Annotated in this window: 110 protein-coding genes, 1 tRNA gene, 2 pseudogenes and 1 riboswitch (2 of these 114 cut by a window edge); of the genes and pseudogenes, 41 read left to right on the top strand and 72 right to left on the bottom strand. The window is 65.9% G+C overall.

Features of this window, described 5'->3' with window-relative positions:
• Window positions 1-59, top strand: the 3' portion of a protein-coding gene (locus tag VGN62_RS10960) for a RidA family protein (RefSeq protein WP_327453680.1). It extends 286 nt beyond the left edge of the window; 59 of the gene's 345 nt are visible here — the last part of the coding sequence; its start codon lies off the left edge, out of view; its stop codon occupies window positions 57-59.
• 701 nt (window positions 60-760) lie between these two features.
• Here the strand turns inward: VGN62_RS10960 and VGN62_RS10955 are convergent.
• The 9 genes and pseudogenes from VGN62_RS10955 to VGN62_RS10915 form a co-directional block, all read right to left on the bottom strand.
• Window positions 761-1,081: pseudogene (locus tag VGN62_RS10955) on the bottom strand (ATP-binding protein); the annotation flags it as partial.
• Window positions 1,082-1,139: 58 nt separating this feature from the next.
• Window positions 1,140-1,457, bottom strand: a pseudogene (locus VGN62_RS10950) (DJ-1/PfpI family protein); the annotation flags it as partial.
• Window positions 1,458-1,488: 31 nt separating this feature from the next.
• Window positions 1,489-2,628: a glutathione-independent formaldehyde dehydrogenase gene (locus tag VGN62_RS10945; protein WP_287407862.1), complete on the bottom strand. Its 1,140-nt coding sequence runs from the start codon at window positions 2,626-2,628 to the stop codon at window positions 1,489-1,491.
• A 456-nt stretch (window positions 2,629-3,084) separates the two neighbouring features.
• Window positions 3,085-3,378: a putative quinol monooxygenase gene (locus VGN62_RS10940; RefSeq protein WP_062344850.1), complete on the bottom strand. Its 294-nt coding sequence runs from the start codon at window positions 3,376-3,378 to the stop codon at window positions 3,085-3,087.
• A gap of 111 nt (window positions 3,379-3,489) precedes the next feature.
• Window positions 3,490-4,230 (bottom strand): SDR family oxidoreductase, encoded by a 741-nt coding sequence (locus VGN62_RS10935; RefSeq protein ID WP_327453674.1) that lies wholly within the window; start codon window positions 4,228-4,230, stop codon window positions 3,490-3,492.
• Between the two features lie 76 nt (window positions 4,231-4,306).
• The gene (locus VGN62_RS10930; protein ID WP_327453672.1) at window positions 4,307-5,458 is read right to left on the bottom strand and encodes an L-dopachrome tautomerase-related protein; all 1,152 of its coding nucleotides are present in this window, start codon (window positions 5,456-5,458) and stop codon (window positions 4,307-4,309) included.
• The gene (locus VGN62_RS10925) at window positions 5,455-6,561 is read right to left on the bottom strand and encodes an NADH:flavin oxidoreductase/NADH oxidase (RefSeq protein WP_414713275.1); all 1,107 of its coding nucleotides are present in this window, start codon (window positions 6,559-6,561) and stop codon (window positions 5,455-5,457) included. The genes VGN62_RS10930 and VGN62_RS10925 overlap by 4 nt, the downstream gene beginning before the upstream one ends.
• Window positions 6,561-7,019 (bottom strand): VOC family protein, encoded by a 459-nt coding sequence (locus tag VGN62_RS10920; protein ID WP_114818813.1) that lies wholly within the window; start codon window positions 7,017-7,019, stop codon window positions 6,561-6,563. The genes VGN62_RS10925 and VGN62_RS10920 overlap by 1 nt, the downstream gene beginning before the upstream one ends.
• Window positions 7,019-7,828, bottom strand: coding sequence for a type 1 glutamine amidotransferase domain-containing protein (locus VGN62_RS10915; protein ID WP_327453668.1), 810 nt, complete (start codon window positions 7,826-7,828; stop codon window positions 7,019-7,021). The genes VGN62_RS10920 and VGN62_RS10915 overlap by 1 nt, the downstream gene beginning before the upstream one ends.
• Before the next feature lie 96 nt (window positions 7,829-7,924).
• Here VGN62_RS10915 and VGN62_RS10910 point away from each other — a divergent pair, with 96 nt between their 5' ends.
• A complete protein-coding gene (locus VGN62_RS10910) occupies window positions 7,925-8,803 on the top strand; it encodes a LysR family transcriptional regulator (protein WP_327453666.1) in 879 nt (292 codons plus the stop codon).
• Between the two features lie 183 nt (window positions 8,804-8,986).
• On the opposite strand, the gene VGN62_RS10905 is transcribed toward VGN62_RS10910, so the two are convergent.
• The 3 genes from VGN62_RS10905 to VGN62_RS10895 form a co-directional block, all read right to left on the bottom strand.
• Window positions 8,987-11,065 carry an integrase gene (locus VGN62_RS10905; protein ID WP_327453664.1) on the bottom strand — a complete coding sequence of 693 codons (2,079 nt, stop codon included), beginning with the start codon at window positions 11,063-11,065 and terminating at the stop codon, window positions 8,987-8,989.
• A gap of 113 nt (window positions 11,066-11,178) precedes the next feature.
• Window positions 11,179-11,253: transfer RNA gene (locus VGN62_RS10900), tRNA-Gln, on the bottom strand.
• A gap of 56 nt (window positions 11,254-11,309) precedes the next feature.
• Window positions 11,310-12,395 carry a branched-chain amino acid aminotransferase gene (locus VGN62_RS10895; protein WP_327453662.1) on the bottom strand — a complete coding sequence of 362 codons (1,086 nt, stop codon included), beginning with the start codon at window positions 12,393-12,395 and terminating at the stop codon, window positions 11,310-11,312.
• A gap of 78 nt (window positions 12,396-12,473) precedes the next feature.
• Between VGN62_RS10895 and VGN62_RS10890 the strand changes: the two genes are divergently transcribed.
• On the top strand, window positions 12,474-12,986 hold the full coding sequence (locus VGN62_RS10890) for a MarR family winged helix-turn-helix transcriptional regulator (RefSeq protein ID WP_327453660.1): 513 nt from the start codon (window positions 12,474-12,476) through the stop codon (window positions 12,984-12,986).
• 1 nt (window position 12,987) lies between these two features.
• On the opposite strand, the gene VGN62_RS10885 is transcribed toward VGN62_RS10890, so the two are convergent.
• Both VGN62_RS10885 and VGN62_RS10880 read right to left on the bottom strand, forming a co-directional pair.
• Window positions 12,988-13,818, bottom strand: coding sequence for a pyrroline-5-carboxylate reductase (locus tag VGN62_RS10885; protein WP_327453658.1), 831 nt, complete (start codon window positions 13,816-13,818; stop codon window positions 12,988-12,990).
• A 21-nt stretch (window positions 13,819-13,839) separates the two neighbouring features.
• Window positions 13,840-15,507, bottom strand: a complete 1,668-nt coding sequence (locus tag VGN62_RS10880; RefSeq protein WP_327453656.1) for an alkaline phosphatase family protein — start codon at window positions 15,505-15,507, stop codon at window positions 13,840-13,842.
• 102 nt (window positions 15,508-15,609) lie between these two features.
• On the opposite strand from VGN62_RS10880, the gene VGN62_RS10875 reads away from it, so the two are divergent.
• The 5 genes from VGN62_RS10875 (at window position 15,610) to VGN62_RS10855 (ending at window position 20,038) form a co-directional block, all read left to right on the top strand.
• On the top strand, window positions 15,610-17,682 hold the full coding sequence (locus VGN62_RS10875; protein ID WP_327453654.1) for a protein-disulfide reductase DsbD family protein: 2,073 nt from the start codon (window positions 15,610-15,612) through the stop codon (window positions 17,680-17,682).
• Window positions 17,682-18,422 carry a TlyA family RNA methyltransferase gene (locus VGN62_RS10870; protein WP_327453653.1) on the top strand — a complete coding sequence of 247 codons (741 nt, stop codon included), beginning with the start codon at window positions 17,682-17,684 and terminating at the stop codon, window positions 18,420-18,422. Before VGN62_RS10875 ends, VGN62_RS10870 begins: the two co-directional genes overlap by 1 nt.
• Before the next feature lie 61 nt (window positions 18,423-18,483).
• Window positions 18,484-19,041: a TspO/MBR family protein gene (locus VGN62_RS10865; protein ID WP_327453651.1), complete on the top strand. Its 558-nt coding sequence runs from the start codon at window positions 18,484-18,486 to the stop codon at window positions 19,039-19,041.
• Window positions 19,042-19,077: 36 nt separating this feature from the next.
• Complete coding sequence (locus tag VGN62_RS10860; RefSeq protein ID WP_327453649.1) at window positions 19,078-19,431, top strand: accessory factor UbiK family protein; 354 nt, start codon at window positions 19,078-19,080, stop codon at window positions 19,429-19,431.
• A 100-nt stretch (window positions 19,432-19,531) separates the two neighbouring features.
• Window positions 19,532-20,038 (top strand): YbjN domain-containing protein, encoded by a 507-nt coding sequence (locus VGN62_RS10855; RefSeq protein ID WP_327453647.1) that lies wholly within the window; start codon window positions 19,532-19,534, stop codon window positions 20,036-20,038.
• Window positions 20,039-20,071: 33 nt separating this feature from the next.
• Here VGN62_RS10855 and VGN62_RS10850 read toward each other — a convergent pair whose 3' ends face one another.
• The 6 genes from VGN62_RS10850 to VGN62_RS10825 form a co-directional block, all read right to left on the bottom strand.
• Window positions 20,072-21,031, bottom strand: coding sequence for a right-handed parallel beta-helix repeat-containing protein (locus tag VGN62_RS10850; protein ID WP_327453645.1), 960 nt, complete (start codon window positions 21,029-21,031; stop codon window positions 20,072-20,074).
• 93 nt (window positions 21,032-21,124) lie between these two features.
• Window positions 21,125-23,743: a methionine synthase gene (gene metH / locus VGN62_RS10845; protein ID WP_327453643.1), complete on the bottom strand. Its 2,619-nt coding sequence runs from the start codon at window positions 23,741-23,743 to the stop codon at window positions 21,125-21,127.
• Window positions 23,744-23,765: 22 nt separating this feature from the next.
• On the bottom strand, window positions 23,766-24,290 hold the full coding sequence (locus VGN62_RS10840; protein ID WP_327453641.1) for a GNAT family N-acetyltransferase: 525 nt from the start codon (window positions 24,288-24,290) through the stop codon (window positions 23,766-23,768).
• Between the two features lie 4 nt (window positions 24,291-24,294).
• Entirely contained in the window at window positions 24,295-25,344 is a 1,050-nt protein-coding gene (locus VGN62_RS10835; RefSeq protein WP_327453639.1) for a homocysteine S-methyltransferase family protein, read from the bottom strand.
• A complete protein-coding gene (metF, locus tag VGN62_RS10830; RefSeq protein WP_327453637.1) occupies window positions 25,341-26,279 on the bottom strand; it encodes a methylenetetrahydrofolate reductase in 939 nt (312 codons plus the stop codon). Before metF ends, VGN62_RS10835 begins: the two co-directional genes overlap by 4 nt.
• The gene (locus VGN62_RS10825) at window positions 26,276-27,262 is read right to left on the bottom strand and encodes a metalloregulator ArsR/SmtB family transcription factor (RefSeq protein WP_327453635.1); all 987 of its coding nucleotides are present in this window, start codon (window positions 27,260-27,262) and stop codon (window positions 26,276-26,278) included. The genes metF and VGN62_RS10825 overlap by 4 nt, the downstream gene beginning before the upstream one ends.
• Window positions 27,263-27,492: 230 nt before the next feature.
• On the opposite strand from VGN62_RS10825, the gene VGN62_RS10820 reads away from it, so the two are divergent.
• From VGN62_RS10820 to VGN62_RS10805, 4 genes are all read left to right on the top strand, one after another.
• Entirely contained in the window at window positions 27,493-27,825 is a 333-nt protein-coding gene (locus VGN62_RS10820) for a hypothetical protein (protein ID WP_327453632.1), read from the top strand.
• A gap of 165 nt (window positions 27,826-27,990) precedes the next feature.
• Complete coding sequence (locus VGN62_RS10815) at window positions 27,991-28,320, top strand: entericidin EcnAB (RefSeq protein WP_327453630.1); 330 nt, start codon at window positions 27,991-27,993, stop codon at window positions 28,318-28,320.
• A gap of 75 nt (window positions 28,321-28,395) precedes the next feature.
• Window positions 28,396-28,611: a hypothetical protein gene (locus VGN62_RS10810; RefSeq protein ID WP_327453628.1), complete on the top strand. Its 216-nt coding sequence runs from the start codon at window positions 28,396-28,398 to the stop codon at window positions 28,609-28,611.
• Between the two features lie 34 nt (window positions 28,612-28,645).
• Window positions 28,646-28,738, top strand: a riboswitch (ZMP/ZTP riboswitch).
• Between the two features lie 21 nt (window positions 28,739-28,759).
• Window positions 28,760-29,437 (top strand): DJ-1/PfpI family protein, encoded by a 678-nt coding sequence (locus tag VGN62_RS10805; protein WP_327453626.1) that lies wholly within the window; start codon window positions 28,760-28,762, stop codon window positions 29,435-29,437.
• Here VGN62_RS10805 and VGN62_RS10800 read toward each other — a convergent pair.
• From VGN62_RS10800 to VGN62_RS10780, 5 genes are all read right to left on the bottom strand, one after another.
• On the bottom strand, window positions 29,434-30,201 hold the full coding sequence (locus tag VGN62_RS10800) for a glutaminyl-peptide cyclotransferase (protein ID WP_327453624.1): 768 nt from the start codon (window positions 30,199-30,201) through the stop codon (window positions 29,434-29,436). The two genes, VGN62_RS10805 and VGN62_RS10800, sit on opposite strands and share 4 nt — an antisense overlap.
• Before the next feature lie 213 nt (window positions 30,202-30,414).
• On the bottom strand, window positions 30,415-32,058 hold the full coding sequence (groL, locus tag VGN62_RS10795) for a chaperonin GroEL (RefSeq protein ID WP_327453622.1): 1,644 nt from the start codon (window positions 32,056-32,058) through the stop codon (window positions 30,415-30,417).
• Between the two features lie 63 nt (window positions 32,059-32,121).
• Complete coding sequence (gene groES / locus VGN62_RS10790; RefSeq protein ID WP_179494727.1) at window positions 32,122-32,409, bottom strand: co-chaperone GroES; 288 nt, start codon at window positions 32,407-32,409, stop codon at window positions 32,122-32,124.
• Between the two features lie 131 nt (window positions 32,410-32,540).
• The gene (locus VGN62_RS10785) at window positions 32,541-33,938 is read right to left on the bottom strand and encodes an MATE family efflux transporter (RefSeq protein WP_327453620.1); all 1,398 of its coding nucleotides are present in this window, start codon (window positions 33,936-33,938) and stop codon (window positions 32,541-32,543) included.
• Between the two features lie 103 nt (window positions 33,939-34,041).
• Window positions 34,042-34,614 carry a Pycsar system effector family protein gene (locus VGN62_RS10780; RefSeq protein ID WP_327453618.1) on the bottom strand — a complete coding sequence of 191 codons (573 nt, stop codon included), beginning with the start codon at window positions 34,612-34,614 and terminating at the stop codon, window positions 34,042-34,044.
• Between the two features lie 152 nt (window positions 34,615-34,766).
• On the opposite strand from VGN62_RS10780, the gene VGN62_RS10775 reads away from it, so the two are divergent.
• The 3 genes from VGN62_RS10775 to VGN62_RS10765 all read left to right on the top strand — a co-directional run bounded on the left by VGN62_RS10775 (window position 34,767) and on the right by VGN62_RS10765 (window position 38,303).
• Window positions 34,767-35,003 carry an acyl carrier protein gene (locus VGN62_RS10775; protein WP_056372169.1) on the top strand — a complete coding sequence of 79 codons (237 nt, stop codon included), beginning with the start codon at window positions 34,767-34,769 and terminating at the stop codon, window positions 35,001-35,003.
• A gap of 7 nt (window positions 35,004-35,010) precedes the next feature.
• Window positions 35,011-36,213: a serine palmitoyltransferase gene (gene spt / locus VGN62_RS10770; protein WP_327453616.1), complete on the top strand. Its 1,203-nt coding sequence runs from the start codon at window positions 35,011-35,013 to the stop codon at window positions 36,211-36,213.
• A gap of 113 nt (window positions 36,214-36,326) precedes the next feature.
• A complete protein-coding gene (locus tag VGN62_RS10765; RefSeq protein WP_327453614.1) occupies window positions 36,327-38,303 on the top strand; it encodes an ATP-binding protein in 1,977 nt (658 codons plus the stop codon).
• Here VGN62_RS10765 and VGN62_RS10760 read toward each other — a convergent pair.
• Genes VGN62_RS10760 through VGN62_RS10750 form a run of 3 tightly spaced genes read right to left on the bottom strand, consistent with a single transcriptional unit; the run spans window position 38,300 to window position 40,623 of the window.
• Window positions 38,300-39,160 carry a hypothetical protein gene (locus VGN62_RS10760; RefSeq protein ID WP_327453612.1) on the bottom strand — a complete coding sequence of 287 codons (861 nt, stop codon included), beginning with the start codon at window positions 39,158-39,160 and terminating at the stop codon, window positions 38,300-38,302. The genes VGN62_RS10765 and VGN62_RS10760 overlap by 4 nt on opposite strands.
• A gap of 7 nt (window positions 39,161-39,167) precedes the next feature.
• Complete coding sequence (locus VGN62_RS10755; protein ID WP_327453609.1) at window positions 39,168-40,142, bottom strand: acylglycerol kinase family protein; 975 nt, start codon at window positions 40,140-40,142, stop codon at window positions 39,168-39,170.
• A 7-nt stretch (window positions 40,143-40,149) separates the two neighbouring features.
• Window positions 40,150-40,623: a DUF2141 domain-containing protein gene (locus tag VGN62_RS10750; RefSeq protein ID WP_327453607.1), complete on the bottom strand. Its 474-nt coding sequence runs from the start codon at window positions 40,621-40,623 to the stop codon at window positions 40,150-40,152.
• A gap of 133 nt (window positions 40,624-40,756) precedes the next feature.
• Here VGN62_RS10750 and lptF point away from each other — a divergent pair, with 133 nt between their 5' ends.
• Window positions 40,757-41,977, top strand: coding sequence for an LPS export ABC transporter permease LptF (lptF, locus tag VGN62_RS10745; RefSeq protein WP_327453605.1), 1,221 nt, complete (start codon window positions 40,757-40,759; stop codon window positions 41,975-41,977).
• On the top strand, window positions 41,978-43,078 hold the full coding sequence (gene lptG, locus VGN62_RS10740) for an LPS export ABC transporter permease LptG (protein WP_327453603.1): 1,101 nt from the start codon (window positions 41,978-41,980) through the stop codon (window positions 43,076-43,078).
• Window positions 43,079-43,495: 417 nt separating this feature from the next.
• On the opposite strand, the gene VGN62_RS10735 is transcribed toward lptG, so the two are convergent.
• Window positions 43,496-44,584 (bottom strand): fatty acid desaturase family protein, encoded by a 1,089-nt coding sequence (locus VGN62_RS10735; RefSeq protein ID WP_414713276.1) that lies wholly within the window; start codon window positions 44,582-44,584, stop codon window positions 43,496-43,498.
• A gap of 126 nt (window positions 44,585-44,710) precedes the next feature.
• Between VGN62_RS10735 and VGN62_RS10730 the strand changes: the two genes are divergently transcribed.
• From VGN62_RS10730 to VGN62_RS10720, 3 genes are all read left to right on the top strand, one after another.
• Window positions 44,711-45,877, top strand: a complete 1,167-nt coding sequence (locus tag VGN62_RS10730) for an N-acetyltransferase (protein ID WP_327453599.1) — start codon at window positions 44,711-44,713, stop codon at window positions 45,875-45,877.
• A gap of 64 nt (window positions 45,878-45,941) precedes the next feature.
• A complete protein-coding gene (locus tag VGN62_RS10725; protein ID WP_327453597.1) occupies window positions 45,942-47,369 on the top strand; it encodes a DUF1800 domain-containing protein in 1,428 nt (475 codons plus the stop codon).
• 3 nt (window positions 47,370-47,372) lie between these two features.
• Complete coding sequence (locus VGN62_RS10720; RefSeq protein WP_327453595.1) at window positions 47,373-48,494, top strand: DUF1501 domain-containing protein; 1,122 nt, start codon at window positions 47,373-47,375, stop codon at window positions 48,492-48,494.
• 130 nt (window positions 48,495-48,624) lie between these two features.
• Here the strand turns inward: VGN62_RS10720 and xth are convergent, their stop codons facing one another.
• From xth to VGN62_RS10685, 7 genes are all read right to left on the bottom strand, one after another.
• Window positions 48,625-49,395 (bottom strand): exodeoxyribonuclease III, encoded by a 771-nt coding sequence (gene xth / locus VGN62_RS10715; protein WP_327453593.1) that lies wholly within the window; start codon window positions 49,393-49,395, stop codon window positions 48,625-48,627.
• A gap of 39 nt (window positions 49,396-49,434) precedes the next feature.
• The gene (gene erpA, locus VGN62_RS10710; RefSeq protein WP_327453590.1) at window positions 49,435-49,776 is read right to left on the bottom strand and encodes an iron-sulfur cluster insertion protein ErpA; all 342 of its coding nucleotides are present in this window, start codon (window positions 49,774-49,776) and stop codon (window positions 49,435-49,437) included.
• 91 nt (window positions 49,777-49,867) lie between these two features.
• Window positions 49,868-50,500: a M23 family metallopeptidase gene (locus tag VGN62_RS10705; protein WP_327453588.1), complete on the bottom strand. Its 633-nt coding sequence runs from the start codon at window positions 50,498-50,500 to the stop codon at window positions 49,868-49,870.
• A gap of 187 nt (window positions 50,501-50,687) precedes the next feature.
• Complete coding sequence (locus VGN62_RS10700; protein WP_327453586.1) at window positions 50,688-51,479, bottom strand: ferritin-like domain-containing protein; 792 nt, start codon at window positions 51,477-51,479, stop codon at window positions 50,688-50,690.
• Window positions 51,479-51,946: a peroxiredoxin gene (locus VGN62_RS10695; protein ID WP_327453584.1), complete on the bottom strand. Its 468-nt coding sequence runs from the start codon at window positions 51,944-51,946 to the stop codon at window positions 51,479-51,481. Before VGN62_RS10695 ends, VGN62_RS10700 begins: the two co-directional genes overlap by 1 nt.
• Window positions 51,943-54,660, bottom strand: a complete 2,718-nt coding sequence (locus tag VGN62_RS10690; RefSeq protein WP_327453582.1) for a bifunctional [glutamine synthetase] adenylyltransferase/[glutamine synthetase]-adenylyl-L-tyrosine phosphorylase — start codon at window positions 54,658-54,660, stop codon at window positions 51,943-51,945. The genes VGN62_RS10695 and VGN62_RS10690 overlap by 4 nt, the downstream gene beginning before the upstream one ends.
• 64 nt (window positions 54,661-54,724) lie before the next feature.
• Window positions 54,725-55,519 (bottom strand): response regulator, encoded by a 795-nt coding sequence (locus VGN62_RS10685; RefSeq protein ID WP_327453580.1) that lies wholly within the window; start codon window positions 55,517-55,519, stop codon window positions 54,725-54,727.
• A 210-nt stretch (window positions 55,520-55,729) separates the two neighbouring features.
• On the opposite strand from VGN62_RS10685, the gene VGN62_RS10680 reads away from it, so the two are divergent.
• Window positions 55,730-55,900, top strand: a complete 171-nt coding sequence (locus tag VGN62_RS10680) for a NepR family anti-sigma factor (RefSeq protein ID WP_327453578.1) — start codon at window positions 55,730-55,732, stop codon at window positions 55,898-55,900.
• A gap of 1 nt (window position 55,901) precedes the next feature.
• Here VGN62_RS10680 and tgt read toward each other — a convergent pair whose 3' ends face one another.
• The 9 genes from tgt to VGN62_RS10635 all read right to left on the bottom strand — a co-directional run bounded on the left by tgt (window position 55,902) and on the right by VGN62_RS10635 (window position 65,168).
• Window positions 55,902-57,026, bottom strand: coding sequence for a tRNA guanosine(34) transglycosylase Tgt (gene tgt / locus VGN62_RS10675; RefSeq protein WP_327453576.1), 1,125 nt, complete (start codon window positions 57,024-57,026; stop codon window positions 55,902-55,904).
• 47 nt (window positions 57,027-57,073) lie between these two features.
• On the bottom strand, window positions 57,074-57,562 hold the full coding sequence (locus VGN62_RS10670) for a hemerythrin domain-containing protein (protein ID WP_327453574.1): 489 nt from the start codon (window positions 57,560-57,562) through the stop codon (window positions 57,074-57,076).
• 61 nt (window positions 57,563-57,623) lie between these two features.
• On the bottom strand, window positions 57,624-59,768 hold the full coding sequence (locus VGN62_RS10665; RefSeq protein WP_327453572.1) for an EAL domain-containing protein: 2,145 nt from the start codon (window positions 59,766-59,768) through the stop codon (window positions 57,624-57,626).
• Window positions 59,769-59,890: 122 nt separating this feature from the next.
• On the bottom strand, window positions 59,891-61,405 hold the full coding sequence (locus VGN62_RS10660; protein ID WP_327453570.1) for an acetyl-CoA hydrolase/transferase family protein: 1,515 nt from the start codon (window positions 61,403-61,405) through the stop codon (window positions 59,891-59,893).
• Between the two features lie 111 nt (window positions 61,406-61,516).
• Window positions 61,517-62,548, bottom strand: a complete 1,032-nt coding sequence (gene queA, locus VGN62_RS10655; protein WP_327453568.1) for a tRNA preQ1(34) S-adenosylmethionine ribosyltransferase-isomerase QueA — start codon at window positions 62,546-62,548, stop codon at window positions 61,517-61,519.
• Window positions 62,549-62,584: 36 nt separating this feature from the next.
• Window positions 62,585-63,388, bottom strand: coding sequence for a peptidylprolyl isomerase (locus VGN62_RS10650; protein ID WP_327453566.1), 804 nt, complete (start codon window positions 63,386-63,388; stop codon window positions 62,585-62,587).
• 86 nt (window positions 63,389-63,474) lie between these two features.
• Window positions 63,475-63,981, bottom strand: coding sequence for a pantetheine-phosphate adenylyltransferase (gene coaD, locus VGN62_RS10645; RefSeq protein WP_327453564.1), 507 nt, complete (start codon window positions 63,979-63,981; stop codon window positions 63,475-63,477).
• Complete coding sequence (locus tag VGN62_RS10640; protein ID WP_327453562.1) at window positions 63,981-64,901, bottom strand: farnesyl diphosphate synthase; 921 nt, start codon at window positions 64,899-64,901, stop codon at window positions 63,981-63,983. The genes coaD and VGN62_RS10640 overlap by 1 nt, the downstream gene beginning before the upstream one ends.
• A 6-nt stretch (window positions 64,902-64,907) precedes the next feature.
• Window positions 64,908-65,168 carry an exodeoxyribonuclease VII small subunit gene (locus VGN62_RS10635; protein ID WP_327453560.1) on the bottom strand — a complete coding sequence of 87 codons (261 nt, stop codon included), beginning with the start codon at window positions 65,166-65,168 and terminating at the stop codon, window positions 64,908-64,910.
• Window positions 65,169-65,251: 83 nt separating this feature from the next.
• Between VGN62_RS10635 and VGN62_RS10630 the strand changes: the two genes are divergently transcribed.
• The 5 genes from VGN62_RS10630 to VGN62_RS10610 all read left to right on the top strand — a co-directional run bounded on the left by VGN62_RS10630 (window position 65,252) and on the right by VGN62_RS10610 (window position 70,224).
• Window positions 65,252-65,905: a hypothetical protein gene (locus VGN62_RS10630; RefSeq protein ID WP_327453558.1), complete on the top strand. Its 654-nt coding sequence runs from the start codon at window positions 65,252-65,254 to the stop codon at window positions 65,903-65,905.
• Window positions 65,906-66,036: 131 nt separating this feature from the next.
• On the top strand, window positions 66,037-66,333 hold the full coding sequence (locus tag VGN62_RS10625; RefSeq protein ID WP_327453556.1) for a hypothetical protein: 297 nt from the start codon (window positions 66,037-66,039) through the stop codon (window positions 66,331-66,333).
• Between the two features lie 348 nt (window positions 66,334-66,681).
• A complete protein-coding gene (gene purL, locus VGN62_RS10620; protein WP_327453554.1) occupies window positions 66,682-68,925 on the top strand; it encodes a phosphoribosylformylglycinamidine synthase subunit PurL in 2,244 nt (747 codons plus the stop codon).
• Window positions 68,925-69,479, top strand: coding sequence for a nucleoside 2-deoxyribosyltransferase domain-containing protein (locus tag VGN62_RS10615; RefSeq protein ID WP_327453552.1), 555 nt, complete (start codon window positions 68,925-68,927; stop codon window positions 69,477-69,479). The genes purL and VGN62_RS10615 overlap by 1 nt, the downstream gene beginning before the upstream one ends.
• A 7-nt stretch (window positions 69,480-69,486) precedes the next feature.
• Window positions 69,487-70,224 carry a DUF72 domain-containing protein gene (locus VGN62_RS10610; RefSeq protein ID WP_327453550.1) on the top strand — a complete coding sequence of 246 codons (738 nt, stop codon included), beginning with the start codon at window positions 69,487-69,489 and terminating at the stop codon, window positions 70,222-70,224.
• Between the two features lie 6 nt (window positions 70,225-70,230).
• Here the strand turns inward: VGN62_RS10610 and VGN62_RS10605 are convergent, their stop codons facing one another.
• The gene (locus VGN62_RS10605) at window positions 70,231-70,569 is read right to left on the bottom strand and encodes a helix-turn-helix domain-containing protein (protein ID WP_327453548.1); all 339 of its coding nucleotides are present in this window, start codon (window positions 70,567-70,569) and stop codon (window positions 70,231-70,233) included.
• A 134-nt stretch (window positions 70,570-70,703) separates the two neighbouring features.
• On the opposite strand from VGN62_RS10605, the gene VGN62_RS10600 reads away from it, so the two are divergent.
• Window positions 70,704-71,351, top strand: coding sequence for a flavodoxin family protein (locus VGN62_RS10600; RefSeq protein ID WP_327453546.1), 648 nt, complete (start codon window positions 70,704-70,706; stop codon window positions 71,349-71,351).
• Window positions 71,352-71,403: 52 nt separating this feature from the next.
• Here VGN62_RS10600 and VGN62_RS10595 read toward each other — a convergent pair whose 3' ends face one another.
• Window positions 71,404-72,183: a Coq4 family protein gene (locus tag VGN62_RS10595; RefSeq protein ID WP_327453544.1), complete on the bottom strand. Its 780-nt coding sequence runs from the start codon at window positions 72,181-72,183 to the stop codon at window positions 71,404-71,406.
• A 131-nt stretch (window positions 72,184-72,314) separates the two neighbouring features.
• On the opposite strand from VGN62_RS10595, the gene VGN62_RS10590 reads away from it, so the two are divergent.
• The gene (locus tag VGN62_RS10590; protein ID WP_327453542.1) at window positions 72,315-73,556 is read left to right on the top strand and encodes a DUF418 domain-containing protein; all 1,242 of its coding nucleotides are present in this window, start codon (window positions 72,315-72,317) and stop codon (window positions 73,554-73,556) included.
• 71 nt (window positions 73,557-73,627) lie between these two features.
• Here the strand turns inward: VGN62_RS10590 and VGN62_RS10585 are convergent, their stop codons facing one another.
• The 6 genes from VGN62_RS10585 to panB form a co-directional block, all read right to left on the bottom strand.
• Complete coding sequence (locus tag VGN62_RS10585; RefSeq protein ID WP_293648964.1) at window positions 73,628-74,032, bottom strand: Hpt domain-containing protein; 405 nt, start codon at window positions 74,030-74,032, stop codon at window positions 73,628-73,630.
• A gap of 117 nt (window positions 74,033-74,149) precedes the next feature.
• Window positions 74,150-74,371: a sulfurtransferase TusA family protein gene (locus VGN62_RS10580; RefSeq protein WP_327453535.1), complete on the bottom strand. Its 222-nt coding sequence runs from the start codon at window positions 74,369-74,371 to the stop codon at window positions 74,150-74,152.
• Window positions 74,364-75,752: a ribosome biogenesis GTPase Der gene (gene der / locus VGN62_RS10575; protein ID WP_327453533.1), complete on the bottom strand. Its 1,389-nt coding sequence runs from the start codon at window positions 75,750-75,752 to the stop codon at window positions 74,364-74,366. The genes VGN62_RS10580 and der overlap by 8 nt, the downstream gene beginning before the upstream one ends.
• A gap of 42 nt (window positions 75,753-75,794) precedes the next feature.
• A complete protein-coding gene (locus VGN62_RS10570) occupies window positions 75,795-77,129 on the bottom strand; it encodes a PQQ-binding-like beta-propeller repeat protein (RefSeq protein ID WP_327453531.1) in 1,335 nt (444 codons plus the stop codon).
• 1 nt (window position 77,130) lies between these two features.
• Complete coding sequence (locus VGN62_RS10565) at window positions 77,131-77,934, bottom strand: tetratricopeptide repeat protein (RefSeq protein WP_327453529.1); 804 nt, start codon at window positions 77,932-77,934, stop codon at window positions 77,131-77,133.
• A gap of 106 nt (window positions 77,935-78,040) precedes the next feature.
• The gene (panB, locus tag VGN62_RS10560; protein WP_327453527.1) at window positions 78,041-78,904 is read right to left on the bottom strand and encodes a 3-methyl-2-oxobutanoate hydroxymethyltransferase; all 864 of its coding nucleotides are present in this window, start codon (window positions 78,902-78,904) and stop codon (window positions 78,041-78,043) included.
• 208 nt (window positions 78,905-79,112) lie between these two features.
• On the opposite strand from panB, the gene VGN62_RS10555 reads away from it, so the two are divergent.
• From VGN62_RS10555 to VGN62_RS10545, 3 genes are all read left to right on the top strand, one after another.
• On the top strand, window positions 79,113-79,454 hold the full coding sequence (locus tag VGN62_RS10555) for a hypothetical protein (protein ID WP_327453525.1): 342 nt from the start codon (window positions 79,113-79,115) through the stop codon (window positions 79,452-79,454).
• Between the two features lie 66 nt (window positions 79,455-79,520).
• Window positions 79,521-79,946, top strand: coding sequence for a hypothetical protein (locus VGN62_RS10550; RefSeq protein ID WP_327453523.1), 426 nt, complete (start codon window positions 79,521-79,523; stop codon window positions 79,944-79,946).
• Window positions 79,939-80,160, top strand: a complete 222-nt coding sequence (locus tag VGN62_RS10545; protein WP_327453521.1) for a helix-turn-helix transcriptional regulator — start codon at window positions 79,939-79,941, stop codon at window positions 80,158-80,160. The genes VGN62_RS10550 and VGN62_RS10545 overlap by 8 nt, the downstream gene beginning before the upstream one ends.
• A gap of 58 nt (window positions 80,161-80,218) precedes the next feature.
• Here VGN62_RS10545 and VGN62_RS10540 read toward each other — a convergent pair whose 3' ends face one another.
• From VGN62_RS10540 to VGN62_RS10525, 4 genes are read right to left on the bottom strand one after another with little or no spacing between them, the layout of a single operon-like run.
• Window positions 80,219-81,148 (bottom strand): aldo/keto reductase, encoded by a 930-nt coding sequence (locus VGN62_RS10540; protein ID WP_327453518.1) that lies wholly within the window; start codon window positions 81,146-81,148, stop codon window positions 80,219-80,221.
• A complete protein-coding gene (locus VGN62_RS10535) occupies window positions 81,145-82,221 on the bottom strand; it encodes a glycerophosphodiester phosphodiesterase (RefSeq protein WP_414713274.1) in 1,077 nt (358 codons plus the stop codon). The genes VGN62_RS10540 and VGN62_RS10535 overlap by 4 nt, the downstream gene beginning before the upstream one ends.
• On the bottom strand, window positions 82,218-82,568 hold the full coding sequence (locus VGN62_RS10530; protein ID WP_327453514.1) for an ArsC family reductase: 351 nt from the start codon (window positions 82,566-82,568) through the stop codon (window positions 82,218-82,220). Before VGN62_RS10530 ends, VGN62_RS10535 begins: the two co-directional genes overlap by 4 nt.
• A gap of 57 nt (window positions 82,569-82,625) precedes the next feature.
• Window positions 82,626-83,303 carry a cyclic nucleotide-binding domain-containing protein gene (locus VGN62_RS10525; RefSeq protein WP_327453512.1) on the bottom strand — a complete coding sequence of 226 codons (678 nt, stop codon included), beginning with the start codon at window positions 83,301-83,303 and terminating at the stop codon, window positions 82,626-82,628.
• Window positions 83,304-83,554: 251 nt separating this feature from the next.
• Here VGN62_RS10525 and VGN62_RS10520 point away from each other — a divergent pair, with 251 nt between their 5' ends.
• A complete protein-coding gene (locus VGN62_RS10520; protein ID WP_327453510.1) occupies window positions 83,555-84,928 on the top strand; it encodes a class II 3-deoxy-7-phosphoheptulonate synthase in 1,374 nt (457 codons plus the stop codon).
• Window positions 84,929-85,030: 102 nt separating this feature from the next.
• On the opposite strand, the gene VGN62_RS10515 is transcribed toward VGN62_RS10520, so the two are convergent.
• Both VGN62_RS10515 and VGN62_RS10510 read right to left on the bottom strand, forming a co-directional pair.
• On the bottom strand, window positions 85,031-86,533 hold the full coding sequence (locus VGN62_RS10515; protein WP_327453508.1) for a M28 family peptidase: 1,503 nt from the start codon (window positions 86,531-86,533) through the stop codon (window positions 85,031-85,033).
• A 67-nt stretch (window positions 86,534-86,600) separates the two neighbouring features.
• Window positions 86,601-87,416, bottom strand: a complete 816-nt coding sequence (locus VGN62_RS10510; RefSeq protein WP_327453506.1) for a CoA ester lyase — start codon at window positions 87,414-87,416, stop codon at window positions 86,601-86,603.
• A 79-nt stretch (window positions 87,417-87,495) separates the two neighbouring features.
• On the opposite strand from VGN62_RS10510, the gene VGN62_RS10505 reads away from it, so the two are divergent.
• Together VGN62_RS10505 and VGN62_RS10500 are read left to right on the top strand one after the other, a co-directional pair.
• On the top strand, window positions 87,496-88,413 hold the full coding sequence (locus tag VGN62_RS10505) for an SPFH domain-containing protein (RefSeq protein ID WP_327453504.1): 918 nt from the start codon (window positions 87,496-87,498) through the stop codon (window positions 88,411-88,413).
• 1 nt (window position 88,414) lies between these two features.
• Window positions 88,415-88,861, top strand: coding sequence for an NfeD family protein (locus VGN62_RS10500; protein ID WP_327453502.1), 447 nt, complete (start codon window positions 88,415-88,417; stop codon window positions 88,859-88,861).
• Here VGN62_RS10500 and VGN62_RS10495 read toward each other — a convergent pair.
• The 3 genes from VGN62_RS10495 to VGN62_RS10485 form a co-directional block, all read right to left on the bottom strand.
• Window positions 88,858-89,388 carry a GNAT family N-acetyltransferase gene (locus tag VGN62_RS10495; protein ID WP_327453500.1) on the bottom strand — a complete coding sequence of 177 codons (531 nt, stop codon included), beginning with the start codon at window positions 89,386-89,388 and terminating at the stop codon, window positions 88,858-88,860. The two genes, VGN62_RS10500 and VGN62_RS10495, sit on opposite strands and share 4 nt — an antisense overlap.
• A 31-nt stretch (window positions 89,389-89,419) precedes the next feature.
• Window positions 89,420-89,968, bottom strand: a complete 549-nt coding sequence (locus tag VGN62_RS10490; RefSeq protein ID WP_327453498.1) for a hypothetical protein — start codon at window positions 89,966-89,968, stop codon at window positions 89,420-89,422.
• 153 nt (window positions 89,969-90,121) lie between these two features.
• Window positions 90,122-91,012 carry a metal-dependent hydrolase gene (locus VGN62_RS10485; protein ID WP_327453496.1) on the bottom strand — a complete coding sequence of 297 codons (891 nt, stop codon included), beginning with the start codon at window positions 91,010-91,012 and terminating at the stop codon, window positions 90,122-90,124.
• A gap of 56 nt (window positions 91,013-91,068) precedes the next feature.
• Here VGN62_RS10485 and VGN62_RS10480 point away from each other — a divergent pair, with 56 nt between their 5' ends.
• From VGN62_RS10480 to sppA, 6 genes are all read left to right on the top strand, one after another.
• Window positions 91,069-91,677: a TetR/AcrR family transcriptional regulator gene (locus VGN62_RS10480; protein ID WP_327453494.1), complete on the top strand. Its 609-nt coding sequence runs from the start codon at window positions 91,069-91,071 to the stop codon at window positions 91,675-91,677.
• 159 nt (window positions 91,678-91,836) lie between these two features.
• Window positions 91,837-92,877, top strand: a complete 1,041-nt coding sequence (obgE, locus tag VGN62_RS10475) for a GTPase ObgE (RefSeq protein WP_327453492.1) — start codon at window positions 91,837-91,839, stop codon at window positions 92,875-92,877.
• A 50-nt stretch (window positions 92,878-92,927) separates the two neighbouring features.
• Entirely contained in the window at window positions 92,928-93,719 is a 792-nt protein-coding gene (locus VGN62_RS10470) for a MipA/OmpV family protein (protein ID WP_327453491.1), read from the top strand.
• A 44-nt stretch (window positions 93,720-93,763) separates the two neighbouring features.
• Window positions 93,764-94,870, top strand: a complete 1,107-nt coding sequence (gene proB / locus VGN62_RS10465) for a glutamate 5-kinase (RefSeq protein ID WP_327453489.1) — start codon at window positions 93,764-93,766, stop codon at window positions 94,868-94,870.
• 14 nt (window positions 94,871-94,884) lie between these two features.
• Window positions 94,885-95,781, top strand: coding sequence for an NAD-dependent epimerase/dehydratase family protein (locus VGN62_RS10460; protein ID WP_327453487.1), 897 nt, complete (start codon window positions 94,885-94,887; stop codon window positions 95,779-95,781).
• Between the two features lie 78 nt (window positions 95,782-95,859).
• Window positions 95,860-97,842 carry a signal peptide peptidase SppA gene (gene sppA, locus VGN62_RS10455; protein ID WP_327453485.1) on the top strand — a complete coding sequence of 661 codons (1,983 nt, stop codon included), beginning with the start codon at window positions 95,860-95,862 and terminating at the stop codon, window positions 97,840-97,842.
• 28 nt (window positions 97,843-97,870) lie between these two features.
• Here sppA and VGN62_RS10450 read toward each other — a convergent pair whose 3' ends face one another.
• The 10 genes from VGN62_RS10450 to mdh form a co-directional block, all read right to left on the bottom strand.
• Window positions 97,871-98,773, bottom strand: coding sequence for an alpha/beta fold hydrolase (locus VGN62_RS10450; RefSeq protein WP_327453483.1), 903 nt, complete (start codon window positions 98,771-98,773; stop codon window positions 97,871-97,873).
• Between the two features lie 26 nt (window positions 98,774-98,799).
• Window positions 98,800-100,128, bottom strand: coding sequence for an oxygenase MpaB family protein (locus VGN62_RS10445; RefSeq protein ID WP_327453481.1), 1,329 nt, complete (start codon window positions 100,126-100,128; stop codon window positions 98,800-98,802).
• A 192-nt stretch (window positions 100,129-100,320) separates the two neighbouring features.
• Window positions 100,321-100,947: a trimeric intracellular cation channel family protein gene (locus tag VGN62_RS10440; protein WP_327453479.1), complete on the bottom strand. Its 627-nt coding sequence runs from the start codon at window positions 100,945-100,947 to the stop codon at window positions 100,321-100,323.
• 9 nt (window positions 100,948-100,956) lie between these two features.
• Entirely contained in the window at window positions 100,957-102,294 is a 1,338-nt protein-coding gene (locus VGN62_RS10435) for an amidohydrolase (RefSeq protein WP_327453476.1), read from the bottom strand.
• Between the two features lie 25 nt (window positions 102,295-102,319).
• Window positions 102,320-103,717 carry a dihydrolipoyl dehydrogenase gene (gene lpdA / locus VGN62_RS10430; RefSeq protein WP_327453475.1) on the bottom strand — a complete coding sequence of 466 codons (1,398 nt, stop codon included), beginning with the start codon at window positions 103,715-103,717 and terminating at the stop codon, window positions 102,320-102,322.
• Window positions 103,718-103,766: 49 nt separating this feature from the next.
• Window positions 103,767-104,087, bottom strand: coding sequence for a hypothetical protein (locus tag VGN62_RS10425; RefSeq protein ID WP_327453473.1), 321 nt, complete (start codon window positions 104,085-104,087; stop codon window positions 103,767-103,769).
• A gap of 4 nt (window positions 104,088-104,091) precedes the next feature.
• Window positions 104,092-105,333 (bottom strand): 2-oxoglutarate dehydrogenase complex dihydrolipoyllysine-residue succinyltransferase, encoded by a 1,242-nt coding sequence (gene odhB / locus VGN62_RS10420; protein WP_327453471.1) that lies wholly within the window; start codon window positions 105,331-105,333, stop codon window positions 104,092-104,094.
• A gap of 25 nt (window positions 105,334-105,358) precedes the next feature.
• On the bottom strand, window positions 105,359-108,181 hold the full coding sequence (locus tag VGN62_RS10415; protein ID WP_327453469.1) for a 2-oxoglutarate dehydrogenase E1 component: 2,823 nt from the start codon (window positions 108,179-108,181) through the stop codon (window positions 105,359-105,361).
• A gap of 82 nt (window positions 108,182-108,263) precedes the next feature.
• Window positions 108,264-109,154 (bottom strand): succinate--CoA ligase subunit alpha, encoded by an 891-nt coding sequence (gene sucD / locus VGN62_RS10410; RefSeq protein WP_327453466.1) that lies wholly within the window; start codon window positions 109,152-109,154, stop codon window positions 108,264-108,266.
• 63 nt (window positions 109,155-109,217) lie between these two features.
• On the bottom strand, window positions 109,218-110,180 hold the full coding sequence (gene mdh / locus VGN62_RS10405) for a malate dehydrogenase (protein ID WP_327453464.1): 963 nt from the start codon (window positions 110,178-110,180) through the stop codon (window positions 109,218-109,220).
• Window positions 110,181-110,502: 322 nt separating this feature from the next.
• Between mdh and VGN62_RS10400 the strand changes: the two genes are divergently transcribed.
• Window positions 110,503-111,415: the 5' portion of a hypothetical protein gene (locus VGN62_RS10400; protein ID WP_327453462.1), read on the top strand. 131 nt of this gene lie beyond the right edge of the window; the window shows 913 of its 1,044 coding nt (coding positions 1-913); its start codon is at window positions 110,503-110,505; its stop codon lies beyond the right edge, outside the window.

Here is a 111,415-nt window from a genome sequence, read left to right as displayed (position 1 = left end):
AAGCGAAGCTGGCGACGCCCGACTATAAGGTCGAAATCATCGTCATCGCGGCGCGTTGATCGAAATGGGGCGGAGACCCGCCGAAAGCCGGTCTCCGCCAATCATTCGGCAGAATGTCGCGCGCGTTCGGTCGCGGCAAACCGCGAGCCGTGCCGATCGGCAGCTTACATTCAGGCAAAAATCGACAGCTTAGGCACCGGCTGGCTGGGGCGGCAGGCTGGAGAGCAATAAGTTAAACCATTGAATTATCTATATTAAGATCGACAATTCGAGTGAATTACCGTCGAAACTGGGTCTTTTTTATAGAGCTGCAGTGAGCCATTTCGGCATCAAGTGCAATTCTGCGACCAGTTGTTTCAGAAGCGCGCCGGGTCGAACCGTGAACTTGCGCGGCATGCAATTTGATGAGCAATAACCTGCCGATTCAGCTTCACGAATTTCGAAACACTATGGAAAGAAGGCGCACTTGGAAGCATTTGCAAGCGCGTCGAATTGCGCAGCGCCGTGCAACTGTTCACGAGATAGGAAGTGACTCCGCGCGGATCATTTTGTCGAGAATGCGCCGGGCCTGATTGCTCCCCCGGTCTGTCAAACGGCGTTCAAAAGGGACCCCCGATCGGCGTCGAAGAGGGACCCCCTTTCGGATATGATGCTGGTTTGTTGAAGATGGCCTTGCGCTGCGTGCGGCGGAGGGCGGGCGTAGCCCGACCGGAGGCGCGCGCAGCGCAAGATAGATTTTTGAAGGCGCCGAAGGTGGCTATCAGCTGCGGTTTTTGAAGCGCCAGCTGTCGTTGCCCGTCTCGACGATATCGCAGTGGTGGGTGACGCGGTCGAGCAGCGCCGTGGTCATCTTGGGATCGCCGAACACGGTCGGCCATTCACCGAAGGCGAGGTTCGTGGTGATGATGACGCTGGTGCGCTCATAAAGCTTGCTGATGAGGTGGAACAGCACCTGCCCTCCCGAGCGGGCGAACGGCAGATAACCGAGCTCGTCGAGCACGATCAGGTCGAGCCGCGACAGCTGCGCCGCCAGGGTCCCGCCTTTGCCGATCCGGGTCTCCTCTTCGAGGCGTGTCACCACCTTCAACCACGCCCGCCTCGATCAAGGTCCAGGGTGCATGGCATATAGCCGCAACAGGTTTTTTCTGATCGAAGAAAGCCTGGATGAAACCAATTGCCTCGTCGCTGCCGCGCAGCTTGTCGGCACCGACAGTCCCTCCGGGCACAACAAGTCCGTCGAAATCGTCGGGTTTGACCTCGGAAAACGTCTTGTCGATAGTATAGCTGCCGCCCTCGTCAAGATCGCCATTGACTGTGCGAGCCTTGCCCGGTCCAAAACTGACCACGGTCACTTTGCCACCAGCGTCCTCGACAGCTTGCTTGGGCTTCGAGAATTCTGGTTCTTCCGTCCCGCGGGGTGCGATCAGAATGGCAACTGATTTGCCTTCTAAAGTCATGATTTATTTCCTATTCCGTCGAAGACCAAGGTCAGGTGCCCGGCTTGAGCACGACCTTCGTCCAACCAGCATCGCGCTCGTCGAAATGCTTGTAGGCGTCTGGTGCCTGATCAAGCGGCAGTCGGTGCGAGATGATTTGGGCAGGATTGGCCCGGTCCTGCTCGATAAGCTTCATCAACCGCCGGTTGTAATGCTTTACATTGCACTGGCCGGTACCGATCTTCTGACCCTTGAACCAGAAGTTGCCGAAGTCGAACGCCATCTTGCCTTCCTTCTGGAGATCGTCGGGCGCGTTCGGGTCTTCCGGAATGAACACGCCGACGACGCCGATTCCGCCGGTGGCCTTCGTGCTTTTGACGAGGCAGTTCATCGTGTAATTGCTGCGCTCCTTGCCGTGGCGATCGCAACACTGGTATCCGACCGCCTCGACCCCCCGGTCGGTCCCGAGGCCGCCGGTCGCGTCAAGGATCTGCTGGGCGGGATCGCCTTTGCGCATGTCGATAGGAATAGCGCCCATCGCCTCGGCCAGTTTCAGACGGTCATCGTGAGAATCGACCACGAAGATCTGAGAGGCACCGCGGATTTCGGCTGAGTGCGCGGCCATTAAGCCGACCGGACCGGCGCCGTAGATCGCGATGCTTTCGCCAGGCAGGAAGCCTGACAGTTCGACGCCATGCCAACCCGTCGGGAAGATGTCGGAGAGCATGACATAGTCATCCTCTTTCTCCTCGGCGTCCTCGGGCAGCTTCAGACAATTGAAGTCCGCATAAGGAACGCGCATCAAATCGGCCTGACCACCTTGCCACGGACCCATCTCGGCAAAGCCATACGCTGCGCCGGCGGTTCCAGGGTTGGTCGTGAGGCAGAAACCCGTCAAACCGCGTTCGCAATTTTCGCAGAAACCGCAACCGACGTTGAACGGCATACACACGCGATCGCCCTTCTTGATACGATCTACGGCAGAGCCGACTTCGATGACCTCGCCAAGGTTTTCGTGACCGAAGACCCTGCCCTTCTCGAAGCTGGTACGGCCCTCATACATGTGAAGGTCCGACCCGCAGATATTGGTCGTGGTCAGCCGGATGATAACATCGGTCTGCTTTTCGATCTTGGGATCATCGATGGTTTTGACCGAAACATCTTTGGGCCCGTTGTACACGACAGCTTTCACGGATCTTTTCCTTTCGCGGCTCTTCTCAACGCGTCATCAGATCGAGAGCGTGGTCATGATCCTGTTCATCGCAACGGCAGAGGACATGGCACCTTTCAAGTGATCGCAGTTTACTCAACCTTCCGCCAACAGAGAGGTTCCTTCGCGTTGGGCCATCCTGGGAGCGATTCACGGCGGCTTTCTGAACGACTGGGCCAGAACGGGCGAACAACGCGCCAAATTGATGTTCCCAAAAATCTCCCGCGAAAAAATCGAGCCGCTACGTCGCGACACATCACCGGCGCTTTATCAGTAAATTCAGAAGTGTAATAAGCGCAAAAGAAAAGGCCATCCACTATCGCGGATGGCCTGTCGTATTCATTTATTCATTTCCCGATTCGGCCGGGCCATCCATTCCGGATGAAACACGAGCCTTACCCTGCAGCCAAACAGCAGCTTAGGGTGCCGACCGCTCCGCTATTTCGCGGCCAGCAGGGTGAACTTGTGAATCTGCGGCGGTTCAGAGAACAGTTCCTCTGCCTTGTCCATCAGTGCGGCGGCAACCTTGCCGTCAAGATGGGCCTGCCGATCCTCCTCTGTGTCGAACGTATCGAAGATCGCGTACGCACCGGGACCTTCCTCGATCGCATACCAGGTCAGAGTGCCCGCCTCAGCTTGAACGAGCGGCAATGCCGAGGTCAGGAAATCGGCGACATCGCGCTCTTTTCCGGGCTTGGCCTTCAGTGGTACATACAGGGCAAGTTTGGGCATAAATGACTCCTCAAGTGAAACGGACAGATATTATACGGCAAGGTAACGGACGAGCGGGCCGGTGCGTTCCCCATGAGCCGGAGCACACGCGGCCCCGCCTCCTCGTGGAAATCAGAACTCCTGTGCGGTCGGCCGGATGACGATCGCGTTTACGTCGACGTCATCAGGTTGTTCGACAGCGAACGCGATAGCACGCGCCACCGATGCCGCCGGAATGGCCTGCTTGTAGAAGTCCAGCACCGTCTCGGCGGCCGCGCCAGAGGTCGTGAACTTCAAATCGCTTTCGACAGCTCCAGGCTCGATTGACGTGACCCGGACCTTTTCCCCCACCTCGTGGCGCAAGCCCTCGCTGATCGCGCTGACGGCGAACTTGGTGCCGGAGTAGACCGTGCCGCCCGGTGCGAAGACCTTGATGCCCGCAACCGAGCTCAAGTTGATGATGTGACCGCTGCCCTGCTCGAGAAAACCGGGAAGGGCCGCCGCGATGCCGTAGAGCGTACCCTTCAGATTGACGTCGATCATCTGGTCCCACTCGTCGGTGTTGACCTCGGCCATCGGACGGATCGGCATCAGCCCGGCGTTGTTGATCAGCACGTCGAGGCGGCCGAAGTCGGCAATGATTGCGGCGACGACGGACTGGACCGCCGATTTGTCGGTCACGTCCAGCGCGTAGCTACGTGCCGTGCCGCCAATTGCGGCGATGTCCGCGACGACCTCGTCGAGCCTGTCCTTGCGCCGCGCGGCGATGGCCACCTTGGCGCCGCGTTCCGCGAGAAGACGCGCGGTTTCCGCGCCGATGCCGGTGCTGCCGCCGGTAATGAGAATGACCTTGCCTTCGATACCCTTTGTCATGATTGTATTCCTTCAAGTCAGTTGTTGATTTTTCGCCGGATCGCGGCCCCGCGGGAGCCCGCCCGGCTTGATGGGGTCACCGCGAGCGCAACAGGACGGGAGCGGCGCCCACCTTGATGCGGAGCAGCTCGTAGGGCTTGCGGCGCAGGTCTCGGCCGCCGTGGAAGCCGGGCTGGCGGTGGAGCTGGTTGGCGGTGAAGTAGAGATATCCGTCGGTGCCGATCGACAACGTGTCGGGCCAGCTGATGCGCGGGTCGCTGACCACCGTCGTCCAGAGGCCCTGGTCGAGCATGCGGATCGCGTTATTCTCGTAATCGCCGGCGAACACGCGGCCCCGGTCGTCTTCGGCAATCCCGTCCGAGGCGCCTTTGCGCCCCAGGCTGCGGACCGCGCGGCCCAGCTCCTCCTCGGACACCGCGGGATCGCGCAGCAACGCCGTGGGCACCGCGTGCAGCGTGCGGCCCGACAGCGGACCGTAATACAGCAGGCTACCGTCGGCGCTGAGCGCAATCGCGTCGCTCGCAATTGCTACCGGCGTCGCGGGTCCATCGGCGGGACGGTTCATGAGCACCGCGCCGTCGACGACCGGGGTGAAGCCGGGCTCAGGGTTGGTCGTCGCATGGTTTGACAGGCGCCGGATCGCACGCCCGCTGGCGATATCGACGACGATGATGCCGCCGATCCCCTCGTTGCTGCTGTCGGTGATGTAGGCGACGCCCTCGGCGCCCTGACGCAGATCGAAGCGCACGTCGTTGAGGTAGGTCGTGGGCAGCACCACGCTGGGCGGCAGGACGATCGTCTTCACCACCCGGTCGGTCGCAAGGTCGATTGCCACCAGCTTTGCACCGCCGGCCTGTGGTTGAGAGAATTTGGGCGCCGCCGTGTCGAGCACCCAGAGGCGATTGGCGCCGTCGGCCACCACGCTCTGCACCGAGATGAAATGCCCAGCCGGGTCGGCCGGATCGGGCTGGTTGGTCGCGGCGTCGGGATAAGGCACCGCCTTGCCGTCGACCAGCTCGGCAACCGTGAACGGCGCGTTATCGCCCCATTGCGGGAAGTTGACGAAGATGCGCCCGTTGGGGGCGACGGTCACGCCAGTCGGCATCGCGCCATCGAAGGTCGCGACCTGTTCGATCTGGGGCGCGGATGCACCCTCGCGGGTCATCGCGCAGGCGGCAAGCGAGAGGGCAGCGCCACCGGCAAGAAGCAGTTTGACGGAGGTTTTCATGGGGTCATTTCCTCGAGGATGCGGCCCGCTTCGTGGGGCTCGGACCGGAGATATTGCGGGGGCGCCTTGACCGATGCACCAAGCGCGGCGGCGGCGTGCCAGGGCCAACGCGGATCCCACAGCGCAGCGCGGGCTATCGCTATGGCGTCGGCATGCCCGTCTTCGAGGATGCGCTCCGCCTGGTGCGGATCGGTGATCATTCCGACCGCCACGACAGGCATGGCGACCGCGTCCTTGACCGTCCGCGCCAGCGGCACCTGATAGCCGGGACCGACAGGGATCTGCTGGCGCGGGTCGAGCCCGCCGCCGGAGACGTGGATTGCCGAACAACCGCGCCGCTCCAGCTCCTGTGCAAACAATGCGGTTTCCTCCGCTGTCCAGCCGCCTTCAACCCAGTCGGTCCCAGAAACGCGAACGGTCACCGGGCGGTCGACGGGAAACGCTTCGCGCACGGCATCGAACACTTCGAGCGGGAACCGCATCCGGTTGTCGAGGCTGCCGCCGTATTCATCGCCGCGCCGGTTGGAAATCGGCGAAAGAAACTCGTGGAGCAGATAGCCATGCGCCGCGTGGATCTGGACGGCATCGATGCTGAGCCTGCCGGCGCGGCGGGCGGCGTCGGCGAAGGCCTCCCGGATGCGGGCAAGCCCTGACTTGTCCAGTTCGACAGGGGGATGGTCGTCCGGAGCGAAGGGAATGGCGCTGGGTGCCACGGTCTGCCAGCCATTCTCCGTATTGGGGGCGATCTGCGTTCCGCCGTGCCACGGCTTGGCGCAGCTCGCCTTGCGGCCGGCATGGGCCAGCTGGATGATCAGCGGCATGTCCGACCAACGGCGCACACTTTCGAGCACGCTTCGCATCGCCGCTTCGGTGCGGTCATCGTACAGGCCGCTGTCACCGTAGGTGATGCGCCCTTCCGGGCTGACAGCGGTCGCCTCTATCGTTAGCGCGCCCGCGCCCGAGAGCGCCAACTGGCCGAGATGCATCTGGTGCCAGTCGGTCATCGCGCCGTCGACTGCCGAATACTGGCACATCGGCGCGATGACGATGCGGTTGGCGAGCCGCAGCCCGCCAACCTCAATCGGTTCGAACAATTTCGCCATCACCATTCGCCCGTGTTGGGCATGGAGGCCCAGGGTTCGGCCGGAGCCTTGTGTTCGCCCTTCTGGAGCAGTTCGATCGAGATCCCGTCCGGCGAGCGGACGAACGCCATGTATCCGTCACGCGGGGGGCGATTGATCGTCACGCCGCCCGCCTGCAGCCGCGCGCACGTTTCGTAGATGTCGTCGACCCCGTAGGCGAGATGGCCGAAGTTTCGGCCGCCCGTGTATTTCTCGGAAGCGCTGCCATCCTCGGGCGGCCAGTTGTACGTCAGCTCGACCTCGGCATCGCCCTGCTCGCCGTCGCCGCGGAAATCCTCGTCGGCGGCAAGGTAGATCAGCGTGTAACGCCCGGCCTGGTTCTCCATGCGCCGGGTCTCCCTGAGACCCAGCAGCGTGAAGAACCGGACCGCCGCCTCGGGATCGGCGACGCGCAGCATGGTGTGGAGATACCGCATGATCAGGCGTCCTTGTCCTTGAGGGCTTCCATCACGAGCTCCGCGGTGCGGGTAGCGCTGGCGGGGTTCTGGCCGGTCACCAGATTGCCGTCGCGCAGGGCGAAGGGGGCAAAATCGGGGCCGCCCTCGTGCTTGCCCCCAAGTTCCTTGAGGCGCGTTTCGAGCAGGAACGGCACCGCCTGATCGAGGCCGACCGCGCGTTCCTCGCTGTCGGTGAAGCCCGCGACACGGCGACCGGCGACGAAGGGCGTGCCATCGGCCTTCTTTGCCGAGACCAGCCCTGCCGGTCCATGGCAGACGGCGGCGACGATCTTGCCTTCGCGGTCGAAGCGTTCGACCAGGCGGGCCAGTTCGTCACTGACGGGGTAATCGAACATAGTGCCGTGGCCGCCGGGCAGGAACAGCGCGTCGTAGCCGGCGGGATCGATGCTTGTGAATACAGGGGTGCTGGCAACCTCGGCCTTTAGGGCCTCGTCCTTCAGATAGCGCTCGACCGAAGCGTCGTTCTCGCCGTCGGCGTTGACGCTGCGCTGGTCGACGGGGATGGCGCCGCCCTTGATCGAGGCAAGCATCACCTCGGCGCCCGCATCACGGAAGGCGTAATAGGGGGTGGTAAGTTCCTCGAGCCAGACACCCGTCGGTTCGGTGCCGGGAGTCATGCGGTCGGCGGAGGTGGCCACCATGAGAATGCGGGTCATCGTCAATTGTCCTTTTCCATTGATGTCGGGAACACGAGCAAACGCACCCGCCGGCGCCGCGCCCGCCACCAGGACAGCGGTGAGGGCTTGCAGCAATTGGCGGCGATTTTGCATTCGATCGTTCCTGTCGGCGGCCTAGATACGCAGGGAACGACATCATGAAATCCAAAGGGAATGGCGGGCGGCCATAAATCTGCTTATGGAACCGGAATGTCCCTCTTGCAGTTGCGCACCTTCGTCGAAGTCTACCGCCGTCGTTCACTGAGCGAGGCGGCCCGGGCAATCGGCATCACCCAACCGGCGGCGTCGCAGCACATCGCATCGCTCGAGGCGCAATTGGGCCGTCCCTTGTTCGATCGCCATTCGCGGGGTGTTCGACCAACAGCGATTGCCGACGATCTCGCGGCTTCGATCGGAAGCAGCCTCGACACGGCGGAATCGGCACTGGCCAGCGCGCGGGCCCGATCGTCGCGCATCTCGGGCACGGTCCACATCGCCGCGCCGTCGGACCTGCTGGGAGAGATGATCACGCCCCGGCTGGCCCCGCTGCTGGAAGCAGGGCTGGACCTGCGCCTGCACATCGGCGGGCGCGAGGCGCTCTATGCCTTGCTGCTCGAAGACAAGGTGCACCTGGCCGTCACCGCCTCGCAACCCGAAGATGCGCGGTTGGCCTTTCATGCGCTGGGCGAGGAACACCTGCGCGCCGTAGCTTCTCCCGCTGTGGCGGAGCGGATTGCCGCGTTGCCGTTGGCAGAAGGGCTCGACCGGACGGCCCACCTCGCCTACGATCTCGACCGGCCGCTGCTGCGGACCTGGCTTGAGGCAAACCAGATCGAACTGACGAGCCAGCCCGCCTTGACCGCGCCCGATTTGAGGGTGCTACGGTCGGGATTGTGCGCGGATCTCGGCTGGACGGTACTGCCAGGCTATCTCACCCACATCGAACGCGCTGCCTGCACGCTGATCGAGATACCCGCCCCGGTCACGGTGCCGCGCAACGCTTACTACCTCGTCTGGGCACGCTCATCGCTGCGACACCCGCGCGTGGCCATGGCTCGGGACGCCCTGATTGCTGCACTCCAAATATAATTGTGGCCACGCCTGCTGGGCCGTCAGCACAATTTCGGTTCTGAACCAGTTGAGCGCTGGCGAACGAACGGCGGCTTTCGGGATCGTCGGCGACAAGGCCGAACGGCCGGATGTGGGCGCATAGCGGCCGTAAACGATGGCTTAGCCACCCAGTGATTATTTGATATTTAGTCCGACATGGTGTCAACCGCGCTTGCGCCGCCCGGCGCTCTCGCGAGTTGGCCGCGCGCCCCGCATGCAAACGGGTAGCAACCGGATTTCTACGGCATCTGGCAGATGGGCTGTCACCTTGGGTATCTGGTTTACAATATCGAACAAGATTTGGAGGCGCGTGGCGCTCGCGTATCGACTCGCATTCTCCCCACCAGTCTTTTGACCGAGGAGGTCCGACCGAAATTCTTCGAACGTCTGTAGCATCTTCAGTTCAGTGCTAACCATATGCCGGCCGCTGTGGACCGCCTGTCCCGGCTTAACGAGCGTCAGACGTTGCTTAATGTGAAGCCATACATTCTTGAAAAAGACATCCCCCAGCGCACGCCCTGTGCGACCGGGCTGGATTTCTGGAAAGAGGTACTGCTCGCCAGCTTCGTTCATGGCTTGGACATAATGCAGGAAGCCCAAGCGACGCAGCTCGTCGCAAATAGGAATCTTACGGACGCTGGTCGCGTTCTTGACGCCGCCCGCGGACGTCTTCCTGATGTTGACAAAAAAGATACCGTCTTCTTCGCCGATATCGTCGACCAAAAGCTTACAAGCTTCCTCGCGTCGCATGCCTGAATACCAGACCAGCGGCATGACCCAATAGGCTGCGTCGTGCCAAATCGAGCCTCCCGGCGTCACGGACAAACGCTGAGGCAAATCGACGCCCGTACCGCCGGTCCATATGCCGAGACGAAACAATTCCTCGCCCTGCGCAATCGTATAGGGGTCGCGCTCGTTGCGCTCGTCCATGTCATCCTCCTCGAGGATGAAATCCGAGAAATCAAGCGGCGCCATGGGCGTCTTTGTCGCCAGCCACGAGCACAATCTCTTGAGGTTGGCGAAATGGCGGTTGATGGTGCCTACGTCGAGTCCGATCGTGATCGAAACTTCTTCACCTTGCTCCTCTGCTTCCGCAAGACGATCGAGCGCCTCGCTGCAAATGTCCTCCAATGACATCCCTTCATGACGGGGCGACTTATGATGCGACGACGGTAACCGGTTCAACTGGTCGTAAAGCCGGTTGAGGTCTTCTTGGCTTGTTGCTGCCAGGGCCTTGCCATTGTTCGACTTGCCGAAAAGAAAGGGCGCGGCCTTGAATTGACGCTTCTGGCTGGCACCCCAGACTTTCGGCTGCGATTTGCGCCTTTTGGGGCTCGCACCCTCGTTCAACACCGGCGCGTCGTCCCGTCCACGGGCCTTTGGTTTCAGCTCCATATATTTTTCTACCGCCTGCATCGGGCTAAGGTCGGCATAATAGTTCTGCGAATCGCTGAATGTCGACGCTGGCGCAGGCACAATGGTGCTGGCGGTCCACGCGTTTGGAGGCGCGGGGGCGGAGATCGGGGGAGGCATCGAAGTCTGGGGAGGCGCTCGCCCGAGCGCGTTCATGAGCGCCAAGCTGTGTTCGATGGCGCGAACTTCGGGGCTGTCGTAGGTTGCCGCGGCCGTCAACCGTGCCCCACACATGATCTGCCGGGCAATTTCGATGCGGTCAGCCGCTGGCTCGATGTCGAGCCGCTCCAGCAATGCCTTTGCCTCATTCAGCAAATTGCCTGGAACATCGCCGGCTTGGGAAAGCATTGCATAAAGATTGGCACGGGCCTCGTCGTCCAGCGACGGAAAGCGCTTGTCGAATGACCCGATGTAATCGATGCCCATATAGTCGTCGAAGCCATTTGCGATGAAATCGCCGTTAAACGCTGCATAGATCGAAAGCATCTGGTGGAAGCGAGCCGTGACATTGCCCTCACCGTCCTTCTCGATCACCGCCAACTGATGCGCCAGCATGTTGCGATACCGCACCATCTCCTCTCGAAAGAGATGGTTCACCTGCTCGCTGGTCAGTCCTTCCTGCTCGATCCGTTCGTATAAGCTCATTCGCACAACCTCGCTTCGGCCGGTCATTGCGACCGCGCGCCGTCGCGCGACCGACTGGTCCTTCGTCAGAAGGCTGACCGTTGTTACGATGGTTATAGGACGTTCAAGCCGTCCAGCGAAGCGCACCCGGCGACGCCACCAGTAGGTGGCCCCGCGACGGTTCACATTTTCGATTGCTGGCATCAGGCACTGGCTCCACCCACTGGTAGCAATTGATGCCACTGCGATGGTCGGCCTTGCTCAGTTAAGGGAGAAACCTGGGGTTTTCCGTTCCTTGGCTGAGGCACAGCACCGGCTGGCTGGGGCGGCAGGATTCGAACCTGCGCATGGCGGCATCAAAAGCCGCTGCCTTACCGCTTGGCGACGCCCCAACGGCCGGTTGCGAGCGCGTCTATAGCGCGCCCGACATGAATGGCAAGTTGGCGACTTAAAGCCGCGTGACCCAGCCGTAGGGATCTTCGGCGCGGCCGCGCTGGATGTCGACGAGCTTGTCCTTAAGCTTCGTCGTGACCTGCCCCGGGCCGCCCGCACCGATCGTGAAGCTGCTGTCCCCGCGCGTCACCTTGCCGACCGGGGTCACCACCGCGGCGGTGCCGCAGGCGAAGCTTTCGGTGAGCTTACCGCTTTCCGCATCGGCCTGCCACTGGTCGATCGCATAGGGTTCCTCGCGCACCGTCAACCCGGCGTCGCGCGCCAGCGTGATGATCGCGTCGCGCGTGATCCCCGGCAGGATCGTGCCGGTCAGCGGCGGGGTGACGATGCTGCCGTCGTCGAAGACGAAGAACATGTTCATGCCGCCCAGTTCCTCGATCCAGCGATGTTCGGCGGCGTCGAGGAATACGACCTGGTCGTGCCCCTTGGCGATCGCCTCACGCTGCGCGACGAGGCTGGAGGCATAGTTGCCGCCGCATTTGGCGGCGCCGGTGCCGCCGGGCGCGGCGCGGGTATAATCTTCCGACACCCAGAGCGAGATCGCGGGCGCGCCCGACTTGAAATAATTGCCGACGGGCGAGGTGATGACGAGGAACTGATATTCCGACGCGGGTTTGACGCCGAGGAACACCTCGCTCGCAAACATGAAGGGACGCAGATACAGCGCGCCGCCGTCGACCGGCGGGAACCAGTTCGCGTCGGCGGCGACGGCTTCCTTCACCGCGGCAATGAACAATTCCTCGGGCAGTTCGGCCATCGCCATGCGGCGCGCGCTCGCGTTGAAGCGCGCAGCATTGGCTTCGGGCCGGAACAGCGCCATCGAACCGTCATCGAGGCGGTACGCCTTCAGCCCTTCGAAGATTTCCTGCGCATAATGGAGCACCGCGGTCGCGGGATCGAGCGTCAGCGGGCCGCGCGGCATGACCTGCGCATCGTGCCAGCCCTGCCCCTCGGTATAGCGGATCGACACCATATGGTCGGTGAAGACGCGCCCGAACGCCGGGTCGGCAATCGCCGCCGCCCGTACATCGTCCGCGATCAGATTGGGGTGCGGCAGATGGGTGAAGGCGGGAGCGGACATGCGAAAACACCTGTGGTTTTGGGGTTTAAGGAGCGCGCCTCTTGCCAAAGACCGGCGCGGCGCGCAACGGTAGTGGCTATGCCGGATGACAATTTTCTTTCACAAGTACCCGCCGCCTCTGCCCTTTTCTTGCGTGAAGACGAGGTGCGCCGCGGCATCGAATTTCTGTTTTTCGCGCACGCGTCGCTGTGGCGCGCGATCGACGCGCGGCTGGCCGAAAAAGAATTGGGGCGCGCGCATTATCGCGCACTCTATTTCATCGCGCGTCAGCCCGGGCTGACGATTTCGGACCTGCTCGCGCTGCTCGGCATCACCAAGCAATCGCTCGGCCGCGTCGTGAAAGAGCTGGAAGCGCGCGAATTTCTGACGACGCGTCCCGGCAACCGCGATCGCCGGCAAAAGGAGCTGCGGCTGACCGACGCCGGCCGCGCGGTCGAGAGCACGATCTTCGCCACGCTGCGCGACACGATGAGCCGCGCTTACACCCACGCGGGACAGCAGGCGGTGACGGGCTTCTGGCAGGTCAGCGAAGCGCTGGTGCCGCCGCGCGAGCGCCGCCGGATCGCGATGCTCGGAAAGGACGGGGGCTAGCTCAGCCCTCGCCGCGCGCGATATCGGCGAGCTCGCGCCCACGGTCGCGCGCCGCGCGCAGCACATTGGTGAGCAGCGCGGCGAGCTGGCCATCGCTGTCGAGCACGTCGAGGCCCGCCTGCGTCGTGCCGCCCTTGCTTGCGACCTGCGCGATCAGCACGCCGGGCTTTTCACCGCTGTCGGCGAGCAATGCGGTCGCGCCGCCGAAGGTCGCGGTCGCCAGCGCCAGCGCGTCCTCCGCCGACAGGCCGAGCCGTTCGCCCGCCGCCGCGTAGGATTCGATCAGGCGAAAGACGAAGGCGGGGCCGCTGCCGGTAAAGGCGGTGACAAGGTCCATCGTCGAATCGTCGGCGAGGATCACGGTCTGGCCGAGCGGATCGAGCAGCGCGTTGATCGCCTTGGCGTCGGCATCGCCGAGCGTCGCCACTGCCGACACGCCGGCACCGATCCGCGCGGCAAGGTTGGGCAGGATGCGGACCTGCGCCCCGGCGTCGGGGAAGCGCGCCGCGAGATCGGACAGCGACACGCCCGCGAGGATCGAGAGCAGATGAACCTCACCCGTCGCGAGCGGCGCCAGTATATCGGCGACATCGCCAAGCTGCTGTGGCTTCATGCCGAGCATGATCCAGTCGGCGACGCCGCCTGCGGCCTGCCATTCGCCGAGCGACGCGTGCTGGACGATGCCGGCGCGCGGCGCCGCAAAGGGGTCGACGATCGCGACCAGCGCCGGGTCGAGCCCCGCCGCCAGCCAGCGATCGAGCATCGCGCCCGCCATGTTGCCGCAGCCGACCAGCAGGAGTCGGCCGGAAAAATTCCGCAATGCTTTGGTCATAGGTCCTTCGTTTCTTGTCCTTTAGCGGCAGCTGCTCTCAGGACCCGACAACAGGTCGAGGCAGCGGCCGTCGATCTTTCCCGCATCGACGGGCAGGCCGATCACCGACGCCAGCGTCGGCATGATATCGACCGTCATCACCGCATTCGGCTGTTCGAACGCGGTGAGGCCCTTGCGCCAGAAGAGAATCGGCACGCGGCGGTCATAGTCCCACACCGAGCCGTGCGTCGCGACATATCCGATGCCCGATTCCGGAATCGGGGTGACCCGTGGTTTCAGTGCGATGATGAAGTCGCCCGACCGCTGTGGGTGATAGGAGGCACGGAGCTTGTCCATCAGGCTCCACGTATCGGGCGCGCGCTTCGAAACCGGATGCGCCTCCAGCTCCTCGCGCGTCACCACCGCCTCGATCTGCGGGTGCGCACGCAGGCGCGGGAGCAGTTCGGCGAGCGCCGCCTTGCGCTGCGCCGCGGTCAGCGTCTTCGCGAGATAATAATCGCCCCCGTCGCCGTAGAGCAACGGCTGCGGCAGGCCGAGCTTGTCGGCAACCGCCTTGCCCATCGCCGCGGGATCGAGCGCCTTGTCGACGCGCTGCGCGTCGGGCCAGGCATTCTGGCGGTTGCGTTCGGGCAGGTCGTGGCCGCCATGGTCGGCGGTCAACGCAACGACATAGTCGATCCCCGTCGCATCAAGCCGCGCAAAGAAATCGCCGAGCTCGCGGTCGAGGCCCGCCATCTGGAGGCACATTTCGCTGCCTTCGGTGCCGGTGCTGTGGCCGACATAGTCTGTCGCCGACAGGCCGAGGATGAGGAGGTCGGTGCTCGCCCCCTCGCCCAACTTGCGCACCTGGCGCAGCGCCGCGGCGGTCGCGAGCACGGCGCCGTCGGCTTCGGGCGACGCCTGGAAGCGGCGGAAATCGCCTGCATCGCGCGCCATCCGGCCGGTGCCGACCGATCCGCCCTTTTCGAGCGGGATCGCGATGTCATTGGCGGCGCAATCGGCGGGTAGCGCCAGCGCGGCGCGCGGCTGGTTGATCGCCGCGGCGATCGCGGCGCTCGCCTGCTGCGCGGTCGGCGACAAGGTGGTGCCGCGATAGCTGGTGAGCCCGGTGGGCGCGAGCCACATCAGCTCGTCGGCCGCGCGCCCGCCCATCATGATCGCCGAGCGGTCCTTGCCCGAAACCGAGACGACCTGCGCCTTCGGGTCGCGCGCCTTCATCAGGTCGCCGAGCGTCGGGACGAGCAGATGCTCCACCGACGGCGCATATTTATTGTTGCCCGAGCTGGTTCCCGGAACGCTCTCGTCCTCGGCGCAATAGATGCGCTTGTCCTCGCGCGCTGCCGACAGGTCGAAATAATGGTTGGCGACGATCCCGGTGCGCGCGGGGTGGCTGCCGGTCAGGATCGTCGAATGTCCGGGGCAGGTTTCGGTCGCGCCATGCGCCTGATAGCCCGACGGGAAGACGACGCCCGAAGCGAGCCGCGCAAGGCCGCCGGTGAAGCTGCCGCGATATTCGGCGAACAGGTCGGCCGAAAACTGGTCGACCGCGATCATCACGACCAGCTTGGGCGCCGGGGTGGTCGCCGTCACCTTCGGGGCTGGCGGCGCCGCATCCTGTGCGATTCCGGTTCCGGCGGCGGCAACGCAAAGCACGGCGGCGAGGGCGGTGGTCAGATATTTCAGCTTCACGGACGGCGTCTCCGAAAAAGAGGGGTGTCAGCGCGGGCTGTCCTCTCGTCGAAAGCCGCCTATATGGCAAGCCTTCGAAGGGTGAACAGCTGCGGACGGGCCATGAATTTGCTAAGTGAGGCTTTTGTGACACGCGCACAGCGTGCGGTGCTGGCATTATTGGCGGTTCTGGCCTCCATGCTCGGCGCTTTCAGCCCGGCAGCGGCGCAATCGACGCATATCCAGCCCAAGCTGGTCGCCGAGTCGGCGGCGCCCGCGCCGGGCGGCGCGACGACGCTCGCGCTCACCATGGCGCCCGACAAGACATGGCACGGCTATTGGGTCAATGGCGGCGACGCGGGGTTCGGCCTGTCGGTCGAATGGAACGCGCCCGAAGGCGTCACCGTCGCCCCCTTCCGCTATCCGGTGCCCGACGCGCTGATCCTCTTCGGCATGATGAACCATGTCTATGAGCATCCCTATGCGCTGCTTGCCGAGGTACAGATCGACAAGCGCGTCGCGCCCGGCACCGACCTCACCCTGTCGGGGGTCGCCAACTGGCTCGCCTGCACCGACAAGGTGTGTGTGCCCGAAAAGGCGGTAATCTCGGTCGCGCTGAAGGCGGGCGACGGCAAGATCGCGCCCGCCGAGCGCACCCGCTTCGACGGCTGGCGCGCGCTGCTGCCGCAACCGCTCGACCGCCACGGCACATGGGAACGGCGCGGCGACATGCTGCGCTTCGCCATCCCGCTTCCCGCGAGCACTACCGTCGACGCGCCGCACCTGTTCGTCGAGACGCAGGACGTCATCGACTATGCCGCACCGCAAAGCTTCAGCCGCAACGGCGACCACATCATCGTCGAAGCGCGCGCCAAGGGCGAGAAGACCGGCGCTGTTTCGGCGCTGCTGAAGCTCGGCGACGGCCGCGGCCTGTCGTTGCAGCTCGAGCCCGGCTCGGTACCCGCTGCGGGCGAGACGATCACGGGGCCCGCGAGCGGTATCGATGCGGGACTGTTCTGGACCGCGCTCGGCGGCGCGATCCTCGGCGGGCTGATCCTCAACCTGATGCCCTGCGTCTTCCCGATTTTGAGCCTCAAGGCGCTGAGCCTCGCGCGCTCGGGCGGCCATGCGCGCGCCGCGAAGGTCGAGGCGCTTGCCTATACCGCAGGGGCAATCGTCACCGCGCTGCTGCTCGGCGGCGCACTGCTCCTGCTGCGTGCGGCGGGCGAACAGGTCGGCTGGGCGTTCCAGTTGCAGCATCCGCTGAGCGTGCTCGCGCTGCTGATCCTCGCGCTCGCGATCACGCTGAACCTGCTAGGCGCCTATGAATTGCCGTCCTTCGGCGGCGGACAGGCGCTGGCCGAACAGGGCGGCGCGGCGGGCGGTTTCTGGACGGGCGCGCTCGCCGCCTTCGTCGCGACGCCGTGCAGCGGGCCGCTCCTCGGCGCGGCGCTCGGCGCGACGCTCGCGCTGCCCGCATGGGCCGCGCTGCCGGTCTTCGGTGGGCTAGGACTGGGGCTGGCCCTGCCCTTCCTCGCGATCGGCTTCGTCCCGGCGCTGCGCAATCGCCTGCCGAAACCGGGGCCGTGGATGGGCAAGTTCCGCAAATGGATGGCGGTGCCGATGGGCCTGACGGCGCTGGGGCTCGCCTGGCTGCTCTGGCGCCAGCTCGGCAGCGGGTCGCAGCTCGCATGGCCCGCGGTGGCGGTCGCGATGGCGGTGGTCCTGTTCACCCATTATGGCGCGATCCAGCGCGGCGACCGCCGCTCATGGCTGCTGGTCGCCGCCGGCCTGCTCTTCGTCGGCAGCCTCGCAGGCACGGTCGGCGAAGTCGCCGACGCCGAGCGTACGACAGGCGCCGCGGGATCGACCTTTTCCCCCGACGCGCTCGCCAAGGCGCGCGCAACGGGCAAACCCGTGTTCGTCTATTTCACCGCCGACTGGTGCCTGTCGTGCAAGGCGAACGAAGCGGGCGCGATCGAGCGCGAGGCGGTGCAAGAGGCGTTCGACAAGGCGGGCGTCGTCACGCTCGTCGGCGACTGGACGAACGGCGATCCGGTGATCACGCGCACGCTGGCCGAACATGGCCGCAACAGCGTGCCGCTCTACCTCTGGTACGCGCCGGGCGCCGCGAAGCCCGAAATCCTGCCGCAAATCCTGACCCCGGGAATGCTCACCGACAAGGCAAAGCGCTGATGGCGAAGCAGCGCGCCGACCAGTTGCTCGTCGACCGCGGCCTCGCCGAAAGCCGGACGCGTGCGCAGGCGCTGATCCTCGCGGGCCTCGCCTTTGTCGGTGACCGCAAGATCGACAAGGCGGGGCAGCAGATCGCCGACGACGCCGAAATCAGCGTCAAGGGCCGCGATCATCCATGGGTGTCGCGCGGCGGGATCAAGCTCGACCACGCACTCGCGCACCTCGGCTGGGACGTGGCGGGCGCGGTCGCGATCGACGTCGGATCCTCGACCGGCGGCTTCACCGATGTCCTGCTCGGCCGCGGCGCCGCGCGCGTCTACGCCGTCGATTCGGGCACCAACCAGCTCGCGTGGAAGCTGCGGCAGGACGAGCGCGTGATCGTCCACGAACAGACGAGCGCGCGGGTCCTGACCGCGGACCATATCCCCGAGCCCGTCGACCTGATCGTCTGCGACGCGAGCTTCATCGCGCTGTCGAAGGTGCTGCCGGTACCGATGGGCTTCGCAAAGCCCGGTGCGCGCATCGTCGCGCTGATCAAGCCGCAGTTCGAGGCCGAGCGCCACGAAGTCGGCAAAAAAGGCGTCGTGCGCGACGCCGCGGTCCACGCGCGCGTCTGCGCCGAAGTCCGCGAATGGCTGACCGGCGAAGGCTGGGACGTCGCCGACCTCGTCGAAAGCCCGATCACCGGTCCCGAAGGCAATGTCGAATTTCTCATCGCTGCGGTGAAGCGAGGCGCTTGACGCTGCGCCGCACAATCGCGACACAAATGCAACGGATTCGCATGTGGGGGATATTGCGGACATGACCGAAATCGCAACACCGGGCCAGCTTCGCATGTCCTATTTGCGCTGGGCGCTCGTCACCGTCCCGGCGATCGTGCTAATCGGCAGCCTGATGGGACTGCTGTCGAACAGCGGTTACAACAACCGCTGGTTCGCCTCGCTCGACCTGCCGCCGATCACTCCGCCGGGCTGGGTCTTCGGCACCGTCTGGCCGATCCTCTATATCTGTCTCGGCCTGTCGCTGGCGATGATCCTCCACGCGCGCGGCGCCAAGGGGCGCGGCTTCGCGCTCCTGCTCTTCTTCGTCCAGCTCATCGCCAATTTCGCCTGGTCGCCTTTGTTCTTCGGACAGCATCAGGTGACGACCGCGCTCTACCTGATCATCTTCATCCTGATGGTGACGATCGCGACCGCCTTTGCCTTTGCACCGATCCGCAAGGCCGCGGCGTGGCTGCTCGTCCCCTATATGATCTGGCTCAGCTTCGCCGCGATCCTCAATTTCCAGATCGACCAGCGCAATCCGAATGCCGAGAACAAGGGACTTGTCGTCCCCGCCGCCAGCACCCAAATAGGGTGACGGCAAGGGGAAAGTCCCCCGACGAAGGAATATGAGATGCAGAGCGAAAACCGCTTTTTCGACGATCTGGCCAAGATGGTGAACGGCATCGCCGGCACCGTGGCGGGTGCAGGCCGCGAGGCCGAATCCGCGATGCGCGACCGCGCCAAGGAATGGGTCGGCCGCATGGATTTCGTCAGCCGCGAGGAATTCGAGGCGGTGAAGAAGATGGCCGCCACCGCGCGCGCCGAAGCCGAAGCGCTGAAAGCGCGCCTCGACAAGCTCGAGGGCGTGAAGCCCGCTGCCGCGCCCAAGGCTGCTGCAGCGCCGAAGGCTGCGGCCAAGCCCGCAGCGGCGAAGCCGGCCGCGAAACCCGCTGCCAAGCCTGCGGCGCGCAAGCCCAAGGCCTGAGGCGCCCTGCAGCGCCTTTTGCCAATTGTGCACAGATTATTCCCCGGATGGCACGGGACGCGGACTCGCGTCGTCACGCCATCCGGGCTAAGGCGCGCGCATGAGTGACGATATCTACGACGACGAAGACGGCCAGGACGCGGCTCCGATGGAGATGCTGGCGTCCTATTTCGCCGCGCACGACTGGCCGCACGAGATGGTCGGCGAGGACGAGATCGTCGCGACCGCGCAGGGCAGCTGGACAACCTATGAGCTGCGCGCGGTGTGGCGCGCCGACGACGGCGTGATCCAGCTCCTCGCCTTTCCCGACATCCGTGTCGTCGAGGACAAGCGCGCGGTGGCGCATGAGGCGCTCGCGATGATCAACGAACAGCTCTGGCTCGGCCATTTCGAGCTGTGGTCGAACAGCGGCACAGTCCTGTTCCGCCACGGGATGCTCGTCGGCAGCGAGGCCTCGCTGTCGCTCGACCTCACCGAAACGCTGATCGAAAGCGCGATCGACGAGTGCGAGCGTTTTTACCCGGTGTTCCAGTTCGTGCTGTGGGGCGGCAAGACCCCTGCCGAAGCGCTCGCCGCTTCGCTCATCGAAACACGCGGCGAGGCGTAACGCGGCGAGGCGTAACGCGGCGAGGCGTAAGCGTCACCTTTTCTCGAAACGCGTCAGCCCCGCACCCAGTTCGTTCGCGCCGATCGCCAGCGCCTCGCCGCTCCAGTCGGCAACGAACACCGACTTGCGATCGATCCCGGCGGGCAGGCTCGCCCGGTTGCCGGCGATCGACAGGCCGCGCGACGGGTTCTTGCGCTCTTCGGCGGCGACCGCGATCAGCGCCGAATAATTTTCCTTGTCGCGCCCCTGCACGAACAGATTGTTCGCGATCCGCCCGACCGATCCCGACGGCAGGTCGATCATATAGTTGGTCGCCTTGCCCTGCGTGTCGTCGAAGCTGTTGTCGTTGACGTCGACTGCAATCGCGCGCGTCTTCAGATAATGGCCGCCGCTGCCCTTTTCGAAGCGGCTGCGCGTGACGACGACGCGGCCATAGATGCCGGTGTAGACGCTGTGCGCACAGCTGAGGCCGCGATCGCAGCGGCCGAGGCGCGAGAAGGTCGACCGGTCGATCGTCAGCGTCGCCTCCGGGTCGTCGGCAGAGAGAATGCCTTCCTCGCTATTACGGAACAGGCTGTTCACGACATCGAGGTCGCTTGTTTCGAGGCGGATGCCCGCGCCATTGCCGTCGGGGACGCGCATATTCTGGAACACGATGCCGTCGACCCGCGCGCCGTCGCCGCGCAGCACGAGCGCGGCCTTGCCCTCGCAGGTCACGCCGTCGAAGATCGCGCGGCCGGGTTCGACCGCGACAAACGCAACGCGGCCCGCGGTCTGCACCGCGCAGTCGCGGTGATAGCCGGGGGCGACGCGAATCGTTCCCTCGCCTTCGCCAATCGCATCGACCGCATCCTGAAGCCGCCCGAAACTGCGGCCGCTTTCGGCGACCACATAAGGCCCCGCTCCGGCCTGTGCGGGCAACGGCACCGGCGCGAGAAGCAGCGGGAGGGCGAACAGCGGCAGCAACGGCCGGCGAAGAATTGCCTTGAACATGCGCGCTCCATAACCGTTTTCGCCGCTTTAGTCGTTGGCGAAGCTGGTTAATCCGCCGCCTGTCCCCTTATCGGACAGGCGCGAGCGCGCCGGTTAATCAAGGTTGGGACGCAGCCAGCGCGTCGCGGTCTCGATATCGACCCCGCGCCGCCGCGCATAATCTTCAAGCTGGTCGCTCCCGATCCGCGCGACCCCGAAATACTGGCTTTCGGGATGCCCGAAATAGAAGCCGCTCACGGCAGCCGTCGGCAGCATCGCAAAGCTTTCGGTCAGCACCAGCCCGGCATTCTCCTCTGCCGCGAGCAGGTCGAACAGGATCGGCTTCAAACTGTGGTCGGGACAGGCGGGATAGCCCGGTGCCGGCCGGATCCCGCGATATTCTTCCTTGATCAGCGCCTCATTCGTGAGCTGCTCGCCGGGGGCGTAGCCCCACAGTGTGGTGCGGACATGCTGGTGCAGCCGCTCGGCGAACGCCTCGGCGAAGCGGTCGGCGAGCGCTTTCAGCAGGATATCCGAATAATCATCCTTGTCGGCGCGGAACCGCTCCGAATGCGGTTCGATACCGTGGATGCCGACCGCGAAGCCGCCCATCCAGTCGCCCGCGGGATCGATGAAATCGGCGAGGCACATGTTCGCGCGGTCGCGGCTCTTCTTGATCTGCTGGCGCAGGAAGGGCAGCGTCACATGGCGTTCCTCGTCGGCGAGGTGGATCGTCACATCGTCGCCGTCGCGCGCGCACGGCCAGAAGGCGCACACGCCGCGCGCGGTCAGCCATTTCTCGGCGATCAGCTTGTCGAGCATCGCGTCGGCGTCGGCTTTCAGCGCCTGCGCCGTTTCGCCGACCACATCGTCCTCAAGGATCGACGGATAGGTCCCGTGCAGCTCCCACGCGCGGAAGAAGGGGGTCCAGTCGATACATTCGCGCAAATCTTCGAGCGACCAGTCGTCGAAACGATGAAGCCCGGGCTGCAGCGGCGGCGCCGGCTTGTCGCTGAGATAGGCGTCGTAATAATTTGCACGCGCCTCTTCGAGCGTGTGTAGCACGCTCTGTCCCTTGCCCGCGCGCACGTCGCGGACATGTTCATAATCGTCCTTGTAACCCTGCACATAGGCGTCGCGCCCGGTGTCGCTGACGAGCGCGGTCGCGACCCCGACCGCGCGGCTCGCGTCGAGGACGTGGAGTACCGGACCCTTGTACGCCGGATCGATGCGCAGCGCGGTGTGGACCTTCGACGTCGTCGCGCCGCCGATCAGCAGCGGCATCGTCATGCCCGCGCGCTGCATTTCCTCGGCTACGGTCACCATCTCGTCGAGCGACGGGGTGATCAGGCCCGACAGGCCGATCATGTCGGCGTCATTCTCGTTCGCGGCTTCGAGGATCTTGCTCCACGGCACCATCACGCCGAGGTCGACGATCTCGAAGCCGTTGCACTGGAGCACGACGCCGACGATATTCTTGCCGATATCGTGGACGTCGCCCTTGACGGTCGCCATCACGACCTTGCCCTTGCCCTTCGCGCCCGGCTCTTTGGAAGCTTCGACAAAGGGCAGCAGATGCGCCACCGCCTTCTTCATCACGCGTGCCGATTTGACGACCTGCGGCAGGAACATCTTGCCCGATCCGAACAGGTCGCCGACGACGTTCATGCCGTCCATCAGCGGCCCTTCGATCACCTCGATCGGGCGCGGCATCAGCAGGCGCATTTCCTCGGTATCGTCGACGACATAGGCGTCGATGCCCTTGACCAGCGCATGTTCGAGCCGTTTTTCGACCGCCCAGCCGCGCCATTCCTCGGCCGCCTTTTCCTGCGCCGCGCTGGTGCCCTTGTAACGTTCGGCGAGCGCGATCAGCCGCTCGGTCGGCGATTCCGCCTCGCCCTCGACCTTGCGGTTGAGCACGACATCCTCGACCGCCTGCCGCAGCTCGGGGTCGATGGTGTCGTAAACGTCGAGCTGCCCCGCGTTGACGATCGCCATGTCGAGCCCGGCGGGGATCGCATAATAGAGGAAGACGCTGTGCATCGCGCGGCGCACGACCTCGTTGCCGCGAAAGCCGAACGACAGGTTCGACAGGCCGCCCGAGAAATGAACGTGCGGACAGCGGACGCGGATTTCCTTCACCGCCTCGATGAAATCGACTGCGTAATTGTCATGCTCTTCGAGCCCCGTCGCGACCGCAAACACATTGGGGTCGAAGATGATGTCCTCGGGCGGGAAGCCGATTGTCATCAGCAGCTTGTAGGCGCGCTCGCAAATCTCGATCTTGCGCTCCTTGGTGTCGGCCTGCCCGACCTCGTCGAACGCCATCACGACGACCGCGGCGCCATAGGCCATGCATTTGCGCGCATGCGCGAGGAACGGCTCCTCGCCTTCCTTCATGCTGATCGAATTGACGATCGGCTTGCCGGGCACGCATTTGAGGCCCGCCTCGATCACATCCCATTTCGAGCTGTCGATCATCACCGGGATGCGCGCGATATCGGGTTCGGCGGCGATCAGCTTGAGGAAGGTCGTCATCGCATATTCGGCGTCGAGCAGGCCCTCGTCCATATTGACGTCGATGACCTGCGCGCCATTTTCGACCTGCTGGCGCGCGACCTCGACCGCCGCGGTATAGTCGTCGGCGAGGATCAGCTTCTTGAACGCCGCCGATCCGGTAACATTGGTGCGTTCGCCGATATTGACGAAGCTGGAGGAAGCGGCGGTGGTCATCGGGATATCCTGAATCTGGGCATTAGGCGGCGAGCGGGCGAGCGAGGACGAGATCGTCGTAAAGCTTGCCGCCGACATTGAACTGGCGCGTGCCGAGGTCGGCGAACCCCTGTTTGCGGTAGAAGGCGAGCGCGCGGTCGTTCTGCGCATAGACGCCGAGCAGCAGGCGGCGATGACCCTGCGCGGCCTCCAGCGCGCGTTGCATCAACGCGGCGCCGAGTCCCGAGCCGTGAAAGCGCGACAGCGAATAGATGCGCTTCAGCTCGATATCGCCGTCGAGCGCGGCCGCGAGGTCGGGCTTGCCGACCAGCGCGAAACCGATCGGCGCGCCGCCCGGCTGCGCCTCGGCGAGCCACGCGCGCGCGCCGCTCGCCAGATAGGCTGTGTAGGCGGCCGCATTATGCTGCGCCGCGCAATGCCCGACGATCGCGTCGCCATCGAGAATGCCCGCGAAGGTTTCGAGGAAGGTCGCCGCGCCGATCAACGCGAGCGCCGCCGTGTCGTCGGCTCCGGCCTCCCGGATCGTCCATGCCGGATTGTCGGTCATCGGTTCAGGCCGCCATGGTGAAGGGCTCGAGCCCCGCGAGCCGCGTGCGCACCGGCACCTCGGGAATCGTCCGCCCCGGCAGCCCCTCGATCGCGCGCGCCATCGCGGCGATATGCGCGGGCGTCGAGCCGCAGCAGCCGCCAAGGATATTGACCTGGCCATGCTCGGCCCATTCGCGCACCAGCCCCGCCGTCGTGTCGGGCAGCTCGTCATATTCGCCGAGTTCGTTGGGCAGGCCGGCGTTCGGATAGACCATGACGAGTGCATCGGCGATGTCCGACAGCACTTTCACATGCGGGCGGAGCTGCGACGCACCGAACGAGCAATTGAGCCCGATCGTCAGTGGTTTCGCATGGCGCACGGCATACCAGAACGCCTCGACCGTGTGCCCCGACAGGTTGCGGCCACTGAGGTCGGTGAGCGTCATCGAGATCATCAGCGGCAGCTCGCGCCCGACCTTCGCCTCGGCTTCCAATGTCGCGGCGATCCCCGCCTTGGCATTGAGCGTGTCGAAGATCGTCTCGATCAGGATGAAGTCGGCGCCGCCTTCGGCCAACGCGACGACCTGGTCGAGATAGACAGCCTTCAACTCGTCGAAATCGATCTCGCGATAGCCGGGGTTGTTGACGTCGGGCGACAGCGACAGCGTCTTGTTCGTCGGTCCGACCGCGCCCGCGATGAAACGGCGGCGGCCGTCCATCGCTTCATATTTGTCCGCCGCCTCGCGGCCCAGCCGCGCGCTTTCGTGGTTGATGTCGGCGACCAGATGTTCGGCGCCATAATCGGCCTGGCTGATGCGGTTCGCGCTGAAGGTGTTGGTCGACACGATGTCCGACCCCGCCGCCAGATAGGCTTCGCCGATCGCCGTGACGACGTCGGGCCGCGTCAGCGCGAGGATGTCGTTATTGCCCTTCTGGTCGTGCGACAGGCCAAGCGATCCGGCATAATCTGCCTCGACCAGCTTGCGGAGCTGGATCTGGGTTCCCCAGCCGCCGTCGGTGAGCAGGATGCGATCCTTCGCCGCCGCTGTCAGGGCTTCGCGCGCGCTGTTCATGCTGCCTGATCCTTTGCGGTCAAGACCGGCCGCAGTCCCAGCAGGTGGCAGATGGCATAGCTGAGCTCGGCCCGGTTGAGGGTGTAGAAATGAAAGTCGCGCACACCGCCCGCATAGAGGCGGCGGCACATTTCGGCGGCGATCGTCGCCGCGACGAGCTGGCGCGCGGCGGGGTGATCGTCGAGCCCGTCGAACAGCGAGACCATCCACGATGGAATGGCGGTGCCGCACATATCGGCCATGCGGCGCGTCTGCGACACGTTCGAAACCGGCAATATGCCGGGAATGATCGGCGCGTCGATGCCCGCCGCGGCGGCGGCATCGCGAAAGCGCAGGAAGCTGTCGGGCGAGAAGAAAAATTGCGTGATCGCGCGTGTCGCCCCGGCGTCGAGCTTGCGCTTGAGATTATCGAGGTCCGATTGCGGGCAATCGGCGTCGGGGTGGGTTTCGGGATAAGCGGCGACCGAAATGTCGAAGGGCGCGATCGCCTTCAGCCCCGCGACCAGTTCGATCGCATTGGCATAGCCATCGGGGTGCGCGCGATAGGGAGCACCGCCGGGAACGTCACCGCGCAGCGCGACGATATGCCGGACGCCCGCTTCCCAATAGGCGTGCGCCACCTCGTCGATCTCGGCGCGCGACGCCTCGACGCAGGTCAGGTGCGCCGCGGGCGGCACCGCGCTTTCAGCGGCGATGCGCGCGACGGTCGCGTGGGTGCGCTCGCGCGTCGATCCGCCGGCGCCATAGGTCACCGAAACGAAGCTCGGTGCCAGCGGTTCGAGCGTGCGGAACGTGTCCCACAGCTGCGCTTCCATCTTCTCGGTCTTCGGCGGGAAAAATTCGAAGCTGACGCCGATGTCGCCGTCCAGATTGGCGAACAGCGGCGACGCCGCGGCGCGGCGCGCTTCCGCCAGCGAGTTCAAATTCGACGTCATGCCGCAAGCCTTTTACTTTGCCCGCCTTCGCTGGCGGGGGGTTGATCTTCGTCGCTGCGACGGCGGCCGAGCCACAGCTTCACGGCCAGCTCCCCGCCTTCGAGCGTCTGGGTGGTTTCGAGCAGCAGCCCCGCCGACGCGAACCAGCCGCGGATCTGCGCGTCCGAGAAACCGAGGCGCGCGTGCGCAGCGAGGCTGCGCAATTCCTCATCCTCGTGCGGTGCAAAATCGACGACGAGCAAATGGCCGCCGCCGCGCAGCACCCGGCTCGCTTCGCCGATCACGCGGTCGGGTTCGTGCGCGAAATGCAGCGCCTGGTGGATGACGATGCTGTCGATGCTGGCATCGGCGACGGGCAGGTGCAGGAAATCGCCCTGGAGCAGATCGACGGGAACCGGCTGGCCGGCGAGCTTGGTACGCGCAATGCGCAGCATTTCGGGGCTGCGGTCGAGCGCGGTGATGCGCCGCGCGGTCGGCGCGAAGATTTCCGCCATCCGACCGGTACCCGTGCCGATGTCGAGCAAATGGCCCAGCCGGCGATTGTGCATCATCGCCAGCATCGCCGCCTCGACCTCGCTTTCGGCGACGTGGCGCGAACGGATCGCATCCCATTCGGCGGCATGTTCGGCAAAATAGCGCTCGGCAGAGGCCGCGCGTTCGTCGCGAACCGCCGCCAGCCGCCGCGCGTCATGCGCGATGACGCGCGCCTCGCGCGGCGAAAACGGCCATTTTTCTGCTTGTGCGATGATCCCGGCGACCGGCCCGCCCGCCGCAATGCGCAGGAACACCCAGCTTCCTTCGCGCCGCCGCTCGACAATCCCGGCCTCGACGAGGATACGAACGTGGCGCGACACGCGCGGCTGGCTCTGGTCGAGCACGACCGCCAGTTCACCGATCGCGAGCTCCATCTCGCGCAAAAGCGCGACGACTCGCAGGCGCGTCGGATCCGCGAGGGCACGGAAAATGTCGAGAAGCTCGCTCACGAAACATCATATAAAGCTTTCTTTATATCCGGTCAACCGAGCCACGCGCCACAATTTCCGCGGGACGCGATCAGGCAGTGACCGAATTGCGACGAAAGAGGCAAGCTCTCGAAAAAAGGGCGTTGCACCGCTTTTGGCGAGGGGGTAATTCTTCGCGCGATTGGCACATTTCGGGATCGATCTGTTCCTGCGCCGGTCGATCAGTTCAAACCGAGAGGGGTATTCCCAATATGAAGAAATCGATCACTCTGTCGCTCGTCCTCGCCGCTTCGCTGGGCCTCGCCGCCTGCGCCGACAAGGCTGCCGACGACGCCGCTGCGACCACCGAAGACGCGGCTGCGACCGTCGAAGGCGCTGCTGACGGCGCGATGGAAGCTGCAACCGGCGCTGCCGACGCATCGGCCGCCGCTGCTGGCGAAGCCGCCGGCGCTGCCGAAGCCGCTGGCGATGCTGCTGCTGCGGGCGACGCTGCCAAGGCTGCCGACAAGGCGACCGAAGCTGCCGGCGCTGCCAAGGAAGCTGCCGACGCTGCCAAGGGCGCGATGGAAGAAGCCAAGAAGTAAGCTTCTTTCAGGCCTTTCGGCCGGAAAAACGGGGGTCGCCGGTTCACCGGCGGCCCCTTTTTCTTTGGGACAGGTATCAAGCGACGCAGTTGCCAAGCCCCTGATCCACCGTTAACTCTTGGCGCCATGGCCAGCCGCCGGCCATTGCATTCGAAAGGAAAACCCATGCGCAAGATCATTATCGCCTCGATGGCCGCTGCCGCGTTCAGCCTCGCCGCCTGCTCGGAAAAGACCCAGGACGCCGCGTCGGAAACCGCGACCTCGGCCGCCGATGACGCCGCTGCCGCTGGTGACGCAGCCGCCGACGCCGCCGCTGGCGCTGCCGACGCGACCGCTGCTGCCGCAGGCGAAGCCGCCGATGCGACCGCCGATGCTGCCAAGGACGCCGGCAACGTCGTCGAAGGCACGGTGAAGGCCGCCGGCGACGCCGCCGACAAGGCCGGCGACAAGATCGCCGAAGAAACGAAGAAGGCCGAAGCCAACGACAAGAAGTAAGTCGTCGGCACGCCTTCTGGCTGTTATCAGGGGCTCCATCCTTCGCGGATGGGGCCCTTTTTCATGGGAGCTTATGTGACAGCCGATCTCCGGACGACGCGCGCGGCGCTCGCGATCCTGATCCTCGCCACCGGGTGCAGCCGCACCGACAATGAACCCGGTCCGGGCGGGGTGACCGTCAGCGAGGCGAAGGCGCTCGACGATGCCGCCGAAATGCTCGAAAGCCGCGACAGCGCGCCGGGCGTCGAAACGCCGAAGCCGGCCGACGATACAGCGAAGGCGGATAAATAGCGCCTTCCCCTCGCGATGCGGCCGCGTTAGACCGGAATGGCCTCGCGACTGGCGCTGAAGATGGAGTCCCATCGGGAAACGGGGCGGGCCAACCGGCCGACAGGAGCCGCGCGCCTGGGTGATCCACCGTCAGCGAGGGGACATCCGCATGACCGATACGCCCACGACCAACATCGTCTTCCTGCTCTTTCCGGGTATTACCCAGCTCGATTTCACCGCGCCCGCGCAGGCATTGTCGAGAATGCCCGGCGCGGCGCTGGCAGGCGCCGCGGCGACGATCGACCCGATCATGACCGACAGCGGTTTTGCGATCGTGCCGACGCATGATTTCACCAGCGCCCCGCAAGCCAACATCCTCTGTATTCCCGGCGGGCACGGCGTCGCCGACGCGCTCGGCGATGCCGCGACGATCGATTTTATCGCGCGCCAGGCCGCGGGCGCCGAATGGGTGACGAGCGTGTGCACCGGCGCCTTCCTACTCGGGCGCGCGGGACTGCTGACGGGAAAACGCGCGACGACGCACTGGGGCTATACACATCTGTTGCCGCTGGTCGGCGCCGAGCCCATCAAGGCGCGCGTTGTCGAGGACGGACATATCGTGACCAGCGGCGGGGTGACTTCGGGGCTCGATTTCGCGCTGACACTGATCGCACGGCTGCGCGGCGAGACCGTCGCGCAGGCGATCCAGCTGGCGATCGAATATGATCCCGCCCCGCCCTTTCCCGGCGGCCATCCCGACCGCGCGCCCAAGGCGGTCACCGCGGGCTTGAAAGCGCATGTCTATGACGCCGCCGCCGCGCGCATGGAGGCGGCGCTCCGCGCCTAGCGGCAGTCGGCGAGCGCGATTTCGTAAAGCTTCGGCCAATATTTGCCGGTGACGAACAGCCGCTTCCTGGCTGCATCCCATGCGATGCCGTTGAGCACGCTGTCGGTCCCGCTCGCCCCCGCATCGGCCTTGAGCCCCGACAGGTCGACGAGCGAGGCGACGTCACCCGTGGCGGGGTCTATGCGGACGATGAAGTCGGTCATCCACACATTGGCCCAGACCTGCCCGTCGATCGTCTCCAGCTCGTTGAGCATCGGGATCGGCCGGCCGCCGAAGCGCACCGTGACGCGTTTCTGTTCCTTCATCGTCGCGGGGTCGAGGAAACGGAGTTCGGGCGTCCCGTCGCTGAGGACAAGGCTGTCGCCGACCATCGTGACGCCCCAGCCCTCGCCTTCGTAGCGGAAGGTGCCGACGCGCTTCAAATCCTTGATCGACCAGCGATTGCCGACCCCGCCCTGCCAGGTCACACCGATGATCTGGTCCTGCCAGCGCGTGATGCCTTCGCCGAACTGGTCGGACGGCAGCTTCGTCTCGGCGAGCGCCTTGCCCGTCTTGAGGTCGAGCCGCGCGACGCGCGACCGGCCATATTGGCCCGTCGCTTCGTAGAGATGCCCTTCGTCCCAGAAGAGGCCCTGCGTGAAGGAGGAGGCGTCGTGCGGATAGCTCTGGACAATCCGGTAGCCGCAGCGCTCGATCGGCGGCGGCGCGGGTGCCGCCGCGACGGGCGGGTCGGCGAGCAGGGCGAGCGCGAGGACGAACATCATCGCTGCGTTGCTATGCCGCATCGCCTGAACTGGCAATGACCCGCCTCTCCTCATTCGTCATGCCGGACTTGATCCGGCATCCATGCCGACGGCCGCCCCATGGACCCCGGATCAAGTCCGGGGTGACGAAGGATTGGGACGCAGCAAAGAAAAGGGCCGGAGGATTGCTCTCCCGGCCCTCTTTTCACTGGCTGAGCGCCGAACGGTTTGGACTTAGAAGTCCATGCCGCCCATGCCGCCCATGCCGCCGCCGCCCATCGGCATTGCCGGCTTGTCTTCCGGCAGCTCGCTGACGGCAGCTTCGGTGGTGATCAGCAGGCCCGACACCGACGCGGCGTCCTGAAGCGCGGTGCGCACGACCTTGGTCGGGTCGATGACGCCGGCGGCCTTCAGGTTTTCGTAAACGTCGGTCGCGGCGTTGAAGCCCTGCTCCTGGTTGTTTTCGCGCAGCAGGTTGCCGGCGACAACCGCACCGTCGTGGCCGGCGTTGGCCGCGATCTGGCGCAGCGGCGCTTCGATCGCCTTGCGGACGATGTCGATGCCGCGGGTCTGGTCGTCGTTCGAACCCTTCAGGCCGTCAAGGGCCTTGGTCGCGTACAGCAGAGCCGTACCGCCGCCGGGGACGATGCCTTCTTCGACAGCAGCGCGGGTCGCGTGCAGCGCGTCGTCGACGCGGTCCTTGCGTTCCTTCACCTCGACTTCGGTCGCACCGCCGACCTTGATCACGGCAACACCGCCGGCGAGCTTCGCCAGACGTTCCTGCAGCTTTTCACGGTCGTAATCGCTGGTCGTGGTTTCGATCTGCGCGCGGATCTGTTCGACGCGGCCCTTGATCGCGTCATGGTCGCCAGCACCATCGACGATGGTGGTGTTGTCCTTGTCGATCGTGACGCGCTTCGCCTGGCCGAGCATGTTCAGCGTGACCGACTCGAGCTTGATGCCCAGGTCTTCGCTGATCATTTCGCCGGCGGTCAGGATCGCGATGTCCTGCAGCATCGCCTTGCGGCGATCGCCGAAGCCCGGTGCCTTGACGGCCGCGACCTTCAGGCCGCCGCGCAGGCGGTTCACGACGAGGGTCGCGAGCGCTTCGCCTTCGATGTCCTCGGCGATGATCAGGAGCGGACGGCCCGACTGCACAACCGCTTCGAGGATCGGAAGCATCGACTGGAGGTTCGACAGCTTCTTTTCGAAGATCAGGATGTACGGATCGGCGAGCTCGACGATCATCTTTTCGGGGTTGGTGATGAAATAGGGCGACAGGTAGCCGCGGTCGAATTGCATGCCTTCGACGACATCGAGTTCGAACTCGAGACCCTTGGCTTCCTCGACGGTGATCACGCCTTCCTTGCCGACCTTTTCCATCGCTTCGGCGATCTTCTCGCCGACTTCGGTGTCGCCATTGGCCGAGATGATGCCGACCTGTGCGATTTCCGAAGTGCCCGCGACCGGGGTCGAACGGCCCTTGAGGTCTTCGACGACCTTGGTGACCGCGAGGTCGATGCCGCGCTTCAGGTCCATCGGGTTCATGCCGGCGGCAACCGACTTCATGCCTTCGCGAACGATCGCCTGGGCGAGGACGGTCGCGGTGGTGGTGCCGTCACCGGCCTTGTCGTTCGCCTTCGAGGCGACTTCGCGCAGCATCTGCGCGCCCATGTTTTCGAACTTGTCCTTGAGTTCGATTTCCTTGGCGACGCTGACGCCGTCCTTGGTGATGCGGGGCGCGCCGAAGCTCTTGTCGATCACGACATTGCGGCCCTTCGGTCCCAGCGTGACCTTGACGGCGTCGGCGAGGATGTCGACGCCCTTCAGGATGCGCTCGCGCGCGTCGCGCGAAAATTTAACGTCCTTGGCAGCCATGATTGCTTCCTTCAAAAAATCGCGGAAAACCGCGCAACTTTACTCGTGATGAGGTGAAATCGCTCAGGCGAGGACGCCGAGGATGTCCGATTCCTTCATGATCAGCAGCTCTTCGCCGTCGACCTTGACTTCGGTGCCCGACCATTTGCCGAACAGGATGCGATCGCCCGCCTTGACGTCGAGCGGGGTCACCTTGCCGTCATCGGCGCGGGTGCCGGTGCCGACCGAGACGACTTCGCCTTCCTGCGGCTTTTCCTTGGCGGTGTCGGGGATGATGATGCCGCCAGCCGTCTTTTCTTCGGCTTCGATACGGCGGACGAGCACGCGGTCGTGCAGCGGACGAAATTGCATGGATTACCCTCCAGAGGTGCAAAAGATGTCGTTTAGCACTCACAGGCTGCGAGTGCTAACACGCCGCCATATGGGTGGGCGTCAGATAGGCGTCAAGCGCCGGGGTACAAGATTCGTACGAAGTTTTTGCGTCAGGCCGGAAGCAGGCCGAGACGGGCACGCATCCGCCACCGCGCGAGCAGCACCGCCGAGACCACGACCAGCCCCACCGCGAGACCGATCCACACTCCGACCCCGGCGAGCGGGGTCCAGAAGCCGAGATAGATGGCGGTGCCATATCCCGCGATCCAGTAACCGCAGATCGCGATGATCATCGGGGTCCGCGTATCCTGCAAGCCGCGCAGCACGCCCGCGGCGACCGCCTGCGCGCCGTCGAAGAGCTGGAAAGCCGCTGCGACGACGAGGAACTGCATCGCGAAGCCGACGAGCGCGGCGTTGCGCGCGGCATGGACGTCGACATAGATCGACAGCACGAGCGACGGGAACAGCCACATGATCAGCGCGGTCAGCCCCATGAAGCCGATACCGAGGATCAGCGACGCCTGCCCCGCGTGGGCAATTCCGCGGTGGTCGCGCGCGCCATAGGCAAGCCCGACGCGGATCGTCGCCGCCTGCGCGACGCCGAAGGGGATCTGGAAGGCGAGCGCCGCGACCTGGAGCGCGATCGTGTGCCCGGCAAGCTGGGCTTCGCCGATGCGCCCCATCAGGAACGCGGCGCCGGTGAACAGGCCGGCTTCGGCCAGAATGGTCAGGCTGATCGGGGTGCCGATGCGCAGCATGTCAAAAAAGCGCGTCCATTCGGACCGCCACCAGTTGCCGAACAGATGATAGCGCCGCAGCTGCCGGTCGCTCTGGATGACGACGACATAGGCGATCAGCATCAGGAAGCTGGTCATGACGCTCGAAATCGCCGAGCCGTGGAGGCCGAGCGCGGGCATGCCGAGATGGCCGAAGACCAGCACCCAGTTGCCAAGCGCGTTGACGAACAGCGCGCCGAAGGTGATCGCGGTTGCAATGGTCGGCCGCCCGAGCGCCGAGACGAAGATGCGCAGGACCGCCGCCGCGATCATCGGGAACATGCCCCACATCAGGATCAGCAGGAAGCCTGCGGCGCGCGCCGAGGTTTCGGCGGGCTGCCCCGTGGCGAGCATGATCGGCCCGCCCGCGGCGCAAACACCCATGAAGACGATCGAAACGAGCGCACTGAGCCACAGCGCCATGCGCACGGTGCGCCGCACCTCGCGCACCGCATGCTTGCGGCGGCCGAGCTCGGCGGCGATCAGCGGCGCCGACGCGCCGACGAGCCCCGACCCGGTCCACAGCAGCAGCCCGAAGATCGCGACGCCGAGCGACGAGGCGGCGAGCGCCGCGTCGCCGAGCCGCGCCACGAAGATCACGTCGATCGCATGAACGAGCATCTGCAACAGATTCGCCGCCGCCAGCGGCACGGCGAGCGCCAGCGTCGCGCGGAATTCGGCGCGAAGACCCTGCGGTGTTTCCGCGGTCAGGGGGGTGGCCTGCTGCAACATAGCCGGCCCGGATAGGCGCGCGGGTCCGGGGGTTCAATAGCGGGAGAGACTCAGCGGGTCATTTGTCGGCGGGGGTGGCAGAAAGGCAACAGCGCCGCGCTCGTTAGCCCATCCACAACATCGCCATCTCGACCCCGAACGCGACGAAGGTCGCCGTCAGGCCGACGACGAACAGGCGGTAGGCATAGGCAAGATAGCGATATTTGCGCCGCGCGAGCACGACGCCATTCTGATAGGTGTCGCGCAGCATCGTCTCGTACAGATCTTCCTCGGTCCGCAGGCGCGTCTTCACCGCGGCGATGAACTCATCCTCGTCCATCTGCTCGAAGCGGCCGAAGAACAGGATATTGCTGTGGTCCTTGCCATCCTTGTAGACAACCGGCGGTGTCTTGCCGACGCGCGGCAACACTGCCGAAACCGCGAGCAGCGCCGACAGGAAGGAAAAGGTCGCGAGGATCGCGAGCGGTATCGCGAGCGCGCCGCCACCCGCGCGCGCCTGCCCGATCGCGAGGGTGAAGACGACAAAGGTCGCGCCCATCAGGATCGACGCCTTCTGGTCCGCCATCTGCGACAATTGCATCGTGATCTGCTGGTTGGTGCGCACGAGGTGCACCGCGTTCGGCGGGAAGGAAATCGCCGGCCGGTCCGGCAATAGCTTTGATTCTGCGCTGTCCATGCCAAGCTGCCCCTGCTGGCGACCCGCCACAGGGATGACATGAAGTGCCGGGGGCGGCAAGATGCTGCCCTGTTCCCGCCGCATTCGCTTGCCAATCGGACGACAGCGCGGCATTCCCGCGCGCAACTTTATTCCTTTATAGGACGCATCCCATGAGCACCGCCCTGCGCGACCAGATTTTCGGGCTGATTGCCCCCTTCAACAAGAAGGGCGTCGAACTGACCGACGCCACGACCTTTGCCGGCGACCTCGAATGGGACAGCCTGACGGTGATGGATTTTGTTGCCGAGGTCGAGGACACGTTCGACATCATCATCAGCATGAACATGCAGGCCGAAATCGAAACGGTCGGCCAGCTGGTCGCCGCGGTCGAGAAACTGCAGGGCTGACAGGGCGATGACCGACCTCTTTTCGAAATTCGACCCGCTGATCCAGCAGCGCGAGGCCTTGCTCGCGACGGGCGTCACCGACCCGTTCAGCCTGGTAATGGAGCGGGTCGTCTCCCCCACCGTCGCGATCTGCAACGGGCGCGAAACGATCCTGCTCGGCACCTATAATTATATGGGCATGACCTTCGACGAGGATGTCATCGCCGCGGGCAAGGATGCGCTCGACAAGTTCGGCAGCGGCACCACCGGCAGCCGCGTGCTCAACGGCACCTATCAGGGGCACAAGGAGTGCGAGGACGCGCTCAAGGAATTTTACGCCATGGACCATGCCATGGTGTTCTCGACCGGATATCAGGCGAACCTCGGCATCATTTCGACGATCGCGGGCAAGGGCGACTATGTCATCCTCGACATCGACAGCCATGCGTCGATCTATGACGGGTGCAAGATGGGCGACGCCGAAATCGTCGCCTTCCGCCACAATGACATCGAAGCGCTCGAAAAGCGCCTGAAGCGCCTGCCGCCCGAAGCAGGCAAGCTCGTCGTGCTCGAAGGCGTCTATTCGATGCTCGGCGACATCGCGCCGCTCAAGGAAATGGTCCGCATCGCCAAGGAAAATGGCGCGATGGTGCTCGTCGACGAGGCGCATTCGATGGGCTTCATCGGCGAACATGGCCGCGGCGTCGCCGAAGCGCAGGGCGTGATCGACGACGTCGATTTCATCATCGGCACCTTCAGCAAGAGCGTCGGCACCGTCGGCGGCTTCTGCGTGTCGAACCATCCGAAGTTCGAGATCATGCGGCTCGTCTGCCGTCCTTATGTGTTCACCGCCTCGCTGCCGCCGAGCGTCGTCGCGACCGCGGCGACGAGCATCCGCAAGCTGATGCACGGATCGAACAAGCGCGCGCATCTGTGGGAAAATTCGAAGGTGCTGCACAAGGGCCTTCGCGATCTGGGCTTCCAGCTCGGCACCGAAGAGCCGCAGTCGGCGATCATCGCGGTGATCATGCCCGACCTCGAGCGCGGCGCGATGATGTGGGAAGCGCTTCTCGAAGAAGGGCTCTACGTCAACCTCGCACGCCCGCCCGCGACGCCCGCGGGCATGACCTTGCTGCGCTGTTCGCTGTGCGCCGAGCACACGATCGAGCAGGTCGGCGAGATCCTCGCGCGCTTCGAGCGTGCGGGCAAGCGCGCGCAGATTATCGGCTGAACCGAGCGCATCCGCCGACCAGCGGATTCCTTTTCGCGGCGAGTTGAAGCGGCGTCGATCCGACAGCGGCTTCGGCGCTTTGCGGCGCCCGGCTTGTCCGGTAAGAGAAACGCGTGTTCGAGCGGGATATCGATAGCGAAAACGACGGCCGGCGGGAGCGTATTCGCTTCTGGTCGACGATCGTCCTCGGCGCGATCCTGACCGGCGTGGTCGGGGCGCTCGTCGTGCTGCTCGCGCGCGCCAACGACAATTACGACCGCTCGCTCGGCTGGCAGACGCAGAGCATGGAAGTCATTTCGCAGACGCGCTCGGTCGATGCCGCGATCGCGCGCGCCGAGGCGGCGCTCGGCCGCTTCGCGGTCGGTCTGCAAAAAGAAGATGGGCGCGTCTATGAATATCAATGGGGCCGCGCGCGCCAGTTCCTGGCGCAATTGCGGCGCAACGTCCGCGACAACCCCAAACAGATCGTGCTGGTCGAGCAGCTGACGATCGAAATGGACAGCCGCGGCGCCGAGCTGGGCGATGCGGCGCTCAGCGCGAACTATAACCAGACCGTCGCCGCCATCTCCAAATATTACGCCGCGGGCAAGGGCGAGGGCCTCGGCCGGATCGACAAGCTGCTGTCCGAAATCATCGCGAACGAACGCGCGCTGCTCCGCGAGCGCAACCGGCTCGCCGCGGCGGACCGCGCGAACCTCAACCAGGCGATCCTGCTCTTTTCGCTGCTCGGCGCCGCTGCGGCGGTCATCGCGATCGGCGCGACCTTCTCGCTCGTTCGCGCCGAAGGCGAACGGCGCCTCGCGCGCCGCGAACAGCTCGTCGAGAGCGACCGCGCGATGCAGCTCGAAACCGCGGTCGAGGAACGGACCGCCGAACTCGCCCATGCGAACGACGCGCTGCGCAGCGAAATGACCGAACGCGAGGCGGCCGAGGCGCAGCTGCGGCAGGCGCAGAAGATGGAGGCGGTCGGGCAGCTCACCGGCGGCATCGCGCACGACTTCAACAATATGCTCGCGGTCGTGGTCGGCGGGCTCGAACTCGCGCAGCGCTGGCTGCCGGGCAAACCCGAAAAGGCGCAGCGCCACCTCGCCAACGCCCTCGACGGCGCCAACCGCGCCGCCGACCTGACGCGCCGGCTGCTGACCTTTGCCCGCTCGGAACCCGCACGCCCCGAGTTCACCCTCATCGACGAGTGCATCGCGAGCTTCGCGCAGCTGATCGAACGCACGATCGGCGACCGCATCGCGCTGACGCTCGACCTCCATGCCGACGGACTCGCCTGCTGGGTCGACCGGCAGCAGTTCGAGAATGCGCTGCTCAACCTTGCGGTCAACGCGCGCGACGCGATGAACGGCCATGGCTCGCTGACGATCCGCACGCTCGACGATGGTGAAAATCAGTCGGCGGCGCTCGCGGTGCAAGTGATCGACACCGGCTGCGGCATGTCGCCCGAAGTGCTCGAACGCGTGTTCGACCCCTTCTATACCACCAAGCCCGCGGGCCAGGGCACCGGCCTCGGCATGAGCCAGGTCTTCGCCTTTTGCCGCCAGTCGGGCGGCGAGGTGCAGATTGCCTCGACCGAAGGCGAAGGAACCAGCGTCGCGATGCTGCTGCCCGTTGCGCAGCCGCAGGCCGATGCCGCCACCGAAGCGCTACCCGGCGAAGACACCCGCGCCGACACGCCCGCCGACGCGCTCAGCATCCTCGTCGTCGAGGACGATGCACGCGTGCTTGCGGCGACGGTCGATGCGGTCAGCGAGCTCGGCCATACCGCGGTCGCATGCGGCAACCCGCTCGAGGCCGAAGCGCTGGTCGAAGGGCGGCTCGCCGACGGACAGGGCGGCTTCGACCTCATCCTCTCCGACGTGCTGATGCCCGAACTGACCGGCCCCGAAATGGTCGCGCAGCTCAAGCAGCGCTGGCCCGAACTGTCGGTGCTGTTCGTGACGGGCTATGCCGGCGATGCCAGCGAAGACGCCGCCTTCGGCGACCATGACGTGCTGCGCAAACCCTTCACGCTGAGCGCGCTCGACCAGGCAATCCGGCGCAGCGGCGACCCCCGACCCGAGGGGCAGCGGCTGGCCAGCTAGCGGATCGCGCCGCCCCTGATCAGGCGCGGCACCAGCGTCAGCGCGGCGACGAGCGGCCAGCGGCGCTGCCAGGGTTTGATCTCGATCTTCGTCCCCGCGTGGCGATTGATCTTCCACGCCAGATAATCGATCCCGCCGGCATAGGTCAGGCTGGCCTTTGCCAGCCGCGCGATGCTGAGCAGCTTGCCCTCGATCCGCCGCCGCGCCCAGCCGCCGCGCGGCGCGCCGGCGGGGATCGCCGCCATCGCGGGGGTACTGAACCGTTCGTAGCGGCCGGCATCGGCGTCGACCACCGACTGCGCGCGGCCGGTCCGTTCGGCGCGCAGCTCGACCGAATAGGTGAGCGAAAAGGCGCGCCGCCACCAGTCGAGCGGCGCCTCGCCATCGATCGATCCGGCGGCCGCGAGCAACGTCGGCGCGGCGCGCGACACCGCGGCGATCGCGCGGCCCGCCGCCGTGTCGTCGACCGCCCACACCAGCCGCGACGGCTGGGCAAAGCGCGCCCACACCGACACATTACGCGTCTCGGGCCCGTTCAGGCGATGGAAGTCGGCCTCGCTCAGGACCGCATATTTGGCGATCAGCCCCTTGTGCTCGAATGGAAAGACGTTGGGTGGGATCAGCCGGTTCGCCGCCGCCATCCAGCGCTTCGGATAGGCGTCGCCATAGTCGGAGACGATCAGGTAGAAATCGAGCATCAGCCCGTCGAGCTCGCTCTCGCGCAGGCAACTGCCGTAAAAGAGGACCGCGCGCGCGCTGCCCGGATAGCCGGCCGCGATCGCCGCCGCCATCGCGGTGACGCGCGGGTCGACCGGGGTCGCGAGTTCTTCGCGGACGAGTTCGGTTAGCGCGGACATGAAAGGCTCAGGCGGCGAGGCGCAGGAAAGGAACCGGCTGCGTCGAGGTCAGGATGATCGGCGCGCCGTTCTTCGCCTGGAAGATTTCGCCGTCGAGGATGACGTTCGAGCGTTCGCCCTCGATGCGGATTTCGTCGCCTTGCTGGAAATGGACGCCGTCGAGCTGCTTCTGCCCCAGCGTGCCGCGCCAGGTCGCGCCGAGCATACGGAACAATGCGCCGACACTCGTGTCGGTCGCGAGCAACTTCATATTGCCGTTGGTGCCATGCGCCTCGCTGGTGCGGATGCTGAGCAGCAATTTCTCGAGCGTCGTGACGATCAGCAGCGAGAATTTGCCCTTGAACTCGCCCTGGCGGATCAGCGACACCGTCATCGGTTCGGGCTTGGGCGGCAGGCGCCCGCCGCCGACGCCGAAGATGATCGCGAACAGCCCGAGGATCGCCGCAAGGAAATGCGAAATTCCGTTGGGCAGGCCGAGCGGATAGATGCGGTTGCGGCAATAAAGCATCACGTCAGCGAGATAGGCGCCGCCGAGGAACATGCCGAGCACCGGCCGCTCCTCGCCGCCGCTGTCGAGCGCGATGAGTTGGCGTTCGATCACATGATCCTCGAGCCGGCCGCTTTCGACCAGTTCGACGACGCGTTGCAACGCCTTGATCGGATCGCCTTCGGCGCCGAGGTCGAGCGCGATGAGGTTGGTCTTGCCATTGGGAAGCACCGCGACCGGCGGCGGCGAGCCGCCGAAATGATCGCCCGAATAGATTTCGGTCAGCGCGGCCTGCACCGTGCCGTCGCCGCCGTTGATCACGACGACGCGCGGGCCGACCATCGCCATCGTGCGGATGGCCTTTTCGATCTGGTCGACGTCCTCGACCTCATAGTGAAAGATGTCTGGGTGCGCCGCGCAATATTCGCGAACCCGCGGCAACAGCGAGCGGTTGCCCGTGGAGCGAGGATTCGAAAGGAGCGCGACGCTGGCCATCTAGGGATCACATATATTTCATCGAAATGGCGATCGTCTTGGGGGCTTCCCCGACCGAAAAGGCGGTCTTCTTGTAGCTCGGCTTGCCGAGGTTGAAGACGTTGATGCTGGGATTGTTAGACATCCCGCCGCCATCGGCGCGCAGGTCGGTCTTGCCATTGCCGTTGACGTCGTGACGCACCGCGATGCCGTAAACACCGGCTTCGGGCAGCGGCACGCAGACGGTCATCGTCCCCGCACGCGCCGGCACTTCGACGCGGGCGAGCCAGCGGCCCTTCGTCAACCAGTCGGCGGCGGTTCCGCGATAGCTTTGCACGCGAATCTTTCCGGTCGACGCCTTGACGCCGCTGATCTGCACCAGCGTCGACGGACCGCTCCTGCACTTCGACAGATCGTTCGAGATGACCCGGCCTTCGGCCTGCGCCGTTGCGGCATAGGCCAGCAAGGAAACGCCAAGCAGAGCGGATACAAATTTCGACATGACCTCAAAACCTCCAGAGGCTATAGCCATGTCCGCGAGCGAAAAAACGCGCGCCGACACGGGTCCCTGTCGCCCTTGAATCGGCATATCGGAAACAACTGCGGCCAAATCATGGTGATGGGGCGACCAAAGATTGAATAAGCTTCCTGCCATCGACCGCTACATCGCGCGGCTCATCTTCTTCCCGATGCTCGGCACGCTCGTGCTGTCGGCGATGCTGCTCGTGCTCGAAAAAATGCTCCGCCTGTTCGACTTCGTCGCGACCGAAGGCGGCCCGGTCAGCGTCGTGTGGCGGATGCTCGCGAACCTGATCCCCGAATATCTCTCGCTCGGCATCCCGATCGGCCTGATGCTCGGGATTCTCCTTGCTTTCCGGCGGCTTGCGACGTCGAGCGAGCTCGACGTGCTGAAGGGCGTGGGGATGAGCTTCGGGCGGCTGATGCGCATGCCCTATGTCTATGCGATCGCGCTCGCGGCGCTCAATCTCGCAATCGTCGGCTTCATCCAGCCCGTTGCGCGCTATGCCTATGAAGGGTTGCAGTTCGAACTGCGCTCGGGCGCGCTCGGCGCGTCGATCAAGGTCGGCGAATTCACCAAATTGGGCGACCGCATGACGCTCAGGATCGAGGAGAGCTATAACGACGGGCGTAGCTTGCGCGGCATATTCGTGCGCGGCGACAACAAGGATGGGCAGCGCGTCTCGGCGACCGCGGCGCGCGGGCAATTCCTTGCGACCGACGATCCGAACACGATCATCCTTCGCCTCTCGCAGGGCGTGCTGATCCACGAATCGCCGAAATTCTCGGTACCGCGCGTCCTGACCTTCGACAATCACGACCTGCCGATCCCGCTGCCGAAGATCGAAGCGTTTCGCCTGCGCGGCGGCGCCGATCGCGAAATGACGATTCCCGAACTGTTCGTCGCGGGCAAGGACAAGAGCCAGTCGGTGCAGACCCGGCTCGAATCGCGCGCCAATTTCCACTTCCGCATCGTCGAAGTGATGTCGATGTTCCTGATCCCGCTGATCGCGGTCGCGCTCGCCATCCCGCCGAAGCGATCGACCTCGTCGCTCGGGGTTTTCCTGTCGATCGTGCTGCTCGTCACCCAGCACAAGATCAACCAATATGCCGAGGATCTCGGCGCGCGCGGGACGATCGACCCGCTGATCGCACTATGGGTGCCGTATCTCTTGTTCGCGGCGCTCGCGATCTGGATGTATTACACCGTCGCGCATGTCCCCGGCGGCCAGCCGATCGGCGCGCTCGAACGCGTCGCGGCAAAGGCGGCGCAGAAGATTCGCACGATGCTCACGATGTTCCAGCGCAAGCCGCGGAAGGTGGAGAGCCTGACCTAAATGCACCAGCTCCACTTTTTCCCGTCGCGAACGATGGCGCTCTATGTCGGCCGCCTGTTCCTCGTCCGCTCCTTCTCGATCCTCTTTGCGCTGGTGCTGATCCTCCAGACGCTCGACCTTTTGGGCGAGAGCGGCAAGATCCTTGCGGTTGCCGGCAACAGCGATTCGGACGTCTGGCGCTATGTCGGGATGCGGATGCCGCAGATCATCGAGACTTTCCTGCCCTTTTCGGTGCTGCTCGGCACGATCCTGACGATGGTCACGCTGAACCAGAACAGCGAGGTCATCGCGATGAAGGCGTCGGGCATGTCGGCGCACCAGGTGCTCGCGCCGTTGTTTCTCGCGGCCTTGCTCGTCGCGGGAATCAGCTTTGCGTTCAACGAACGGATCGTCACGCGATCGACCGCGGCGCTCAGCGCCTGGCAAAAGGTCGAATATAAGAAAGTCCCGAAGGACAGCGGGATACGCACCAACATCTGGGTCCGCGATGGCGATGACCTGATCAACGCGGCGACGGTCGACACCAGCGGCCCGGTGATCACCCTCGGCTATGTGACCATCTATGAACGCACCGGCGGCGTGCTGTCGTCGATGCTGTCGGCCGACAGCGCGCGCGCGGTCGCAGGCGGCGGCTGGGAACTCACCAATGCGCGGCGTTTCCTGCGCCGGTCGGGCACGCTCGAACCGCTCGGCACGATCATCGCGGCGAAGAGTGTCCGTCCCGACCAGTTCACGCTGGCGCAGGTCGACGGCGACGAACTGCCCTTCCTGAAGCTCAAGTCGGCGATCGACGATCTCGAGGCCGCGGGGCGGCCGGTCGACGCGCTGAAGGGCGTGCTGTGGCACAAGATTTCGGGGCCGCTGTCGGCGATATTGATGCCGCTATTGGGCGCGGTCGCGGCGTTCGGCCTCGCACGATCGGGCAAGCTCTTCATCCGCGCGATCCTCGGCATGGGGCTCGGCTTCGCCTATTTCGTCGCCGACAATTTCGCGCTCGCGATGGGCGATTTGGGCGCCTACTCCCCCTTCCTCGCCGCGTGGGGACCCTTCATCCTGTTCGCGCTGATCGGCGAGATGATTTTGATCCGGACCGAGGAATAGCGGGCGCGAGGTCGGCAACCACCGATTGCAGACACTCGGCTTCATGATAGACTTGGCGTTGTACAACGCGGTCGGAGACAGAGATTTGAGGACCGTAAAGGAAATCGTTGGAGCGGTTCTCTGTCTTCTAATCGTTTGCGCCGTGTACTGGCTCATGACGATCTCTGCCGACGTTGCATTTTGCCCTGATGTCGAGATTCAAATCGGCGACCCTGCGCCCGACCATGGGTGCAGAACCGATATGGCGGCCGCAACCGTATATTATGGTGCGCCCATCGTCGGTGTCGCACTTATGGCGTTGATCTATTGGGCGCTGAGAGACCGCAGAAGCAGCTAGTTTAGATTTGTCGAAATCGCTGCACCAGTAGCACAAAGCCTGTCTACGCCCCGACATCGACACATCGCCGGAAGCCGAAATCAGACCGCAGCGCCCTTCGCAGACCCCGCCACCAGGTTCATCACCAGCTTCGGCAGACTGTCGTAATTCGCGCCATGATATTGCGAATCGGCGGGCAGCGCGTCCTTCAGGCGGCGGTGCGCCTCGGCGAGCGAGTGATAGGGAACGCCCGGCAGCAGGTGGTGCAGCGCGTGATAGCGCAGCCCCACCGGCGCCCACAGTTCGGGCAGCAAGCCCGGCGGCGGCACGTTGACGCTGTCGAGGAACTGGCCGGTCACGGTCAGCACTGCGCCGTCATTTTCCCAGAGATGCGCGACGAGCGTGCGGATCTGGTTGAGCACGAGCGTCGCGGCGGCGATCGCGCCGAAAATGATCAGCGCGCGCAGCGGCACCCAGCCGAAGACGCCCGCCGCGATCAGCAGGCTCGACCACGCCCACGCGCCGCCTTCCTGCCACGCCCATTGGCGGCGGAACTCGCCCTCGGGCGGCTTGCGGCGGAACATCGGGTTGATGATCATCCCCGAATAGCGTTCGACGACGATCTTGCGCAGCGGCGGGATCAGGAATGACAGCGGCGTGAGCACGGCATAGCGGAAGACGAGCGCGAGCGGCGCGAACGCCGCGGCGACGACGAACAACGGCACCGTCCACGGTTTCATCAGCGCGAGCGGCAGATATTCGGGATCCTCGACCGTGCCATATTTGGTGCGGTTGTGGTGCAGGCTGTGGATGCCTTCGTACATGAACGACGGGATCAGCATCGGCACGCCGACAAGGATATTCCATGCGAGGCGAAAGCCCGGCAGCGCATTCTTGCGGATATGCGTCAGTTCATGGATGAAGCTGCCCGCGCGATACAGCGCGATCACCGAAATCACCGCCGCGACCAGCATCCATAGGGTCGATGGCGCAAGGATCGCCGCCGCGATGCCGGCATAGCCGATGAAGGCCGAAGCCAGCATATCGGTCCAATAGATGCGCGCCGACGGCTGCACGAGATCGCGCGTCAGCTCCGAAGCTGCGCGGATCATCGCCATATCGTCCGCGATCGCGGATTTGGGCATGGGCGCGGCGGGGGAGGCCGACAGCCGATCGACAAGGGTATTCATCGTCAACATATCCGGTTCTTGACCATGATTTCATGGCAGCAAAATGGCCGAATGCGGGTCGCCAGCGCCCTATCTATGCCCTAATGCGTCGCCAATAATATAGGGTTGGCACTTCAGGAAACCAGTATGAGCGGACATTCGGACGGCCCGATCACCATCCACCCGGTCAAGGACAAGGGGGATTTGCGCGAGTTCGTCGAACTCGCCTACCGGCTCAATCGCGGCGATCCGGCGTGGGTGCCGCCGCTGAAGGGCGAGGTTTACGGGCTGCTCACCCCCGGCAAGAATCCGTGGTTCGAGCATGGCAAGGCACAGTTCTTCCTCGCTCGCCGCGACGGGCGGACGATCGGGCGCATTTCGGCGCATATCGACGCCCTCGCGCTCGCACAGCCCATCGAACAGGGCATGGGTCCCGGCACCGGCAACTGGGGGCTGCTCGAAGCCGAGGACGAAGCCTCGGCACAGGCGCTGCTCGCGACGGCCGAGGACTGGCTGCGGACGCAGGGCATGCACCGCTCATTGGGCCCGCTGTCGATTTCGATCTGGGACGAACCCGGGCTGCTGATCGAAGGATTCGACAACCGACCGACGGTGATGATGGGGCACAACAGCCCGCTCTATCGCGGCTGGGTCGAGGGCGCGGGCTATCGGCCGGTGAAGCAGCTCTTCAACTATGATGTCGCGATCGCCGACGGCTTCCCGCCGCTGGTCAACCGCATCGTCGCGGCGGGCGAGAAGAATGCGCGCATCCGCATCCGCAAGGTCAACAAGCGGCATTTCGCCGCCGAAGCCAAGCTGATCATGGGGCTGCTCAACGACGCCTGGTCGGACAATTGGGGCTTTGTCCCCCTGACCGACAGCGAGATCGCCTATGTCGGCAAGAAGCTGAAGGACATCGTCTTCGAAGACCTGATCCGCGTCGCCGAAGTCGATGGCGAGCCCGTCGCCTTCATGATCGTGCTGCCGAACATCAACCAGCTCTTGATCGACATGGACGGGTCGCTGCTCCCCTTCAACTGGGCACGCCTGCTGTGGTGGCTGCGCAAACCGCAGAGCGACATCCTGCGCGTGCCGCTGATGGGCGTTGCGAAGAAATTGCAGAATAGCCGCATGGCGAGCACCCTCGCCTTCATGATGATCGAATATATCCGCCGCGACGCGGTGCGCGATTACGGCACCCAGCGCGGCGATATCGGCTGGGTGCTCGACGATAATCAGGGGATGAACGCGGTCGCCGACGCGATCGAGGCCAAGGTCAACCGCGTGTACCAGATTTACGACAAGGCGCTTTGATAGATGGGATAGCTTTGCGACAAATGCCGGTCACCGTGCGTTGGCAGCACGGAAAGGCTTTGTCATGGCTGTCCAATATCTTGCCGCCCATCGTTTCGGCCTCGGCCGCCGGTTCGACGATCCGGCGATCGACGACCCGAAAGCCTGGCTGACGCGCCAGATAGGCGATTATGACCCCGCGCCGCCCGCGCTGGCGGGACTCGCCGGGCGCGAGACCATCGCCGCCGCCTATGCCGAATATCAGGGCGAGCGGCAGGCGATGCGCCGCGAGGCGAACGACGCGGCGAGGCGCGACGACGATCCGATGCCCGAAACGATGCGCCGGATGGCGCGCGCGGGCTTTCGCCGCCACTATGCCGACGCCGCGGGCGCGCGCCTTACCGCCGCGGTCGCGACCCCCACCCCCTTTCCCGAGCGGCTCGTCCATTTCTGGACCAACCATTTCGCCGTGTCGGCGGACAAGCAGACGGTCATCGGCTTCGCGGGCAATTACGAGAATGAGGCGATCCGCCCGCACATCATGGGCAAATTTTCGGACCTGCTGGTCGCCGCGGCCCATCATCCCGCGATGCTGCTCTACCTCGACCAGGCGCAAAGCTTTGGCCCCGACAGCGACTTTGCGACGCGCGTGCGGAACCGCGGCAACCGGCAGGCGCCGGGGCTCAACGAAAATCTGGCGCGCGAGATATTGGAGCTGCACACGCTCGGCGTACGCACCGGTTATACGCAGGCCGATGTGACGAGCTTTGCCAAGGCGCTCACCGGCCTGACCGTCGCGGGGCTCGGGCGCGGCGCGGGTCAGCGGCTGATGCCCGCCGATGCCACGCCCGGCGCGACCCTGTTCGTCGACCGGCTGCACCAGCCGGGCGCGCAGACGATCCTCGGCAAGCGGTACGACCAGCCCGGCGGGCGGCAGGCCGAAGCGGTACTGCGCGACCTTGCCGTCCACCCCGCGACCGCGCGGCATGTCGCGACCAAGCTCGCGCGCCATTTCACCGGCGACGAACCGCCCGCGCCGCTCGTCGATCGGCTCTCGGCCGACTTCCTCAAGACCGGCGGCGACCTGCCTTCGCTCTACCGCACGCTGATCGCCTCGCCCGAGCCATGGGCGGCGGCGCCGGCGATGTTCAAATCGCCGTGGGACTGGACGGTATCGATGCTCCGCGCGCTGAAAGCACCCGCGTTCGGCGAGCGGCAGAATATCGCCGCGATGTTCACCCAGCTCGGCCAGCCGGTGTGGCGCCCCGGATCGCCCGCGGGCTATGACGACAAGGTCGCGACCTGGGCGGGGTCGGCGGCGCTGATGCAGCGCGTCGAACTCGCGAGCCGTATCGCCGCACGGGTCGGCGACCGCGCCGACGCGCGCCAGCTCGCGCCGCTCGTCCTCGCCGACGCGCTCACCCCCGAAACGAGCCAGGCGATCGCGCGCGCCGACAGTCCCGGACAGGGACTCGCGATGCTGTTCGCCAGCCCGGCCTTTCTGCGGAGATAGACGATGATCCTTTCACGCCGCTCAATCATCCTGTCGGGGATCACCGTCGTCGCCGCGGGCGCCCTTCCCGGCTTCGCCTATGCCGCCGCGGGCACGCCGAAACGCCTCGTCTTCATCATCCAGCGCGGCGCCGCCGACGGGCTCGCCACCGTTGCGCCGACGGGCGACCCGGCGTTCGCCGCCGCGCGCCGCGCGATGGCCGACGAAACCGCGGGCGGCGCGAAGCTCGACGCGATGTTCACGCTGCACCCCGCGCTCGCGCAGACCGCGAGCCTCTATTCGGGGAAGCAGGCGCATTTCGCGCACGCCGTCGCGACCGCCTATCGCGACCGGTCGCATTTCGATGGGCAGAATATGCTCGAGGGCGGCGGCGCGCGGCCCTATGGGCGCGACGACGGCTGGGTCGGGCGGCTGCTCACCCTGCTCCCCGCCGCCGAGCGCGACGCGATCGCGATCGCCCCCGCGGTGCCGCTCGCGCTACGCGGGACGGTGCAGGTCGGGACCTATGCACCGAGCCGCCTGCCGCAGGCCGACGCCGACCTGATCGCGCGGCTGACCGCGATGTATGCGAACGACCCGCTGCTCCACCCCTTGTGGGACAGCGCGGTGAAAACGCAGGAACTGGCGAGCGACATCGGCGGCAACAACGGCCGCAACGGCGCCGACCTCGGCAAGCTCGCCGCGTCGCTGATGCTCCCCGCCGACGGTGCGCGCGTGATGATGGTCGAAACCGGCGGGTGGGACACGCACAGCGCGCAGCGCGGCCGGCTCACGGCGCAGCTTCGCGGGCTCGACCAGCTCGTCGGCGCGCTGCAGACCGGCCTCGGCCCCGCGTGGGGCGACACGCTGGTGATCGTCGCGACCGAATTCGGCCGCACGGTCGAGGTCAACGGCACGGGCGGGACCGACCATGGCACCGCATCGACCGCGATGCTGCTCGGCGGCGGGCTGGCGGCGGGCGGCAAGGTGTCGGCCGACTGGCCGGGGCTCGGCACCCCGGCGCGCTACGAAGGCCGCGACCTCAAACCGACGCGCAGCCTCGAAAGCGTGATCGCGGACGCGGTAGCGCATCATTATGCGCTCGACCCGAAACGGGTGATGACGACGCTGTACCCAGACGCTTAACGGCTGTTTCGGCGTAGCCGAAACAGAGCGGCACCGGCCCGCTCCCCCACCCGGCCTCCCCAACGATAGTAACCTAGGGAGGCCGGGTGGGGGAGCGGGCCGGTGCCGCCTTCCACGTCAGTGGAAGAAATTACGCCAGCACCGCCCACGTCGGCGCATGATCACTCGCCTTTTCGCGCCCGCGATGATCCTTGTCGACGCCCGCGTCGACCAGCCGGTCGGCGAGCGCGGGGCTCAAAAGCAGGTGATCGATGCGAAAGCCATGGTCGCGCTGCCAGCCACCCGCCTGATAGTCCCAGAAGGTCCACACGCCCCCCGCCGGATGGCGGCTGCGGATCGCGTCGGTCCAGCCGTCGCCGAGCAGGCGGAACCACGCGTCGCGCGATTCGGGCTGCATCAGCGCATCGGTCGACATCGCGCGCGGGTCCCACACATCGTCGTCGTGCGGGATGACGTTGTAATCGCCGGTCAGGATCGTCGGGATTTCGGAGGCCAGAAGGACTTTGGCGCGCTCGCGCAGCCGCGCCATCCAGCGCAGCTTGTAATCGAATTTCGGTCCCGGCTGGGGATTGCCGTTGGGAAGGTAGATCGACGCGACGCGCAGGCCATGGACGTCGGCCTCAAGGTAACGCGACTGCTCGTCCTCGGCCTCACCGGCAAGCCCGCGCTGCACCTCGACCGGCTGCGTTCCTTTCGCGAGGATCGCGACGCCGTTGAAACCCTTTTGCCCATGATAGAGGAAGCCGTAGCCCGCCGCCTCGATCTCCTTCGTCGGCATCGTCTCGTCGCTCGATTTCAGTTCCTGCAGGCAGGCGACATCGGGCTGCGTTTCCTCGAGCCATTCGACGAGGCGCGGCAAACGGGCCTTGATCCCGTTGATATTGAAGGTCGCGATTTTCATCGGCTTGCTATGCCAGCAAGCACGCCGCTGCGAAAGGCGTCAGATCGAGAAGCTGGAGCCGCAACCGCAGCCCGAGGCCGCATTGGGATTTTCGACCTTGAACGACGATCCGCCAAGCGAATCGACAAAATCGACGATGCAGCCGCGAACGAGGTCGATGCTGACCGGATCGACGACCAGCTTCACCCCGTCGGTTTCGGTGACGATATCATCGGCGTCGATGTTTTCGGCGAGGCCGAAACGATAGGTGAAGCCCGAACAGCCGCCGCCATCGACCGCGAGGCGGAGCGCGGCGTCGGTGTCGCCCTTGCGGGTCGCAATCCAGCGAACGCGCGCCGCGGCGGCGGGCGAGAGGGTGATATCGGAAAGCTGCGTGGCCATGAGTGCTAGATAGGAGCCTTGTTCCCAAATAAAAAGGGCGCCTCGACGGTGACCCGCCTGGCGCCCCTCCTCTCCGACCCAGGAAAGCTTTTTATTCGGGACCGCCCATCGCGACATTCTTGCCGGTGATCGCGGCGATCGCCATCTGGTCCGAACGGACGAACGGCATCGGATTGACCGGCGCGCCTTCGATGCGGACTTCATAATGGAGGTGGTTGCCGGTCGAACGGCCGGTCGAACCGACGTAACCGAGGACATCGCCCTTTTTGACCTGCTGGCCGGGGGTCACGATGTACGAGGACATGTGGCCGTAGCGCGTCTGGATCGCGTTGCCATGCTCGACTTCGACATAATTGCCATAGCCGCCGAGGCGCTGGGCGCGGCCGACGATGCCGTCGGCGGTTGCATAGATCGGGGTGCCGCGCGGCGCCGGAATGTCGATGCCATTGTGGCGGGCGACCTTGCCGGTGACCGGGTGGACGCGCATGCCGTACGACGACGACAGCGACATCTGGTCGATCGGGCGGCGCGAGGGGACGGCGACGCCAAGCGAGGCGGTCAGGCCGGTGTCGAGGCGCTTCCACGCCTGGAAAATTGCGCGGGCTTCGCTGTCTTCGCCGGTCGACGGAACGCCAGCGGTGAAGCTGTCGTCATCGGGTTCGTCGGGAACGACAATACCAGCGTCGGAGCTGGTTTCGGCAGCGTGGGCGGCCGGTGTGGCCAATCCGAAACATGCTGCCGCGCAGAGAATCGCGACTTGGTGCAACTTCTGCGCCAGAAGAGTGTTAATCAAAACGACGACCCCGCGTTTGCCATGTCGCCAAAGTCCGAAGAAAGGGCCTTGGCGCCGGTGTTTTCTAGGTTTGGATGATTGCTCATCCCCCGCGGAAGCCTGTGTGCTGTTCCAATCCTTACGAAGCAATAACAGCGTAGAATTCTTGCGTTAAACCGGCGTCGTGGCGCGCCGAGTCGTTGAACGGAGGCTTCAGCGAGCCCCGGAAGCGCGATTTTACGAGGCTCTGCCACGTTTCGACGACGTTGAATCCCCTTTCGTCGCACTTCCACCCGAACCAGGCTGTGCCGGCGCTCACATGCCGGATTTCGTCGTTGTAAATTCGCGATAAAATCTTCGCCGATGCCTCGTCGCCGGCCGCGTGGAAGCGTTCGACCGTTGACGGCGTGACGTCGAGCCCGCGCGCTTCGAGCACCATCGGCACGATCGCGAGGCGCGCCAGCGCGTCGTCGGCGGTGACCTCGGCCGCCTCCCACAGGCCGGCATGCGCGGGCAGTTCGCCGTAAAAGCTGCCGAGCTGGCGAAGGCGCCGGTCGAGCAGCGCGAAATGCATCGCCTCGTCGGCGGCGACCGCGATCCAGTCGTCGACGAAGGCGCGCGGAAATTCGCCGCCGAAACGCCCCACGAGATCGACAGCAAGGTCGATCGCGACGAACTCGATATGCGCGAGCGCGTGGAGCAGCGCGATGCGGCCGCGCGCCGATCCGCCCTTGCCGCGCTTGGGCATCGCATTCGGCGCGAGCAGTTCGGGCGCCGCGGGCCAGGCGGGCCGGTCGGGCATCGCCGTGTCGCAGCGATGGGCGAGGTCGCCGCGCCGCCACGCGCGCGCAAAACCGCGCGCGGCGCGGTGCTTGTCGTGCGGACCCGGTGTCAGCAGGACCGCGCGCGCGGCGTCACCCAATGTCTGCATTACAGGGCTTTCGCTGCCTCCAGCACCGCCTCGGCATGCCCCTTCACGCGCACCTTGCGCCATTCCTTGGCAAGCTTGCCGTCGGCACCGAAGAGAAAGGTCGAACGCTCGATCCCCATATAGGTCCGGCCGTAATTCTGCTTTTCGACCCAGGTGCCGAACGCTTCGCACACCGCGCCATCCTCGTCGGATGCGAGGCGGACGGTGAGGCCATATTTGTCGCGAAACTTGCAGAGCTTTGCGGGGGCATCGCGCGACACGGCGAGCACCTGCGCGTTCAGATGCGCAAATTCGGGCGCAAGGCGCGTGAAGTCCTGCGCCTCGGTCGTGCAACCCGGCGTATCGGCCTTGGGATAGAAATAGACGACCAGCGGCGCGCCCTTCATCGCGGCGAGGTCGATCGCCGCGCCATCGGCGTCGAGAAGTTTGACCGCGGGAATCGCGTCGCCGATCTGGGGGCCGCTCATTGTCCTGTCTCCTGCTGTGGGGGTGCGGCGGGCCGAATCGCGGCCCACCAGCTTGCGATCTCCTGCCGCGCCGCGTCATGCGCGGCAAGCAGTTGCGGCCAGCCGGGTTCGCCGCACGCCGCGGCGACGAGTTGCCGCGCCGCGGCGGTCGGCGGCTCGCCTTCGGGCGCGGTCAGCCGCAGCATCACGAGCATCCGCGCGAGCAAGCCGTGCGCGTCGCAAACCTCGGGCGGCGCCAGCTCCGCCGCCTTGAGGCACGCGAGCGCGGCGGCGATATTCGGATCGTGGCACTGGCCGCTTGCAAGCTGCGTCACCTGCATCGCGAATTCGAGGTCGACGAGCCCGCCCGGCCCGCCCTTGATATCGAGCGCGCCCTTCGCGGGTTTGTGCGCGGCGATCTTCGTGCGCATGTCGGCGGCATCGGCCGCCAGCTTCGCGGGATCGCGCGGAATCGCGAGCAGTTCGGCGATGATGCGCTGCACCTCGGCCTTCGCCGCGTCCGAACCATAGACCGGCCGCGCGCGCAGCAGCGCCATATGCTCCCACGTCCACGCCTCTTCGCGCTGATAGCGTTCAAAGCTGTCGAGCGTGACGACGAGCGGGCCTTGCGCGCCCTGCGGCCGGAGCCGCGTATCGACGTCATAGAGCTTGCCCGCCGCGGTCGGCACCGACATCGCCGCGGTCACGCGCTGCGCAAGGCGGTTGTAATAGGTCGTCGCGCCGAGCGGGCGCGGCCCGTCGGATTCGGCGAGATGGTCGCCGGTGAACAGGTAGATGAGATCGAGATCGGACGCATGGGTGAGCGCCCTGCCCCCCAGTCTCCCGAGTGCGAGCACGACGAGTTCGCTGTCGGGCACACGGCCGTGCGCCGCGACGAATTCGGCGACCGTCGCATCGGCGAGCACCTGCAGCGCCGCTTCGGCGAGTTCGGAATAACCGCACGCAATCGCCAGCGGATCGGTCGCCCCCGCAATCAGTTGCACGCCATAGGCAAAGCGCCGCTCGCCGACGCGGTCGCGCACGCGGTCGAGCAGCCGTTCATAGTCGAGCCCCGCAAGCCCCGGCGCCCATTCGGCAAGCAGCCCAGCCTTGTTCGCCGGCGCCTCGAATGCGCGCTTGTCGATCAACCCCTCGATCAGCTCGACGCGCGCACCCAGCGCCTCGGCGAGCGTCGGCGCGAGCGACAGGGTGCGCGTCGCGATTTTTGCGAGTTCGGGCTGCGCCGCGAGCAGGTGAAAAAAGTTGATCGCGCTCGGCAGGCCCCCGACCAGCTTGTCGAAGCGGAGCAGCGTCGCCTGCGGATCGGGCGCCGCGCCCAGCGCCTTGACCAGTTCGGGCAGCACCGTTTCGAGCGCCCCCTGTGCCGCCGGGCTGCGCAGCGCGCGCAGCTTGCCGCCGCGCCATTCGGCGATCGTGCGCAGCGCCGCATCCGGCGGGTCGAACCCCGCCGCCATCAATTGCGCTGCCAGTCCCGCCTCGTCGCGCGGCAAGCCCGTCGTCACCGCGCGCTCGGCAACGAGCCGGTCGTAACAGGCGCCGACGTCGGTCACGACGGGCGCCAGCGCCGCGAGCAGCGCCGCGCCGTCGGCTTCGCCGTCGAGCCGCGCGACGCAATCGAGCGCCGCCTCCTGCACGGGCAGGCTGTGCGTCTGCTGGTCCTCGATCATCTGCAACCGGTGCTCGATCCGGCGCAGCACCGCATAATGGTCCGACAGCCGGGCCGCGACTTCGGGCTCGACGCGCCCCGCCGCGGCGAGCGCGGCGAGCGCATCGACCGTTGCGGGAACGCGCAGCGACGGATCGCGCCCGCCATAGATGAGCTGGTGGACCTGCGCGAAAAACTCGATCTCGCGAATGCCGCCGCGCCCGCGCTTGAGGTCGAAGCCGGGACCGAAGGCCTGCCCCTGCGCGAAATGGTCGCGGATCCGGTCGCTCATCGCGCCGATTTCCTTGAGTTGCCGGAAGTCGAGGCTGCGGCGCCAGATGAAGGGCTGGATCGCGGCCAGGAAATCCTCGCCCAGCGCGCGGTCGCCCGCCGACGCGCGGCTGCGGATGAACGCCGCCTGCTCCCATGCGAGCGCTTCGGATTCATAATAGGAAATCGCCGCGCTTTCGGGGAGGACGATCGGCGTCACTTCGGGATGCGGACGCAAGCGCAGGTCGACGCGCAGCACATGCCCGTCGCCCGTCCGCGCGGACAGGATTTCGGTCATCCGCCTTGCGATGCGCACCGCCGCCTCGCCCGGATCGTCGCGCGAACGGCGCGGCAGCGTTTCGGGGTCGAAGATCAGGATCGGATCGATGTCGGACGAATAGTTGAGCTCATAGCTGCCGAGCTTGCCAAGCGCGATCACCGACAGCCCGCGCGGCGCCTCGTCCGGCACGCGTTCGGCAAAAGCCGCCGCGAGGGCGGCGTCGCACGCCCGGTCGGCAAAATCCGACAGCAACCGCGTCGTCGTCGCAACATCATGCTCGCCCGACAGGTCGCCGAGCGCAAGCAGCAGCGCCATCCGCCCGCGCCACTGGCGCAGCGTCCGCATGACATCGTCGTCGACCGCCGGCACGGCGACATCGGCCAGCGCCGCATCGGTCCCGTCGGTCAGGAAACGGTCGACGTCGGCCGGATTGAGCTCGGCCAGCCGCGCGAGGAACGGGGCATGTGCGGCAAGCCGGTCGAACGCCGACTGGCGGCGGGAAGCGTCCACGAGTGTCATCGCCTCGCCCTATCACCCGCGCCGCGGCGCGTGACAAGGGCGAGGGCCAGCCCGGCGCGCGATGTCAGGCCGGAATCGTCGATTCGTCGAAGAACAGAACCTGCGAAATCGCCGCGCGCAGCGTCGCGGGCTGGTACGGCTTGGTCAGCAGGAAGGCCGGTTCGGGGCGGTCGCCGGTGAGCAGCCGTTCGGGGAAGGCGGTGATGAAGATGACGGGCACCTGGAGGTCGGTCAGGATTTCCTGCACCGCCTCGATCCCCGAGCTGTTGTCGGCGAGCTGGATGTCGGCGAGCACGAGGCCCGGCTGGTGCTTCTGCGCCTCGTCGACCGCCTCGCGGTGCGTCGTGGCGACCCCGACGACATCGTGGCCGAGTTCGCGGACGATCATTTCGATGTCCATCGCGATGATCGGCTCATCCTCGATGATCAGGATGCGCGCGCGTGTCTGGCGGTCGATCTCGTCGGTCGCGTCGGCGATCAGCGCGCGCACCGTTTCGGCATCGCGGCCGATGATGCGGCCCGTGTCCTCGAAGCTGAAACCCTCGACCGCGGTCAGCAGCAGCGCCTGCCGCGCGAGCGACGGAATACGGCGCAGCCGCGCGTCGGCGATTGCGATCTCGGTCATCGTGCCGTCGTCCTTCGCGGCGGCCTGTTCGGCGATCAGCCCGAAATTGTCGTGGATCATGCGGTAGAGCTGGACACGCAAATCGGCGCCGATATCGACCGCGCCCGGATTCGCGACCAGCGTTTCGAGCAGCCGCGCGACCAGCGCATCGCCGCTCTGCTGGTTTCCGGAAATGGACCGGCCATAACGCCGCAGATAGGGAAGGTGCGGCGCAACCGACTGACCCAATGACATATTTTACCTTCTGAAAGCCGCAGAATCCGGGGCGAACGCGTCCGGAAAAGGGACAAATTCGCGCGCTTCCCCGCCCCGCATCCGATATATTTCGACCTAATGGAACGATTTAACCGCAAATTGGTTTCATGGGGAAGGAACAAACGCGCCATTGCGCTTTGGTGTATGCGCGGTTAGCAAAAGGCCCCATGTCCAGCGGATGCTTCGATAATGTCGTCTAAAACCGGTTCGCCGCGCGGCGAGACCCCCGGCAAGGACGCCGAGAAAAAACCTTCCGCCAAGGGGCAGGACGTCAACGGTGCCCTGCGCCGCGCCTATGAATCGACCGTCGACGAGACGATTCCCCAATCCCTGCTCGATTTGCTCAGCAAGCTCGACTGAGTCAGCGCTTGTAGCGCGCGTCGAAATCGCGCTGGAAAGCCGCGAAGGTCCCCGCCGCGATCGCATCGCGCATCCCCTGCATCAGATCCTGGTAGAAATGCAGGTTATGCTGCGTCATCAGCATCGCGCCGAGCATCTCGCCCGACCGCACGAGATGATGGAGATAGGCGCGCGACCAGGTCGTGCAGACGGGGCAAGCGCATGACGGATCGAGCGGCCCGCTATCCTCGGCATGTTTCGCATTGCGAATGTTGACCGGACCGTCCCAGGTGAACGCCTGCCCATTGCGCCCCGAGCGCGTCGGAAGCACGCAGTCGAACATGTCGACCCCGCGCGCGACCGCACCGACAAGATCGTCGGGCTTGCCGACCCCCATCAGGTAACGCGGCTTGTCGGCGGGAAGCTGCCCCGGCGCGAAATCGAGCACGCCGAACATCGCTTCCTGCCCCTCGCCGACCGCAAGCCCGCCGATCGCATAGCCGTCAAAACCGATGTCGGTGAGCGCCGCCGCCGAGCGTGCGCGCAGTGTCTCGTCGAGCGAGCCCTGCTGGATGCCGAACAGTGCCGACCGCGCGGCATGCTCGCCGCCCGCGTCGAAGCCCGCGCGGCTGCGCGCCGCCCAGCGCATCGACCGCTCCATGCTCGCCTCGGCGCGTTTGGCGTCGACGCCGTTGGGCGGGCATTCGTCGAACGCCATCACGATGTCGCTGCCGAGCAGGCGCTGGATTTCCATCGACCGTTCGGGGGTCAGCATGTGGCGCGAGCCGTCGAGGTGGCTCTTGAACGCGACGCCCTCTTCGCTCTGCTTGGTCAGCGCCGACAGGCTCATCACCTGGTAACCGCCGCTGTCGGTCAGGATCGGCCGGTCCCATCCCATGAAATTGTGAAGCCCGCCCAGCCGCGCCATGCGTTCGGCGGTCGGACGCAGCATCAGGTGATAGGTGTTGCCAAGGATGATGTCCGCGCCCGTCGCGCGCACTTCGGCAGGCCGCATCGCCTTCACCGTCGCCGCGGTGCCCACCGGCATGAAGGCGGGGGTCCGGATTTCGCCGCGCTGCATCCGGATCACGCCCGTGCGCGCGGCGCCGTCGGTCGCGGCGACATGAAAAGCGAATCTGTCGGTCATGGCGCGCGCCTATGGCGGCGCGCGGGCGAAAAGTCGAGGCCGGCCGGTCACGCCTTCGCGTGTTCGCTCGACGGCTCCTCTTCGGCTGCCTTCGCCTTTTCCTTCGGCTTTTCCTTTTCGAATATCTTGACCAGCTCGCGCTTCTTGGCATCCGACAGGCCCTTTTCCGCCTGCGGGAACATCTCTTCCTCCTCCTCGTCGATATGGTGGAGGTAGCGGTCCTTCATCGTCCGGAAGCGGGTGAGCCAGCCCGTCGAGGAAAAATCCATCTCGTAAAGTTCGGTCAGGAAATCCTCGATCTCCTTATGCTCGGCGACGCTGTGCTGCGCCTCGTCGCGCAGGTCCGGATTCGCGAGCATCGTCGCATAGAGCGACATTTCCTCCGACGCCGCGTGCGCGGTCACCTCGACGCGGAAGGTTTCGAACAGATAGCGGCGTTCGTCGCTGTCGCCCTGCGTCGCATCGATGCGGTCGAGGAGGTCGCGATGCCGGTCGTGATCGGCCTTCAGCCGCGCGAAAATCTTGGTCTCGGTCATGTCGGTCTCCGTCCATTGGCGGTCGAAGACTATACGGTTCAGCGCCCGCGGGGTTCCGGCGTCAGGCCGCGCGCCAGTCGGCGGTGGTCGTGAACGACGGCAGCGCGAGCGCGCTCGTCTGCTGCGCGGCCGCGGCGATCAGATAGGGCGAAACGCGGTGTCGCGTGCACAGCCCGCCATTGCCGTCGCTGACCATCGTCTGTTCGAATTCGACGCCCTGCTGGTGCTTCATCGACCGGCGGACGGTCGCGGTGACCAGCTGGCCCTCGCCGAAATCGATGACGAAGCGCGTGCCGACGGGGACGTCCAGCAGCCCCTCGATAAAGGCGCCGGTGGCCGACAGGTTGCGGATGACGACGCCATAGCGGTGATTGTCGTGGATCGCACCGACCTTGCGGAACAGCGAGAAACGATCGTTGCGCTGGCGCGCCGGCCCCGCGGGCTTGATCGTCCACGACCCGGCCTCGGCATGTTCGAGCAGCTCGGCCTGCGGCACCGCCTTGCTGTAGACATAGCCCTGGACGTGGCTGACGTTGAGCTTGCGGACGAGCTCAAGCTGGTCGAGCGATTCGATGCCTTCGGCGGTCGTCTCCATCTCCAGCGCCTCGGCGAGCGCGACGATCGCGGCGATGATCGCGCCGTTGCGCGACCCGGGGATCGTCGCATCGCGGACAAAGCTCTGGTCGATCTTGATCTTGTCGAACGGCGCCGATTGCAGATAGCCGAGCGACGAATAGCCGGTGCCGAAATCGTCGAGTGCGAGGCGCACGCCAAGCCCCTTCAAGGCCTTGAACATCCGGCTCGTCTCCGCCGAATCGGCGAGGAAGACGCTTTCGGTGATTTCGAGCTCGAGCCGGTCGGGCGCCAGCCCCGTCGCCGCGAGCGCGTTCGCGACGATCTTGGGCAGGTCGGGGTTCGCAAACTGGATCGGCGAGACGTTGACCGCGACGCGCATCTCGCCCGGCCAGCGCGCGGCATCCTCGCACGCCTTGCGCAGCACCCATTCGCCGAGCGGCCAGATCAGATTGGCTTCCTCGGCGATCGGGATGAACACGGCGGGCGATATCGCGCCGCGCTCGCGGTGGTTCCAGCGGACGAGCGCCTCGACCCCCGTCACCATGTCCGACCGCGAATGGACGACGGGCTGGTAACCGAGTTCGATTTCGCCGCGCGCCAGTGCGTCGCGCAGATCCTCTTCGAGCACGCGCCGGTCCTCTGCCGCCTGGTGCAGGTCGCTCGAATAAAAGGCGAAGCGGCCGCGGCCGTTGCCCTTTGCGGCGTAAAGCGCGAGGTCGGCGTTGCGTACAAGGTCGTCGCCGCTCAAACCGTCGAAGGGCGCGATGGCGACCCCGACCGACGCGCCGATAATGCAACGGCTGCCCTCGACCGAATAGGGCTGCGACAGGCTGGCGATAATCTCGGCCGCCATGTCGCCCAATTTGCCGCGATCCTCGATGTCCGGAAGGATGATCTGGAACTCGTCCCCGCCAAGGCGGCTGACCATCTCGCGGTCACCGACGATCTTGAGCAGGCGTTCGGCGACCTGCTTCAGCAACGCGTCGCCCGCAGGATGGCCGAGCGTGTCGTTGACCTGTTTGAAGCGGTCGAGGTCGAGCAGCATGATCGCGCACGACCGCTGCTGCTGCGCGAACACGGCGAGCGTCGCCTCAAGCTTCTTGGAAATATGGAATCGATTGGCGAGCCCGGTCAGCGAATCATAAAGCGCGAGGCGCGAGGCGTCCTCGGCCGAGCGGCGCTGCGCGGTGATGTCGGTACCGCTACCGCGATAGCCGGCGAATTTGCCGCCGCCGTCGAATTGCGGACAGCCCGAAATCGCCCACCAGCGATCGTCGCCCTCGAACGCGCTGCGCAGCGGCAGTTCGTCGAACCGCGACTGCCGGGTCAGCAGGAACGGGAGAGTGCGCTGGCGTTCGCCATGGCTGTCGGCAGGCAGGAACAGCTCGACGAGCGGCGTACCGAGCAATGCTCCGGTCGTCCGTCCCATCAATTGCGCCACCGAATCGGTGATATAGGTGAGCTGCCCCTTGGCATCGGTCGACCAGAACCACCCCTGGCCGCACTCTTCATAATTGCGGACGAGCAGGAGCGCATCGGCGGCTGCGAGCACCGGTTGCGGCTCGGCGCGCGGCGGCGCGAGGCGCACCCCGATCTTCCCGAAAAATCCACGTTCGGCGCCGCCCGGCACTCATGGTCCCCTATCATGGTCCGCGCGAGGCGCCGGATCACTCTGCTGCATTGTCGCGTTGGCCCCACCAACAGCGACGATTTGCCTGAAATGCCTTGCGAATCCGTAAATGCCCGGCGCGCTTACGGGCGCATCGACCCCGTTTCGATGAAGCGCTGGTGCCACGACAGCGCCTCGGTCAGCAGCGACGGCGCATGTTTGCCGTATGAGGACACGAGCGCGCGCGCATAATAATCCTCGAGCATCGGCCGGAAATCGGGATGCGCGCATTTCTCGATGATCAGCGCCGCGCGCTGCTTCGGCGCGAGTCCGCGCAGGTCGGCCAGCCCCTGCTCGGTCACCAGCACCTGCACATCCTGCGTGATGTGGTCGACATGGCTGACCTGCGGCACGATCGCCGAAATCGTCCCGCCCTTCGCGGTCGACGGCGTCATGAAGATCGACACGAAGGCGTTGCGCGCAAAATCGCCCGACCCGCCGATGCCGTTCTGGATGCGCGACCCCATGATGTGCGTCGAGTTGACGTTGCCATAGATGTCGGCCTCGATCAGCCCGTTCATCGCGATGCAGCCGAGGCGGCGGACGAGTTCGGGATGGTTGCTGATTTCCTGCGGGCGCAGGATCATCCGGTCGCGGTATCGCGCCATGTCGGCGTTCACCCGCAGCGCCGCCTCGGGCGACAGCGAAAAGGCGGTCGCCGACGCCATGCGCAGCTTTCCGGCGTCGATCAGGTCGAGCATCCCGTCCTGGATGACTTCGGTATAGGCGGTCATATTCTCGAACCGGCTGTCGACCAGCCCCGTCAGCACCGCGTTGGCGATATTCCCGACCCCCGACTGGATCGGCAGCAGCGACGCGGGCATCCGGCCCACCGCCACTTCGTGCGCGAAAAAGTCGAGCAGGTGTCCCGCGATCGCCCGCGCCGCGCCATCGGGCGGGGTAAAGGGCAGGTTGCGGTCGGGCATGTCGGTCACGACGATCGCGGCGATCTTGTCGAGGTCGCAGCGGAACAGCGGCTCGCCGATACGATCGTCGGGGCGCACGAGCGGGATCGGCACGCGGTCGGGCGGCAGCCGGGTGCCGTAATAAATGTCGTGCATCCCCTCGAGCGCCGGGTTCTGCCAGCTGTTCACCTCGAGGATGATCCGGTCGGCGCGGTCGATCCACGTCTTGTTGTTGCCGACCGACGAGGACGGGATCAGCCCGCCGTCGGCGGTGATCCCCGTGACCTCGATCACCGCGGTGTCGAGCGGCCCGAGGAACCCCTGCCACGCCATCGGCGCGACCTGGCTCAGGTGCATGTCGAAATAGTTCATCTCGCCGCGGTTGATCTTTTCGCGCGCGATGGGGTCGCTGTTGTACGGCAGGCGAAATTCGATCCCGTCGGCCTTGGCGAGCGCGCCGTCGAGTTCGGGGCCGGTCGAAGCGCCCGTCCACACGCGCACGCAAAACGGGTTGCCTGCCGCATGTTCGGCCTCGATCCGCGCGGCGAGCGCGATCGGCACCGCCTTCGGATAGCCCGAACCGGTAAAGCCGCTCATCCCCACCGTCGTTTCATGGCCGATCAGCGCAGCCGCGGCGTCGGCGCCCATGATCCGGCCGTGCAATTCGGGCGGAGCGATTCGGCTGTTCGTCATGGTGACGTCCCTTTCATGGCTGACGGCGTGCCACGCCGCGCGGGTGCCGGCCGACGGGCTCGGCGCTTCGACTATACCCGCCGCCGACCTGCCCCGGCAGCCTCTTTGCCACTATCGCTTCGGCAGCAACAGGCTCGCGTCGCCATAGCTGTAGAAGCGATAACCTTCCCCGATCGCATGGGCATAGGCCGACTGCATGACATCGAGTCCCATCAGCGCGCTGACCAGCATGAACAGGGTCGAGCGCGGCAGGTGGAAATTGGTCATCAACCCGTCGATCGCCTTGAAGCGATAGCCCGGCGTGATGAAGATCGCGGTGTCGCCGGCAAAGGGCACGATCGTGCCGTCATCGCGCGCTGCGCTTTCGAGCAGGCGGAGGCTGGTTGTGCCGACCGCGATCACGCGTCCGCCCGCGGCGCGCACCGCATTGAGCCGCGCCGCGGTATCGACGTCGATCCGTCCCCATTCGGCGTGCATGACATGGTCTTCGGTGTCGTCGGCCTTCACCGGCAGGAAGGTGCCCGCGCCGACGTGCAGCGTCAGCGTTTCGCTCGCGACGCCCGCTGCGGCCAGTGCATCGAGCAGGCCGGGCGTGAAATGCAGCGCCGCGGTCGGCGCCGCGACCGCGCCATCCTCGCGCGCGAACATCGTCTGGTAATCGCTGCGGTCGTCCTCGTCGGTCGCGCGCTTGCCCGCGATATAGGGCGGCAGCGGCATCGTGCCGGCGCGTTCGAGCAGCACCTCGACCGGCTCGTCGCCGGCAAAGGCGAGGATGAAGCTGCCGTCGGCGAGCCGTTCCTCGGCGACCGCTTCGACCCCGGCGCCGAAATCGACGCTCTCGCCGACGCGCAGCCGCTTGGCGTTGCGAACGAACGCCTGCCAGCGGCGCAGGTCGATCCGCTTGTGCAAGGTCGCGCCAATCCTGGCGTCGCCCCGTCGCCCTTCGAGCTGTGCCGGAATGACGCGCGTGTCGTTGAAGACGAGGCAGTCGCCGGGCCGCAGCCATTTGGGCAGGTCGGCAACCCCCGCGTCAGCCATCGCGCCGCCGTCGACCACGAGCATCCGCGCCGCGTCGCGCGGCCGCGCCGGGCGGAGCGCGATGCGCTCGTTGGGCAGTTCGAAATCGAAAGCGTCGACGCGCATCGTGCGGCTCGGATCCTGGCGTGCGCGTCGCCGCGCTTACTGCTTGATCGGGGCGTTGAGCTCGTCGACGGTCACGGCGGGCGCGGGTGCAGGCACCGCTTCAACGAGCGCCGACGCCGGCGGCATCGGCTTGTTGTCGGCAGCGACCGACACCTGGACCATGCGCGACATCACTTCGGGCGGCTCGCCCTTATGGACCGCGTCGACATATTGCATGCCCGACACGACGCGGCCGAAGGCGGTGTAGCGACGGTCGAGCGAGAAGCGCGGCTGGAGCATGATGAAGAACTGGCTGTTCGCGCTGTCTTCGCTCTGCGCGCGCGCCATCGACAGCGTCCCGCGCAAATGCGGGGTCGGATTGAATTCGGCCTTCAGGTCGGGAAGCTGCGAACCACCCTGCCCCGTCGCGCTCGGATCGCCCGTCTGCGCCATGAAGCCGTCGATCACGCGGTGGAACTTGATCCCGTCATAAAAGCCCGCGCGCGCAAGCTGCTTGATGCGATCGACATGGTTCGGCGCGACATTGGGATAGAGCTGGATCACGACACGCCCGCCCGTCGAAAGGTCGAGGTTGAGCATATATTCGGGGTTGTTGATATATTGGTCGGGGGTCATCGCGGGCACCGCGGGGACTTCGGCCGCAGGGGTTGCCTCGGCGGGCGCGGGCGCGGGCGCGGTCGGCGTTTCGACCGGAGCGGGCGCGGGCGTTTCGACGGGCGGTGCCGGCTGGCTTTGCTCGGGGTTCGGGCCCGGTGCGGGCGGCGCATCCTGCGCGACGGCCGCGCCTGTGAGACCGAACACCATCGCCGTGAGAATCATGGGGCGGAAGGAAGATTTCATGCTGGATCGGCCTTTGGATAATAAACTGGATTTGCGCCCCGATGGCGCGCCCTAGCCGGAAAAAGCTGAACGCTCAATGATCGGTATCAGCGCTCGCCCTGGAGGAGCCCCCGCTCGGCGATACGGCCGACGACGGCATCGCGCACCGAGGGCGTGACGAATTTGTGGATGTCGCCGCCGAAAATCGCGATTTCCTTGACCAGCCGCGACGCGATCGGCTGAAGACTGACGTCGGCCATCAGGAAGACGGTTTCCACGCGGGCATTGAGCTGGCGGTTCATGCCCGTCAGCTGATACTCATATTCGAAATCGGTGACGCCGCGAATGCCGCGGACGACGATCGACGCGCCCTGCGCGTCGGCAAAGTCCATCAACAGCGAATTGAAACCGACGACCTCGATATTTCCTTCGATTCCCGCTACTTCGGCCCTCACCATCGCGATCCGTTCGTCATCGTCGAACAAGGGCGATTTCGCGATATTGGTGGTCACCCCGATGATCAGCCGGTCGACGAGCTTCGCACCGCGCCGGATGATGTCCATATGCCCGAGCGTGATCGGATCGAACGTCCCCGGATAAACCCCCACCCGCATCAACGGTCCCTTTCCACGACATAGCGCGCGATCGCGCGCAGCAGCGCCGCCTCTTCACCGAAACTCGACAGATGCGCGATCGCCTGTTCGACCAGCGCGGTCGCCTGTTCGCGCGCGCGCTCGATCCCCATCAAGGTGACGAAGGTCGCCTTGCCCGCCGCATCGTCCTTGTGAAGCGCCTTGCCCGCGAGATTCTCGTCGCCCGCGACGTCCATGATGTCGTCGGCGATCTGGAAGGCGAGGCCGATGTCGCGCGCATAGCCGCGTAGCGGCGTGCGCCCCTCGGCCGGGATGCGCGCGAGGATCGCGCCCGCCTCGACCGAAAAGGCGATCAGCGCCCCGGTCTTGAGCTGCTGCAGCCGGGTCACCGTCGGCAGGTCGAAATTCGACGTCTCGGCGGCGAGGTCCATCATCTGCCCGCCCGCCATGCCCGCGGGTCCCGCCGCGCGCGCGAGTTCACAGCACAGCTCGCTGCGCACGAAGGGGTCGGCGCTCGTCAGCGGGTCGCACAGCCATTCGAACGCGAGCGCATGGAGCGAATCGCCCGCGAGCACCGCCGTCGCCTCGTTGAAGGCCTTGTGCACCGTCGGCTTGCCGCGGCGCACATCGTCATCGTCCATGCACGGCAAATCGTCGTGGATCAGCGAATAGACGTGCATCGCCTCGACCGCCGCGCCGACGCGCAGGCTGAGCGCGCGGTCGACGTGGAACAGGTCGCCCGCCGCGCGCACCAGCAGCGGGCGCAGCCTTTTGCCCCCCGCGATCGCGGCATGGCGCATCGCTTCATAGAGCGGCCCGCGCGGGTCGGCAGGGATGGTCAACAGCTGGTCGAACAGCCGGTCGATCCCTTCGGCCACCTCGGACTGCGCGCTCAGGAGCAATTGCGTTCCGCGCGAAATTTCGCTGTCGACGGACGCCATCGCGGATCAGCTTTCGCCGAAGGGCGTGGTTCCGGCGGGCCGGCCGTCGGCGCCGAGGCTGACCTGCTCGATCCGCGCCTGCGCGGCGGCGAGCCGCGCTTCGCAATGGCCGCGCAGTGCATGGCCGCGTTCATAGAGCGTCACCGATTCCTCAAGGCTGACATCGCCGCTTTCGAGCCGCCGCACGATCGTCTCGAGCTCGCCCATCGCGGCTTCGAACGAGAGCGAGGCGATGTCGGCGGCGGCGGTTTCGGGGGTGTCCGTCATGCGCCTTGCTTTGGCCCCTTCGCCCCCCCGCGGTCAAGTGCGGTCGCGCTTGACGTCATCCCGCGCCGCGATAGGCTCGCGCCATGTTCATCGGCCACTTCGCCCCGGCGCTGATCGCGGCGGCCCGCCCCCGCGCCGCGGGGCTCGGAACGCTGTTCGTCGCCGCGCAGCTCGTCGACATCGGCTTTGCCGTGCTGCTGGTCCCGGGGATCGAGGCGATGCAGATCGTCCCCGGCATCACCGCGATGAACCCGATGGACCTCCATCACATGCCTTACACGCACAGCCTGCTCGGGACATTGGTCTGGGCGGCGCTTTTCGGCGTGATCGTCTGGTTCGCGACGAAACGGAAAGAGGCGGCGATCGGCGCCGCGCTGGTGGTCGCCTCGCACTGGTTCATCGACCTTGCCGTCCATATCCCCGACCTCACGCTTTACGGCGCACCGCCAAAGCTCGGGCTCGGCCTCTGGAATCACCCTCTGATCGCCATGCCGCTCGAAGTGCTGCTGATCGGCGGCGCTTTCCTTTATTATCTGCGCCGCACCGAAGCCCCGCACGGCGACCGGCGGCTGTGGGTGCTCGCGGGGCTGCTCGTCTTCGCGCAGGCGGTCGACTGGTTCGGGCCGAAGGAGCCCGCCTATTCGCTCGCCATCCCCGCGACGATGCTTTTTGCCTATGCGCTGCTCGCCGGCACTGCGGCATGGGCGGGCGCAAACCGGCGAATCTCAATCCGCTGAACCCGTTCGTTCGGCGCAATCGCGCTTCTGTTTTTTGCAATTGCTGGCGCGCGTACCGCGCGTCATGCTGCACCGCACAAGAAGAGAGGGGCTCGAAGGCAAGTTTTGTTTTTTAGACAAGGACTTGCATCATGAAAAATTACATTCTCCCCGCCCTCGGCCTGCTCGCGCTGGCGCCGACCGCCGCGCTTGCGCAGGACGACGCCACCAAGCGTTTCGAGCATGAAGGCGCGACCTACAGCTACACCGTGACCAAGGTGGGCGACACGCGCGTGATCAGCGGCGTCGAGGAACGCACCGGCAAGCCGTTCACGCTCCGCGTCGGCCAGCACCGCGTCCGCGGCACCGTCGGCTCGCAGCAGGTGAGCTTCGCACTGCGCGACGTCGAACCGCTCGTGAAGCCTGCGGCCACGCTCGCCTCGCGCTAATCCGTCTCTCCGACCGCAGACCCCATGATGTTTTCGCATCATGGGGTCTGTTCGTTTTGCGCCCAGCAAGAGCTTCCCCTCCCGAATTGGAAACGCCGTGATCGCGCCGGGGCGTTCGCTGGCAAGGAGCGGAGCGCCGCGCGGGCTGGTAGCCCGTGCAAGCGCCGCGACGCCGTCCAGGGAGCGCCCCGGCGCGACCCCGGAGGGGCGGGCCGATTTTGACCCATTGCGGCGTTGCTCGTCGGTCACAATGCAGCGACATTGCTCCCTCCTCGCGCCTTGCACTGGGGCAAAATCGACTCCGTCACGGCGCTTCCAATTCGGGAGGGGAAGCTCTAAAGGCGCGCCATGACTCAGCAAGCGCCCGCCATCACCCCCGAAATCGTCGCCGAGCACGGCCTTTCGCCCGAGGAATATGATCGCGTCCTGAACGCGATCGGGCGTGAGCCGAACCTTGTCGAGCTCGGCATCTTCTCGGTCATGTGGTCGGAGCATTGCAGCTATAAAAGCTCGCGCCTCCACTTGAAGAAACTGCCGACCGAGGCGCCATGGGTGATCTGCGGTCCCGGCGAAAATGCCGGCGTCATCGACATCGGCGAAGGGCCGGACGGCAAGAAGCTCGCCGCGATCTTCAAGATGGAGAGCCACAACCACCCGTCGTATATCGAACCCTATCAGGGCGCGGCGACCGGGGTCGGCGGCATCCTCCGCGACGTCTTCACCATGGGCGCGCGCCCCGTCGCGAACCTCAATGCGCTGCGTTTCGGCCGCCCCGACCATCCGAAGATGAAGCATCTCATTTCGGGCGTCGTTCACGGCATCGGCGGCTATGGCAATTGCGTCGGCGTTCCGACCGTCGGCGGCGAGGTCAATTTCCACAAGGCCTATGACGGCAATATCCTCGTCAACGCGATGACCGTCGGCGTCGCCGAGCAGGACAAGATCTTCTATTCGGCCGCCTCCGGCGTCGGCAATCCGATCGTCTATGTCGGGTCGAAGACCGGCCGCGACGGCATCCATGGCGCGACGATGGCGTCGGCGGACTTCGGCGAGGATGCCGAGGAAAAGCGCCCGACCGTCCAAGTCGGCGATCCCTTCACCGAAAAACTGCTGATCGAGGCATGCCTCGAACTGATGGCGTCGGACGCGATCGTCGCGATCCAGGACATGGGCGCCGCGGGCCTCACCTCCTCGTCGGTCGAGATGGCGTCGAAGGGCGGCGTCGGTCTCCACCTCAAGATGGACGATGTGCCGCAGCGCGAAACCGGCATGACGGCGTATGAGATGATGCTGTCGGAATCGCAGGAACGCATGCTGATGGTCCTGAAGCCCGGCAAGGAAGAGTTTGCGAAAGCGATCTTCCACAAATGGGAACTCGACTTCGCGGTCATCGGCACCGTCACCGATACGGGGCGCATGGTGCTCGAACATCATGGCGAGATCGTCTGCGACATCCCGCTCGCGCCGCTCGCCGACGACGCGCCGCTCTATGATCGCCCGCACGTGCCGACGCCGAAGCAGGCCGAGCTGACGAACGTCCCCGAGACGAAGGACGTCGCCGCCGACCTCAAGACATTGATGGGCACCCCCGATATCGCCAGCCGCCGCTGGATTTACGAGCAATATGACAGCCAGGTCGGCGGCGACACGCTGCAGATCGGCGGCGACGCCGCGCTCGTCCGCATCCACGGCACCAATCGCGCGCTCGCGATGTCGACCGACTGCACCCCGCGCTATTGCTACGCCGACCCCGTCGAGGGCGGCAAGCAGGCGGTCGCCGAAACCTGGCGCAACATCAGCGCGGTCGGTGCGACCCCGCTCGCGATCACCAACTGCCTCAATTTCGCCAACCCGCAGCGCCCCGAAATCATGGGGCAGATCACGGGCTGCCTCGACGGCATGGCGCAGGCCTGCCGCGCGCTCGACTATCCGATCGTGTCGGGCAACGTCAGCCTCTATAACGAGAGCAAGGCAACCGGCGGCGGCAGTGCGATCCTGCCGACCCCCGCGATCGGCGGCGTCGGCGTGATCGAGGATCTGAACCGCGCGGTCGGCATCGGCTTCAAGCGCACCGGCGACATCGTTCTCGCGGTCGGCGAACGCGCCGGCCACCTCGGCCAGTCGGTGTGGCTGCGCGAAATCCTCGGCCGCGAGGAAGGCCCGCCGCCGCCCGTCGACCTGCGCGCCGAAAAGCGCACCGGCGATTTCATCCGCAAGGCGATCAACGCCGGCTGGATCACGGCGTGCCACGACGTCTCCGACGGCGGCATGGCGGTGACGCTCGCCGAAATGGCCTTGAAGTCGAACATCGGCGTGCTCGTCAGCGAAGAACAGCCGTTCGGCGTCGCCGAAAGCTTCTTCGGCGAGGATCAGGGGCTTTACCTCGTGACGGTGTGCGATACGTGCCTCGCCGATTTCCTCGACGCCGCGGGCCGCGCCGACGTGCCGGTCGACCCGGTCGGCCGCACGATCAAGGACCGTATCGTCTTCGAACTGGAGGGCAGCGACCATCAGGTGACGCTCGCCGAACTGCGCGAGGCACATGAAGGCTTCTTCCCGAACCTGATGGGCGCCGACGCGGCGCTCGCCTGATGCGGCGCGCGCTCGTCGCACTCGCGCTGCTGACGACCGCCCTGCCCGTTCAGGCCGCGCCCCGCACGGTCACATCACCGCAGCAACTGCCCGCCGACCATGCGCGGCCGCGCATCTTTCTGGGCGGCAGCATCGACATGGGCCGCGCGGTCGACTGGCAGGCCGAGCTGGTGAAATCGCTCGGCGACCTCGACGTCGTCTTTCTCAATCCGCGGCGCCCAGATTGGAACCGGGCATGGAAGCCCGTCGCGGAGGAGCCCGAATTTCGCCGCCAGGTCGAATGGGAATTGGGTGCGCTCGAATCGGCCGACATCATCGTGATGTATTTCGCCCCGGGATCGCAAAGCCCGGTCAGCCTGCTCGAGATGGGCCTCCATGCGCGCGGCGGAAAATTGATCCTGCTTTGCCCCGAGGGCTTTTGGCGCAAGGGCAATGTCGATATCACGGCGGCACGCTATGGCGTCGAACAGGTCGCGACGATGGACGAACTCGCCGCGGCGGTGCGGCGCCGGGTGGCAAACTGGACGCCGCCGGAAACACCGGCCAGGGAGTGACGAGCCGATGAGCATCCATGTCGGAATCGGGGGCTGGACCTTCGAACCTTGGCGCGGAACCTTCTACCCGCCCAAACACCCGCAAAAACGCGAACTCGAATATGCCGGCCAGCATCTGACCGGGATCGAGATCAACGGCACCTATTATGGCAGCCAGAAGCCCGAGAGCTTTGCCAATTGGGCCGCTTCTGTCCCCGACGGCTTCCGGTTCAGCGTCAAGGCGTCACGTTTCACCACGAACCGCAAGATATTGGCCGAGGGTGCGGCGTCGATCGAGAAATTCCTGACGCAGGGGCTGACGCGGCTCGGTGACCGGCTCGGCCCGATCCACTGGCAGTTCATGGCGACGAAGAAGTTCGACCGCGACGATTTCGCGGGCTTCCTCGACCTGCTTCCCGACACGCAGGACGGCCTCAAGCTGCGCCACGCGATCGAGGTCCGGCACGAAAGCTTCCGCGACCCGGCCTTCATCGACATGCTACGCGAACGCAACATGGCGGTCGTCTACGCCGACAGCGACGAATTCCCGTGCATCGACGAACAGACCGCCGACTTCACCTATGCGCGGCTCCAGCGCAGCCAGGAGGATGTCGAAACCGGCTATGACGCCAAGGCGCTCGATCATTGGGCCAAGCGCGCCCAAGATTGGGCGAAAGGCGACCGCGACGTCTATATCTTCTTCATCTCGGGCGCGAAGGTCCGCAACCCCGCGGCCGCGCAGGCGCTGATCGCCAGACTCGCCTGACCGGCGTCACCGATCGCCAATGACCGGGGGTTGCAGATTGCTTTTCCCCCACTCGCACAGCGGCGTCAGCGCTTCGTTGAGCGATGCCCCCAGCGGCGTAACCGAATAGTCGACGCGCGGCGGGACCTGATGGAACATCTCGCGGTGGACAAGGCCGTCGGCCTCCATCTCGCGCAATTGCTGGATCAGCATCTTTTCGCTGATCCCGGCGATGCGGCGCTTGAGGGCGCCGAAGCGCACGGGCGCGCCATGAAGCTCCCAGAGAATCAGCGCCTTCCACTTGCCGCCGATGATCCCGAACACCGGCCCAAGGCCGTCATTATAGGGCTGGTTACGTGTCGTCATGATCGCCAATCCTAACCAAAAGGTAAGTATATGACAAAATAGTAGGTAGTTGATCAATGGAAAGTATAGCGCCACCCCCTTTCGTCAACAAGTGCGGCAACCGTGCCGCGCCCCATGCGAAAGGATCGGCCGAAATGACCGAAAAATTGCTCATTCTTGTCGGAAGCCCGCGCCGCAACGGCAACAGCGCGACGCTTGCCGAGGCCGTCCGCCGCGGCGCCGAGGCGGCGGGCAGCGAGGTCGCACTGCGATTTCTGGACGACCATCTTTCGGGGTTCCTGCGCGATTGCCGTACATGCCGCCGCGCCGACGGCGAATGCGCGATCGACGACCCCTATCGCGCCCTCTTCTTCGACGAGTTCTTGCCCGCGCGCGGGGTGATTTTCTGCTCGCCCATCTATTGGTATGGCGTGTCCGCGCAGGTGAAGGCGTTCTTCGACCGCAGCTTCTGCTATTATGCGGCCTCCTATCCGGGGTCGAAAGACGCGCTTGCGGCGATGGCGCGCAAGCGGCTCGGGCTGGTGCTGGCGTCGGAGGAGACCTATCCCGGTGTGGCGCTGGGCATCGTCCACCAGCTTCAGGAATTTTCCCGCTACTCGGGCTCGGACTTTGTCGGTGTGGTGCGCGGCGCCGGCAACAGCCGCGGCGAAGTGCGTCACGATCCGACAAACCCGGTCGCCGACGCCGAGCGCCTCGGCCGCGAGATATTTTCCCGGTCCTATTCGGACTATCGGCTGGAAACGCCGCGCAGTCCGCGTGTCTGGCCGGAAAGCGCAAGCTGAGCGCCGGGTCGCCCGGCGCCCGGTGGGTCCCCGGCTTTCGCCGGGGACCAGCTCAGGCCATCGCGGCCTTTGCCGCGAGGAAATTATACGGATCGATCCCGCGGCTGCGATAGGCACGATGCGCTTCCTGATAGAGCGTCGGCTCGCCGATGCCGAGGCGCGCGCGCGCGGCTTCGAGCGGCTCGGCGAGCAGCGAGCGGATATCCTGCTCGATGATCGCCTTGGCCGCCTTGCCGTGGCGCTGGCCCTGGCGGATCGCGCCCATAACCGGCGCATCGCTCTTGACGCCGCGCTTCACTTCGTAACCACCGGCATAGGCGATGAAGAAATTGCCGTAATTGCCGGTCTGGCCATAGGTGAAGCCGAGCACGCACTGTTCGCCGAGCGCGTCGCGGCCATAGCCGGTCAGGATGTGGAACAGGTCGTGCGTGTCGCGCAGGCGGTTCGAATACCATTGCACCTGGTCGTCATATTGCACGCGGCCCATCTTGTCGCTTTCGGCGACGAGGCCCGCGGCCGACAGGCCTTCGCGGCGCATGAAGGTCACATAGGCATGGCCGACGCTGCCCTCGGGCAGTTCGTCGATCCACGCATGGTCGTCGAGCAGGTCGGGCAGATAGGGTTCGCGCTCCATCAGCTTCTGCCCGAAATCGCTTGTCACGAACGCGCGCGCGTCGTCCATGAAACCCTTGCGCGGCAAATTCTCAAAGATGTGGAACACCTGTTCGGTGTCTTCCTTGTCCTTGATGAGCTTGCGGAAGTGCGCGAACGCCTTGAACGGACGGAACTTCTGCGGCTGGCGGTCGGGGTGGGAGAAGATGGTGGGGGTCATGGGTCGTTCCCGTTCGAATCATCTGATGCTGGTGAAATAGCATTACTGACATAGATGTCAATAGGAGGTTAAAGCGCTGGACGGATCGATGCCCCGGCCGTTATATGCGAATAATACAGTGGAGGGGCGATATGCGCGAAGATGGACAAGTTGCGGGCGAACGCCTCGTCACCCTCGACGCGCTGCGCGGCTTTGCGGTGATGGGCATTTTGGCGATGAACGTCGTCGCCTTTGCGATGCCCGAAATGGCCTATGTCTCGCCGCGCGCCTATGGCGGCGAGACGCCGTCCGACATCGCCGCCTGGGCGCTGGGCTTCCTGCTGTTCGACGGCAAGATGCGCGGGCTCTTCTCGATCCTGTTCGGGGCGAGCATGCTCTTGATCATCGATCGCGCCGAAGCAAGCGGCCAGAACCCCGGATCGGTGCATTATCGCCGCATGGCGTGGCTCGCGGTCTTCGGCCTCTGCCATTATTTCTTCATCTGGTGGGGCGACATCTTGTTCCTCTATGCCGCAGTCGGCTGCATCGCCTTCCGCTTTCGCGCGTGGGAGGCGCGCCGCCTGATCAAATGGGCGCTCGGCCTCTTCACCCTCGGCGTCGTGCTGACCTCGCTGTTCTTCGGTGCGCAGCTTGCGATCGCCAGCGCCGCCGACGACCCCGCCTCGCCGATGGCCGAGGCGGGGCGCGACGTCCGCGCCGAATATGCCAAGATCGACGGCGAGGTGACCGAGGAGCTCGCGCTCTATCGCGGCCCCTATCTGCCGATCCTGGACTCGCGGCTCGACAGCGCGGTCAATCCGTTCGTCGGCGTGCTGATGACGATGCTCGAAACGCTGCCGCTGATGATGCTTGGCATGGCGCTGTTCCGCAACGGCTTCCTGACGGGCGCGTGGGCGGCGGCCGATTACCGGCGGATGGCGTGGCGCTGGCTGCCGCCCGGCGTGGCGTTGACGCTGCTCGTCGGCTGGCTCCAGTGGCGATCGGGCTTCGACTATCTCGTCGGCGTCAACGCCTTCATGGCGTGGGCGGGGCCGGGACGGCTGATGATGACGATCGCCTATGCCGCACTGCTGGTGCTGTTGATCCAGCGTGCAAGCGCCAGCGCGGGCATCGCGCGCGTCGCCGCCGCGGGGCGCGCCGCCTTCTCCAACTATCTCGGCACCAGCATCGTGATGACGACGATCTTCTACGGCTATGGCGTCGGGCTGTTCGGCGATGTCGGCCGCTGGACGCTCTACCTGTTCTGCATCGGCATGTGGGCCGTCATGCTGCTGTGGTCAAAGCCGTGGCTCGAACGCTTCCGCTATGGGCCGCTCGAATGGCTATGGCGCAGCCTCGCGCGCGGCACGCTCCAGCCGATGCGGAAAGCATGATTTCTTTCCGACCGACGTCGGAAACGGCACCGGCCGCCTCAGCTTCGATTCATCGAAGCAGCCAATAATCTTCAGTAGCCGACGGCGCGTCCGAAACCTGCCGGACGACGCTGGACGAGCGGGTTTGCTTCGCGCTCGAGCGCGCCGAGCGTTTCCTCGAACAGCCGGCGCAATTCGACGACGCGCGGCAGATATTCTTCGGGGCTGGTCTGGCTTTCGACGCAGCGCCGCGCGAACATCTCGATATCTTCGGACAGCGCACCGAGTTTTTCGCCGCCGAACTGGCGCGCTTCGCTCTTCAGCGTGTGCGCGGGCATCACGAGGCCGCGCGCATCGCGGGCACGCATCGCCTCTTCGATCGCGGCAACCGATTTGGTGCCATCTTCACGAAAATAGCCGAGAATACGCACAAACGCCGCGCCCAACTGGGTGCGCGTCGCGCGAAACTCATCCCAATCGACCAGGATTTCGTCCAATGCTTTCGTCCCTTGGTGTTCAAATTCGGCCGTGGTCCCACCCGGTCCATGCCGAGTTTGGGTAAAAAAGACGTTACGGTGTCAGCCGCCGTGTGCGCGAAGCCGTCCCGCTTTGGATCAGCGCCGGACGCGCCAGCGCCCTTCGCCGGCGTCGGTCGCGCCGTCCTCGACCAGCCAGCCATGCTCGCCGGCAAGCGCCGCGACCTCGCGCCCCGCCTGCGGGTCGTCGGCGATCAGCAGCACGTCCGACGCATCGCGCATCGCGCGCGCCAGCCTGAGTGCTGGCCAGGGGCAACGCATCCCGCGCGCATCGACGACCAGCGTCGATGCGTCACTCATCGTAGGGATTGCGCGAATTGCGGAAATTGAGGCGCACCGGAACGCCCTGGAATCCCAGTTCCTTGCGCATGCCGTTGACCAGATAGCGTTCATAGCTGCCCGGCAGCGCATCGGTGCGCGTCCCGAACACGACGAAGGTCGGCGGCCGCGTGCGCGCCTGCGTGATATAGCGCAGCTTGATGCGCTTGCCCCCGGGCGCCGGCGGCGGATTATTCTCGACCGCCCCCTCGAACCAGCGGTTGAGCCGCGCGGTCGACACGCGGTTGGTCCAGATTTCACGTTGCTCGAACGCAACACGGACCAGCGTGTCGATGCCCTTGCCCGTCGCGCCCGAGATGCTGAGCACCGGCACGCCCTTGACCTGGCTGAGCCCATCGTCGAGCGCCGTGCGCACGCCGTTGAACAGCGACGAGGGATCTTCGGCGATATCCCATTTGTTGAGCGCGACGATCAGCGCGCGGCCTTCCTGGAGCACCTTGTCGGCGATGCGTAGGTCCTGTGCTTCCAGCCCCTTGGTGGCGTCGAGCAGCAGCACGACGACCTCGGCAAAATCGACCGCATGGAGCGCGTCGGCAACCGACAGTTTCTCGAGCTTGTCGACCACCTTGGCGCGCTTGCGCATCCCCGCGGTGTCGAACAGCTGGATCTCGTGGATCTCGCCATCCTTTTCCCATTGCCAGTCGACGCGAATCGAATCGCGCGTGATCCCGGCCTCCGGCCCGGTGATCAGGCGATCCTCGCCGATCATCCGGTTGATCAGCGTCGACTTGCCCGCGTTCGGGCGGCCGACGATAGCGAGCTTCATCGGGCCGAGCGGGGCGTCCTCGTCTTCCTCGCCCTCGACGGGCGGCGGCAGAGCTTCGGCTTCGGCCGCATCATAGGCCTCGACGATCGGACGCAGCGCATCGAACAGGTCGACGACGCCCTCGCCATGCTCGGCGCTGAGTGCGATCGGATTGTCGAAGCCGAGCGAATAGCTTTCCATCAGGCCATTCTCGCCCTGCTTCCCCTCGGCCTTGTTGACGAGGAGGATGATCGGCGTGTCCTCGCTACGCAGCCAGCGCGCGATTTCCTCGTCGAGCGGGGTCACCCCGGCGCGGCCGTCGATCATGAACAGGGCGGCGTCGGCCTCGCGCACTGCCTTTTCGGTCTGCACGCGCATCCGGCCGGGCAGCGTCGCGGCGTCATAATCCTCGAAACCCGCCGTATCGACGATACGGAATTCGAGCCCGAGCAGCTTGCCGTCGCCCTCGCGCCGGTCGCGCGTTACGCCGGGCTGGTCATCGACGAGCGCGAGGCGCTTGCCGACAAGCCGGTTGAACAGCGTCGATTTGCCCACATTGGGCCGGCCGACAATGGCAATCGTCGCGAATCGCGACATGTCCCTATTCCTACACCGGGCCGCCCCGGCCCGGACGCCGTATCAGCGCCAGGCCGTGATCTGCCCGTCGTCCGCGAGGACGTACAAAATATTGTTCGCAACCACCGGGGGCTGCGACAGCGACGATTTGAATTCGGTCGACCCGAGCAGCGATCCGTCGGTCGGCGAAAACTCGGAAAGCGTCCCTTCGCTGTTGACCGCGATCAGGCGGCCGCCCGCGAGGATCGGCCCGGTCCAGCGGATCGGGTCCTTTTTCTTCTTTTCGGTTTCGACGCGAAAGCGCGCGAGCTGCTGCATCCAGCGCACCTTGCCGTTCGAGCGCGACACGCACAGCAATTTGCCGTCGTCGGTCATCGCATAGACCCACTCGCCCACGACATAGGGGGTCGAGATGCCCGCGATCGAGATTTCCCAGCTGCGCTGGCCGGTGACGAGCTCATAGCTTGCCATGCGGCCGCCCTGGCCGAGCGCGAAGACGCGGCCGCGGTCGACGACCGGGTCGGCGTCGACGTCGGTGAGCGTCGACACCGACAGCGCCATCGACGTGCGCGCGAGTGCGTCTTCCCAAAGGTCGCGGCCGTTTTCGTAGCGATAGGCCTGGACCTCGCCCGACGAATAGCCGGCGACGATCGTCCCCTGCCCCGCCGCGGGCGACGCCGCACCGAACACGCTGCCCGGTTCCATCGACGCCGTCGCCTGCCACTGCACCGCGCCGGTCGCGGCATTGAGCGCGAAAATCTGGTTGTCCTGGCTGATCACATAGACGCCGCCAAAGGCAATCGTCGGGGCGCCGCGCAGCGGGCCCGCGGGCTTGACCTTCCAGATCACCGATCCGTCGGCGACGTTCAGCGCCGCGACGTCACCGACGCCGCTGGTCGCATAGACGACATTGCCGTCGACGCCGGCACCGCCGCCGAACAGCGACGCCTTGAAATCCTTGCCCTCGCTGCCGATCGGCGTGCGCCAGAGCGGCGCGCCCGTGTCGGCGGAAAGAGCGGTCACGACGGCGTCGGTATCGACGACGAACAGGCGATTGTCGGCGACGACCGGCGACGCGGCGAGGCGCTGCTTGTTGGTGCTGCCGGCGATATTCGCCTGCCACAATTTGCTGCGCGTCGCGGCGAGCGCGGGATGGCCCATCGACTTCGACGCATTGCCGCCCGATTGCGCCCATGCGGCGTTGACCGCGGGTTCGGGCAGCACCACCGCGATTTCCGCGGTCACCGGATCGACCTTGACGCTGTTGTCGTTCGACAGGATCGACACGCGGTCGCCGACCGTCGGCGTCTTCGGCCCGCCGTCGCCTTTCAACACGCCGCAACCGGCGAGCGGCAGCGCGATCAGCGCCGCATAGAGTCCGTAACGCGATGTCCGCATATTATTTGGCTTCCTCAGCTTTTCCGGCTGCCGCTGCCTTCGGCGCAGCACTGCCTTTCTGGTCCCCGGCGGCGCTTGGCGCCGCCTTTTGTTCGGTTGCGGCGCTTTCGGCCGCCTTGTCTGCAACGGCGTCGACGCCGAGCATCCCCGCCATCTGCACCGATCGCGATTGCAGCGACTTGGCGACGCCCGGCAATTTGGCGATGCGGCCGTACAGCGCGCCGGCCTGGTCGAACTGGCCGAGCTGGTAATGCGCGGTGGCCGACAGTTCGGCCGCGCTGGCGAACCAGCTCGACGCCGGATCCTTGGCGTCGACCATCGGCTTCAGGCGCGCGATCACCGCTTCGGGCTTCAGCGTGTCATATTCGAACGCGGTCTGGCGGATGAGCGCGAGGTCGCGCAGCGACTGGTCGAGCTTCGTGTCGGCCGCGACCTTCGCCATCAACGCAGCGGCAGCCTTCAGGTCGCCGGTCTGCGCCTTGATGTTCGCTTCCTGCATCTGCGCGACGGCGCGATAGGCAGGATTGCCCTCGGCAGCGAGCTTCTGGAGTTCGGTGGTGGCGGCGCGCGGCTGGTTCGTTCCCAGCTTTTCAAAGGCTGCGATCAGCTCTTCGGCCTGTTCGCCGCGCGCGGCGTCCTGCCGGTGACCCCAGAAAAGATAGCCGCCGAACGCGAGCAGCGCGGCGAGGACACCGCCGAGAATCCAGCGGCCATAGCGCTGCATGATCGTATCGAGCTGGTCCTTGCGGACGGCTTCATCGACCTCTTGCAACAGCGCGGCGTCGTTCGTCGGGCTCAGGGCCAATCAAACCTCCATATATTCGTCATGGCTCTGGGCCGGCCGCTTCCTTAGCGACGGCGCCGAAAAAGGCCAAGCGATTCACTCGGCCCGGTCGGCACGCCGCGCGGGTTCAGCCAGCGTAGATCTGATCCTCGGTCGGGAATGAACGGGACCTGACTTCCTCGGCATAATCCTTCACCGCGCCGCTGACGACCGCCCCCATATCCTGATAGCGCTTCACGAACTTCGGGACGCGTTCGAACATGCCGAGCATGTCGTCGGTGACGAGGACCTGCCCGTCGCACTGCGCCGACGCCCCGATGCCGATCGTCGGGCAATCGACCTTGTTCGTGATCTCGATCGCGATCGATTCGAGTACGCCCTCGATCACGATCGAAAAGGCGCCGGCCTGCGCGACAGCAACCGCGTCCTCGACGATCGAGCGCGCCTCTTCCTCGCTCTTGCCGCGCACGCCATAGCCGCCGAGGATGTTCACCGCCTGCGGGGTGAGCCCGACATGGCCCATCACCGGGATGCCGCGCTGGGTGAGGAATTCGATCGTCGGGGCGAGCACCTTGCCGCCCTCGACCTTCACCGCGGCCGCGCCGGTTTCCTTGAGCAGGCGCGCGGCATTGTCGAACGCCTGCTGCGGGCTGCCTTCATAGCTGCCGAACGGCATGTCGACGATCACCGCGGCATGATAGCTGCCGCGAACCACCGCCGCGCCGTGCAGCGCCATCATGTCCATCGTCACGCCGACGGTGTGCGGCAGGCCATAGATCACCTGCGCAAGCGAATCGCCGACGAGCAGCATGTCGCAATGCGGGTCGAGCAGCTGCGCCATGCGGACGGTGTAGGCGGTGAGCATCACGAGCGGCTCGCCGCCCTTGCGCTGGCGGATGCGCGGCACCGTCAGGCGCTTCATCGGCTGCGGGGTCGGATTGGCGCGGCTCGTCGAGGTGTCGAGGGTGAGCGTTTTGGGGAGTGTGGACATGGGGCGGCGGCTTAGCCCCAAAAGCCGGGGCGCGAAAGCGCCAAAGCCAAGCAATGTTATTCCTGCTTGACTCGATGTTAAAAATATCGAACATATAGTTCGTGATTTATAACATGGAGGCGAATCGCATGGCGTTCCGCGAGAAAATTCACTGGGTCACGCTGGTGACGATGATTCTGGCGTTCGGCTGGTATTTCCTCGCTTACCCTTGGCAGTCGCGGACAGCCCGGCGGGCGTGTGGGCGACGGCGGGGCTGCTGGTGCCGGTCACCATCGCGATCATCGTCGCGATGACGGTGGCGACCGCCTTCCTAGCGATCCGCAACCGCGCCGAAGTGGATCTGAAAGAGGATGAGCGCGACCGCAGCTTTCACATGCGCGGCACCCATTATGCCTATTACCCGCTGGTGGTCGGCATCTGGGCCAATATCTTCCTGATCTTCTGGGGTGTTAACCAGGCGCAACAGCTCAACCTGATGCTGGCTACGCTGGTTATCGCCGAGCTGGTCCGCATCGGCACCCAGCTGTTCCTCTATCGCCGAGGCTATTGAGCCATGTCCCCCGCGATCCTCGAATCCGCGCGCCGGCGGGCCGGCGCCGAAACCGGAGATTTTTCGATGAACTTCCGTGAAAAGACCGCCTGGCTGAACGTCATCGCGATGGTCGCCGCTTATACCGTCTATTTCGGGCTGCTGCTTTCCGGTCACCCTGCCGGGCGCGAAGTCTTCCCGATGCTGTGGCTCTTCGGTTCGATCGCCATCGCGCATGCGGTCACGGTCATCATCGGCACGGTCATCCTGTCGGCGCAGGCACCGAAATCCGAACGGGCGCGCGCCGACGAGCGCGACCGCGCGATCCGCCGCCGCGGCGCGACCATGGCCTATTATGTGCTGCTGGTAGGGATGATGGTCGTCGGCGTCTATATGCCCTTCGTCGAGCGCGGCGTGCCGCTGGCGAACATGGGCCTGCTCGCAATCGTCATCGCCGAACTGGTCAACAGCGTGATCGTGTTGGTGAGCTACCGGAGGGGCTGGCATGGCTAGTTTGCCCTTCACCAACGACATCCGCACGCTGCGCTTCCTCGCCGGCGAAATGACGCAGGGCGAACTCGGCGATCGCGTCGGAGTGACGCGCCAGACGATCGCGGCGATCGAACAGGGCAAATATTCGCCCTCGCTCGAAGTCGCCTTCCGCATCGCGCGCGTCTTCGACAAGCCGCTCGAAGCGGTGTTCCAGTGGGACGGCGACAATAATTGAGACAGCGCGGCCGCGCGGGTCCGGCCCACGCCTCTCCCCGGGGGCGGCGGGCCGGACTTCAGGCCGCGCTCAACGCCGCAAGCTGTTCGTCGCTGAGGACGAGGTCGAGGCTGCCGATCAATTCGTCGAGCTGCTCGGCCGTCGTCGCGCTCGCAATCGGTGCGGTGACGCCGGGCTGCGCCGCGACCCAGGCGAGCGCGATCTGCGACAGCGTGGCGCCGGTCTCCGCCGCGATCGCATCCATCGCCGCGAGCATCGCCGGCCCCTTGCCCTCGACATAGGGCTTGACCCGCGGCCCGCGCGCGCTTCCGCCGATGTCGTCGACGCTGCGATATTTGCCCGTCAGATAGCCCGAAGCGAGGCTGAAATAGGTAACGACGCCAAGCCCCTCCGCCACGCACAGATCCTGTAAGGCTCCTTCATATTGGGCGCGGTCGAGCAGGTTGAGTTCGGGCTGCATCGCGGTGAAGCGCGGCAAGCCCGCCTCGTCCGCGACGCGCAGCGCCTCGGCGAGCCGGTCCGCCGAATAGTTGGACGCGCCGATCGCGCGCACGATACCCGCGTCGACGAGTTCGGCGAATGCGCCCAGCACCTCGCCCAAAGGAACGTCGGGATCGTCCTTGTGCGCGAAATAGAGGTCGATCGTGTCGACGCCGAGCCGGTCGAGTGAGCCCTGCACCGCCTCGCGGATGCGGTCGGGCTTCAGCCCGCCGGGCATCATGCCCACCTTTGTCGCGATGAGGATGCTGTCGCGTGCGCCGCTTGCCTTGAGCCACGCGCCCATCATGCTTTCGGATTCGCCGCCTTTGTGGCCAGGGACCCACGCGGAATAGACATCGGCGGTGTCGATCATGCCGCCGCCATGTTCGACGAAACGGTCGAGCACCGCGAAACTCGCCTCGCGCCCCGCGGTCATCCCAAAGACATTGCCACCCAGCACGAACGGCCGGATCGACAGTCCGCTCGCACCCAAGGCCCGTTCGGTCATGGCTCGCCTCCTTGTTTCACCGCCGCCACCGCTTCGCGCGAATTGTCGCTGAACAGTCCGTCGATCCCGGTCCTGAGATAGGCGCGGATTTCGGCGCCAAGGTCGCCGTGACCGGCGGGATTGACCCCGCCCTTTTCGCCGAGCGGCAGGAAATAATTCTCGCGGCGGAAGGTCCAGGGATGCACCTTGAGCCCCGCGGCATGGGCATCGCGCACCAGGGTCGTCGGATCGCCTAGCCGGCCGAGCGCAGCGCGCGGAATCACCATCGCCTTGTTCGGGCCGATGCCGTCGGCATAGCCCGCGACCATCTTCAGCCCCGCGGGCGACGCCATGGCGGCATAGCGCATGTCGGGCTTGTCGGCCGGGCCGCCCTCGGCATCTATCAACTGGATCAGCGGCAGGTCGCTCTTGGCGCGCAAGTCCATCAGGTTGCCGACCTCGAAGCTCTGGATAAACACCGGCGCGGCGCGGCCGCGATAGCCGAACCGATCGAGCATCGCGAGCAAAGGCGCCTCGTGCGGCAGGCCGATCGCGGCGAAGTAGCTCGGGTGCTTGGTCTCGGGATAGACGCCGACCGGCTTGGCGCGGCCCTTATTGACCTCGGCGAGCAAGGTCAGGATTTCCTCGAAGGTCGGGATGTCGAACTGGCCATCATAAGCGGTGCTGCGTAGCTTCGGCAGCCGTTCGCGTGCGCGGAGCGTCTTCAGTTCGGCAAGCGTGAAGTCCTCGGTGAACCAGCCGGTGACCTGCTGCCCGTCGATCGTCTTGGTCGCCTTGCGCGCCTTGAATTCGGGATGATCGGCGACGTCGGTGGTTTCCGAAATCTCGTTCTCGTGCCGCGCGACGAGCACGCCGTCCTTGGTCAAGACAAGGTCGGGCTCGATAAAATCGGCGCCCTGGTCGATCGCGAGCCGGTAGCCGGCGATCGTATGTTCGGGCCGTTCGCCCGACGCGCCGCGGTGCGCGATGATGATCGGCGGCTGGCCGTCGAGGGTGGGTTCTGCGGTCATGTCGTCAGCCGCGCAGCCCGCCGACAGCATCAGGGCCATAAGGGCCAGCGGCCAGCGGGTCATGCCGCAAAACGCGTCTGCCAATCGCCGGCCGCGAAACCGACGCTGACGCCGTCCGCGGCCTCGACCACGGGACGGCGGATCATCGCCGGCTGTTCGAGCATCAGCGCCTTCGCCGAGGCCGCGTCGAGCCCGTCCTTTTGCGCATCGGGCAGCTTGCGAAAGGTCGTGCCCGCCTTGTTCAACAGCCTTTCCCAGCCAAGCGCGTCGATCCAGCCCTGCAGCCGCGCGGCGTCGAGCCCGTCCTTGCGCACATCGTGAAAACGATAGGCGACACCCTGTTCGTCGAGCCAGCGGCGCGCCTTCTTCACCGTGTCGCAGTTCGAAATGCCATAAAGAATCAGCGTCATGATATGAGGCCTAGCAGGTGGCGGTGGCAGATTCGAGACGCGAAAACGCCCGCCGCGTCACGAGGCGAGCGGACGGTCGGCGAGGCGCGTGTTCGCGCTCGCCAATTTGCCGCGCAGCGCGCGCGCAAAGCCTTCGTGGAGCGCGCCGGCGACGGCCGGATTGGCCGCCAGATAGGCGCGCAGTGCCGCGGCAGGGACGAACCACAGCCGCGCGTTGCTGCCGAGCGTCACCGTCCCTGTCGCGTGGGTGCCGTCGAGCACGGTCGCCTCGCCGATCAGCGCGCCGTCGGACAATCGCCCGACCTCGACGCCCTCGCGCAGGATCCTCGCCTGCCCCTCGGCGAGGTAGAAGAGGCTGGGCGCCGCCTGGTTCTCGCGGATCAGCACTTCGCCGCGGCGCGCCGATATCCAGTGTCCCTGGTCGATCAGGTCGCGCGCGAACGCGGGGCTCAACCCCGCAAAATGCTGGCGGCGAAGTTCCTCTTCCTCGGCCGTGAAGCGCAGCTGCGCCCCGCGCAGCCACAAGCGCGCGAGGATGCCGATATTGACGACGAGGATCGCGAGTACCAGCAAGCCGGACCCTATATCGGGTTCGCGAAAAAGCACGAGCGGGAGGGCCACCAGCGCCGCGGCGGCAAGCCCGAAGCGGACATAGTCGATGCGCACGACAAAACTTGTCGCCAGAAGGAGCAGGAGCGCCCCATATAGGAACCATGCGGAATCGAAACTCGCCATAACCAATCGCTTCGCGTCGAGACCCGAAGTCAGGTCACCGGGTGTATAACGTTGCCGATAGCCGGTCGCCTTGGCCCGCCCCTCACCGCGCCAAGCCTGTAATAAACTATCAGTTCACTGGTCCGAAGAAAAGCATAGGTGCGCAAATGTCACGATAATGCTAATTTTCGGGTTTGCTCGTGCCGGAAACATTGCTTCCGCGGGGCATAGGCGCCATGTGGCGCTCGATTCGAACGCGAAAAGACAGGCATATGACGAAAAACTGGCAACCGCATAGCTGGCGCTCGCACGAGGCCCGCCAGCTTCCCACCTATCGCGACGCCGATGCGCTCGCGGCCGCCGAGCGCGAACTCAGCAATTATCCGCCGCTGGTGTTTGCCGGCGAAGCGCGCGACCTGACCGCCGAGCTCGGCCGCGTGGCCGAGGGCAAGGCGTTCCTGTTGCAGGGCGGCGATTGCGCCGAAAGCTTTGCCGAATTCCATCCGAACAATATCCGCGACACCTTCCGCGTCCTCCTCCAGATGGCGGTCGTGCTGACCTTCGCATCGAAGATGCCCGTGGTGAAGCTCGGCCGCATGGCGGGCCAGTTCGCCAAGCCGCGCTCGGCCGACATGGAAGATGTCGATGGCGTCGAACTGCCGAGCTATCGCGGCGACATCATCAACGATATCGCGTTCGAGGAAGCGGGCCGCGAGCCCGACCCGCAGCGGATGGTCAAGGCGTATAACCAGTCGGCGGCGACGCTGAACCTGCTCCGCGCCTTCGCGAACGGCGGTTATGCGAACCTGCACCAGGTCAACGCGTGGACACACGATTTCATGGACCGCAGCCCTTGGGCGAAGAAATATCAGGAAACCGCGGCGCGGATTTCCGAAGCGCTCGCCTTCATGGAAGCGTGCGGCGTGACCCCCGAAACGGTGCCGCAGATCAAGGGCACCAGCTTCTATACCAGCCACGAAGCACTGCTGCTCCCCTATGAGCAAGCGCTTACCCGCCAGGACAGCCTGACCGGCGGCTGGTACGACACCTCGGGCCATTTCCTGTGGGTCGGCGACCGCACGCGCTTCGAAGGCTCGGCGCATATCGAGTATCTGCGCGGGATCGGTAATCCGGTCGGCATGAAGTGCGGCCCCAGCCTCGAGCCCGACACGCTGCTGCGCCTGCTCGACACGCTGAACCCGAATCATGTGGCGGGCCGCATGACGCTGATCACGCGCTATGGCCATGACAAGATCGAGGCGCATCTGCCCAAGCTCGTGCGCGCGGTGAAGGAATCGGGCCACCCCGTCGTCTGGTCGTGCGACCCGATGCACGGCAATGTCATCAAGACGCCCAACGGCTACAAGACGCGCCCCTTCGATCGCATCCTCGCCGAAGTGCGCGGCTTCTTCGCCGTGCACCGCGCCGAGGGCACGCATGGCGGCGGCATCCATATCGAGATGACCGGCCAGAATGTCACCGAATGCACCGGCGGCGCGATGGACGTGACCCAGATGGATCTCGCCGACCGCTATCACACGCATTGCGACCCGCGCCTCAACGCGGGGCAGAGCCTCGAACTCGCCTTCCTGCTGGCCGAGATGCTCAATCAGGAAATGGCAGATCGGGCAAAGCAGGCGGCGTAAAGCCAGCCGCGTCATTGCGAGGAGCGAAGCGACGCGGCAATCCAGAGTGTGCGTAAACCGCTCTGGATTGCTTCGCTTCGCTCGCAATGACGATCTGAAAGGTTACTTACCCGGCCACCGCTTGGTATCGGCGAACGCGCGGCCGAGCGCGACATGCAGGTCGGCATCCTCCGCCGCGCCGCCCAGCGGGATCTTGTCGGAGAAATTGTCCGCGGCGGTGTGATAGTCGCTGCCGAGGAAGGCTTCGAGCAGCTTCATGTCCGAAAAGCTGCCGCCGACCATCAGCGACGTCACGCCCTTGGCGCCGAGCGCCCAGCCGTCCTGGCGCTGGATGAAGGCATCGGCCTCGCCATCTTCGTCAAGCGTGCGGCCGAGCTTCGTCGCCGCGTCGCGCACCACGGCGTCATAGGCGGGCTTGCCGCGGCCGATCGTCGCGACGGGCGTCCCGCGCGGCGAGATCGCGATGGTATCGACGTTGAGCGCGACGGTGATGTCGGAAAGCGGCACGACCGGATGATCGGCGAAATAATGCGCGCCGAGCAGGCCCTTTTCTTCCGCCGTCGTCGCCATGAAATAGATATCGCGGTCGGGGCGGACGCCCGATCCGAGCCGCTTCGCAACCTCGATCAGCACCGCGATGCCGCTCGCATTGTCGACCGCGCCGTTGCAGATGCGGTCGGCGGTGCCTTCGGGCTCGCAGATGCCGAGATGATCCCAATGCCCCAGGAACAGCACCGCCTTGCCGTCGGGCTTCGCGCCGGGCAGCTTTGCGATGACATTGTTGCTGGCAAAGGGGCGGATCGCCGATTGCGCCGCAAGGTCGACGGTAACCGGCAGCGCGGCGCCCTTATAATCGGGTGATTTCGCCGCTTCGCGCGCCGCGCCGCCATCCTGCCCCGCCTTTTTCAGCAGCGCGTCGGCGGCTTCGGGCGAAAGGAAGCCGGTGATCGGCGCGCCGGGCTTGGCGCTTGCGAGACGCATCGCCTTCGCGCCGGCGCTTTCGCGCAGCGTCGTCCACGGCACCGCGTCGGTCGCGATCACCAGCACCGCGCTCGCGCCCGCATCGGCGAGCATCTGGCGCCGCTCGCGGTAGCGCGGCAGTTTGTCGCCGAAGGGCGCATTGTCGAACAGCATGATCGCGAGCTTGCCCTTGACGTCGGCGTTGACCTTGCCCGCGCCGTCGACGCCATAGCCGACGAAAACCGCGGGGACGCCGGGCAACGAAACCGACGGGTCGCGCCCGGTCAGGATGATGCCGTCGTTCGCGAGCGCGAAGTCGCGGCCATTGACCTTGAACTTCGCGGTGCCGCCCAGCGCCTGCGTCTCGACGAACGGCACCGGCTGGAGCCAGGGGGTCGTGCTGCCCGGCACGGCTTCGAGGCCGGCCTTGGCCCATTCGCCGACGATATAGGCGATGGTGCGATCTTCGCCCTCGGTGCCCGGCGCGCGGCCCTCGAACGCATCGCTCGCGAGGATCCTGATATGGTCGGCGAGCTCAGCCTCGGTGACCGGGGCGTCGGCCGTTTTCGCGGAAGCGGCGGGGGCGGCGACGAAAGCGGCCAGGGCGACGGCCGCGATGGCGGCGCGAAACTTTATTGCTTGCATGGGCGTGCCGCATGGCATGATCGCCGGGGACAGGCAAGACGCGTTCGTCGAACGACGAACGGCGGTGTCAGCCCCTCTGCGCCGCGCGTTCGAGCAAGGCACGCGCCGCCTCGACGTGCATATCCTCGACCATCCGGCCTTCGTGCCGCTGCGCGCCCCCCGTCGCCGCCGCAACCAGCGCTTCGGCCGCCGCGATCTCGCGCGGCGAAGGGGCGAAGGCGATGTTGCACGGGTCGACCTGCGACGGATGGATCAGTGTCTTGCCGTCGAAGCCGAGCCGACGCCCCTCGGCGGCTTCGGCGGCGAAACCCGCGGCATCGTCGATCGCATTATAGACGCCGTCGAAACCCCAGATCCCGCCCGCGCGCGCCGCCAGCACGATCGCCTGGATCGCGTGGCTCATCGCGCCGCGATCCATGCCATCGGGAAGCTTGAGCTCGTGCGCGAGGTCGTTGAGGCCCGCGATCAGCCCGGCCACCGCCGGATCGGCGGCGATGTCGCGCGCGGCGTAGATCGCCGTCGGCGTCTCGATCATCGCGAGGATCGGCAGGCCAAGGCCGCGCAGCGGGTCGAGGTCGGACGGCGCATCGACTTTCGGCAGCACCACCGCATCGAGCGCCAGCCCGGCGAGCGCCGCGATATCGTCCGCTTGTTCGCCGGCGCCCGTCGCGTTCACCCGCACCGCGACACGCTTGCCCGGATAGCCCGCGGCCACCGCCGCGCGCATCGCGGCACGCGCCTCGGCCTTGCGGTCGGCGGGCACGGCATCTTCCAGATCGACGATCAGCATGTCGGCGGCCAGCCCTCCCGCCTTTTCGAGCGCGCGGGCATTCGATCCGGGGACATAGAGCAGCGAGCGGGGAGCGAAGGCAGGAACGGTCATGCGCTTTTGTCTGGCGCAAAGGACCCAAAGCCGCAATAAAGAAGGACTTGCAGGCGGTAATTTGCGGAGGGGTCAAGCGATGGGTTATGTGGCGATTGCCGGGGTCGTGCTGGCGCTGGTGTTCGTGCTCTGGGCGCTGACGCCCGTGCGGCAGGGTTATGCCTATACGATCGAACGCTTCGGCCGCTTCACCCATACCGCACAGCCGGGACTCAATTTCATCATGCCGATCTTCGACCGTGTCGGTCGCAAGGTGAACATGATGGAGCAGGTGCTCGACATTCCGGGGCAGGAAATCATCACCAAGGACAATGCGATGGTCGCCGTCGACGGCGTCGTCTTTTTCCAGGTGCTCGACGCCGCGAAAGCGGCCTATGAAGTCAGCGACCTCTATCTTGCGATCATGAACCTGACGACGACGAACCTTCGCACCGTCATGGGGTCGATGGACCTCGACGAGACGCTGTCGAAGCGCGACGAGATCAACACCCGGCTGCTGCACGTCGTCGACGATGCGACGACGCCGTGGGGGGTCAAGATCACCCGCGTCGAGATCAAGGACATCCGCCCGCCCGCCGACATTTCGAATGCGATGGCGCGGCAGATGAAGGCCGAGCGCGAGAAGCGCGCCAATATCCTCGAGGCCGAGGGCGCACGGGCTTCGGAAATCCTGCGCGCCGAGGGTGAGAAGCAGGGCCAGATCCTGCAGGCCGAAGGCCGCCGCGAAGCCGCCTTCCGCGACGCCGAAGCGCGCGAACGCGAGGCCGAGGCCGAAGCGAAGGCGACCCAGATGGTGTCCGACGCGATCGCCGGCGGCAACGCACAGGCGATCAACTACTTCATCGCGCAAAAATATGTCGAGGCGGTCAGCCAGTTCGCCACCAGCCCGAACAGCAAGACGATCCTGTTCCCGGTCGAGGCGACGCAGCTGATCGGGACGCTCGGCGGCATCGGCGAACTCGCCCGCGACGCCATCGAGCGCAAGACGGGAGCCTGACATGCCCGAATGGCTGACGAACATGGAACCGCATTGGGCGTGGCTCGCGCTCGGCGTGCTACTCGCCGCCGCCGAGATCGTCGCGCCGGGCTTCTTCCTCGTCTGGCTCGGCGCCGCCGCGATCGCCACCGGCCTGCTCGCGTGGGTGCTACCGATCGGCATCCCGCTGCAGCTCGTCGTTTTCGCGGTGCTGTCGTTTGTCGCGCTCTATACGACACGGCGCTGGCTGAAGGCGAACCCGATCACCAGCACCGACCCGCACCTCAACCAGCGCGGCGCACGGCTGGTCGGCGAGGTGCTGACGCTGACCCGCGGCATCGAAAACGGCCGCGGCCGCGCGAAGGTCGGCGACGGCGAATGGCCCGTGCGCGGCCCCGACGCGGCCGAAGGCAGCAGGGTTCGCGTCGTCAGCGCCGACGGCGGTGTGCTGGTGGTCGAACCGGCCTAACCGCCCCTGGGGCGGCTATAGATCGCGACCACATTCCCCAGCGCATCGCTCTCGCCGATGCGCCGGAAACCCAGCTTCGCCGACACGCGTTCGGACGCGTCATTGCCCGGATCGATGATGCAGCGCACTTCCCTTGCATCGAGGTTTGCATCGGCCCAGCCGAGCGCCGCGGTCATCGCCTCGGTCGCATAGCCCGCGCCCCAATGGTCGGCATCGAACGCCCACCCCGCCTCGGGCAGGTCTTCGAGTTCGGGGATGCCGCGGCAGAAATAGCTGAGCCCGCCCATGCCGACGAGCGCGTCGCTTTTCCGGTCGGCGAACACCCAGTAACCGAAGCCCATCACCGGCCACAGCCCGGCCGAGCTCAGGAATTTGCCCCAGCTGACGTCTGCCGTGCGCGGCTCGCCGCCGATAAAGCGCGTGACACGCTCGTCGGCCCACATGGCGATATGGACATCCTTGTCGGACAGGCGGCCCGGACGCAGGCGCAAACGGTCGGTTTCGATGACGGGGGGCGCAGTGAACATCGCGCGGGTGTGCCGAAGCCCGGCGAACGGGTCAATCGGGGTCGAGATAATGATCGAACAGGTCGTGGAGCACCGCCTTGCCGTCGACCTGCTGCTTCGCGCGCAGCACCGCGAGCGTGTCGACCCGCGTCAGCACATCGACGTGGCGAAGCACGCGATGATAATGCGGCCGGTCGTTGAAATCGTGGAACAGGAAGACGCAGTCGGGCTTGCAGTGGATGATCGCCTGCAACAGGCACGCGACGCGAAAACGCCCGTCGATCAGCACCGCGTCGGGACTGCCCCCCATGCTCCGCCATATCTGCGTGTGATAGCGCGGCCAGTCGCGCAGCCGGCTTTCGTCCGCGGGATAGCCCCACTCTCCGACCGGCCCGATATCGATGTGCACCGGGGTGAATTCGACCGCTTCCCGCGCGATCCCGGCGTGAACCTTCGTCAGCCACAGCGGATCGCTGTCGACGCTGACGATCCGCCGCACCTGTCGCGCCGCGACGAGCGTGCTGCCGCCGCAACCGAATTCGAGCAACGACGAAAGCCCCGCCAGTTGCAGCTCGAACTGCGTGACTTCGGCCGCGGTCATATGTGGCTGCATGGTCCCCTCCACCGATGAAGGGATATGGGACCGCATCGGCCGCGTCCAGCGGGTATCGACGCCCCTCCTCTCCGCGGATGAGGAGGTCCAGAGACCGGGAGAGAGAACCGCTCTGGACCCCCGCAACCGCGGAGAAAGGGATCAGGCGGCGGCCGCCGCCAGTTCGGGCCGCGACGAATGCGCCGGCATGATCGCGTCGGCATAATCGCTTTCATATTTGCCGATCAGCGCGCGGTCGTCATGGTTCCACGGATGGAAGCCCGGCATGAAATAGGAAAGCCAGGGGAAGAAGCTCTTGCGCAGCACCCCGGGGGTACCGAGCAGATACCACCAGATGCGCGCCGTAACGCGCCAGCCGGTCAGGCCGTCCTGCTTGAGCAGCGCCTTCATCCCCTTCACGCGCTTCGGCCAGAAGCGCGTCGTGACGAGCAGCATCATCAGCGATTTGGCGCGCCAGCGCTTGAAACGGCTCCAGTCTTTCGTCGCGTGGAGCCAGGTGTCATAGGCGACGCCCTTATGCTCGATCTCCTCGATCGCGTGCCATTTCCACAAGGCGGCCCATTCGGGCTCGGCCCCCACGTACATCTTGTCTTCGCGCAGCATCACCGCCGCCATCATCGCGGTATAATGTTCGAGCGCGATCGTCGCCATCAGGTTGACGATCTGCGGGCGCGTCTTGATCAGGTCGAGCACCTGGTTGACGTCGTCCTCGAGCTCGCTGAGGTCGTAACCCGCCTCCGCCGCCTTCTTGTTGAAGACGACATGTTCGCGGCTGTGAATCACTTCCTGCTGGGTGAAGGCGCGGATTTCGCGCGCCAGCTTGTCGGGAACGCCGTCGCGGTGCGCCTTCACCGCCTCGATGAACATCGCCTCGCCGCGCGGGAAAGTCACCGACAGCGCGGTGTGGAATGCCGACGCGATCGGGTCGCCGTTCAGCCACCAGCGGCCCTGTTTGTCGTCGCGGCCAAAGCGCATGTCGCGCGGCGTGATCGACAGGTCTGCAGGCGTTGGCGACTGGGAAAGGCTGGACATATGGCTCATACCGTCGAAAAGAGGAGATGGGCCAGCAATAGGGTTTACTTACATATATGTCAATAGTGAAGAAGCGCCTGAGTCCCGAAGAAAGCCGTTCGGCCGCGCTCGAAGCCGCGCGCCAGATATTGGTGGAAACGGGACCGGCGGCGGTGACCTTGAAGGCGGTCGCGGCGCGGATCGACCGCACCCACGCGAACCTGCTCCACCATTTCGGCAGCGCCGCGGGGCTGCAAAAGGCCCTTGCCGCCTATCAGGCCGAAACCGTGTGCGCGACGATCGGCCGGAAGATGGCCGAATCGGCGCCGGGCGAACGCAATGTGCGCGAGATCGTCGACCTCGCCTTCGACGCCTTTAACGAAGGCGGCGCGGGCGCGCTCGCGACATGGATGGCCGCGACGGGCAACGACGACGCGCTCGACCCGATCGTCGAGGCGATCCACCGGCTGATCGACGGCATGGCCCCCGATGCGCACGAAAAGCGCCTGATGCACGAAGATACGCTCGCATTGGTGCTGATGGCATTGGGCGACGCGCAACTCGGCGGACCGATGGCAGAGGCGCTCGACCTGCCGCGCGACACCTCGCGCGTGCTGGCGACCGAATTGATCACCGGGCGGATCGCGAAGTTCTGGGCCGAGCATGGCGGCAAGCCGCAGGGCTAGGGCTGGTAATTTTGTGCCCCCTACGCTAGGGGCCACGCCAATCCCTTCATTCCGTTCGCATCGAGCGAAGTCGAGATGCCCGTCGGCGTTGCGCCATTTTGATGGGTGTCTCGACTTCGCTCGACACGAACGGTAGCTTTTCCGCCCAAAGGCCGCACCATGCATTTCCTCGACCAAGCCAAGATCTTCATCAAATCCGGCGACGGCGGCCCCGGCGCCGTGTCGTTCCGGCGCGAGAAATATGTCGAATATGGCGGCCCCGACGGCGGCAACGGCGGCAAGGGCGGCGATATCGTGTTCGAAGCCGTCGCCGGCCTCAACACGCTGATCGACTTTCGCTACACCCAGCATTTCAAGGCGAAGCGCGGCACCCCCGGCGCGGGGCGCGACCGCACCGGTGCGGGCGGACCCGACCTCGTCATCCAGGTGCCGATCGGTACGCAGATCCTCGACGACGACGAGGATCGCAGCCTGCTCGCCGACCTGACGAAGGAAGGCGAGCGCCTCCATTTCCTGCGCGGCGGCGACGGCGGGCGCGGCAATGCGAGCTACAAGACCTCTACCAACCGCGCGCCGCGCCAGCATGGGCCGGGCTGGCCGGGCGAGGAAGCGTGGGTGTGGCTGCGCCTCAAGCTGCTCGCCGACGCGGGCCTCGTCGGCCTGCCCAACGCAGGCAAATCGACCTTCATCAACGCGGTGACCAATGCGCAGGCGAAGGTCGGCGCCTATGCCTTCACGACACTCCGCCCGCAGCTCGGCGTCGTCAGCCACAAGGGGCATGAGTTCGTCATCGCCGACATTCCCGGCCTCATTCAGGGCGCCGCCGAAGGCGCGGGCGTCGGCGACCGCTTCCTCGGGCATATCGAGCGCTGCCGCGTGCTGCTCCACCTCGTCGACGCGAATGACGAGGATGTCGCGACGAGCTATCGCATCGTCCGCGACGAACTCGAAGCCTATGGCGCCGACCTGGTCGACAAGCCGGTGATCGTCGCGCTGAACAAGACCGACACGCTCGACGACGAGCTGATCGCCGCGCTCTCGGCCGAACTTGAAGCCGAGAGCGGGCATCCGGTGATGGCGCTGTCGGGCGCGAGCGGCGCGGGCGTGCCCGCGGTGCTCGACAAATTGCTCGAGGCGATCGGCCACCCCGAACCCGGCGCGGATGACGGCGAAGAAGCGACCGGCTGGTCGCCGGTTTAGGAACAAAGCCCGCCGCAGGGGATTTCATGCGGAACAACAAGGAGTTCCGTATGACTGTCCGCCGCACCTTACTGACTATGGCCGTCCTCGCCGCGCCGCTCGTCTCGATCCCGGCGCAGGCGCAGGAAAGCGAGGGAAGCGAAAAGCGCACGCGCCTGATTCTCGGGCCGCAGCTCGCGCCGTCGTGGCCCGGCGCCGACAAGTTCAGCATCGGCCCCTATGTCGACCTTTCGCGCACGCGCGACAGCGAGTTCGCGTTCGAGGCACCCGATGAAAGCTTCGGGTCGCCGCTGCTCCGTTCGGGCAATTTCGCCTTCGGCCCCGCTTTCGGCTTCGTCGGCAAGCGCAAGGCGTCCGATATCGGCGCCGACCTGCCCAAGGTCGGCCTGTCGATCGAGGCCGGCGCCTTCGCACAGGTCCACCTGACCCCGGCGCTGCGCCTCCGCCTCGACGGCCGCAAGGGGTTGAGCGGTCACAAGGGCTGGACCGGCGAAATCAGCGCCGATTATGTCGCGCGCGAAGGCGACGACTGGCTTTTCTCGATCGGCCCGCGCGTGACGCTTGGCGACGCCAAATACACCCGCGCCTATTTCGGCGTAACGCCCGCCGCCGCGGCGACATCCGGCCTCCCCGCCTATGATCCCGGCGGCGGCGTCCAGTCGGTCGGCGTGACGGCGGGTTACCATCGGATGCTCGGCAAGAATTGGGGCATCGCGGTCTATGGCCGCTACGACCGGCTCGTCGGCGACGCGGCGGATTCACCCGTGACGCGCGAACTCGGATCGCGCAGCCAGCCATCGGGCGGGGTCGCGCTCAGCTACACTTTCGGCGGATCGCGTTGACGTAAGGATTGGCGCGGGCTTCGGCAGACGCTATCGGCGGCGGCATGAGCCTGTTTCCGCCCGCATCCTGCCCCCGTCTCATCGTCAAGATCGGCTCGGCGTTGCTCGTCGATCCGTCGGGCGCGGTGCGGCGCGACTGGCTGGTCGGGATCGCCGCCGATATTGCCGAGCGGACGCGCGCGGGCCAGCAGGTTGCGGTCGTCTCGTCGGGCGCGATCGCGCTCGGTGCGCGGCGGCTGGGCCTCGCGAAGGGCGGACGCGGGACGCTCGAAGATGCACAGGCGGCAGCGGCAACCGGCCAGATCGCGCTGTCGCAGGTCTGGGCCGAGGTGCTCGGCGCCGAGGGGCTGACCGCGGCGCAAATGCTCGTCACGCTCGACGACCTCGAACATCGCCGCCGCTATCTCAACGCCGCGGCGACGCTCGACCGGCTGCTGTCGCTCGGCGTCGTGCCGATCATCAACGAGAATGACAGCGTCGCAACCGAGGAAATCCGTTTTGGCGACAACGACCGGCTTGCGGCGCGCGTCGCGCAGGCGGCGGCGGCGGGCGGCGTGATCCTGCTGTCCGACATCGACGGCCTATACGACCGCAACCCCGCGCAGGAGGGCGCCGTCCATATCGCGCGCATCGAACGTATCGACGCGGGCATCGAGGCGATGGCCGATACCGGCTCGGCGTCGGGCATGGGATCGGGCGGCATGGTGTCAAAGATCGCGGCGGCGCGCATCGCCAATGCCGCGGGCGCGCATCTCGCGATCGCGTCGGGACGCATCGACCGGCCGCTGTCGACCGATGCGCGGCACAGCCTGTTCGCCGCCGACAGGGGCGCGAGCGCGCGCAAGGCCTGGCTCGCGGGTGGGCTGACCGCCAAGGGCCGGATCGAGATCGACGCGGGCGCGGCCAAGGCTCTGCACGGCGGCGCGAGCCTGCTCGCGGCCGGGGTGACCGCGGTCAGCGGCAGTTTCGCGCGCGGCGACATCCTCGACATCGCCGGCCCCGACGGGCGCGTCATCGCGCGCGGTCTCTCCGAATATCCCGGTGCCGACGCCGCGAACATCGTCGGCCTCGGCCGCGACGCGCAGGAAGCTGCGCTCGGCTACGCACCGCGCAGCGCGATGGTGCACCGCGACCATATGGTGCTGCTCTGACGCGCGTGCTCGCGATGACCGGCGCGACCGGCTTCGTGGGCGGCGCGACGATGCGCGATGCCGTCGCGGCGGGCTGGCACGTCCGCGCGCTTACCCGCCGTCCGCAGCCCGAGCGCAAAGGCGTGACGTGGATCGCGGGCGCGCTCGACGATACAGCCAGCCTCGCCGACATGGCGAAGGACGCCGACGTCGTCATGCACATCGCGGGCGTCGTCAATGTGCCGACCCGGGCGGCGTTCGAGGCGGGCAATGCGACCGCGACCGCGAACGTCGTCGATGCCGCGCGCGGCGCAGGTGTGACGCGCTTCGTCCATGTTTCGTCGCTCGCCGCGCGCGAGCCCGGCATCTCCAATTACGGCTGGTCCAAGGAACGCGCCGAGGCGGTGGTCATGGCAAGCGGGCTCGACTGGACGATCGTGCGGCCGCCCGCGGTGTTCGGTCCCGGCGATACCGAGATGCTCGACCTGTTCCGCATGGCGCGGCGCGGTATCGCGCTGGTTCCGAGCGGGCGCATGTCGGCGATTTATGTCGACGAACTCGCGCGGCTGCTCGTCACGCTCGCCGCCGACCGCGGCGTCAGCGTCGGCCAGATTTACGAACCCGACGACGGCAAGCCCACGGGCTGGTCGCATCGCGGCTTTGCCCGCGCCGTCGCACGCGCCGTCGGGCGCCAGCGCCTGTCGACGCTCGCAACCCCGGCGTTGCTGCTCAAGGCAGGCGGGCGGCTCGACAAGCTCGTCCGCCGCAGCCGCGCGAAGCTGACCCCCGACCGCGCGCGCTATATCGCGCACCCCGACTGGGTCGCGACCGAAGGAAAAGGCCCGCCTGCCGCCCTATGGCGCCCCGAACGCGACACCGACGACGCGCTCGCGGAGACGGTGCGCTGGTATCGCCGCGAAGGCTGGCTCTGACGTCGCCGGTACCGCGTCATCACCCGCCCGTCGAAGCGTGCATTGCCAAGGGCGAGCCGCGTCCCTAGGTTCGCGGGCATGACCGAAACGACCGCGAACACGCCCAACGATCCCGCCGGCCCCTGGGCCATCCCGGTGCGCCGCCCGCTGCCGGGCGACGACAAGCCGAAGTCGACGACCAGCTTTCCGCGCAAGGTCTGGCATTTGCTCGTCGGGATCAAGGATGCGCTCGCGCTGGTCTTCCTGCTGCTCTTCTTCGTGGCGCTGTTCGGCCTGCTCGCAGGACGCCCCAACGCGGGCCTGCCCGTCAGCCAGGGCGCACTGCTGATCGAACTCGACGGGATCGTCAGCGAACAGCCGTCGGAGGTCGATCCGTTCGCGGCCTTGTCGGGTGGTAACCAGCTCAAGGAAGTCCGCGTCCGCGACGTCGTCCACGCGCTCGAGGTTGCCGCCGACGACAAGCGCATCACCTCGGTCGTCCTCGACCTCGACCGCTTCCTCGGCGGCGGGCAGGTCTCGCTCGCCGAAATCGGCGCCGCGGTCGACAAGGTGCGCGCGAAGAAAAAGCCCGTGCTCGCCTTCGCCACCGCTTACACCACCGACAGCTACCAGGTCGCCTCGCACGCCAGCGAAATCTGGGCCGACAGCATCGGCGGCGTCGCGATCGCCGGCCCCGGTGGATCGCGCCTCTATTACAAGGGGCTTATGGACCGGCTCGGCGTCACCGCGCATATCTATCGCGTCGGCACCTTCAAGAGCGCGGTCGAGCCTTTCCTCCGGACCGACCAGTCGCCCGAAGCGAAAGAAGCCGACCTCGCCTACGCCAGCGTGCTCTGGGAAAACTGGCTGACCGACGTCAAGAAGGCGCGCCCCGCGGCGAAGCTCGACGCCTTCATCGCCGACACCGCGGGCGCGGTGCGCGCGGCGGGCAATGACCTGTCGAAGGCTTCTGTTGACGCTGGCCTCGTCGACAAGGTCGGCAGCCGCATGGCGTTCAACCGCCGCGTCGCCGAGATCAGCGGCACCGCCGACGACAGCAAGCCATGGGAATATAACGCGATCCCGCTCGAAAACTGGGTCGCCGCCAATCCGCCTTCGACGAAGGGCAGCACGATCGCGGTCGTCCCCGTCGTCGGCGAGATCGTCGACGGCGAGGCGCCGAGCGGGGTCGCCGGCGGCGAAACCATCGCGCAGCATATCCTCGACGCCGCGACCGACAGCAGCGTCAAGGCGATTGTCCTGCGCGTCGATTCGCCCGGCGGGTCGGTGCTCGCGTCCGAAGAAATCCGCCAGGCGCTGCTCGCCGCGAAGGCGAAGAAGTTGCCGATCGTCGTCTCGATGGCGAATGTCGCGGCCTCGGGCGGTTATTGGGTTTCGACCCCCGCCGACCGCATCTTTGCCGAGCCCGAGACGATCACCGGATCGATCGGCGTGTTCGGTATCCTGCCCAGCTTCGATCAGGCGCTCGCCAAGATCGGCGTCAACGCCGACGGCATCGCGACGACGCCGCTTTCGGGCCAGCCCGATGTGTTCGGCGGGGTGAACGACGAGTTCAACGCGCTGGCGCAAGCGAGCGTCGAGGACATTTATGGCCGCTTCACCGGCCTTGTCGCCAAGAGCCGCAAGCAGCCGATCGAGAAGGTCCGGACGATCGCCGAAGGGCGCGTGTGGGCCGGTGGCACCGCGCGCCAGATCGGCCTCGTCGATCAGTTCGGCGGCCTGCCCGACGCGATGAAGGCGGCCGCCGGGCTCGCCAAGGTCAAGGGCGACTTCCACGCCAAATATTTCGAGGACGAACCGAGCGAATTTTCGAAGATGCTCGCGAGCTGGTCGGGCGCCGAGGAAGAAACCGCGGCGCTCCCGCGCGGCTGGTTCGGGATCGCGGCGATGAACCGCCAGCTCACCGAACGCCGGCTGGTGCAGGACCTGACGATGCTGACGCAGGCGGGGTCGGTGCAGGCGTCGTGCCTCGACTGCCGCGCCTATCTCCCCGCCGTCCCGCGCCCCGGCAAGGCCGAAGCGAAGGGATTCTTTGCAACGATGGCGTTGTTGCTAAAGTAGTCCCCCTCCTGCTTGCGGGAGGGGAGAGTCAGGCCGCGACCGCAACCGCCTTTGCATGTTCGGCGATCGCGTCGGCCATCGTGTCGACGAGGGCCAGCGGCAGGTCATGCCCCATGCCGGGGATCGTCAGCAGCCGTGCGCCAGCGATATTCTCCGCCGTGTCGCGGCCGCCCGGCAGCGGCACGAGCGGATCATCCTCGCCGTGGATGACAAGCGTCGGCGCTTTGACCGATTTGAGCAGCGCCCGCCGGTCGCCATCGGCGATGATCGCTGCCATCTGGCGCGCGACACCCTGCGGATACCAGCCGCGCTCGAAATCGGCGCGCACACGGCGCTGGAGCCGGTCCTCCGCGGACGGGTAGCCGGGGCTGCCGATCACCCGCGCCGCGTTGACCGAATAGGCGATCAGCGCATCCTTGTCGCCGCTCATCGGCCGGTTCGCGAGCACCTGCATCGCTTCCTTCTTCGCGCGCGGCAGGCGGCGGTTTCCGCTGGTCGACATCACCGAGGTCAGCGACAGCACACGCTCGGGATAGCGCGCCGCGATATGCTGCGAAATCATGCCCCCCATCGACACGCCGACGACATGTGCGCGCGCGATGCCCAGATGGTCGAGAAGCGCGATGCCGTCGGCCGCCATGTCGGCGAGCGTGTAAGCGGGACGGACGGGTAGCCCGAGCATCGATTTGACGACCATCCATTTGACGTTCGGCACCCCCGCCGCATCGAAGCGCGTCGACAGGCCGACGTCGCGATTGTCGTAGCGGATCGTGCGAAAGCCGCGTTCGTTCAGCGCATCGACGAACTCGTCGGGCCACAAGGTCAATTGCCCGCCCAGCCCCATCACCAGCAGGATCACGGGTGCGTCCTTCGGCCCCTTGTCCTCATAAGTGATGTTGATGCCGTTCACCGTGGCCTGCTGTGTCTGCATGGTAATCCCTTGGCTGGAAAAGCGGATCAGCCCGCCGTGGCGGGTTTGTAATTTGCCGCGTTCGAGGTGAATTCGGCGCGGCCATAGCCGTCAAGCTGGCGCTCGATCCGGCGCACGAGGCGGCGGTCGGCGAGATGGCGGACGATGGGCAGGCGCGAGGCGATGCGGTACGCCGCCATCCGCCCCGCGATGCCGAGCATCGTCGCGCCATAGATCAGGTGGTCGCGGCGCTTCACCGGCACCCCGACGCTCGCCGCCCTTTCCTCGTCGCCGGCGAGGAAGGCCTTCACGAAGAACACGCGGCTCACCGAATGTTCGAGGCGGCGCTTGACCTGCCCCTTCGGCGACATGTCCTTCGACAGTTCGGCATCCATCGTCGCGCGCAGCAGCCCGCCGCAGACCTGATCGTCATATTCGTAGCGGAGCGTCGCGCTACGCGTGCGCCAGATACGGACGATCTCCTGCGGCGTGTCGGCGAGCAGATCCTCGGGCAGCCCAAGAAGATAGCAGCGATAGCGCGCGAGCTCGACGCGGCCACGTTCGAGCCGGGTGAAGGTCGTGCGGCCCTTCGCCAGCACCTCCTGCGACAGGAAATAGACCGGGATCAGCCCCGCGGGCATCTGGTCGAGCTGCGGAATCGGCATGCCATAGGTTTCGGTGTCCCACATGCCGGGACGCGACAGCACATTGACGCGCACCATCGAGTGCATCAGCCGCACCATCGCCGCCGCCTTGAACCCCGGGCCATAGCGGTCGAGCGCGCCGGGCAGCGCCGTGGTGGCAAAGAAGGTCGCGGTCTCCTTGACCCGCCGCGCCGCGGTCGCATGACCGAGCGTGCCGGTGAGCGCCATCGGCAGCGCCGAATATTTGTTGAGGAAGGTCGCGATGAACGCGCCGCGGATCAGGAAGGGCGACAGGTTCGCGGTGGCATTGCGTTCATAGGCGGCGCCCTCCTCGACCAGGTCCATATCCAGCCAGTCGGGCTTCTGTTCCATCTCGCGGATCAGCGCGCCGAGTTCGGGCGGCGCGCTTTCGACCGCTTCGATCCCCTTGTCGCACGCCTCGACCAGCATCGCGACGGTGCGCTGGAAGCCGAGCCCCGGCATCAGCGCCGCATAGGCATCACCCGTGCGGTCGCCGAGCATCGTATATTCGCGAATTCGCGCGAGCAGGTCGGGATCGTCGAGATAGGCCGATCGATCGATGCTACGGACGCGGCTGAGCTCGCTCACCGCTCCCGCCTCGGGCGCCCAGCGCTCGGGCGCCTTGTCGAAATCGAAACGGCCGAACAGCTCGGGCAAGGCGTCCGCCTGACCCCGCACCCGGCGTGCGATGGTGCTGACATCAGTGTTCATAATGCGAACCTGCCACAGATTCGCGATTTGGCAAGCCTGTCGCTTGTCCTAGGACCGATCGACATTCAGAAGATGACGAGCCGAAAATGGCGGTTTTCCGTGAACCGGAGCGCAGCGTGCGAATGGCACGTGAGCACCGGAAGCGCGGAAGGCCGTCGTTTGCAGGCCGTCAGGGCTGAATGTCGATCAGTCCTAGCCCTCGTGCCCGCGATAGGCGGGCAGCGCGAGCGACCAGCGGATCGCCGCGCCGCGCAGGATGAACCCCGCGACCGCACCCGTGACCGCCGCGACGGGCGTTCCGGCGCCGAGCCATTGCAGCAGCAGGAACAGCCCCGACGCGAGTGCCGCCGCGGTGACATAGACCTCGGGGCGCATGATGATCGACGGGACCCCGGCGAGGATATCGCGGATGGTGCCGCCGACGCAGCCTGTAATGACGCCCATCATCAGTGCGGGCACAGGCGGGACGCCCCACGCGAGCGCCTTGGCGGTGCCGAACACGGCATAGGCGGCAAGCCCGACCGCATCGGCCCACTCGAGCAATTGCCCCTGCCACCAGCGTTCGGGGGTGAGCCAGACGACGAGCGCGATCGCGATGCATACCGCCGCGATCGCCCCATCCTGCACCCAGAACACCGGCGCGCCGATGAGCAGGTCGCGCACGCTGCCGCCGCCGACGCCGGTGACCAGCGCAAAGAAGCTGGCGGTCACCAAAGTCTGGCGCAGCCGCACCGCCATCAACGCACCCGACAGCGCGAAGACGCCGATGCCGACAAGGTCGAGCAGGCGGACGATCAGCGCATTGTCGAAGTCGAACAAAGCCCGCGCCTATTTGGCGTCGGGGCGTACGCCGCCGACGATCGACAGGACGATCGCAGTCACGGCGTTGCGGATCGCGGGTTCGGCCTTCGGCGCGAAGAAGGGCGAATGATTGGTCGGCGCGGGTTCCCCCTTCGCCTTGAGGTCGGCGAGGACTGCCGGATCATAACCGCCGATACCGAAGAAGAGCGAGGGAACGCCCGCATCGACGAACTCGGAATAATCCTCGCTTCCCGACATCGGCGCCGCACTTGCCGGCGCGAAGACAAGGCCCTTGCCGAACACCGGCGTCAGCGCCGCGACCGCGGCATTGGCCATCGCCTCATCGTTGGTCAGGACGCCGGTGCCGCTGAGATAACGGATCGTCGGCTCGGGCGCCTTGCCCATCGCTGCCGCCGATTTCGCGACGCGCGCGGTCCCGTCCTGGAGCAGCTTGCGCACCTCGGGCGACTGCGAACGCAGATTGACCTTCACCTCGGCGCTGTCGGGGATGATGTTGGGCGCGCTGCCCGCATTGATCGCACCGATCGTCAGCACGCCGAAGGCGGCGGGATCCTTTTCGCGGCTGATCACCACCTGTGTGTCGGTGACGAAGCGCGCGGCGATCGGAATCGGGTCGATCGTCGCCGCAGGCATCGAGCCATGCCCGCCGCGGCCGTGGAAGGTGATCGAATAGCTGTCCGATGCCGACGACCCGGCGCCCGCCTTGATCGCGACCACCCCGGCCGGAAGGTTCGAGACATGCGCGGCGAAGCCGTAATCGGGCTTCGGGAAGCGCGTGAACAGCCCGTCATCGAGCATCGCGCGCGCGCCCACGAGCGGCTCCTCGGCGGGCTGGCCGATCAGTACGACGGTGCCCGACCAGCTGTCGCGCATCGCGGAGAGCGCCTGCGCGACGCCGACCAGATAGGCAACATGCGTGTCGTGGCCGCACGCGTGCATCACGGGCACATCCTTGCCCTCATAGGTCGCGCGCGCCTTGCTCGACCAGGCGAGCCCGGTCTTTTCCTCCATCGGGAGCGCGTCCATGTCCGCGCGTACCAGGATGGTCGGGCCTTCGCCGTTCTTGAGTATGCCGACGACGCCGGTGCCGCCGACCTTCTCGGTCACGGTAAACCCCGCCTTGCGCAGATGCTGCGCGAGGATACCCGCCGTGCGGACTTCCTGCATCCCGAGTTCGGGGTGCTGGTGGAGATCCTTGTAGAGCGCCTCGAGCGCCGGGTAATTTTTATCGAGCAACGCGGTCAGCCGCGCGTTCGCGGCATTGACGTCGGGCGTCGCCTGCGCGCCGGTCGCCATGAGGGAGAGAGCCAGCGAAGCCCCTGCCCGGAGCCAATGCTTCGCCATAATTCTCTCCCCCATTATGTTCGCGTCAGATGTGGATCGGTTTGCCCGTCACCGCCATCGCGGCTTCCTTGATCGCTTCGCTGTGCGTCGGATGCGCGTGGCAGGTATAGGCGATGTCTTCCGACGTGGCGCCGAATTCCATCGCCTGCGCGGCCTGCGCGATCATCGTGCCCGCGACGCTCGCAATGCACCACACACCGAGCACGCGGTCGCTCTTCGCATCGGCGATCACCTTCACGAAGCCGTCGGGTTCGTGGTTCGTCTTGGCGCGGCTGTTTGCCATCATCGGGAATTTGCCGACCTTGACCTCGCCCTTTTCCTTCGCCTGCTCTTCGGTCAGGCCGACACCGGCGATTTCGGGCCAAGTGTAGACGACCGACGGGATGACGTCGTGGTTCACGATGCCCGTCAGACCCGCAATATTCTCGGCGCAGGCGATGCCTTCGTCCTCGGCCTTGTGCGCGAGCATCGGACCGGGGATCACGTCACCGATCGCCCAGATGCCGGGGACCTGCGTCGAGAAATCATGATCGGTTTCGATCTGGCCGCGCTGGTTGACCGCGAGGCCGGCCTTGTCGAGGCCGAGGCCATCGGTGTTCGGACGGCGGCCGATCGACACGAGCACGACGTCGGCTTCGAGCGTTTCGGCGTCGCCGCCGGCGGCGGGTTCGAGCGTCAGCACAGCCTTCTTGCCCTTCACCTCGGCCTTGGTGACCTTGGTCTTGAGCTTGAATTCCATGCCCTGCTTCTTGAGGATCTTGTTCGCTTCCTTGCGGACGTCGCCGTCCATGCCGGGGAGGATCTGGTCGAGGAATTCGACGACGGTGACCTTCGCGCCAAGGCGGCGCCACACGCTGCCGAGTTCGAGCCCGATCACGCCGCCGCCAATGACGACCATGTGACCCGGAACCTTGGCAAGTTCGAGCGCGCCGGTCGAATCGACGATGATCTGCTTGTCGTTATCAACCTCGACGCCCGGAAGCGGGGTGACCGACGAGCCGGTCGCAATGATGATGTTCTTGGCGCGATAGGCCTTGCCCGCGACTTCGACCGTGTCTTTCGACGTGAACTGCGCATAGCCCTTCAGCCAGTCGATCTTGTTCTTCTTGAACAGGAATTCGATGCCGCCGGTCAGGCCCTTCACCGCATCCTTGCGCTGGCCGTGCATCGTGCCGAGGTCGAGTTCGGGCTTCACCTTGATGCCCATCGCCGCCATCGCGCCGCCCGCCGCCGCCTCGAAATATTCCGAAGCGTGGAGCATCGCCTTCGAGGGGATGCAGCCGACATTGAGGCAGGTGCCGCCCAGCGTCTCGCGCCCTTCGGCGCACGCGGTCTTCAGGCCGAGCTGCGCCGCGCGGATCGCCGCGACATAACCGCCGGGCCCCGAACCGATGACAAGGACGTCGTAGTCATAATCAGCCATGTTCAATCTACCTCAATTTCTGCCTGGCACCGTCAACGAGCGACTCCGCTCAAACGGGCAGCCCGGATTTCGCCGCGCATGACTTCATAACGGGTGCCGCCATTTCGGGCGACAGGCCGATCAGTTCAGATGCGCTATATTTCTTGATCAATTCGTCGGCCGCGCATTTGCAGACCTCGGCAGCGAGGCCGGCGGCCGCACCGCCACCCTCGGCCGCGGCGCGGCACGATTCGCCGAAACTCTCGACAAAGCTGGTCCTGAGTCCCTCCTCGAAACCCTTCGCCATGCGGCTTTCACCCTCGCCGCAGCCCGCGAGGGCGGCGGCGACGGCGAAGACCAGAATTGCGCGGAGGGGGAGGAGCGCCGTCATCGGATCAAAGATCGATCAGCAGGCGCGTCGGATCCTCGATCGCTTCCTTGATCGTCTTGAGGAAGGTCACCGCCTCGCGTCCGTCGATCAGGCGGTGGTCATAGCTCATCGCGAGATACATCATCGGGCGGATCACGATTTCGCCGTCACGGACGACCGGGCGATCCTCGATGCGGTGGAGGCCGAGCACCGCCGACTGCGGCGGGTTGATGATCGGGGTCGACATCAGGCCGCCGAACACGCCGCCGTTCGAGATGGTGAAGGTACCGCCGGTCATGTCGTCCATCGTCAGCGTGCCGTCCTTGGCACGCTTGCCGAGGTCGGCGATCGCCTTTTCGATGTCGGCGAACGAGAGGCTGTCCGCGTTGCGCACGACGGGAACGACAAGGCCGTTCGGCGCGCTGACCGCGACCGAGACGTCGAGATAATCGTGATAGACGATCTCGTCGCCGTCGATCCGCGCGTTCACTGCGGGAATGTCATGTGCGGCGAGCGCGACCGCCTTGGTGAAGAAGCTCATGAAGCCGAGGCGGACGCCATGCTTCTTCTCGAAGCTTTCGCGATATTTGTCGCGCGTCGCCATCACCGCCGACATGTCGACGTCGTTGAACGTCGTCAGCATCGCCGCCGTGTCCTGCGCCGCCTTCAGCCGCTTCGCGATCGTCTGGCGCATGCGCGTCATCTTGACGCGCTCCTCGCGGCGGCCCGGAGTACCGGTCGCGGCGGGTGCGGGTGCAGCGGCCGGAGCCGGGGCGGCCGCAGGCGCGGCGCTCGCGGCGGCGAGTACGTCTTCCTTGGTCAAGCGGCCGTCCTTGCCGCTGCCCTGGATCTTCGTCGGATCGACGCCATGCTCGAGCACGAGGCGGCGTACCGCAGGCGACATGGTGGTGACGGTGTCGACGCCATCGCTCGCGGGAGCAGCGGTCGCGGCGGGTGCCGGCGCGGCTGCTTCGGCCTTGGCAGCCGGAGCGGGTGCAGCGGCGGCGGGTGCCGGAGCAGCCGCCGCGCCGCCGGCCTCGACCGTCGCGATCGTCGCGCCGACGTTGACCGTGTCGCCGACCGCGGCGAGCTGCTGGCCCATCACGCCCGCGACGGGCGACGGCACTTCGACCGCGACCTTGTCGGTTTCGAGGCTCGCGATGGGCTCGTCGAGCGCGACGGCCTCACCCGGCTTTTTCAGCCATTCGCCGATCGTCGCTTCGGTAACGCTTTCGCCCAGCGTGGGGACTTTGACTTCGGTGCTCATAGGTGTAGTTCCTTGGGGCTTAAGCTCAGGCTTTGTTCTTGGCGCGGCGGATTTCGGCGCGAACCGAAAGTCCGAGCGCATCGGCGACGAGCGCCGACTGTTCGGTCTGGTGGCGGCTCATCAGGCCCGTCGCGGGCGAGGCCGCAGCAGCACGGCCCGCATAACGCGGGCGCATGCCCTTGTGGCCCGCATTGGTCAGCGCTTCCTCGATCAGTTCGTTGACGAAGAACCACGCGCCATTGTTGCGCGGCTCTTCCTGCGCCCACACCACCTCTTCGAGGTTCGGCATCCGCTTCAGACGAACCGCGAGCGGCTCACCCGGGAAGGGATAGATCTGCTCGACGCGGACGACCGTCGTGTCGGTCAGACCCGCCGCATCGCGCGCTTCCATCAAATCGTATCCGACCTTGCCCGAACAGAGCACGACACGCTTGACGTCCTTGTCGGCGGGCGGCGTACGGTCCGACATCAGGCGGCGGAAATGCGCGTCGCCGATGAAGTCCGAACGCTGCGAAACCGCCAGCTTGTGACGAAGCAGCGACTTCGGCGTCATGATGATGAGCGGCTTGCGGAACGGACGCAGCATCTGGCGGCGCAGGACGTGGAAATAGTTCGACGGGGTCGAAATATTGCACACCTGGATATTGTCGCCCGCACACAGCTGGAGGAAGCGTTCGAGACGCGCCGAGCTATGCTCGGGTCCCTGCCCTTCGTAACCGTGCGGGAGCAGCATCACGAGGCCGTTGGCACGCAGCCACTTGGCCTCGCCGCTCGCGATGAACTGGTCGATCATGATCTGCGCGCCGTTGGCGAAATCGCCGAACTGCGCCTCCCAAAGCACGAGGCTCTTCGGATCGGCCATCGCATAGCCATATTCGAAGCCGAGCACGCCATATTCGCTAAGAGGGCTGTCGAGCACCTCGAACCGGCCGTGCGGGACGGTGGTCAGCGGGATATATTTCGCCTCGCTCTTCTGGTCGACCCAGACCGCGTGGCGCTGACTGAAGGTGCCGCGTCCCGAATCCTGGCCCGACAGGCGAACCTGATAGCCCTCGCTGAGCAAGGTGCCGAACGCGAGGCTCTCGGCGGTCGCCCAGTCGAACACTTCGCCGTCGCTCTTGTCGGCGAACATCGCGCCCCGCGCGTCGATCACGCGGCGGAGCGTCTTGTGGACCTCGACGTCGGCGGGAATCGTCGTCAGCGTGCGGCCGATCGAATCGAACAATTTGTCCGAAACACCCGTCGCGATGTTGCGGCGCGCATTCTCGGGATCGGCGGGAGCGTGGAGCCCCGACCAGCGCCCGGCGAACCAGTCGGCCTTGTTGGGCTTGTAGCTTTTCGCCGATTCAAAGTCGGCTTCCAGCCGCGCGGTGAATTCGGCGCGGCGGGCGTCGGCCCATCCCGCGTCGATCACGCCTTCGGCTTCGAGCTTCGTCGCGCACAGCTGCGACACCGGCGGATGCTGGCGGATGCTGGCGTACATCAACGGCTGGGTGAACGAGGGTTCGTCGCCCTCGTTATGGCCGAAGCGGCGGTAGCACCACATGTCGATCACGACGTCGCGCTTGAACTGCTGGCGGAAATCGATCGCGAGCTTGCACGCAAAGGTCACCGCTTCCGGATCGTCGCCGTTGACATGCAGGATCGGCGCCATCACGCCCTTCGCGACGTCCGACGGATAGGGCGACGAGCGCGCGAACTGCGGGCTGGTCGTGAAGCCGATCTGGTTGTTGACGATGAAGTGGATGCAGCCGCCGGTGTTGTAACCGCGGATGCCCGAGAAGCCGAGGCATTCCCAGACGATGCCCTGCCCCGCGAACGCCGCGTCGCCGTGGATCAGCACGGGCAGCACCTGCTCATGCTTGGCGAGGTCGTCGCGCACGACCTGCTGGGCGCGGACCTTGCCGAGCACAACGGGATCGACCGCTTCGAGGTGCGACGGGTTGGGAACAAGCGACATATGCACCGACGCGCCGCCGAACTCGCGGTCGGTCGAGGTGCCGAGGTGATATTTGACGTCGCCCGAACCGCCGATGTCGTCGGGGTTCGCCGAGCCGCCGGCAAATTCGTGGAAGATGATCTTGTACGGCTTCGCCATGACGTTCGCGAGCATGTTGAGGCGCCCGCGGTGCGCCATGCCGTACACGATTTCACGCACGCCATACTGGCCGCCATATTTGATGATGGCCTCCATCGCGGGGATCATCGATTCGCCGCCGTCGAGACCGAAACGCTTCGTCCCGACATATTTGCGCGCGAGGAATTTCTCCCATTCCTCGGCCTCGATCACCTTGTTCAGGATGGCGCGTTTGCCCTCAACCGAAAATTCGATGATCTTGTCGGCGCCTTCCATCCGTTCCTGCAGGAACTGGCGCTCCTCGATGTCGGCGATGTGCATATATTCGAGGCCGACATTGCCGCAATAATTGGCGCGCAGGATCGCGACGATCTCGCGGATCGTCGCCTTTTCCAGCCCCAGCGTGCCCCCGATGAACACCGGGCGATCCTGATCGGCACCAACGAAGCCGTGGAATTCGGGCGTCAGGTCGGCGGGCAGTTCGCGCGTGCTGAGCCCGAGCGGATCGAGATTCGCGGCAAGATGACCGCGCACACGATAGGTGCGGATCAGCATCATCGCGCGGATCGAATCATCGGCGGCGCGCTCGACTTCGGCGCTCGACAGCGCGGCACCCGCCTTGGCGGCGGCAGCCTTCACCGCGACCTGCATCTGCTGCGGGTCGAGCGCGGCGGTCAGGTCGTCGCTGTCGATCTGGGGCCAGTTCTTCGGCGCCCAGCTCGGGCCGGCCTGCGGCTCGTCGATGTCGAAGCTTTGTCGTTCGAGGTTCATCTGCTTTTCCACGGGGAGGTAGGGGTGGGTTTTATATGGGGAGCGAAGGCCCGCCGGCAAAGGATGCCGGCGGACCATCCGGTCAGACGCGTTCCTTCAGCACTTCGGCGAGGGTCGAGCCGAGTTCCGACGGGCTCGCCGACACCTTGATGCCAGCGGCTTCCATCGCCGCGATCTTGCTTTCGGCGTCGCCCTTGCCGCCCGACACGATCGCACCGGCGTGACCCATGCGGCGACCCGGAGGGGCGGTGCGGCCCGCGATGAAGCCGGCCATCGGCTTTTTGCGGCCGCGCTTCGCTTCGTCGATCAGGAATTGCGCGGCCTGTTCCTCGGCGTCGCCGCCGATTTCGCCGATCATGATGATCGACTTGGTCGCTTCGTCGGCGAGGAAGAGTTCGAGCACGTCGATGAAATTGGTGCCGTTGACGGGATCGCCGCCGATGCCGACCGCGGTCGTCTGACCCAGGCCGACGTTCGTCGTCTGGAACACGGCTTCATAGGTGAGCGTGCCCGAACGCGAGACGACGCCGACGCTGCCCTTGGAAAAGATGCTGCCGGGCATGATGCCGATCTTGCATTCGCCGGGAGTCAGCACGCCGGGGCAGTTCGGGCCGATCAGGCGCGACTTCGAGCCCGAAAGCGCGCGCTTCACCTTGACCATGTCGAGCACCGGGATGCCTTCGGTGATCGCGACGATCAGCTCGATCTCGGCGTCGATCGCCTCGAGGATCGAGTCGGCGGCGAACGGCGGCGGCACATAGATGACCGACGCGGTCGCGCCGGTCGCGGCCTTGGCTTCTTCGACGGTGTTGAAGTTCGGCAGGCCGATATGCGTCGTACCGCCCTTGCCCGGCGTCACGCCGCCGACCATCTGCGTGCCATAGGCGAGCGCCTGTTCGGTGTGGAAGGTGCCGGTGGCACCGGTCATCCCTTGCGTGATGACCTTGGTATTCTTGTCGATGAGAATGGACATATTCTAATTCTCCTGGGGAGAGCCGGCCGGCCCGGCGCCAGCGCCGGGCACAGCCAAAAGGGATCAGGCGAGGCTGGGATCCAGCGCCTTGCACGCGTCGAGCAGTTCCTTGACCGCGTCGACCGAGACCTGCAGGCCAGCCTTGTCCTCGGCATCGAGTTCGATTTCGACGATCTTCTCGACGCCGCCGGCACCGATCAGCACCGGAACGCCGACATAGAGGCCGTCGAGACCGTACTGGCCGTCGACATAGGCGGCGCAGGGCAGGATGCGCTTCTGGTCACCCAGATAGGCTTCGGCCATCGCGATGCCCGATGCGGCAGGCGCATAGAAAGCCGAACCCGTACCGAGCAGCGCGACGATTTCACCGCCGCCGCCGCGGGTGCGCTTGACGATCGCGTCGATCTTGTCCTGCGACGACAGGCCCATCTTGACGAGGTCGGGGACGGGGATGCCGTTGACGGTCGAGTAACGCACGACGGGGACCATGGTGTCGCCATGACCGCCGAGCACGAAGGTGTTCACATCCTTCACCGACACGTCGAATTCATCGGCGATGAAGTGGCTGAAGCGCGCCGAGTCGAGCACGCCGGCCATACCGACGACCTTGTTGTGCGGGAGGCCCGAGAATTCGCGCAGCGCCCAGACCATGGCGTCGAGCGGGTTGGTGATGCAGATGACGAAAGCGTCGGGAGCGTTCGCCTTGATGCCTTCGCCGACGGCCTTCATGACCTTGAGGTTGATGCCGAGCAGGTCGTCGCGGCTCATGCCCGGCTTGCGGGCGACACCGGCGGTGACGATGATGACGTCGGCGCCCGCGATGTCCTTGTAATCGTTCGAGCCAGTGATCTTCGCGTCGAAGCCCGCGATCGGGCCGACCTGCGACAGGTCGAGCGCCTTGCCCTGCGGCACGCCCTCAACGACGTCGAACAGGACGACGTCGCCCAGTTCCTTCTGCGCGGCGAGCAGCGCCAGCGTTCCGCCGATATTCCCGGCTCCGATCAAAGCGATCTTCTTGCGTCCCATGGCGCGCGGCACTCCCTTCCTGGCAAGCCCGGCAATTGGTTCACAGACCGGCGGGAGCACGGGCTAAAGCTCCGCTCCGGTCCCAAGACTGGCGACGCCCCTACGCCGATTCCCTTAAGGAAACAACCGCCAAAAGGACGAAAAACCGGGTTTCTTTGCTAATAGTTCGCAATAACGATAAAGCCCCTCGCGAGACACTCTCGAGATGGGAATAGCCGCGCGATGTGACAAGCACGAAGCGATCGCGCGCGCCGTCTTCGCGGCAAATCCCGCAGCGGCGGGTTAACCCTCCCTTATCGCTGCGATGCTACGCGCGGATAGCATGACGCGGGCGATCATCAGCTTCGACACCGAATTGTCGGCCGGCCTCTATCAACGGGGCGCCGACGCGCGCGCCAATTTCGAAAGCTCGATCCTGGGCCGCTGCCGCGACGGCGATTTCGGTATCCACTTCCAGATGGACATGCTCGAGCGCCACGGGCTGACTGGCGTGTTCTTTATCGATCCGATGCCCGCGCTTGTCTATGGTCCCGAGGTGATCGACGCGATCGTCCGGCCCGTCGTCGCGCGCGGGCACGAGGTGCAGGTCCATATCCACACCGAGTGGCTCGCCTTCGCGCGCTTCAACCCGGTCGGGCGGCTCACCGGCCGCAACATCGGCGACTTCCCGCTGGCGGCACAGAAAAAGCTGATCGCGCTCGCGCGCGACATCCTCGTCGGCGCGGGTGCACCGAAACCGACCGCATTTCGCGCCGGCAATTTCGGCGCCAACGACGACACGCTGCGCGCGCTCTCCGCGCTCGGCTTCCGTTTCGACAGCAGCTTCAACGGCGCCTATCTCGGCCATGGCTGCGCCATATCGCTCGACGCGGGCAATCTGGGAATGCGCGGTCACCACGGCGTCGTCGAGGTCCCGGTCAGCGGACTGATGGACCGCGCGAGCCGTTTCCGCCCCGCGCAGCTTTGTGCAATGTCCGAAGAGGAGATGCGCGACGCGCTCGACCATAGCGCGGCGAGCGGCGCGATCCAGTTTTCGGCGTTCAGCCACAGTTTCGAATTATTGAGCCGCGACCGCGAAGTTCCGAACCGCCTCGCGATTTCGCGAATGGAGGCGCTGTGCCGCGCGGTCGCGGACGACGCGCGGGTGACGAGCGGCGGCTTTGCGACGCTGCCCGGACCGCCCGAACGCCCGGCGCGTATCGCCGTCGCCGCGCCCAAGCCGCTGCGCACGCTGC

Origin of the sequence: Sphingopyxis sp., assembly GCF_035998905.1 — a bacterium.
In the GTDB taxonomy this organism is placed as follows: Bacteria; Pseudomonadota; Alphaproteobacteria; order Sphingomonadales; family Sphingomonadaceae; genus Sphingopyxis.
Note: the sequence above shows the minus strand (reverse complement) of the source record. Positions and strands in the feature narration are given on the sequence as shown.

Bases quoted from the DNA above. Each gene is read 5' to 3' on its own strand.
- VGN62_RS10940 (WP_062344850.1), bottom strand. From the start codon at position 3,378: ATGCCCAAACTTGCCCTGTATGTACCACTGAAGGCCAAGCCCGGAAAA.
- VGN62_RS10935 (WP_327453674.1), bottom strand. From the start codon at position 4,230: ATGACAAAGGGTATCGAAGGCAAGGTCATTCTCATTACCGGCGGCAGC.
- VGN62_RS10930 (WP_327453672.1), bottom strand. From the start codon at position 5,458: ATGAAAACCTCCGTCAAACTGCTTCTTGCCGGTGGCGCTGCCCTCTCG.
- VGN62_RS10925 (WP_414713275.1), bottom strand. From the start codon at position 6,561: ATGGCGAAATTGTTCGAACCGATTGAGGTTGGCGGGCTGCGGCTCGCC.
- VGN62_RS10915 (WP_327453668.1), bottom strand. From the start codon at position 7,828: ATGCAAAATCGCCGCCAATTGCTGCAAGCCCTCACCGCTGTCCTGGTG.
- VGN62_RS10910 (WP_327453666.1), top strand. From the start codon at position 7,925: ATGTCCCTCTTGCAGTTGCGCACCTTCGTCGAAGTCTACCGCCGTCGT.
- VGN62_RS10905 (WP_327453664.1), bottom strand. From the start codon at position 11,065: ATGCCAGCAATCGAAAATGTGAACCGTCGCGGGGCCACCTACTGGTGG.
- VGN62_RS10895 (WP_327453662.1), bottom strand. From the start codon at position 12,395: ATGTCCGCTCCCGCCTTCACCCATCTGCCGCACCCCAATCTGATCGCG.
- VGN62_RS10890 (WP_327453660.1), top strand. From the start codon at position 12,474: ATGCCGGATGACAATTTTCTTTCACAAGTACCCGCCGCCTCTGCCCTT.
- VGN62_RS10885 (WP_327453658.1), bottom strand. From the start codon at position 13,818: ATGACCAAAGCATTGCGGAATTTTTCCGGCCGACTCCTGCTGGTCGGC.
- VGN62_RS10875 (WP_327453654.1), top strand. From the start codon at position 15,610: ATGAATTTGCTAAGTGAGGCTTTTGTGACACGCGCACAGCGTGCGGTG.
- VGN62_RS10870 (WP_327453653.1), top strand. From the start codon at position 17,682: ATGGCGAAGCAGCGCGCCGACCAGTTGCTCGTCGACCGCGGCCTCGCC.
- VGN62_RS10865 (WP_327453651.1), top strand. From the start codon at position 18,484: ATGACCGAAATCGCAACACCGGGCCAGCTTCGCATGTCCTATTTGCGC.
- VGN62_RS10860 (WP_327453649.1), top strand. From the start codon at position 19,078: ATGCAGAGCGAAAACCGCTTTTTCGACGATCTGGCCAAGATGGTGAAC.
- VGN62_RS10855 (WP_327453647.1), top strand. From the start codon at position 19,532: ATGAGTGACGATATCTACGACGACGAAGACGGCCAGGACGCGGCTCCG.
- VGN62_RS10850 (WP_327453645.1), bottom strand. From the start codon at position 21,031: ATGTTCAAGGCAATTCTTCGCCGGCCGTTGCTGCCGCTGTTCGCCCTC.
- metH (WP_327453643.1), bottom strand. From the start codon at position 23,743: ATGACCACCGCCGCTTCCTCCAGCTTCGTCAATATCGGCGAACGCACC.
- VGN62_RS10840 (WP_327453641.1), bottom strand. From the start codon at position 24,290: ATGACCGACAATCCGGCATGGACGATCCGGGAGGCCGGAGCCGACGAC.
- VGN62_RS10835 (WP_327453639.1), bottom strand. From the start codon at position 25,344: ATGAACAGCGCGCGCGAAGCCCTGACAGCGGCGGCGAAGGATCGCATC.
- metF (WP_327453637.1), bottom strand. From the start codon at position 26,279: ATGACGTCGAATTTGAACTCGCTGGCGGAAGCGCGCCGCGCCGCGGCG.
- VGN62_RS10820 (WP_327453632.1), top strand. From the start codon at position 27,493: ATGAAGAAATCGATCACTCTGTCGCTCGTCCTCGCCGCTTCGCTGGGC.
- VGN62_RS10815 (WP_327453630.1), top strand. From the start codon at position 27,991: ATGCGCAAGATCATTATCGCCTCGATGGCCGCTGCCGCGTTCAGCCTC.
- VGN62_RS10805 (WP_327453626.1), top strand. From the start codon at position 28,760: ATGACCGATACGCCCACGACCAACATCGTCTTCCTGCTCTTTCCGGGT.
- VGN62_RS10800 (WP_327453624.1), bottom strand. From the start codon at position 30,201: ATGATGTTCGTCCTCGCGCTCGCCCTGCTCGCCGACCCGCCCGTCGCG.
- groL (WP_327453622.1), bottom strand. From the start codon at position 32,058: ATGGCTGCCAAGGACGTTAAATTTTCGCGCGACGCGCGCGAGCGCATC.
- groES (WP_179494727.1), bottom strand. From the start codon at position 32,409: ATGCAATTTCGTCCGCTGCACGACCGCGTGCTCGTCCGCCGTATCGAA.
- VGN62_RS10785 (WP_327453620.1), bottom strand. From the start codon at position 33,938: ATGTTGCAGCAGGCCACCCCCCTGACCGCGGAAACACCGCAGGGTCTT.
- VGN62_RS10780 (WP_327453618.1), bottom strand. From the start codon at position 34,614: ATGGACAGCGCAGAATCAAAGCTATTGCCGGACCGGCCGGCGATTTCC.
- VGN62_RS10775 (WP_056372169.1), top strand. From the start codon at position 34,767: ATGAGCACCGCCCTGCGCGACCAGATTTTCGGGCTGATTGCCCCCTTC.
- spt (WP_327453616.1), top strand. From the start codon at position 35,011: ATGACCGACCTCTTTTCGAAATTCGACCCGCTGATCCAGCAGCGCGAG.
- VGN62_RS10760 (WP_327453612.1), bottom strand. From the start codon at position 39,160: ATGTCCGCGCTAACCGAACTCGTCCGCGAAGAACTCGCGACCCCGGTC.
- VGN62_RS10755 (WP_327453609.1), bottom strand. From the start codon at position 40,142: ATGGCCAGCGTCGCGCTCCTTTCGAATCCTCGCTCCACGGGCAACCGC.
- VGN62_RS10750 (WP_327453607.1), bottom strand. From the start codon at position 40,623: ATGTCGAAATTTGTATCCGCTCTGCTTGGCGTTTCCTTGCTGGCCTAT.
- lptG (WP_327453603.1), top strand. From the start codon at position 41,978: ATGCACCAGCTCCACTTTTTCCCGTCGCGAACGATGGCGCTCTATGTC.
- VGN62_RS10735 (WP_414713276.1), bottom strand. From the start codon at position 44,584: ATGAATACCCTTGTCGATCGGCTGTCGGCCTCCCCCGCCGCGCCCATG.
- VGN62_RS10730 (WP_327453599.1), top strand. From the start codon at position 44,711: ATGAGCGGACATTCGGACGGCCCGATCACCATCCACCCGGTCAAGGAC.
- VGN62_RS10725 (WP_327453597.1), top strand. From the start codon at position 45,942: ATGGCTGTCCAATATCTTGCCGCCCATCGTTTCGGCCTCGGCCGCCGG.
- VGN62_RS10720 (WP_327453595.1), top strand. From the start codon at position 47,373: ATGATCCTTTCACGCCGCTCAATCATCCTGTCGGGGATCACCGTCGTC.
- xth (WP_327453593.1), bottom strand. From the start codon at position 49,395: ATGAAAATCGCGACCTTCAATATCAACGGGATCAAGGCCCGTTTGCCG.
- erpA (WP_327453590.1), bottom strand. From the start codon at position 49,776: ATGGCCACGCAGCTTTCCGATATCACCCTCTCGCCCGCCGCCGCGGCG.
- VGN62_RS10700 (WP_327453586.1), bottom strand. From the start codon at position 51,479: ATGCAGACATTGGGTGACGCCGCGCGCGCGGTCCTGCTGACACCGGGT.
- VGN62_RS10695 (WP_327453584.1), bottom strand. From the start codon at position 51,946: ATGAGCGGCCCCCAGATCGGCGACGCGATTCCCGCGGTCAAACTTCTC.
- VGN62_RS10690 (WP_327453582.1), bottom strand. From the start codon at position 54,660: ATGACACTCGTGGACGCTTCCCGCCGCCAGTCGGCGTTCGACCGGCTT.
- VGN62_RS10685 (WP_327453580.1), bottom strand. From the start codon at position 55,519: ATGTCATTGGGTCAGTCGGTTGCGCCGCACCTTCCCTATCTGCGGCGT.
- VGN62_RS10680 (WP_327453578.1), top strand. From the start codon at position 55,730: ATGTCGTCTAAAACCGGTTCGCCGCGCGGCGAGACCCCCGGCAAGGAC.
- tgt (WP_327453576.1), bottom strand. From the start codon at position 57,026: ATGACCGACAGATTCGCTTTTCATGTCGCCGCGACCGACGGCGCCGCG.
- VGN62_RS10670 (WP_327453574.1), bottom strand. From the start codon at position 57,562: ATGACCGAGACCAAGATTTTCGCGCGGCTGAAGGCCGATCACGACCGG.
- VGN62_RS10660 (WP_327453570.1), bottom strand. From the start codon at position 61,405: ATGACGAACAGCCGAATCGCTCCGCCCGAATTGCACGGCCGGATCATG.
- queA (WP_327453568.1), bottom strand. From the start codon at position 62,548: ATGCGCGTCGACGCTTTCGATTTCGAACTGCCCAACGAGCGCATCGCG.
- VGN62_RS10650 (WP_327453566.1), bottom strand. From the start codon at position 63,388: ATGAAATCTTCCTTCCGCCCCATGATTCTCACGGCGATGGTGTTCGGT.
- coaD (WP_327453564.1), bottom strand. From the start codon at position 63,981: ATGCGGGTGGGGGTTTATCCGGGGACGTTCGATCCGATCACGCTCGGG.
- VGN62_RS10640 (WP_327453562.1), bottom strand. From the start codon at position 64,901: ATGGCGTCCGTCGACAGCGAAATTTCGCGCGGAACGCAATTGCTCCTG.
- VGN62_RS10635 (WP_327453560.1), bottom strand. From the start codon at position 65,168: ATGACGGACACCCCCGAAACCGCCGCCGCCGACATCGCCTCGCTCTCG.
- VGN62_RS10630 (WP_327453558.1), top strand. From the start codon at position 65,252: ATGTTCATCGGCCACTTCGCCCCGGCGCTGATCGCGGCGGCCCGCCCC.
- VGN62_RS10625 (WP_327453556.1), top strand. From the start codon at position 66,037: ATGAAAAATTACATTCTCCCCGCCCTCGGCCTGCTCGCGCTGGCGCCG.
- purL (WP_327453554.1), top strand. From the start codon at position 66,682: ATGACTCAGCAAGCGCCCGCCATCACCCCCGAAATCGTCGCCGAGCAC.
- VGN62_RS10615 (WP_327453552.1), top strand. From the start codon at position 68,925: ATGCGGCGCGCGCTCGTCGCACTCGCGCTGCTGACGACCGCCCTGCCC.
- VGN62_RS10610 (WP_327453550.1), top strand. From the start codon at position 69,487: ATGAGCATCCATGTCGGAATCGGGGGCTGGACCTTCGAACCTTGGCGC.
- VGN62_RS10605 (WP_327453548.1), bottom strand. From the start codon at position 70,569: ATGACGACACGTAACCAGCCCTATAATGACGGCCTTGGGCCGGTGTTC.
- VGN62_RS10600 (WP_327453546.1), top strand. From the start codon at position 70,704: ATGACCGAAAAATTGCTCATTCTTGTCGGAAGCCCGCGCCGCAACGGC.
- VGN62_RS10595 (WP_327453544.1), bottom strand. From the start codon at position 72,183: ATGACCCCCACCATCTTCTCCCACCCCGACCGCCAGCCGCAGAAGTTC.
- VGN62_RS10590 (WP_327453542.1), top strand. From the start codon at position 72,315: ATGCGCGAAGATGGACAAGTTGCGGGCGAACGCCTCGTCACCCTCGAC.
- VGN62_RS10580 (WP_327453535.1), bottom strand. From the start codon at position 74,371: ATGAGTGACGCATCGACGCTGGTCGTCGATGCGCGCGGGATGCGTTGC.
- der (WP_327453533.1), bottom strand. From the start codon at position 75,752: ATGTCGCGATTCGCGACGATTGCCATTGTCGGCCGGCCCAATGTGGGC.
- VGN62_RS10570 (WP_327453531.1), bottom strand. From the start codon at position 77,129: ATGCGGACATCGCGTTACGGACTCTATGCGGCGCTGATCGCGCTGCCG.
- panB (WP_327453527.1), bottom strand. From the start codon at position 78,904: ATGTCCACACTCCCCAAAACGCTCACCCTCGACACCTCGACGAGCCGC.
- VGN62_RS10550 (WP_327453523.1), top strand. From the start codon at position 79,521: ATGAACTTCCGTGAAAAGACCGCCTGGCTGAACGTCATCGCGATGGTC.
- VGN62_RS10545 (WP_327453521.1), top strand. From the start codon at position 79,939: ATGGCTAGTTTGCCCTTCACCAACGACATCCGCACGCTGCGCTTCCTC.
- VGN62_RS10540 (WP_327453518.1), bottom strand. From the start codon at position 81,148: ATGACCGAACGGGCCTTGGGTGCGAGCGGACTGTCGATCCGGCCGTTC.
- VGN62_RS10535 (WP_414713274.1), bottom strand. From the start codon at position 82,221: ATGACCCGCTGGCCGCTGGCCCTTATGGCCCTGATGCTGTCGGCGGGC.
- VGN62_RS10530 (WP_327453514.1), bottom strand. From the start codon at position 82,568: ATGACGCTGATTCTTTATGGCATTTCGAACTGCGACACGGTGAAGAAG.
- VGN62_RS10525 (WP_327453512.1), bottom strand. From the start codon at position 83,303: ATGGCGAGTTTCGATTCCGCATGGTTCCTATATGGGGCGCTCCTGCTC.
- VGN62_RS10520 (WP_327453510.1), top strand. From the start codon at position 83,555: ATGACGAAAAACTGGCAACCGCATAGCTGGCGCTCGCACGAGGCCCGC.
- VGN62_RS10515 (WP_327453508.1), bottom strand. From the start codon at position 86,533: ATGCAAGCAATAAAGTTTCGCGCCGCCATCGCGGCCGTCGCCCTGGCC.
- VGN62_RS10510 (WP_327453506.1), bottom strand. From the start codon at position 87,416: ATGACCGTTCCTGCCTTCGCTCCCCGCTCGCTGCTCTATGTCCCCGGA.
- VGN62_RS10505 (WP_327453504.1), top strand. From the start codon at position 87,496: ATGGGTTATGTGGCGATTGCCGGGGTCGTGCTGGCGCTGGTGTTCGTG.
- VGN62_RS10500 (WP_327453502.1), top strand. From the start codon at position 88,415: ATGCCCGAATGGCTGACGAACATGGAACCGCATTGGGCGTGGCTCGCG.
- VGN62_RS10495 (WP_327453500.1), bottom strand. From the start codon at position 89,388: ATGTTCACTGCGCCCCCCGTCATCGAAACCGACCGTTTGCGCCTGCGT.
- VGN62_RS10490 (WP_327453498.1), bottom strand. From the start codon at position 89,968: ATGACCGCGGCCGAAGTCACGCAGTTCGAGCTGCAACTGGCGGGGCTT.
- VGN62_RS10485 (WP_327453496.1), bottom strand. From the start codon at position 91,012: ATGTCCAGCCTTTCCCAGTCGCCAACGCCTGCAGACCTGTCGATCACG.
- VGN62_RS10480 (WP_327453494.1), top strand. From the start codon at position 91,069: ATGTCAATAGTGAAGAAGCGCCTGAGTCCCGAAGAAAGCCGTTCGGCC.
- obgE (WP_327453492.1), top strand. From the start codon at position 91,837: ATGCATTTCCTCGACCAAGCCAAGATCTTCATCAAATCCGGCGACGGC.
- VGN62_RS10470 (WP_327453491.1), top strand. From the start codon at position 92,928: ATGACTGTCCGCCGCACCTTACTGACTATGGCCGTCCTCGCCGCGCCG.
- proB (WP_327453489.1), top strand. From the start codon at position 93,764: ATGAGCCTGTTTCCGCCCGCATCCTGCCCCCGTCTCATCGTCAAGATC.
- VGN62_RS10460 (WP_327453487.1), top strand. From the start codon at position 94,885: ATGACCGGCGCGACCGGCTTCGTGGGCGGCGCGACGATGCGCGATGCC.
- sppA (WP_327453485.1), top strand. From the start codon at position 95,860: ATGACCGAAACGACCGCGAACACGCCCAACGATCCCGCCGGCCCCTGG.
- VGN62_RS10450 (WP_327453483.1), bottom strand. From the start codon at position 98,773: ATGCAGACACAGCAGGCCACGGTGAACGGCATCAACATCACTTATGAG.
- VGN62_RS10445 (WP_327453481.1), bottom strand. From the start codon at position 100,128: ATGAACACTGATGTCAGCACCATCGCACGCCGGGTGCGGGGTCAGGCG.
- VGN62_RS10435 (WP_327453476.1), bottom strand. From the start codon at position 102,294: ATGGCGAAGCATTGGCTCCGGGCAGGGGCTTCGCTGGCTCTCTCCCTC.
- lpdA (WP_327453475.1), bottom strand. From the start codon at position 103,717: ATGGCTGATTATGACTACGACGTCCTTGTCATCGGTTCGGGGCCCGGC.
- VGN62_RS10425 (WP_327453473.1), bottom strand. From the start codon at position 104,087: ATGACGGCGCTCCTCCCCCTCCGCGCAATTCTGGTCTTCGCCGTCGCC.
- odhB (WP_327453471.1), bottom strand. From the start codon at position 105,333: ATGAGCACCGAAGTCAAAGTCCCCACGCTGGGCGAAAGCGTTACCGAA.
- VGN62_RS10415 (WP_327453469.1), bottom strand. From the start codon at position 108,181: ATGAACCTCGAACGACAAAGCTTCGACATCGACGAGCCGCAGGCCGGC.
- sucD (WP_327453466.1), bottom strand. From the start codon at position 109,154: ATGTCCATTCTCATCGACAAGAATACCAAGGTCATCACGCAAGGGATG.
- mdh (WP_327453464.1), bottom strand. From the start codon at position 110,180: ATGGGACGCAAGAAGATCGCTTTGATCGGAGCCGGGAATATCGGCGGA.